87 protein-coding genes, 1 tRNA gene, 3 rRNA genes, 2 pseudogenes and 1 CRISPR repeat array (1 of these 94 cut by a window edge) are annotated in these 115,343 nt (G+C 45.6%); of the genes and pseudogenes, 54 read left to right on the top strand and 39 right to left on the bottom strand.

Annotation, left to right across the window (positions count from 1 at the left end):
* Positions 1–240: 240 nt before the first annotated feature.
* The 4 genes from ACT7WV_RS04180 to ACT7WV_RS04165 form a co-directional block, all read right to left on the bottom strand.
* Positions 241–1,506, bottom strand: coding sequence for an IS701 family transposase (locus ACT7WV_RS04180; protein ID WP_445101297.1), 1,266 nt, complete (start codon positions 1,504–1,506; stop codon positions 241–243).
* Between the two features lie 67 nt (positions 1,507–1,573).
* Complete coding sequence (locus tag ACT7WV_RS04175; RefSeq protein ID WP_445101690.1) at positions 1,574–2,371, bottom strand: DUF928 domain-containing protein; 798 nt, start codon at positions 2,369–2,371, stop codon at positions 1,574–1,576.
* 12 nt (positions 2,372–2,383) lie between these two features.
* On the bottom strand, positions 2,384–3,316 hold the full coding sequence (locus ACT7WV_RS04170) for a DUF928 domain-containing protein (protein WP_445101689.1): 933 nt from the start codon (positions 3,314–3,316) through the stop codon (positions 2,384–2,386).
* Between the two features lie 5 nt (positions 3,317–3,321).
* Complete coding sequence (locus tag ACT7WV_RS04165) at positions 3,322–4,143, bottom strand: DUF928 domain-containing protein (protein ID WP_445101688.1); 822 nt, start codon at positions 4,141–4,143, stop codon at positions 3,322–3,324.
* A 204-nt stretch (positions 4,144–4,347) separates the two neighbouring features.
* Between ACT7WV_RS04165 and ACT7WV_RS04160 the strand changes: the two genes are divergently transcribed.
* Positions 4,348–6,027 (top strand): transglutaminase domain-containing protein, encoded by a 1,680-nt coding sequence (locus ACT7WV_RS04160; RefSeq protein WP_445101687.1) that lies wholly within the window; start codon positions 4,348–4,350, stop codon positions 6,025–6,027.
* 93 nt (positions 6,028–6,120) lie between these two features.
* Positions 6,121–6,894: a 1-(5-phosphoribosyl)-5-[(5-phosphoribosylamino)methylideneamino]imidazole-4-carboxamide isomerase gene (gene hisA, locus ACT7WV_RS04155; RefSeq protein WP_445101686.1), complete on the top strand. Its 774-nt coding sequence runs from the start codon at positions 6,121–6,123 to the stop codon at positions 6,892–6,894.
* Between the two features lie 68 nt (positions 6,895–6,962).
* Here the strand turns inward: hisA and argS are convergent, their stop codons facing one another.
* Positions 6,963–8,720 carry an arginine--tRNA ligase gene (gene argS, locus ACT7WV_RS04150; RefSeq protein ID WP_445101685.1) on the bottom strand — a complete coding sequence of 586 codons (1,758 nt, stop codon included), beginning with the start codon at positions 8,718–8,720 and terminating at the stop codon, positions 6,963–6,965.
* Between the two features lie 205 nt (positions 8,721–8,925).
* Entirely contained in the window at positions 8,926–9,837 is a 912-nt protein-coding gene (gene nadC, locus ACT7WV_RS04145) for a carboxylating nicotinate-nucleotide diphosphorylase (protein WP_463424216.1), read from the bottom strand.
* Between the two features lie 412 nt (positions 9,838–10,249).
* Here nadC and ACT7WV_RS04140 point away from each other — a divergent pair.
* The 9 genes from ACT7WV_RS04140 to ACT7WV_RS04100 all read left to right on the top strand — a co-directional run bounded on the left by ACT7WV_RS04140 (position 10,250) and on the right by ACT7WV_RS04100 (position 20,555).
* A 16S ribosomal RNA gene (locus ACT7WV_RS04140) occupies positions 10,250–11,739 on the top strand.
* 153 nt (positions 11,740–11,892) lie between these two features.
* Positions 11,893–11,966: transfer RNA gene (locus ACT7WV_RS04135), tRNA-Ile, on the top strand.
* A gap of 260 nt (positions 11,967–12,226) precedes the next feature.
* A 23S ribosomal RNA gene (locus ACT7WV_RS04130) occupies positions 12,227–15,110 on the top strand.
* A gap of 66 nt (positions 15,111–15,176) precedes the next feature.
* Positions 15,177–15,293: ribosomal RNA gene (gene rrf / locus ACT7WV_RS04125) — 5S ribosomal RNA — on the top strand.
* Together the 16S, 23S and 5S rRNA genes with 1 tRNA gene alongside form the textbook arrangement of a ribosomal RNA operon.
* Before the next feature lie 109 nt (positions 15,294–15,402).
* Positions 15,403–16,752: a 3-phosphoshikimate 1-carboxyvinyltransferase gene (gene aroA / locus ACT7WV_RS04120; protein WP_445101683.1), complete on the top strand. Its 1,350-nt coding sequence runs from the start codon at positions 15,403–15,405 to the stop codon at positions 16,750–16,752.
* 101 nt (positions 16,753–16,853) lie between these two features.
* Positions 16,854–18,641: a sodium:solute symporter family protein gene (locus ACT7WV_RS04115; RefSeq protein ID WP_445105570.1), complete on the top strand. Its 1,788-nt coding sequence runs from the start codon at positions 16,854–16,856 to the stop codon at positions 18,639–18,641.
* Between the two features lie 246 nt (positions 18,642–18,887).
* Positions 18,888–19,103: a hypothetical protein gene (locus tag ACT7WV_RS04110; protein ID WP_445101682.1), complete on the top strand. Its 216-nt coding sequence runs from the start codon at positions 18,888–18,890 to the stop codon at positions 19,101–19,103.
* A gap of 13 nt (positions 19,104–19,116) precedes the next feature.
* Positions 19,117–19,650, top strand: a complete 534-nt coding sequence (locus ACT7WV_RS04105) for a GNAT family N-acetyltransferase (protein WP_445101681.1) — start codon at positions 19,117–19,119, stop codon at positions 19,648–19,650.
* A 146-nt stretch (positions 19,651–19,796) separates the two neighbouring features.
* Positions 19,797–20,555, top strand: coding sequence for a HEAT repeat domain-containing protein (locus ACT7WV_RS04100; RefSeq protein ID WP_445101680.1), 759 nt, complete (start codon positions 19,797–19,799; stop codon positions 20,553–20,555).
* A gap of 139 nt (positions 20,556–20,694) precedes the next feature.
* Here the strand turns inward: ACT7WV_RS04100 and ACT7WV_RS04095 are convergent, their stop codons facing one another.
* The 6 genes from ACT7WV_RS04095 to ACT7WV_RS04070 form a co-directional block, all read right to left on the bottom strand.
* Complete coding sequence (locus tag ACT7WV_RS04095; RefSeq protein ID WP_445101679.1) at positions 20,695–20,946, bottom strand: TIGR02450 family Trp-rich protein; 252 nt, start codon at positions 20,944–20,946, stop codon at positions 20,695–20,697.
* Between the two features lie 9 nt (positions 20,947–20,955).
* Positions 20,956–21,543: a rhomboid family intramembrane serine protease gene (locus ACT7WV_RS04090; protein ID WP_445101678.1), complete on the bottom strand. Its 588-nt coding sequence runs from the start codon at positions 21,541–21,543 to the stop codon at positions 20,956–20,958.
* A 49-nt stretch (positions 21,544–21,592) separates the two neighbouring features.
* Positions 21,593–23,527 carry a S9 family peptidase gene (locus ACT7WV_RS04085; RefSeq protein WP_445101677.1) on the bottom strand — a complete coding sequence of 645 codons (1,935 nt, stop codon included), beginning with the start codon at positions 23,525–23,527 and terminating at the stop codon, positions 21,593–21,595.
* An 831-nt stretch (positions 23,528–24,358) separates the two neighbouring features.
* Positions 24,359–24,766: a DUF1499 domain-containing protein gene (locus tag ACT7WV_RS04080; protein WP_445101676.1), complete on the bottom strand. Its 408-nt coding sequence runs from the start codon at positions 24,764–24,766 to the stop codon at positions 24,359–24,361.
* A gap of 180 nt (positions 24,767–24,946) precedes the next feature.
* Positions 24,947–25,846 (bottom strand): tRNA pseudouridine(55) synthase TruB, encoded by a 900-nt coding sequence (gene truB, locus ACT7WV_RS04075; protein WP_445101675.1) that lies wholly within the window; start codon positions 25,844–25,846, stop codon positions 24,947–24,949.
* A gap of 65 nt (positions 25,847–25,911) precedes the next feature.
* Positions 25,912–27,696, bottom strand: a complete 1,785-nt coding sequence (locus ACT7WV_RS04070) for an alpha/beta hydrolase (protein ID WP_445101674.1) — start codon at positions 27,694–27,696, stop codon at positions 25,912–25,914.
* Between the two features lie 251 nt (positions 27,697–27,947).
* Between ACT7WV_RS04070 and argF the strand changes: the two genes are divergently transcribed.
* Together argF and lexA are read left to right on the top strand one after the other, a co-directional pair.
* Positions 27,948–28,868, top strand: coding sequence for an ornithine carbamoyltransferase (argF, locus tag ACT7WV_RS04065; RefSeq protein ID WP_445101673.1), 921 nt, complete (start codon positions 27,948–27,950; stop codon positions 28,866–28,868).
* A gap of 304 nt (positions 28,869–29,172) precedes the next feature.
* Positions 29,173–29,805, top strand: coding sequence for a transcriptional repressor LexA (gene lexA / locus ACT7WV_RS04060; RefSeq protein ID WP_445101672.1), 633 nt, complete (start codon positions 29,173–29,175; stop codon positions 29,803–29,805).
* 254 nt (positions 29,806–30,059) lie between these two features.
* Here lexA and ACT7WV_RS04055 read toward each other — a convergent pair whose 3' ends face one another.
* Positions 30,060–30,512 carry a hypothetical protein gene (locus ACT7WV_RS04055; protein ID WP_445101671.1) on the bottom strand — a complete coding sequence of 151 codons (453 nt, stop codon included), beginning with the start codon at positions 30,510–30,512 and terminating at the stop codon, positions 30,060–30,062.
* 1,372 nt (positions 30,513–31,884) lie between these two features.
* On the opposite strand from ACT7WV_RS04055, the gene ACT7WV_RS04050 reads away from it, so the two are divergent.
* The 5 genes from ACT7WV_RS04050 to ACT7WV_RS04030 all read left to right on the top strand — a co-directional run bounded on the left by ACT7WV_RS04050 (position 31,885) and on the right by ACT7WV_RS04030 (position 38,382).
* Entirely contained in the window at positions 31,885–32,550 is a 666-nt protein-coding gene (locus ACT7WV_RS04050; protein ID WP_445101670.1) for an HAD family hydrolase, read from the top strand.
* A 131-nt stretch (positions 32,551–32,681) separates the two neighbouring features.
* Entirely contained in the window at positions 32,682–33,794 is a 1,113-nt protein-coding gene (locus ACT7WV_RS04045; RefSeq protein WP_445101669.1) for a TRAP transporter substrate-binding protein, read from the top strand.
* Positions 33,795–34,047: 253 nt separating this feature from the next.
* Positions 34,048–34,509 (top strand): DUF3172 domain-containing protein, encoded by a 462-nt coding sequence (locus tag ACT7WV_RS04040; RefSeq protein ID WP_463424215.1) that lies wholly within the window; start codon positions 34,048–34,050, stop codon positions 34,507–34,509.
* Positions 34,510–35,436: 927 nt separating this feature from the next.
* On the top strand, positions 35,437–36,594 hold the full coding sequence (locus ACT7WV_RS04035) for an RRXRR domain-containing protein (RefSeq protein ID WP_445101667.1): 1,158 nt from the start codon (positions 35,437–35,439) through the stop codon (positions 36,592–36,594).
* 270 nt (positions 36,595–36,864) lie between these two features.
* Positions 36,865–38,382, top strand: a complete 1,518-nt coding sequence (locus ACT7WV_RS04030) for a sensor histidine kinase (RefSeq protein WP_445101666.1) — start codon at positions 36,865–36,867, stop codon at positions 38,380–38,382.
* A 37-nt stretch (positions 38,383–38,419) separates the two neighbouring features.
* On the opposite strand, the gene ACT7WV_RS04025 is transcribed toward ACT7WV_RS04030, so the two are convergent.
* Together ACT7WV_RS04025 and ACT7WV_RS04020 are read right to left on the bottom strand one after the other, a co-directional pair.
* The gene (locus ACT7WV_RS04025; protein WP_445101665.1) at positions 38,420–39,382 is read right to left on the bottom strand and encodes an aldo/keto reductase; all 963 of its coding nucleotides are present in this window, start codon (positions 39,380–39,382) and stop codon (positions 38,420–38,422) included.
* Positions 39,383–39,510: 128 nt separating this feature from the next.
* Complete coding sequence (locus ACT7WV_RS04020) at positions 39,511–40,182, bottom strand: leucine-rich repeat protein (protein ID WP_445101664.1); 672 nt, start codon at positions 40,180–40,182, stop codon at positions 39,511–39,513.
* Here ACT7WV_RS04020 and ACT7WV_RS04015 point away from each other — a divergent pair.
* Both ACT7WV_RS04015 and ACT7WV_RS04010 read left to right on the top strand, forming a co-directional pair.
* Positions 40,146–40,331 (top strand): annotated as a pseudogene (locus ACT7WV_RS04015) (hypothetical protein); the annotation flags it as partial. The gene ACT7WV_RS04020 and the pseudogene ACT7WV_RS04015 sit on opposite strands and share 37 nt — an antisense overlap.
* A complete protein-coding gene (locus ACT7WV_RS04010; protein ID WP_445101662.1) occupies positions 40,332–40,745 on the top strand; it encodes an HNH endonuclease in 414 nt (137 codons plus the stop codon).
* Between the two features lie 162 nt (positions 40,746–40,907).
* Here the strand turns inward: ACT7WV_RS04010 and ACT7WV_RS04005 are convergent, their stop codons facing one another.
* Entirely contained in the window at positions 40,908–42,581 is a 1,674-nt protein-coding gene (locus tag ACT7WV_RS04005; protein ID WP_445101661.1) for a DUF262 domain-containing protein, read from the bottom strand.
* A 320-nt stretch (positions 42,582–42,901) separates the two neighbouring features.
* Here ACT7WV_RS04005 and ACT7WV_RS04000 point away from each other — a divergent pair, with 320 nt between their 5' ends.
* The gene (locus ACT7WV_RS04000) at positions 42,902–43,732 is read left to right on the top strand and encodes a PHP domain-containing protein (protein WP_445101660.1); all 831 of its coding nucleotides are present in this window, start codon (positions 42,902–42,904) and stop codon (positions 43,730–43,732) included.
* 34 nt (positions 43,733–43,766) lie between these two features.
* Here ACT7WV_RS04000 and ACT7WV_RS03995 read toward each other — a convergent pair whose 3' ends face one another.
* Together ACT7WV_RS03995 and ACT7WV_RS03990 are read right to left on the bottom strand one after the other, a co-directional pair.
* A complete protein-coding gene (locus ACT7WV_RS03995; protein WP_445101659.1) occupies positions 43,767–46,709 on the bottom strand; it encodes a CHAT domain-containing protein in 2,943 nt (980 codons plus the stop codon).
* A 153-nt stretch (positions 46,710–46,862) separates the two neighbouring features.
* Positions 46,863–47,546, bottom strand: coding sequence for an SDR family oxidoreductase (locus tag ACT7WV_RS03990; protein WP_445101658.1), 684 nt, complete (start codon positions 47,544–47,546; stop codon positions 46,863–46,865).
* A gap of 216 nt (positions 47,547–47,762) precedes the next feature.
* On the opposite strand from ACT7WV_RS03990, the gene ACT7WV_RS03985 reads away from it, so the two are divergent.
* Entirely contained in the window at positions 47,763–48,200 is a 438-nt protein-coding gene (locus tag ACT7WV_RS03985) for a tetratricopeptide repeat protein (protein WP_445101657.1), read from the top strand.
* A 108-nt stretch (positions 48,201–48,308) separates the two neighbouring features.
* On the opposite strand, the gene ACT7WV_RS03980 is transcribed toward ACT7WV_RS03985, so the two are convergent.
* Positions 48,309–49,553 (bottom strand): cysteine desulfurase-like protein, encoded by a 1,245-nt coding sequence (locus tag ACT7WV_RS03980; protein WP_445101656.1) that lies wholly within the window; start codon positions 49,551–49,553, stop codon positions 48,309–48,311.
* A gap of 100 nt (positions 49,554–49,653) precedes the next feature.
* Between ACT7WV_RS03980 and ACT7WV_RS03975 the strand changes: the two genes are divergently transcribed.
* The 3 genes from ACT7WV_RS03975 (at position 49,654) to ACT7WV_RS03965 (ending at position 52,859) form a co-directional block, all read left to right on the top strand.
* Positions 49,654–50,778, top strand: a complete 1,125-nt coding sequence (locus ACT7WV_RS03975; protein ID WP_445101655.1) for an N-acetylmuramoyl-L-alanine amidase-like domain-containing protein — start codon at positions 49,654–49,656, stop codon at positions 50,776–50,778.
* Between the two features lie 199 nt (positions 50,779–50,977).
* On the top strand, positions 50,978–52,303 hold the full coding sequence (locus ACT7WV_RS03970; protein WP_445101654.1) for a pentapeptide repeat-containing protein: 1,326 nt from the start codon (positions 50,978–50,980) through the stop codon (positions 52,301–52,303).
* Positions 52,293–52,859 (top strand): RipA family octameric membrane protein, encoded by a 567-nt coding sequence (locus ACT7WV_RS03965; RefSeq protein ID WP_445101653.1) that lies wholly within the window; start codon positions 52,293–52,295, stop codon positions 52,857–52,859. The genes ACT7WV_RS03970 and ACT7WV_RS03965 overlap by 11 nt, the downstream gene beginning before the upstream one ends.
* 230 nt (positions 52,860–53,089) lie before the next feature.
* Here ACT7WV_RS03965 and ACT7WV_RS03960 read toward each other — a convergent pair whose 3' ends face one another.
* Both ACT7WV_RS03960 and ACT7WV_RS03955 read right to left on the bottom strand, forming a co-directional pair.
* Positions 53,090–54,469 carry a D-alanyl-D-alanine carboxypeptidase gene (locus ACT7WV_RS03960; protein ID WP_463424214.1) on the bottom strand — a complete coding sequence of 460 codons (1,380 nt, stop codon included), beginning with the start codon at positions 54,467–54,469 and terminating at the stop codon, positions 53,090–53,092.
* 26 nt (positions 54,470–54,495) lie between these two features.
* Positions 54,496–55,002 carry a hypothetical protein gene (locus tag ACT7WV_RS03955; RefSeq protein ID WP_445101651.1) on the bottom strand — a complete coding sequence of 169 codons (507 nt, stop codon included), beginning with the start codon at positions 55,000–55,002 and terminating at the stop codon, positions 54,496–54,498.
* 353 nt (positions 55,003–55,355) lie between these two features.
* On the opposite strand from ACT7WV_RS03955, the gene ACT7WV_RS03950 reads away from it, so the two are divergent.
* Positions 55,356–56,072, top strand: coding sequence for an ABC transporter ATP-binding protein (locus ACT7WV_RS03950; protein WP_463424213.1), 717 nt, complete (start codon positions 55,356–55,358; stop codon positions 56,070–56,072).
* A 4-nt stretch (positions 56,073–56,076) separates the two neighbouring features.
* Here ACT7WV_RS03950 and ACT7WV_RS03945 read toward each other — a convergent pair whose 3' ends face one another.
* From ACT7WV_RS03945 to ACT7WV_RS03930, 4 genes are all read right to left on the bottom strand, one after another.
* Positions 56,077–57,048, bottom strand: a complete 972-nt coding sequence (locus tag ACT7WV_RS03945; RefSeq protein WP_445101650.1) for an NAD-dependent epimerase/dehydratase family protein — start codon at positions 57,046–57,048, stop codon at positions 56,077–56,079.
* On the bottom strand, positions 57,045–58,133 hold the full coding sequence (locus ACT7WV_RS03940; RefSeq protein ID WP_463424212.1) for a hypothetical protein: 1,089 nt from the start codon (positions 58,131–58,133) through the stop codon (positions 57,045–57,047). The genes ACT7WV_RS03945 and ACT7WV_RS03940 overlap by 4 nt, the downstream gene beginning before the upstream one ends.
* A gap of 191 nt (positions 58,134–58,324) precedes the next feature.
* A complete protein-coding gene (locus ACT7WV_RS03935) occupies positions 58,325–59,605 on the bottom strand; it encodes an aminotransferase class I/II-fold pyridoxal phosphate-dependent enzyme (RefSeq protein ID WP_445101648.1) in 1,281 nt (426 codons plus the stop codon).
* A 392-nt stretch (positions 59,606–59,997) separates the two neighbouring features.
* Positions 59,998–61,149 carry an aromatic ring-hydroxylating dioxygenase subunit alpha gene (locus tag ACT7WV_RS03930; protein ID WP_445101647.1) on the bottom strand — a complete coding sequence of 384 codons (1,152 nt, stop codon included), beginning with the start codon at positions 61,147–61,149 and terminating at the stop codon, positions 59,998–60,000.
* 167 nt (positions 61,150–61,316) lie between these two features.
* On the opposite strand from ACT7WV_RS03930, the gene ACT7WV_RS03925 reads away from it, so the two are divergent.
* The 3 genes from ACT7WV_RS03925 to ACT7WV_RS03915 all read left to right on the top strand — a co-directional run bounded on the left by ACT7WV_RS03925 (position 61,317) and on the right by ACT7WV_RS03915 (position 66,025).
* Positions 61,317–62,483 carry an MFS transporter gene (locus ACT7WV_RS03925; protein ID WP_445101646.1) on the top strand — a complete coding sequence of 389 codons (1,167 nt, stop codon included), beginning with the start codon at positions 61,317–61,319 and terminating at the stop codon, positions 62,481–62,483.
* Between the two features lie 253 nt (positions 62,484–62,736).
* Positions 62,737–65,025: a hypothetical protein gene (locus ACT7WV_RS03920; RefSeq protein WP_445101645.1), complete on the top strand. Its 2,289-nt coding sequence runs from the start codon at positions 62,737–62,739 to the stop codon at positions 65,023–65,025.
* The gene (locus tag ACT7WV_RS03915) at positions 65,018–66,025 is read left to right on the top strand and encodes an NAD(P)/FAD-dependent oxidoreductase (protein WP_445101644.1); all 1,008 of its coding nucleotides are present in this window, start codon (positions 65,018–65,020) and stop codon (positions 66,023–66,025) included. The genes ACT7WV_RS03920 and ACT7WV_RS03915 overlap by 8 nt, the downstream gene beginning before the upstream one ends.
* 325 nt (positions 66,026–66,350) lie before the next feature.
* Here the strand turns inward: ACT7WV_RS03915 and ACT7WV_RS03910 are convergent, their stop codons facing one another.
* Positions 66,351–68,048, bottom strand: coding sequence for a GH3 auxin-responsive promoter family protein (locus ACT7WV_RS03910; protein WP_445101643.1), 1,698 nt, complete (start codon positions 68,046–68,048; stop codon positions 66,351–66,353).
* A gap of 230 nt (positions 68,049–68,278) precedes the next feature.
* On the opposite strand from ACT7WV_RS03910, the gene ACT7WV_RS03905 reads away from it, so the two are divergent.
* From ACT7WV_RS03905 to ACT7WV_RS03890, 4 genes are all read left to right on the top strand, one after another.
* Positions 68,279–68,782: a sterol desaturase family protein gene (locus tag ACT7WV_RS03905; RefSeq protein ID WP_445101642.1), complete on the top strand. Its 504-nt coding sequence runs from the start codon at positions 68,279–68,281 to the stop codon at positions 68,780–68,782.
* A gap of 177 nt (positions 68,783–68,959) precedes the next feature.
* Positions 68,960–69,283 (top strand): Mpo1-like protein, encoded by a 324-nt coding sequence (locus ACT7WV_RS03900; RefSeq protein ID WP_445101641.1) that lies wholly within the window; start codon positions 68,960–68,962, stop codon positions 69,281–69,283.
* Between the two features lie 306 nt (positions 69,284–69,589).
* The gene (locus ACT7WV_RS03895; protein WP_445101640.1) at positions 69,590–70,978 is read left to right on the top strand and encodes an amidohydrolase family protein; all 1,389 of its coding nucleotides are present in this window, start codon (positions 69,590–69,592) and stop codon (positions 70,976–70,978) included.
* Positions 70,979–71,075: 97 nt separating this feature from the next.
* Positions 71,076–72,680 carry a B12-binding domain-containing radical SAM protein gene (locus tag ACT7WV_RS03890; RefSeq protein WP_445101639.1) on the top strand — a complete coding sequence of 535 codons (1,605 nt, stop codon included), beginning with the start codon at positions 71,076–71,078 and terminating at the stop codon, positions 72,678–72,680.
* 9 nt (positions 72,681–72,689) lie between these two features.
* Here ACT7WV_RS03890 and ACT7WV_RS03885 read toward each other — a convergent pair whose 3' ends face one another.
* A complete protein-coding gene (locus tag ACT7WV_RS03885) occupies positions 72,690–73,946 on the bottom strand; it encodes an FtsX-like permease family protein (protein ID WP_445101638.1) in 1,257 nt (418 codons plus the stop codon).
* 30 nt (positions 73,947–73,976) lie between these two features.
* Complete coding sequence (locus tag ACT7WV_RS03880) at positions 73,977–74,672, bottom strand: uracil-DNA glycosylase (RefSeq protein WP_445101637.1); 696 nt, start codon at positions 74,670–74,672, stop codon at positions 73,977–73,979.
* Between the two features lie 284 nt (positions 74,673–74,956).
* Between ACT7WV_RS03880 and ACT7WV_RS03875 the strand changes: the two genes are divergently transcribed.
* Together ACT7WV_RS03875 and ACT7WV_RS03870 are read left to right on the top strand one after the other, a co-directional pair.
* Positions 74,957–75,688: a phosphoribosyltransferase gene (locus ACT7WV_RS03875; RefSeq protein WP_445101636.1), complete on the top strand. Its 732-nt coding sequence runs from the start codon at positions 74,957–74,959 to the stop codon at positions 75,686–75,688.
* 95 nt (positions 75,689–75,783) lie between these two features.
* Complete coding sequence (locus ACT7WV_RS03870) at positions 75,784–76,110, top strand: hypothetical protein (protein ID WP_445101635.1); 327 nt, start codon at positions 75,784–75,786, stop codon at positions 76,108–76,110.
* A gap of 12 nt (positions 76,111–76,122) precedes the next feature.
* Here the strand turns inward: ACT7WV_RS03870 and ACT7WV_RS03865 are convergent, their stop codons facing one another.
* Positions 76,123–76,494, bottom strand: coding sequence for a VOC family protein (locus ACT7WV_RS03865; RefSeq protein ID WP_445101634.1), 372 nt, complete (start codon positions 76,492–76,494; stop codon positions 76,123–76,125).
* 53 nt (positions 76,495–76,547) lie between these two features.
* On the opposite strand from ACT7WV_RS03865, the gene ACT7WV_RS03860 reads away from it, so the two are divergent.
* Together ACT7WV_RS03860 and nblB are read left to right on the top strand one after the other, a co-directional pair.
* A complete protein-coding gene (locus ACT7WV_RS03860) occupies positions 76,548–77,009 on the top strand; it encodes a CBS domain-containing protein (RefSeq protein ID WP_445101633.1) in 462 nt (153 codons plus the stop codon).
* Positions 77,010–77,169: 160 nt separating this feature from the next.
* Positions 77,170–77,826: a phycobilisome degradation protein NblB gene (gene nblB, locus ACT7WV_RS03855; RefSeq protein WP_445101632.1), complete on the top strand. Its 657-nt coding sequence runs from the start codon at positions 77,170–77,172 to the stop codon at positions 77,824–77,826.
* Between the two features lie 165 nt (positions 77,827–77,991).
* Here the strand turns inward: nblB and ACT7WV_RS03850 are convergent, their stop codons facing one another.
* On the bottom strand, positions 77,992–79,341 hold the full coding sequence (locus ACT7WV_RS03850) for a tetratricopeptide repeat protein (RefSeq protein ID WP_445101631.1): 1,350 nt from the start codon (positions 79,339–79,341) through the stop codon (positions 77,992–77,994).
* A gap of 123 nt (positions 79,342–79,464) precedes the next feature.
* Here ACT7WV_RS03850 and ACT7WV_RS03845 point away from each other — a divergent pair, with 123 nt between their 5' ends.
* Together ACT7WV_RS03845 and ACT7WV_RS03840 are read left to right on the top strand one after the other, a co-directional pair.
* The gene (locus tag ACT7WV_RS03845; RefSeq protein ID WP_445101630.1) at positions 79,465–80,688 is read left to right on the top strand and encodes an esterase-like activity of phytase family protein; all 1,224 of its coding nucleotides are present in this window, start codon (positions 79,465–79,467) and stop codon (positions 80,686–80,688) included.
* Between the two features lie 71 nt (positions 80,689–80,759).
* The gene (locus ACT7WV_RS03840) at positions 80,760–81,350 is read left to right on the top strand and encodes a chromophore lyase CpcT/CpeT (protein ID WP_445101629.1); all 591 of its coding nucleotides are present in this window, start codon (positions 80,760–80,762) and stop codon (positions 81,348–81,350) included.
* Positions 81,351–81,421: 71 nt separating this feature from the next.
* Here ACT7WV_RS03840 and ACT7WV_RS03835 read toward each other — a convergent pair whose 3' ends face one another.
* Complete coding sequence (locus ACT7WV_RS03835) at positions 81,422–82,642, bottom strand: glycosyltransferase (protein ID WP_445101628.1); 1,221 nt, start codon at positions 82,640–82,642, stop codon at positions 81,422–81,424.
* Between the two features lie 217 nt (positions 82,643–82,859).
* On the opposite strand from ACT7WV_RS03835, the gene ACT7WV_RS03830 reads away from it, so the two are divergent.
* From ACT7WV_RS03830 to ACT7WV_RS03820, 3 genes are all read left to right on the top strand, one after another.
* Positions 82,860–84,032 (top strand): NAD-dependent epimerase/dehydratase family protein, encoded by a 1,173-nt coding sequence (locus ACT7WV_RS03830; RefSeq protein ID WP_445101627.1) that lies wholly within the window; start codon positions 82,860–82,862, stop codon positions 84,030–84,032.
* Between the two features lie 162 nt (positions 84,033–84,194).
* Complete coding sequence (locus ACT7WV_RS03825) at positions 84,195–85,328, top strand: glycosyltransferase family 4 protein (protein ID WP_445101626.1); 1,134 nt, start codon at positions 84,195–84,197, stop codon at positions 85,326–85,328.
* A gap of 452 nt (positions 85,329–85,780) precedes the next feature.
* Positions 85,781–88,507: a GAF domain-containing protein gene (locus ACT7WV_RS03820; RefSeq protein ID WP_445101625.1), complete on the top strand. Its 2,727-nt coding sequence runs from the start codon at positions 85,781–85,783 to the stop codon at positions 88,505–88,507.
* Positions 88,508–88,603: 96 nt separating this feature from the next.
* On the opposite strand, the gene ACT7WV_RS03815 is transcribed toward ACT7WV_RS03820, so the two are convergent.
* Entirely contained in the window at positions 88,604–88,867 is a 264-nt protein-coding gene (locus tag ACT7WV_RS03815; protein WP_445101624.1) for a DUF7219 family protein, read from the bottom strand.
* A 389-nt stretch (positions 88,868–89,256) separates the two neighbouring features.
* Between ACT7WV_RS03815 and purC the strand changes: the two genes are divergently transcribed.
* The 7 genes from purC to ACT7WV_RS03780 all read left to right on the top strand — a co-directional run bounded on the left by purC (position 89,257) and on the right by ACT7WV_RS03780 (position 97,880).
* Positions 89,257–89,994: a phosphoribosylaminoimidazolesuccinocarboxamide synthase gene (purC, locus tag ACT7WV_RS03810; RefSeq protein ID WP_445101623.1), complete on the top strand. Its 738-nt coding sequence runs from the start codon at positions 89,257–89,259 to the stop codon at positions 89,992–89,994.
* 211 nt (positions 89,995–90,205) lie between these two features.
* Positions 90,206–92,449 carry a BamA/TamA family outer membrane protein gene (locus ACT7WV_RS03805; protein WP_445101622.1) on the top strand — a complete coding sequence of 748 codons (2,244 nt, stop codon included), beginning with the start codon at positions 90,206–90,208 and terminating at the stop codon, positions 92,447–92,449.
* Positions 92,450–92,464: 15 nt separating this feature from the next.
* Positions 92,465–93,352, top strand: coding sequence for a UDP-3-O-acyl-N-acetylglucosamine deacetylase (gene lpxC, locus ACT7WV_RS03800; protein WP_445101621.1), 888 nt, complete (start codon positions 92,465–92,467; stop codon positions 93,350–93,352).
* 77 nt (positions 93,353–93,429) lie between these two features.
* Complete coding sequence (gene fabZ, locus ACT7WV_RS03795) at positions 93,430–93,942, top strand: 3-hydroxyacyl-ACP dehydratase FabZ (RefSeq protein WP_445101620.1); 513 nt, start codon at positions 93,430–93,432, stop codon at positions 93,940–93,942.
* 249 nt (positions 93,943–94,191) lie between these two features.
* Positions 94,192–95,010, top strand: a complete 819-nt coding sequence (gene lpxA / locus ACT7WV_RS03790) for an acyl-ACP--UDP-N-acetylglucosamine O-acyltransferase (protein ID WP_445101619.1) — start codon at positions 94,192–94,194, stop codon at positions 95,008–95,010.
* Between the two features lie 245 nt (positions 95,011–95,255).
* Complete coding sequence (lpxB, locus tag ACT7WV_RS03785; RefSeq protein ID WP_445101618.1) at positions 95,256–96,512, top strand: lipid-A-disaccharide synthase; 1,257 nt, start codon at positions 95,256–95,258, stop codon at positions 96,510–96,512.
* A 120-nt stretch (positions 96,513–96,632) separates the two neighbouring features.
* Positions 96,633–97,880 carry an MFS transporter gene (locus ACT7WV_RS03780; protein WP_445101617.1) on the top strand — a complete coding sequence of 416 codons (1,248 nt, stop codon included), beginning with the start codon at positions 96,633–96,635 and terminating at the stop codon, positions 97,878–97,880.
* 218 nt (positions 97,881–98,098) lie between these two features.
* Here the strand turns inward: ACT7WV_RS03780 and ACT7WV_RS03775 are convergent, their stop codons facing one another.
* The 3 genes from ACT7WV_RS03775 to ACT7WV_RS03765 form a co-directional block, all read right to left on the bottom strand.
* Positions 98,099–99,463 carry an RNA-guided endonuclease InsQ/TnpB family protein gene (locus tag ACT7WV_RS03775; RefSeq protein ID WP_445101616.1) on the bottom strand — a complete coding sequence of 455 codons (1,365 nt, stop codon included), beginning with the start codon at positions 99,461–99,463 and terminating at the stop codon, positions 98,099–98,101.
* Between the two features lie 115 nt (positions 99,464–99,578).
* Positions 99,579–99,932 (bottom strand): MerR family transcriptional regulator, encoded by a 354-nt coding sequence (locus ACT7WV_RS03770; protein ID WP_445101615.1) that lies wholly within the window; start codon positions 99,930–99,932, stop codon positions 99,579–99,581.
* Between the two features lie 72 nt (positions 99,933–100,004).
* Positions 100,005–100,324: direct repeats of the CRISPR family, unit length 37 nt; unit sequence GTTTCAATCCCTAATAGGGATTAGAGGTTATTGGAAT.
* A gap of 257 nt (positions 100,325–100,581) precedes the next feature.
* Positions 100,582–102,228, bottom strand: coding sequence for an efflux RND transporter periplasmic adaptor subunit (locus ACT7WV_RS03765; protein WP_445101614.1), 1,647 nt, complete (start codon positions 102,226–102,228; stop codon positions 100,582–100,584).
* Positions 102,229–102,575: 347 nt separating this feature from the next.
* On the opposite strand from ACT7WV_RS03765, the gene glgB reads away from it, so the two are divergent.
* Together glgB and gghA are read left to right on the top strand one after the other, a co-directional pair.
* Positions 102,576–104,864 carry a 1,4-alpha-glucan branching protein GlgB gene (gene glgB / locus ACT7WV_RS03760; protein ID WP_445101613.1) on the top strand — a complete coding sequence of 763 codons (2,289 nt, stop codon included), beginning with the start codon at positions 102,576–102,578 and terminating at the stop codon, positions 104,862–104,864.
* A gap of 54 nt (positions 104,865–104,918) precedes the next feature.
* On the top strand, positions 104,919–107,456 hold the full coding sequence (gghA, locus tag ACT7WV_RS03755) for a glucosylglycerol hydrolase (protein ID WP_445101612.1): 2,538 nt from the start codon (positions 104,919–104,921) through the stop codon (positions 107,454–107,456).
* 440 nt (positions 107,457–107,896) lie between these two features.
* On the opposite strand, the gene ACT7WV_RS03750 is transcribed toward gghA, so the two are convergent.
* The 3 genes from ACT7WV_RS03750 to ACT7WV_RS03740 are packed head-to-tail and all read right to left on the bottom strand — an operon-like array spanning position 107,897 to position 112,534.
* Positions 107,897–108,817 (bottom strand): hypothetical protein, encoded by a 921-nt coding sequence (locus ACT7WV_RS03750; RefSeq protein ID WP_445101611.1) that lies wholly within the window; start codon positions 108,815–108,817, stop codon positions 107,897–107,899.
* A 26-nt stretch (positions 108,818–108,843) separates the two neighbouring features.
* Positions 108,844–109,353: a hypothetical protein gene (locus tag ACT7WV_RS03745; RefSeq protein WP_445101610.1), complete on the bottom strand. Its 510-nt coding sequence runs from the start codon at positions 109,351–109,353 to the stop codon at positions 108,844–108,846.
* 58 nt (positions 109,354–109,411) lie between these two features.
* Complete coding sequence (locus tag ACT7WV_RS03740) at positions 109,412–112,534, bottom strand: efflux RND transporter permease subunit (RefSeq protein WP_445101609.1); 3,123 nt, start codon at positions 112,532–112,534, stop codon at positions 109,412–109,414.
* Positions 112,535–112,978: 444 nt separating this feature from the next.
* Between ACT7WV_RS03740 and ACT7WV_RS03735 the strand changes: the two genes are divergently transcribed.
* A complete protein-coding gene (locus ACT7WV_RS03735; RefSeq protein ID WP_445101608.1) occupies positions 112,979–113,254 on the top strand; it encodes a GlsB/YeaQ/YmgE family stress response membrane protein in 276 nt (91 codons plus the stop codon).
* A gap of 110 nt (positions 113,255–113,364) precedes the next feature.
* Positions 113,365–113,547, top strand: coding sequence for a CsbD family protein (locus ACT7WV_RS03730; protein WP_445101607.1), 183 nt, complete (start codon positions 113,365–113,367; stop codon positions 113,545–113,547).
* Positions 113,548–113,628: 81 nt separating this feature from the next.
* Here the strand turns inward: ACT7WV_RS03730 and ACT7WV_RS03725 are convergent, their stop codons facing one another.
* Positions 113,629–114,951 (bottom strand): hypothetical protein, encoded by a 1,323-nt coding sequence (locus ACT7WV_RS03725; RefSeq protein WP_445101606.1) that lies wholly within the window; start codon positions 114,949–114,951, stop codon positions 113,629–113,631.
* 303 nt (positions 114,952–115,254) lie between these two features.
* Between ACT7WV_RS03725 and ACT7WV_RS25805 the strand changes: the two are divergent.
* A pseudogene (locus ACT7WV_RS25805) lies at positions 115,255–115,343 on the top strand (DinB family protein) (its annotated part continues 10 nt past the right edge of the window); the annotation flags it as partial.

Genomic DNA, 115,343 nt, shown 5'->3' with positions numbered 1-115,343 from the left:
TGGGTGATCAGTGGATTGAGTTCAGGACTCTTAAAAACAGGAAGAAATTCTACTCTAGTAATCTGGTAGATTGCCTTTATTGATAAAGCAGAGTTTAGAGTCTTTCAATTTCAGGAAAAACTCTAACCATGATCAAATAAATTTTGTCAGAAATTTTTTTAGGGTTGAACTGTCCTCAATTTCGGTTCAAAGTTTTGCGAAAAACTGTAATCTTTACTTCTAGTAAGACTTAGACAGATTTCAAGCCCAAACAAAGCCCAAAGCAGCTTTGTGAGCAAAGAATACGTCCCGATTGTGGTTCAACCACTCCATAAAACGGAAAGACATCGCTGTCCGAAACGCCTCTAATGCTTCAGTAAAGGTGTTTAAAGGTTTCGATGCCCAACGCCGTCTTAATCCTCCGGTTAAAGTGTGCCATAAAATAAATGTATAGGCACAAAACACAAGCATGAAATGTCTTATCAGGCTTCTATAATCTCTGACTTGATATTCAGATAAACCCAACCAGCCTTTGGCTTCCCGATAGAAAACTTCTACCCAATTTCTTTGAGAGTAGGTAGTTACTATCCAATCGGCTGTGGCTTTTGTTGATTCAACATTGGTAATAAAATAGTCAACATCACTAGCTTGGTCGAAGGTTGAGGCATTCATGACGATAGCAATTGTTCTCTTTCCTTCAAGCTGTGAGAGTTCAACTTCTACAGGAGCCACCCAAACGGTTTTCAGTTTATCTAGATTGATTTGAACAGGGGTAAAATCTTTTGGCGACAAGGATTCGGCTAACTTATCTAGGCGAATCTCTTCTCGTTGACTTATCCCTATTTCAATTATCACCTTACGGTTTTTGGCTAATCCTCCTATATACTTGAGTTTCCTTTTTTCCAGTTCCAGCAAAAACGTTGTGTTATTTCCATACCCAGCATCAATTAATACGATACCCGGTCGATATCCTCTGTTCATGCTGCGGTCAATTAATGCTAAGCCTAACTCCGGCTTTTTCTGGAATTCAATATCTTTTTTTCCTTCAGCTAAAGAACTAGCGTGTTGAGATAACTCTATATCTAACGGTAGGCTTTTTTTCCCATCATATAGATGAGTTGTTACCACTACTATTCCGTTGTCTGTCTTCCCGATTTCTCCAATGTACTGTCGTCCTACTCCCGCCGTGAAATTGCCACTTTTCCTATGTCCTGAGTCATCTACAATTAACGTGAATCCTCTACTTATTCGGGTTGGGCTACACTGATTCATCACCAGTAGACGCCGCTCATTTACCTGTTGAGCATTCCAGGGGGCTTCCGTTAAAAAATGATGTAATCGGTGGTAAGTCACTCCCACCGCGTTATCCGCCATTTGAGACAGGTTTTTTCCTTCACTTTCCCCTAATAATCCCCCAATATAGTTCCTAAACTCCCTTTTTTGCGCTTGATGTCTCCAGACATCATCAAAGCGTTTGCACCATCTATCGAAGCAAGGAGGCATGGCGGCGGGGGTTGTCTCTTTCATGTCTTACACTCTAATGTCAAATGGCTGCCATGCCTAAATTATACCTTTATTAACTCTTTATTTTCGTTTAAGTCCCGCTAGATGTTCTAGGAATTGGAGCCAGTGACTCTTGAGTAAAATTACTTAGTCCAGCAGCACTCAAGAGTTTTGCCCAATCAGAAGTCACTACTAAATCAGTAGGATGATCACGGCGCAACTGAACCAACGTCGCTAGAGCATCATGCCAAATCTCTGCGTCTGCATAAAGCTCAACTTTCCTTGAGGCTGATGCTTGCTTGAGCTGATTTTCTACGATAGGACTTAAGGCTACCCGTCTAACCCATCCTTCCACCACAACATCCATTGAGCGCTCATCTCCCTGGCAAATGACCGAGAAAGACCATTTATAGTCTTGATCTACCTGCAAAGGTGACAATCCCACTTGAGTAGGTAGGCTGATGGCGACGATACCAGGGAGACCATTAGTTCTGAAAGTAGCTTGATACACTTCGTTACCTTCTCGATCTTCCAAGGCAAACTCTACCGGTGGCGGCGGCATTTGAAATGAGAGATTAGGCATGTAAATGAAAAAAGTAGGGTAGGGTGCCACCGTTACCCCAAAGTGACTTTTAGGAAGTAATGCTGTGAGCGGTTTATCAGCCACTGGACAGCCTCTGCCGGGAGTACGAGTTCCAGCCCCTTCTACGCGCCTGGGTGTGCCAATACCTCTTGGTGGCTGATATTTTTTTGTTTCCCAGCGTTGGGGAATTCCTTGAGCAAGAAGAGTTTGCGGCAGTTGTCCTAGCAGGAGGAACACCGTGATTAAGGCTGACTTGAAAAAAAGTTTTGCAGAAAAGCTGAAGCAAACAAACCTTACCTGTGCCATGAAATCAATTGCTTATTGGTTGCTAATGTTTCTGGCACCCTGATAAAAAGGATCTTGAGAAATTTTGTCTATCTTCGCAGAATCGAGAAGTTTTTTCCAGGCAGCTGCTAAGTTGGGATCATTGGGTTGATTGCGTCGTAAATCTACGAGGGTTCCCAATGTCTCGTACCAAAGCCGAGCGTCTGCATATAAAGTCAGACGTTCTTGAAGAGTTGCCCGGGAAAAGCGTATTGCTAATAGGGGATCGGGTTTAACTCGCTTGATCCTGCCTGAGATCAGGATATCGGCTCCTCTGTCTAGGGGATCACAAACCAAGGCTAATTGCCATTGATATTCCTGGTTAATCTTCAAAGGAGAAAGATTAGCAGAACTAGGAAGGGTTAAACTCCTGATGCTGGGAGTGGTTGAGATACTTCCGTTGGAATTGACCAAGCTGTACTTAGTTGAATAAATCTCCTGATCGTTGCTCTCTTTGAGTACAAACTCTACCGCTGATGCTGAGGTTGAGGGCATGTACCAAAAAATAGTTGGATACTCAGCTATTGTTTGCCCCATACCAGAAGCCGGAACCAGAGCAACCGGTGACTGACCAGCCTGAAGGCAACTATCATAGCCATCAGGCCCTCTAGTTGCTCCACCTTCAGTATTACTGGGTCTCGAAGATCCCGGCGGTTTGGGCGTTAATGAATTTTCCCATTGAGCCGGTAATCTCCTGCTAAGGGAAGGATAATTCAACTGTAGTGGTGTTTGAGCTATCTCTTTGCCCAAGAGTAGCTCTGCAATGCTACCGGATTGTGGATTCTCTCTTAGTTGCCAGCGTTTTGGTATTTCTTTGGCAAGAAGCTCTTGCGGAGCCTGTACCAGAGTTAAAAAGGCTGTGATTAAGAAAAGTTTCAGAAAGATTCCTAAAGAAAATTTTAAAAAATGGCACCTGATCTGCGACATGAGAGTTATTTTGTGTTGTTGGTGGTCAATGTTTTTTGCACCTGAAACCAAGGTTCTTCTTCTTCATAAGTTGTGCGCAGCTCCACTGAATCCATCAGTTTGTTCCAGGCTTCTGTGAGTTCAGGATCTTGGGGGCGTTCACGCCGTAGAGAGACTAGAGTACCCAAAGTCTCATACCAAAGTCGAGCGTCTGCGTATAAAGCCACCAAATCTTGGGAGTTTGCTTGGCTAGTGCGAATTGCCAGAGTAGGGCTGAATTGAACTCGCTTAATTTTGCCTCCAACACTTACATTTGCCGAGGGATCAGAAGGTTTACAGATTAAGGACAACTGCCATTGGTATTCCTGATCAACTTCTAGTGGCGAGAGATTAGCAAAGGCAGGAAGAGTTAAGTTCATAATGCCAGGAAGGCTGACGCTATCCTCCGTAGACTTTGCCAATACATACTTTACTGAGTAAACCTCCTGATCATTTGCATTCTTGAGTACAAACTCTACTCCTGATGCCGATGTTTCTGGCATATACCAAAATATGGTAGGATAGGCAGTCACTGTTGTTCCTGTGCCGGAAACTGGAACCATTGCGGTAAGAGGTCTTCCGCCCTTAAAGCAAGGACCACGCGTTGCCCCTCCTTCCCGATCAACAGGAGCGTTACGTCCTGGATTTGGAGAGTTGGGTGTGCGAAATTCCCATGACTGAGGCAGCCTACTGCCAAGAGAAGTAGTTTCTATGGGGGCTAGTACTTGTGCTTTTACACTAATCGACAGCCCAATTATCAGAGCTAAGGCCAGTAAAGTTAAGCGTGATGAGCGTGTGAACCAAGCCATGATCAAAGCATTTCCTGCGATAACAGGTTCTATTTGTAAAGATGGTGAAACAGAAGCTGAGGTTCCAACACACTGGTGTCAAGTCTATGATAATCAGGTTCGTAAGAGAGCTTCTGCTTGAGTTTCAATATTTAATAACTTGACGCACCGGAGGTATTGGCAAATAAGTTTGCCACTCTTGCATATATATTATTTGGATTGAGCATGATTCCTGACTCGGCTTCCTCGGTGTCCTTAAAACACAACCCCAGCTTCCGCACCATTAGACCAATTGTGGCTTACTCCCTACAGGGAATAGCATTTTGGAGAGAAAAACTTCTCGCCATTGACGCCACCAGCGGTTATTTACTGCAAATAGATCCACTCAGTGATAACACAAAGATTGTCAACTCGTCTCGTGAATCAGATCTTACTGGTGCTAGTGGTCTAGCAATTTCAGAGGGAACTCTCTGGTTAACTAGGAACAATAGTGTTTACTGGAGCAATTTTGAGGCTGATTTAGCACTCCACCACTTTGTTACTTTGCCCTACCCAGCTAATGGAGTTGCCGTTAAAGAATCAACTATTTATATTACCTGCAAAAAAGCTGGGTGTATTTTTGTCTACCAGCGTGAAACGGCACGTGAAATTACTCGGTTGTATGCACCTGGTGTTGGCGTTGAACATATTACAGTGCGTGATGAAGAACTCTGGCTCTCTGATGCTGACGAACAGAGCGTTTATTGTCTTGACCGAGGAACCGGCGCAATTCAATTTAGTGTTCTTACACCTTTTGAGAAACCCACAGGTTTAGCTTTTCATACTGACCCCCAAAGCGCTAAGGATATTCTCTACGTCGCCTACGCCTCTGAAGAACCCTATATCAGAGACAATCCTAATGCTGAGCCCAATTTTGAATTGCAGTATCGCGATCGCAGTTTTATTCACCCTTTGCATTTTCACTACAACCCAGAAAGTCGCTATGCCCTCTCTAATGGCTATCTCATCGAAATGTCTTATGTCGAAGAACTAGCACCTCTGGAAGATCTAGAACTTAAAGACGTAGAATGGCGCATTGCCTTACCATCAGAAACTGACCGGCAAAAAGTTAAAAAAATTGAAGCTATCGGTCTACCTTTTACTGAGGAAATTCAAGATGGTCAGCGAGTAGCTGTTTTTAAATTTGATGTTCTTAAGCCGGGTGAGCGTCATCTCTTTGGCTGGAAAGCTTTGCTGGAAGTATGGAGTATTAAGTATCGACTGACACCGCGAGATGTAGAGAGTCTAACCGAGCTTCCGGAAGACTTGCAAACTCGCTATCTGGTAGATAATGATAAGTTGGCCATGGATACGGAGATCATTCGCCGTGCAGCTAGTGAAGCGATTGGTCGGGAAACAAATCTATTGCGAAAAATTTACAGCATTCGCAATTACGTCTACGATCGACTCTCGTACCACGTTACGCCTAAAATAGAGACGCCAGATATTGTTTTTGAGAGGGGTATTGGCTCCTGTGGCGAGTATCTGGGCGTGCTACTAGCTCTGGGGCGGCTTAATGGCATTGCTTGTAGAACTATTGGTCGCTATAAGTGTCCTCCCCACCCCGATAAGCTAGGTGTCTCTCTAGAGCCAGATTTTAATCATGTCTGGATGGAATTTTATGTACCAGGATGGGGCTGGTTACCAATGGAATCGAGTGCTGATGATACTCTTGAGGGGGGGCCTTACCCAACCAGGTTTTTCATGGGTCTATCTTGGTATCACGTGGAGATTGGCAAAGGAATTACTTTTGAAAGCCTTAAAAGCGAAGGCGCTCCCGTAGACAAAGAAAAAATTTCTATCGGCGCATTAGCAATTAATCACGTTAAATTTACCATTTTGCAAGAACTAGGTATTGATAATTAGTAATCGACGAAGGGTAGTTGGTGAAAATTGGTTACCCTTGGCTGTAAATCTTGAATCTCTCCTATTTCTGAACACTAGAAACGAATACAGATAATGGAAGTTATCCCAGCAATTGATTTACTTGATGGGCGGTGCGTACGACTCTACCAGGGAGACTATGCACAAGCCCAGGTGTTTAACGACAATCCGACAGAAGTTGCCAAACTTTGGGTTGATCAGGGAGCATCCAGGTTGCATGTTGTTGATCTAGATGGTGCAAAATCTGGCAACCCGGTTAACACTAAGGCAATTGAAGAAATTGTGGAGACAGTATCTGTACCCGTACAGGTAGGGGGGGGATTGCGTAATCACCTGGGTGTTACTCAACTACTCAGTCTTGGTGTTGAGCAAGTTATTCTGGGTACTGTCGCGGTGGAAGAACCATCTTTGGTGAAACATTTATGCGAAGAGTTTCCTGGGAAAATTTTAGTAGGGATTGATGCTCGTCAAGGACGGGTTGCTACTCGCGGCTGGTTAGAAACTTCAGAAGTGACTGCTATAGACCTAGCTGAGCAAATGACCAAAATGGGAGTTGCTGCGATTATCTATACAGATATCCATCGTGATGGTACGCTAGCCGGTCCCAATCTAGAAACTCTCAGAGAGCTGGCTGCTGGTGTCTCGATTCCCGTGATTGCTTCTGGGGGAATCAGTTCCGTTACTGACTTGTTGAGTCTACTAGCTTTACAACCCTTGGGTGTTGGTGGCGTGATTGTCGGTCGTGCTCTTTATACAGGCGATATTTCCCTCAAGGAAGCTATTCAAGCAGTTGGTTCCGGTCGTTGGCAAGATGTTCCTCCAGATACTGGCTTTTCGGCGTTCGCGTAATAGTCATGAAGAGATGGAGGGTAATTCTTCCTCTCTTCATTTTCTTCTTACTCTGTATCCCTAAAAAATCACATTCTTTCGAGAACAGGAATTCCTAGCAAAGATAACCCCAGTTTTATCGTGTGTGCTGTCAGATTGCACAGTACCAACCGTGATGTTCTTGATGGTTCTTCTGCTGGAAGTACAGGACACTTGTCGTAGAATTGGTTAAACTTTTGGCTGAGTTCAAATAAATATTGACAAAGGCGATTGGGCAGCAAATCTTGTTCAAGTTCCTTGAGTACTTCACTCAGTTGTAGTAGGTGCTTCCCTAATACCAACTCTGTATCTTCCTGCAACAGAATCTTCGCCTGAGCTCCTAGTTTCTCGAAATCAATGCCACCTTTCCGGCTAATACCCTGAACTCGTACATAGGCATAAAGCAAGTAAGGTGCTGTATTGCCTTGTAGAGCAAGCATTTTGTCAAAGCTAAAAATGTAATTACTAGTGCGGTTTTGACCTAGATCAGCATACTTAACAGCACTAATGCCAACTACTTGAGCGACGTGTGCTTTAAATTCCTCTGTCTCTTCGCGACCTTCTGTTTCTAGTCTGGTTTCGAGGTCAGCGCGAGCCCTGGCGATCGCTTCATCCAACAAATGCCGCAATCTCACTGTTTCTCCAGAGCGTGTTTTTAATTTCTTGCCATCTTCCCCTTGCACTAAACCGAAGGGAACATGTACTACTTCAACTTTATCTGTTAGCCAACCAGCCCTTCGTGCTACCTGAAATACTTGGGCGAAATGGTTAGCTTGTCCAGCATCGGTGACGTAAATAATTCGGTCTGCGCTGTCCTCCTGAATTCGGTAACGTAGTGCCGCTAAGTCAGTAGTGGCATAGTTGTAACCGCCACTAGATTTTTGGACAATCAAAGGCAGAGGCTCACCTTCTTTGTTGGTAAATCCTTCTAAGAAAACGCACTGAGCACCAGCATCCTCTACTAGCAAGCCTGACTGCTTCAGGTCTTCTACTACACTAGAAAGTAATGGATTATAGAAAGACTCACCCCGTTCTGTCACCTGGATATCCAGCAAGTCGTAAATAGCCTGAAACTCTCGTCTTGATTGCTCGCAGAGTAATTGCCAAGCATGTCTGCTATCTTGTGATCCCCCTTGCAATTTCACAACTTCTTGGCGAGCAATTTCTTGAAACTCCTCATCAGTGTCAAATCGCTGTTTAGCCTGCCGATAAAAAGTGACTAAATCTCCTAAGTTGAGAGCATTAGATGTGGTTAAGGCTTCTGGGTAGGCTTCCCGGAGATAAGCGATCAGCATGCCAAACTGAGTACCCCAATCGCCTACATGATTCAGCCTGAGAACTTCGTAACCCCGAAATTCGAGAATGCGAGCCAGAGAATCCCCAATGATGGTAGAACGCAAGTGTCCGACATGCATCTCTTTGGCAATGTTCGGTGAGGAAAAATCGACAACTACCCGTAACGGTGTCTTGGCTTGTTCTACGCCTAAGTGAGGGTCTGTAGCAATTTCGCTGAGTTTTGCTTCCAAGTATGCTGGTTCCAAGGTCAAATTAATAAACCCTGGTCCGGCAATTGTCGGCGATTGGCAAATGCCACTAACATCCAAATTTTGCAATATTTGCTGAGCGATCGCTCGTGGTGGTTGTCCTAACTGTTTACTCAAAGGCAAAGCAATGTTTGACTGGTAATCTCCAAATTTAGGATTACTAGCGGGTACTACCATCGGATCTATCCCCACTAAATTCGAGCCTAAGGCTGCGGTTAATGCTTGAGTAAATTTAATTCTTAGCTGTTCGATTATAGATTTCATGATGTGAGGTGAATGCACTCAAAGAGTACTTGCTTTGCTTGCCGCCTAGTAGCAGTGTATTTTTACCATGATTTGAGCTTTCAGTAAGCTGACATCTATTTATGGCTACCGTCGACATGGGATGGCATTGGATAATCAGGTGACGAATCGAGGGTAAGGAAAACAAGAGGAAGAGAACCGCCAAAAATCTCCAATCATCCCGTGACTATGCAAATCCTTTGATATTGTGTTCTAGATTCATACTTAAATCTAGCCAAGCTGAGCGAGTTACTGGGGCGCTACTGGAAATAAAATCAACACCAGTTTGGGCCACGGCACGAATTGTTTCCAAGGTAATGTTACCTGATGCCTCGATCTTGACCTGATGGTGATGAGAGCGAATTAGTTCAACGGCTTGGCAAGCTAAATCGAGTGGCATATTGTCCAGCATAATTATGTCTACACAGTTTTCGAGGGCAGTTTCCACTTCATTCAAGGTCGTTGTTTCAACTTCAATGCTTAGGGGGTAGGGAATTTTTCCCCGAATCTGGGCAACTGCTTCGGTAATACCACCGGCAGCTTTGATGTGATTATCCTTAATCATCACCGCATCATCTAATCCCAAACGATGATTTAGTGCTCCTCCTACTTGAGAAGCATATTTTTCTAATAGTCTCAAACCAGGGGTTGTTTTTCTGGTATCTACTAGTCGTGCTGGTAAATCAGAAATTGTCTCGACATACTCGCGAGTAAGTGTAGCAATACCACTGAGGCGCATTGCTAGGTTCAAAGCAACTCTTTCTCCTGTCAGGAGAACATCTAGAGAACCTTGAAGTTGAGCGATAACTTGTCCTGGAGTGCAGGATTCACCTTCTGCAATGGTTGAGATAAAGCTAAAGTTGGAGGCTGATCTATCTACTTGAGTTGCATTGCTCAATAACTGAAAGGCGCGAGCTGCTACTGGTAATCCAGCGACAACTCCTGCTTGCTTGGCTATCCACTGAGCTTTGCCAAAACTCGCCTTGTTGGTGAGTAAGCTTTGAGTAGTGCGGTCTCCTCGACCAATATCTTCTAACAACCAGGTATGCAAGAGCGGATCTAACCCGATCCAAGAGGGCAAAACAGCACTCAGGCTCATAGTAGTAGTCATCTTATTAAAGTTGGTTGTGTTTTCTCAATCTCCAGTATCGATGTTCCACCATGGTGGTAGTAATTTCTTGATTCTGGTCTTTGGGTAATGAGGAGAGATGAATTCAGAAAAGCCCAGAAAGCCTGTCCTCAGAGGTTTTTCAAGATTTTCAAAATATTTTCCCAAAAAAGGTTGACAAGAAAGAGAAAGGAGGATTATATTAGTAAAGCGCTTGAGGGGAAGACAAACGACTCCCAAGCCCCGAACCTAGACAAAGCAATAGTTTGAAAGCTTTAAAAGAGCATTGGCACTCGTCAAGTAAATTGAAAGTGAAAGGGTTAGCCCTGACACTAGCATAAGAGATAACGAGAGAACCAGGAACTAGAAGCGCAAGCAACTGGAACCACAAATTCTCAAAAACAACACGGAGAGTTTGATCCTGGCTCAGGATGAACGCTGGCGGTATGCCTAACACATGCAAGTCGAACGCACCTTTCGGGGTGAGTGGCGGACGGGTGAGTAACGCGTGAGAATCTGCCTTTTGGTCGGGGACAACCACTGGAAACGGTGGCTAATACCGGATGTGCCTACGGGTGAAAGATTTATTGCCAAAAGAGGAGCTCGCGTCTGATTAGCTAGTTGGTGGGGTAAAGGCTTACCAAGGCAGCGATCAGTAGCTGGTCTGAGAGGACGATCAGCCACACTGGGACTGAGACACGGCCCAGACTCCTACGGGAGGCAGCAGTGGGGAATTTTCCGCAATGGGCGAAAGCCTGACGGAGCAATACCGCGTGAGGGAGGAAGGCTCTTGGGTCGTAAACCTCTTTTGTCAGGGAAGAACACAATGACGGTACCTGACGAATCAGCATCGGCTAACTCCGTGCCAGCAGCCGCGGTAATACGGAGGATGCAAGCGTTATCCGGAATTATTGGGCGTAAAGCGTCCGCAGGTGGCTTGTCAAGTCTGCTGTCAAAGACTGGGGCTTAACTCCGGGCAGGCAGTGGAAACTGACAGGCTAGAGTGCAGGAGGGGTAGAGGGAATTCCCGGTGTAGCGGTGAAATGCGTAGATATCGGGAAGAACATCGGTGGCGAAGGCGCTCTACTGGACTGCAACTGACACTCAGGGACGAAAGCTAGGGGAGCGAATGGGATTAGATACCCCAGTAGTCCTAGCCGTAAACGATGGATACTAGGTGTGGCTTGTATCGACCCGAGCCGTGCCGTAGCTAACGCGTTAAGTATCCCGCCTGGGGAGTACGCGCGCAAGCGTGAAACTCAAAGGAATTGACGGGGGCCCGCACAAGCGGTGGAGTATGTGGTTTAATTCGATGCAACGCGAAGAACCTTACCAGGGCTTGACATGTCGCGAATCTCCGGGAAACTGGGGAGTGCCTTCGGGAGCGCGAACACAGGTGGTGCATGGCTGTCGTCAGCTCGTGTCGTGAGATGTTGGGTTAAGTCCCGCAACGAGCGCAACCCTCGTTTTTAGTTGCCAGCACTTCGGGTGGGCACTCTAGAGAGACTGCCGGTGACAAACCGGAGGAAGGTGGGGATGACGTCAAGTCAGCATGCCCCTTACGTCCTGGGCTACACACGTACTACAATGGTAGGGACAGAGGGCAGCGAACTCGCGAGAGTCAGCGAATCCCGTAAACCCTGCCTCAGTTCAGATTGCAGGCTGCAACTCGCCTGCATGAAGGAGGAATCGCTAGTAATCGCAGGTCAGCATACTGCGGTGAATCCGTTCCCGGGCCTTGTACACACCGCCCGTCACACCATGGAAGCTGGCCACGCCCGAAGTCGTTACCCTAACCTTTCGAGGAGGGGGACGCCGAAGGCAGGGTTGGTGACTGGGGTGAAGTCGTAACAAGGTAGCCGTACCGGAAGGTGTGGCTGGATCACCTCCTTTTTAGGGAGACCTAACTAGTCAGCAACTAAACCCAAATGAAGGTAGCTGAACTAGAGATTAAGGTCGGCCGAGTGTCAATCTCAAAGCTTTCAAACTATTAACTGGTTCGGTTGAAACTCTCTTGAGTGATTAACCAACTATTCCCGGTAACATGGGCTATTAGCTCAGGTGGTTAGAGCGCACCCCTGATAAGGGTGAGGTCCCTGGTTCGAGTCCAGGATGGCCCACCTCAACTGGGAGTGATAGAAGTTCTTCTAGCTTTATCAAACGGCAGCTAAGTCAATCATTGAGCTGCTCTCGAACCAAACTTTGGAGCAATTAGAATTCAGCACCTTTACTGAGACGAAAGTTCAGTGGAATGCTGGATGCTAAATCCAGTCAGCACCTTGAAAACTGCATAGCAATTATTGTGGTCAAAATTTCTGTCAAGTGACGCTCTTGCCCTTGAGGCAAGGAAGTTAACTAGAGAAAAGAGACAAACCAATGTGGTCAAGCTACAAAGGGCTAATGGTGGATACCTAGGCACACAGAGGCGATGAAGGACGTAGCAACCGACGATACGCTCCGGGGAGCTGGAAGCAAGCTTTGAGCCGGAGGTTTCCGAATGGGGCAACCCTAAGTACTGCTCAACGAATCCATAAGTGAGCAAGAGCGAACCCAGTGAACTGAAACATCTTAGTAGCTGGAGGAAAAGAAAGCAACAGCGATTCCCTGAGTAGCGGCGAGCGAAACGGGAAGTAGCCTAAACCACCTAGTATTCTAGGTGGGGTCGTGGGACAGCGACACTAGAGACGTGAGGTTAGAGGAAGCAGTTGAATGCTGCACCAGAGGAGGTGAAAGTCCTGTACTCGAAAGCCAAGTTTCTCTTAGCTGTATCCCGAGTAGCACGGGGCACGTGAAATCCCGTGTGAATCCGCGAGGACCACCTCGTAAGGCTAAATACTCCTGTGTGACCGATAGCGAAACAGTACCGCGAGGGAAAGGTGAAAAGAACCCCGGAAGGGGAGTGAAATAGAACCTGAAACCATTAGCCTACAAGCAATGGGAGGACGATTCAACGTCTGACCGTGTGCCTGTTGAAGAATGAGCCGGCGACTTACAGGTCGTGGCAGGTTAAGGCGAAAATGCCGCAGCCAAAGCGAAAGCGAGTCCGAATAGGGCGTAATGTCACGGTTTGTAGACCCGAACCCGGGTGATCTAACCATGTCCAGGATGAAGCTTGGGTAACACCAAGTGGAGGTCCGCACCGACCGATGTTGAAAAATCGGCGGATGAGGTGTGGTTAGGGGTGAAATGCCAATCGAACTCGGAGCTAGCTGGTTCTCCCCGAAATGTGTTTAGGCGCAGCGGTTGAGATTAAAGCCTGGGGGTAAAGCACTGTTTCGGTGCGGGCTGCGAGAGCGGTACCAAATCGAGACAAACTCAGAATACCAGGTGTACACTCAACTAGTGAGACGGTGGGGGATAAGCTTCATCGTCGAAAGGGAAACAGCCCAGACCACCAGCTAAGGCCCCCAAATGATCACTAAGTGATTAAGGAGGTGGGAGTGCAAAGACAACCAGGAGGTTTGCCTAGAAGCAGCCATCCTTAAAAGAGTGCGTAATAGCTCACTGGTCAAGCGCTCCTGCGCCGAAAATGAACGGGGCTAAGTGATCTGCCGAAGCTGTGGGATAGAAATTCTATCGGTAGGGGAGCGTTCCGTTGGGGGTGAAGCACTAGCGGCAAGCAGGTGTGGACGCAACGGAAGTGAGAATGTCGGCTTGAGTAGCGCAAACATTGGTGAGAATCCAATGCCCCGAAACCCCAAGGGTTCCTCCGGAAGGCTCGTCCGCGGAGGGTTAGTCAGGACCTAAGGCGAGGCCGAAAGGCGTAGTCGATGGCGAACCGGTTAACATTCCCGTACCGTTGAGGGTTGGTGCAGGGGGACGGAGAAGGCTAAACCAGCCGGCGATTGGTAGTGCCGGTTGAAGCATCCGAGGTGAAGAGGGGCGGCGAAAACGCCCTGAGCTGAGGTGCGAGTACGAGGTGCTACGGCACCGAAGTGGTTGATGTCATGCTTCCTAGAAAAGCCCTAAACACCATAAACCTTCAATGCCTGTACCCGAAACCGACACAGGTGGGGGAGTAGAGTATACTAAGGGGCGCGAGATAACTCTCTCTAAGGAACTCGGCAAAATGGCCCCGTAACTTCGGGAGAAGGGGTGCCCACGCGAGTGGGTCGCAGTGAAGAGATCCAGGCGACTGTTTACCAAAAACACAGGTCTCCGCTAAGTCGCAAGACGATGTATGGGGGCTGACGCCTGCCCAGTGCCGGAAGGTTAAGGAAGTCGGTTAGGGGTAACCCGAAGCTGGCGACTGAAGCCCCGGTGAACGGCGGCCGTAACTATAACGGTCCTAAGGTAGCGAAATTCCTTGTCGGGTAAGTTCCGACCCGCACGAAAGGCGTAACGATCTGGATACTGTCTCGGAGAGAGGCTCGGCGAAATAGGAATGTCTGTGAAGATACGGACTACCTGCACTTGGACAGAAAGACCCTATGAAGCTTTACTGTAGCCTGGAATTGGCTCCGGGCTTCGCTTGCGCAGGATAGGTGGGAGGCGTTGAACATACCCTTGTGGGGGTATGGGAGCCATCGGTGAGATACCACTCTGGCGAAGCTAGGATTCTAACCTTGACCCGTAAGCCGGGTGAGGAACAGTTTCAGGTGGGCAGTTTGACTGGGGCGGTCGCCTCCTAAAAGGTAACGGAGGCGCGCAAAGGTTCCCTCAGGCTGGTTGGAAATCAGCCGTAGAGTGTAAAGGCACAAGGGAGCTTGACTGCGAGACCAACAAGTCGAGCAGGGACGAAAGTCGGCCTTAGTGATCCGACGGCACTGAGTGGAAGGGCCGTCGCTCAACGGATAAAAGTTACTCTAGGGATAACAGGCTGATCTCCCCCAAGAGTCCATATCGACGGGGAGGTTTGGCACCTCGATGTCGGCTCATCGCAACCTGGGGCGGAAGTACGTCCCAAGGGTTGGGCTGTTCGCCCATTAAAGCGGTACGTGAGCTGGGTTCAGAACGTCGTGAGACAGTTCGGTCCATATCCGGTGCAGGCGCAAGAGCATTGAGAGGAGCCCTCCTTAGTACGAGAGGACCGGGAGGGACGCACCGCTGGTGTACCAGTTATCGTGCCAACGGTAGACGCTGGGTAGCCAAGTGCGGAGTGGATAACTGCTGAAAGCATCTAAGTAGGAAGCCCACCTCAAGATGAGTGCTCTCACCACGTTAAGTGGGTAAGGTCACAGGAAGAACACCTGTTAATAGGCGCTAGGTGGAAGTCCAGTAATGGATGCAGCCAAGGCGTGCTAACCGACCGAGGGCTTGACCTCATGGTTTGTTTGATGAAACCACAACTTTAATTAATTGCTATGCAGTCTTGAGGGTGATTACACCATCCTGGTGCTTAAGGCGTGATGGCCCCACTCCGACCCTTCCCGAACTCGGTTGTGAAACGTTACTGCGGCGAAGATACTTTGGGGGTAGCCCCACGGGAAAATAGCTCAGTGCCAGGTCGATTTTACGAAAAACCCCCTTTCCTTACAGAAGGGGGGTTTTTTGTTTTGATTTATTTGCTAAATAAAACTCTTCCGATTTGCTATTTAAGCCCAATAATCTATCTCCATGACAGTTGCTGTTGTCACGCTCAAGAATACGGAAAATCAACAAGATTTAATTATTACTAGACCTAAGTCTGGACTATGTTTGCAGGGAAGTCTCAGGGTACCAGGAGATAAATCCATTTCCCACCGTGCTTTAATGTTAGGCGGGCTTGCTCAGGGAGAAACAATTATTGAGGGATTGCTCTTAGGAGAAGATCCACGCAGCACAGCTAGCTGTTTTCGGCAAATGGGCGCAGATATATCTCCACTGAATACAGAACAAGTAATAGTCAAGGGGATAGGATTAGGGCAATTACAAGAACCACCGGATATATTGAACGCAGGTAACTCTGGTACTACTATGCGTCTGATGCTGGGGCTTCTGGCGTCTCATCCAGGAAGATTTTTTACAGTAACAGGTGACAGTTCTCTGCGAACTCGTCCTATGTCCCGGGTTGTCAAACCACTACAACAAATGGGGGCAAAAATTTGGGGACGTAAGGAGGCTTCACTAGCACCATTAGCAATTCAAGGGTCTGTACTACAACCTATACGCTATTATTCTCCAATCGCCTCAGCCCAAGTTAAATCCTGTGTCCTTCTCGCCGGTTTAATGATAGAGGGAAAAACCACAGTAACCGAGCCAGCGCTCTCCCGCGATCATAGTGAGCGGATGCTGCGAGCTTTTGGGGCAAAACTTAGCATTGATCCAGAAACAAATAGCGTGACAATAGAAGGTATGCCTACCCTTTTCGGGCAGAAAGTAGTTGTTCCCGGTGATATCAGTTCGGCAGCATTCTGGTTGGTAGCAGGTACTATTGTGCCTGATTCAGAATTACTGATTGAAAATGTCGGCGTCAATCCTACCCGCACAGGTGTCTTAGAAGCTCTATCGATGATGGGAGCTGATATTCAACTGGAAAACCAACGGTTAGTAGCTGGGGAGCCAGTAGCCGACTTGCGGGTGCGCCACGGACAGCTAAAAGGATGCGAAATTGCTGGGGATTTGATTCCCCGCCTGATTGATGAAATTCCGATCTTGGCAGTAGCTGCGGTATTTGCTCAAGGAAAGACAGTAATTCGAGATGCAGCAGAACTGCGAGTTAAGGAAAGCGATCGCCTTGCTGTGATGGCGTCTCAGTTGAACCGGATGGGAGCTAAAGTACAAGAACTGCCGGATGGTTTGGAAATTACCGGCGGCACTCCTTTACAAAGTAACGAAGTTGATAGTTATACTGATCATCGGATTGCCATGAGTATGGCGATCGCTGCTCTCAGCGCCACAGGTACCACTACTATCCATGGTGCCCAAGCAGCTGCAGTCTCCTATCCTGACTTTACTACTACTTTGCAAAGACTCTGTGAGTTATAAGTTCTGCTAGCTATCATTTTTCAAGAGGCTGGCGAAATCATCCTCATTGAGTCCTTGCTGTGGCATCATGGCTAGATGCCTCACAAGCAACCTGGAAGTTTATGCGAGTCGTTGATTGGCTGATTGTTTTACTCTACCTACTCTTGTCGATGGGATTGGGGGTTTACCTCTCCCGCAAGGCGTCAGGGAGTCTAGTCGATTTTTTTGTTTCGGGGCGATCGCTTCCTTGGTGGCTAGCAGGCACTAGTATGGCTGCCACTACATTTTCTATCGATACTCCCCTCTACATTGCTGGCGTTGTTGCTAATCGAGGGATTGCTGGTAACTGGGAATGGTGGAGTTTTGGCATTGCACATATAGTGATGATCTATATTTTCGCAAGGCTGTGGCGACGCTCAAAGATTGTCACTGACGCCGAACTAACAGAGATGCGCTATGGTGGCTCTGTGGCAGCGCTGTTGCGAGGAACTAAGGCATTTTTATTTGCTGTACCCATTAACTGTATTGGCATTGGTTACGCCATGCTAGCAATGGTCAAAGTAGTTGATGCCCTGGAGTTGTGGCAAAGCTTGGGTATCCAGCCAGGAGAAAGCCTGAAAATCTGGAGCGTTGTCGGCGTCAGTTTACTAGTCTTAATTTATGCCAGCTTTGCCGGTTTGTGGGGCGTTGTTACCACGGACTTCTTCCAGTTTTTTTTAGCCCTTTTCGGAGCGATTGTCGTAGCCATTGCTGCCGTTAGCCATGTCGGTGGTATTCATGTTCTGGTTCCAGCAGTACAGCAAGCAACCCAACAGGATGTTTTATCCTTTTTTCCCTTGACCATTAATTCAGGGTGGCTGGACTGGAGCGAAACCGCTGGTATCACCGCCAGCACATTTTCTGCCTACATCTTTCTCCAGTGGTGGGCATTTCGTCGCAGTGATGGCGGGGGTGAATTCGTGCAACGGCTTGCCGCATCGAAAGACGAAGCAGAAGCCGAAAAAGCTGCCTGGTTATTCAATCTCCTCCATTACGTAGTGCGCACCTGGCCCTGGATACTCGTAGCACTGGTGGCAATTGTAGTTTATCCAGATTTATCAGACCGAGAATTGGGTTATCCCAAACTAATGCTCGATTTTTTACCGCCAGTAATGCTGGGATTGGTAGTGACTTCCCTGCTAGCAGCATTTATGAGTACAGTATCCACTTCCATCAACTGGGGAGCCTCCTATTTAACCAATGATCTCTACCTGCGCTTCATTAAACCCGATGCACAACAGTCAGAACTGGTGCTAGCAGGACGTATTGCCTCGGTAATTGTCACAGTAGTAGGAGCAATGGCTGCTTTCTTTGCCGAAGATGTGGCTACCGTCTTCCGGTTAGTAATTGCTATTGGTACTGGCCCCGGCTTAGTACTGATTCTACGTTGGTTTTGGTGGCGCATCAATGCCGCAGCGGAACTGACAGCAATGGTAAGCGGCTTCGTCATCGGTTTAACAACTAGTGTTGTGCCACTGCTAAAGATTGACGACTTCGGCTTGCGCCTGCTGGTTACAGCAGGGATTACCAGCGTTGCCTGGATTACGGTAATGTTTCTCACACCGCCAGAATCAGATGCCAAGCTAGATGAATTTTATCAGCAGGTGCGTCCCTCTGGTTGGGGGTGGCAGCGTCAGCGTGAGCGCACAGGTTTAGCACCAGCCCAAGATTTGGGCAAGGACATCAAAATGGTTCTGGCTTCGATTTTGCTCCTTTTTGGAACCATGTTTGCCATTGGTGGCTTTTTGTTGCTTCAGCCGCTAACTGGTTGGGTATCGCTGATAACCGCTGTTGTTGGCTGGATGTTGCTGCGCCAAATTAGCAAAGTTAAGCCGTTGCCAATGCCCAGGCCCGGTCTGGACGACGAGTAATAATAAAAGAGTAACTTGTCAGATTTTATCCAAATAGCATGGCATTTAGCTATGTATTGACTCTAAATGAATAAATCAGCTATTAGCTTACTAATATTCCTCGTAATTGCAATTTTTTTGACCGGGTTTTTACAGTCAAGATTTGCGACTTGTCAGAAGCGAGGGCAAAAGAATCTCAACTGTGTTCTTCAATTAAAATAAAAACAAAAGTATACCTTAGCAAAATCAACAGCCCACGCCTTTACCATGACACTCTTTCGTCAATATATTGCGCCCTTTCTCATCGTACTAGTCTTTTTGGTAGCCTTACTAGCAGTAAGTTCTCGCATCTTTTTGCCTAACGATCTGGCAGCACCAGCACCAATAGAGGACACAGATGCCGCTAACTTCCAGCAAACACCAAGGAATCCAGCGATCAGTTCCTCCCTAGTTAATCAGCCAGCCAGTACCTTAGCCCATTAATCCGTGACTGCTGTTGTCCAATCAACTATTACCAGGCTATAAGCTGCGAACCGGTTCCAGAGAAGAACGGGAAACCTTAGTAAAGTTCATTAAGTTGAGCTACCGAGAACTATTCCCCGAACAAGATGATTTCTCCCATTTAACGGAGACAGTGAGGAAGTATTTTTCTCTGGAAACGCCTCTGTGGTGGGTAGATTTATTCAATGCAGCAGTTTCCCCGCCTGGGCAGATTTTTCCGACAGACTCTCCTTCAAAACTAGATCAAGCAATCGCTTGTCTCTGGATGGGGAACGCCGTTGATCAAGTAAAAGGCGATCGTCATGCCCATATTTTTCTACTTTATGTAATGCCAGAACACCGCCGTCGTGGCATTGGTTCAGCCCTAATGCGCCATGCCGAGCATTGGGCAAGTTCCAGAGGCGATCACCAAATCGGACTGCAAGTTTTTGGCACTAACCAAGCAGCTCTGAATCTTTATTTTCAGCTAGGCTACCAAACTAAATCATTCTGGATGGCGAAACCGCTAGATCCTCAACCCATTGACTAAGCAAAGGTGCTTAGGAAACCTGCATCTATAGTACTATCCATAGTACAAAGTCTAACTCGCTATTTTCGTATTCTCTAAATTAACTAACGCGGGAAGAGACAGATGCAATTGAGTTGGATAAACTCCTTGAGCAGGTATGTACACTTATGTATAGTAACGACGATTTGAGCGTACTCGACACAACAGATGATCTAGAAAGCCCTCTGGATCGCCTAGAGCCAGTTGATGCCGAGTCAGAAACTCCCAAGCCAGATCCAGAGGTGATGTTAGCCATGCTAAGCTCACCAGAAACACCGCAACGGATGTTGGCAGCAAGGGCTTTTTGTGAACTTAAGGATGAACGGGCAATTCCGCTGCTGATTAACCTCTTGGAAGATGTTTGTCCCTTAGTAAGGGTAAGTGCGGCTTATGCTCTGGGGCGCAATCCGAGTCCCACTGCTGTAGAGCCTTTAATTAACCAGCTCAACTGCGATTTTAACGGTTATGTACGTAAAGGTGCTGTCTGGGCCTTGGGAAACTGTCGCGATCGCCGTGCTTTGCCCTCTCTAATTGATGCCCTCAAAAATGAGATCTCAGCAGTACGCTTATGGGCTGCCAGTTCTTTAGCGCAAATGGCCGAGTTGGATTATGAAGAAATTGTGGCATCGATTCCACCGCTAATTACTGCTCTCAAGCAAGAACCATTGGCAGCAGTGAGGAGTAACTGTGCTTGGTCGCTGGGGCAATTGTGCCGGGAAATGCCTTCTAATGCTATCTATGCTGGGGCTGTGGATGGCTTGATAGAAGCTTTTGCTGAAGACGAAGATTTAGGGGTTCGGGAAGATGCGAAAGCCGCGCTTTTGAAATTAGGTGACCCTCGTGCCCTTCAATTGATTGAAACATTAGAACTCGAAGGATTTGTGTAAAAAATTACGGCTAGGCGGCGTATAAAACTTACGTATTTCTCCGCCGCTGAGTGTAAATTCTTAACCTGGAAAGCGGTAGGGCAAAATGGGATTTCCTCCTTGTCCTTGAATATGTTCAAGAATAAAGTCGCCGAAAATCTTAAAAAGAATGCCCTGGATCCTGCATCTCTGCCAAAGATTTCCAGCCAGCTTGCCACAGGGAATAGTCTTTAAGCTGTTGAGCATTAAGCCAAAAACGGACGTTAGGGTCACAGGAAGCCACCATTTCCGCAAACACCCACTTGCCCTGATTCTTGCGATTAGCTACCTGAAAATGCCTCCAGCCCCAGGTTTTCTGCTTAGCTGTCCATTTTGAACCAATAAGATAAGGAAATTTCTGCTTTTTCGGCATTTTTTTAGATTACGATACTCTCTTGGGTCTTGCCAAAAAGCGTGCGGCGATTACACCACCAAGAAAGCCAAATAAATGTCCTTCCCAAGAAACACCCGATTGTGTAGGCAAAATTCCCCAAATTGCTCCACCATACAAGACGCCGACGACTAGCGAGAGAATCATCGAGGGCAGGTTTCGCTCAAAGTAGCCCCGGAGAAGCAAAAAACCCAGGTAGCCAAAGATTAGAATACTAGCACCAATATGAATCGAGCCAGTTGCCCCAAATAGCCAAACACCCATGCCACCAACCAGCATGGTAATTGCCGTTACGACGAAAAAATCGCTAGTTTCTTGCAACATGACCAGCCAACCCAAGGTCACAAAGGGAATAGTATTAGCAATCAAGTGAGTTAAATTGCCGTGCAAAAAAGGAGCAAATAATATACCCCGTAGTCCAATTTCCTGGCGTGGAATGATACCGTACAAATCCAGTTGATGTCTTAAAACGGTTGCATCTAACAGCTCTAAAATCCACATGATGGCAACTAATCCACCTAAGATAAAGAACTGGCTTGTCAATTCCTTGGCGAGCGCTTTTGTTTCCTGGCTGCTCATGACTCTAGTTTCGGATTAAGGCTTTCGATACTTCTTTAGACTAACAGCTTCAAGACAGATTCTCGATCGCCACTGGCTCTATAGCATCAGGCAACTCAAAGCCAAACACCTGCGAGTAAAAGTACAACTCCCCTTCCAGAGTTCTTTTAATATTCTCGGCGCGGCGAAACCCGTGCTGTTCCCCCTCATAAGTAACATAAGCCACCGGCAACCCTTTCTGCTTCAAGGCTTCAACCATCATCTTGGCTTGGTTGGGGGGTACAACCTCATCTTCGAGTCCCTGAAAGAAAATCACCGGACAGGAGAGTTTTTCTGTGAAATGAATTGGCGATCGCGCCTGATAAAGGTCTTGGCGTTCCGGATAAGGGCCAATTAACCCGTCCAAGTAGCGGGATTCAAATTTATGAGTCTCCTTCGCCAATACCTCTAAATCGCTGACACCATAGTAACTAGCGCCCGCCTTAAACACATCTCGGAAGGTCAGGGCTGCTAACGTTGTATAGCCACCAGCACTGCCACCCGCGATCGCCAATCGTTGACTATCGACCTCTCCCTGCTGGGCTAGGTACTTAGCACCATTAGCACAGTCATCCACATCCACAATGCCCCATTTGTCTTGGAGACGCTGGCGATATTCTCGTCCGTAGCCTGTGCTACCACCATAGTTAACATCCAGAAAGGCAAAGCCGCGACTTGTCCAAAACTGAATTTTTAAATTAAAACTACTAGATGTTGAGGCTGTTGGACCACCGTGACTTTTAACGATTAACGGCGGCTTTTCTCCGGTTGGTGCAGCATAGTCTTTGTTTTGGGGTGGATAGAAAAAACCGTAAGCAGTTAATCCCTCTTCCGTAGGGAAAGCGATCGTCTGAGGCTTTGAGAGATAGCCGTCATCAATCTCTAGTTGGCTTGAGCGTCGCAACTCATTAATCGCACCATTTATCAAGTCTAACCGTACCACAGCCGTCGGTTCGGTGGCTGACCCACCTAGGAATACAGCCTGACCCCTTGCCACATGCAGCGAAGAAATACTCGTATAAGGCGTCTCAATTACCTCTAACTGTTTCCTCTGCCGGTCGAAACTTGCCAGGTAAGAGATGCCCTCCTGGCTGTAGGTACAAATGAGGCGATTGGCTGACTCAAAACCGTAAGTAGACATACCGAAAACCCACTGAGGAAGCCCAAACTCAGCTTCCATTAAACACAGTGGCCTAATTTCGCGGTCATGCCAACTATAGAGATTCCACCAACCAGTGCGGTCAGAGACAAAGTGCAGTACGCCGTCCGGTGACCACTCTGGCTGAAAAACCGACTCATTGACACCACCAGCAACACACTCAGCTTGACCTAAAGTACCATCTTCTTCAAACTGAGCTACCCATAATTGAGTACTATCCCAAGGCATATTAGGATGGTTCCAGCTTAACCACGCCAGCTTGGAGTGATCAGGACTAAGGCGCGGCGAGGAGTAAAAGTCACACCCAGAGGCAATTATTTGAACATCTTTGCCCTGCTTTAAGTTAATACTAATTAAGGTGTTAACTGGCTCATGACCACCACCAGTGTGGTCTTCCCGCACACCAATAATACGTCCTTGGTGAGAGTCAATCACAGCATCTGCGTAGCGTAGCGCCGCTTCTGGTGTCAGTGCTTCTGGTGTCGATGAGTCAGTTTGCTGATAGAGACGTTGGTCAGCAAAGTTAGAGAAGTAAATTGTCCCATCTTTAACCGTAACAGCACCGCCACCGTACTCGTGAACACGGGTACGAACATTAAAAGGGGATGGAGTTACATCAGCAATCTTGCCGTCTGGAGTCCATCGCACAATGACATTCCGCCCCGCTTCAGCAGGCCGCCCTTCAATCCAGTAGATGTCTTCGCCATCAAGGGCGATACTTCCTAGCCCAATTGTCCCAGCGACAATCAGGTCTGCCGTTATGGGCGATTTCCAGGAACCATAAGGTGCAGTTTGGACTTGAGTCATCGGCGATTTTTCGTTGTAAAAGGCACTACTGAGACTTACTGACAAGACTACTACAGATTAAGACAAGCATTAACGCCACAGCCTAATACCCACCCTAATTTTTTTGATGAGACTGATGAGACTTGAGGTTACTTAATTAATTTAACCCTTGTCTCAATTTTCAATTAACCATTTTCTCGCACGGCGATAAAATATCTATTTTTTTTACGATTAGATGAATTACTACTAAAAATATTTTAATTTTAAAGAATGGGGTGTGAAGAAAACTACAATAATTTCCGTCTCTTCAACTAATCTGAGCAGACCACCTCGTCTGGAGACAAAAATCATGGTAAAAGTAGAGGCACTGGAATGCCCGAAGTGTCACAAAAATTCATTAGTCCGTTGTGAACACAGCGAGCATGATCTTTTTAAATGTGTAAACTGTGGCTACCGTCGCGACCTTACTAATGAATCAGATTCACGCCCAGATGATCCGTTACTTTTCTGGGTTATTCTAGTTTCTGCATTCTTTCTCGTTTTTGCTTTGTTGTTTCCATAACATCACATCAAAAAAGAGCAAGCAGTCTTTGATAGCAGTCCCCAACCTACACGAATAGTCATTTGTCAGATGGCATTTTGAGGTTGCTGAGGACATAAATAATTGGTCAGTTGTGCCAGCAAATAGTTTGTCTCTAGGGGCAAACTATTTGCTGGAGAAGTCGCGCTTCAAACGGAATCTTAAGCGGCCAAAGATAATCAAGGAAGCCAAGTTATAAGACTTCCGCTTCCTGCTCGAGCTAACTTGACTTTCCTGTTTTTTTGATAGAGCAAATAGCTTGGGGATTAACCCTAGGCATTGCTTTGCCGTTCTCCGAGTTTTGCCCTAATGGTTTCAATCCGTTTACGGTTCACTCCTAAATCGGACTTTCCCAGACGCGAAGCCGAGCGAACGTTGATTACATTAGCGCCTTCATCGACTAAAAATTCTACATCATCGACGAATCCCATTAGCTTACTCTGGAATTCTGCATAGAGGTAATAATCGGTGTCTACGATAATTTTCGTTTTCTCCATCTCCTGAACTATTTGTTTGAGGTTAGCCATTGCCTCTTGAGAGGTTGAACTATACTTCAAAGGCTCAATAGCATGCTCTGCATCTTGAGCTTGACTATTGACGCAATTAGGTGAACTAGGACAGGGCGCTAATTGTCCCGAAGACTGAACACCGACATTAGTTGGTCTTGTTCCAGCAAACATTGTAGATTCTCCTGAAAAGGCTAGGTTCGCTCCTATCCCGCAGACAGCAACCAATACTAATGCTATAAAAACAATTAGTGCTGACCTGAAGGGTGATCGTTTCGGAAGCTCTACACTCATTTTGCTTAATAATGTACTTTCTTGTCAGTTCTACGAGCTTACCATTGACCTTGTCTCTGACTAGAGAGGCTCGAAAACCATTCGAGGAGCAAGTATTTGCCCATCTTCGGAATTAACGAGCTGACCAATACCCAAAAAAAGGTCGCCTTCCTGGTAAACTTGCAGGGCTTGTGTAGAACTACCAAAAGAGTCCTCTTGCCATGGAAGACGCTGTCCCTGACGCCATCTGGTGGCAGCTAAGGCAGGTAAGTAAATAGCTGGTAGATGCTGGAGTGCTGCTGCTGGCAGTATAGGGTTAAACTGACCGGAGAGCAGTTTTGTTTCTAATGTCTCAAAAGTGAGACTATCTGAGAGCTGAAAACCGCAGCTTTGGGTACGCATTAGGGACGCCAGTACACCACCAGTCTTCAGGTACTCCCCTAAGTCACGAGCGATGGAGCGAATATAAGTCCCCGAACCACAAGCAATTTCCACCTCTACTTCGGGAAACTCTCCTGGTTGCCAAGCCAACACCTTAATCTGGTAAATTTCTACCGTACGCTCTGGCACTTCAACAGCTTTACCTGCTCTAGCTAAATCATAGAGGCGTTGACCCTTTACTTGAATTGCACTGTAAATCGGCGGTACTTGCTGAATCGTACCCTCAAACTTGCTGAGTAAGGGCAAGACATTCTCCAAGGTCAAGCCACTGGCTGATTCTATAACAATAACTTCTCCTTGCAAGTCGTCCGTTGTTGTCCTCACACCCAGCCGTATCTTTGCTCGGTATGCCTTATCCTGCTGCAAATACTGCAATAGCCTGGTTGCCCTACCCAAGGCTATTGGTAAGACGCCAGTGGCTGCCGGATCTAATGTGCCTGCATGACCAACTCGCTTGATTTTCAAAAGACGCCGCACCCTTGCGACACAGTCGTGGGAGGTCAATCCCTCTGGCTTATTTAAATTCAAAAAGCCTTGCATCGCAGTTATACTCCTAGCTCATTTTGCCAAATGTTTACTTCTTATTTCTACAAAGGTCTAGTTTCCTAATTTGGCGCTTCCAACAACTGCTTCGGTGTCAAAGATTCCAGTAAACTCAAGGGTATCGGCTCTTGAGAGAGAAATTGGGCGTAGGAAGCGTTTAAGTAACTTTCGTATTCTGGCTCTCCGGCAATATACGTTTGAAAAAATGCTAAGCTTAGTGCCTTCATATATTCCTGAGCAATTCTTGGATCAGGCCCAATAGCTTCCGGAGGCAACGGTATCGCACCGCTTTCTTCTGTCAGAGTAGAAAAGTGTGTTCCTTTTTTGAGTAGAACTAGATATTTTTCTGGGGTTGTCAGCCAGGTAAAGGGTTGAATCTGTTCCGGCAGAGCTGGTGCTACAGTATCATCACTGCCAGCCACTAGCATTACTGGCATGGCAATCTCGCTCAGCTGTGTCTTGCCAAAGACAGTGCTGTCAATCGGATTGATGGCGATGATACTCTTAACTCGTTCGTCACTGAGCTGATGATCCAATGGTGGCAACCTTAAAGCAATACACTGCAGCAATAGCGACAAATTAAAAGAATTATTTAAAGACGCACAATCTTGCTGAAGTTGCTCAAAATTAATCGCTGCACCCGCCAAAGCTAAAGCAGTGTAGCCTCCAAAGGACTGACCGAGTACACCTACCTGTTTAAGATTAAGCTGTTCTCCAAAAGAACGCTCTAGTTGATCAAGCAAAAACTTAATATCAGCAGGTCGGTTAATTAATTCAGTTGGGGGAGTCACCTCACTGGCAAGACCATTAAATAAAGCTTTTACTTGCTCAGAATTACTCCCTGGATGCTCTGGAACAGCTACAGCAAATCCGTAAGAGGCTAAATGTTTAGCTAAATAGGCAAAGGTTTGACGGTTGGAACCCAGTCCGTGGGAAATTACAACCACTGGTGCTAAGTTTCTCCGAGCTTCTCCTAGTAAACTATTGGGACGCTCTGGTAAATATAAATCAGCGTTGAATTTTCTACCACGAGCAGTGTCATTGAGTGTCATCGTTTGCTTCGAGTAGCTTACTGAACCTGCTTGCCGCAAGTCAGGCAGTTCAGAGAAACCCGTGGGATCTTCAGCTATGGCGAGGATTGGTCTCATAACCGACTTAGAAGCCGACTGATAAATAGAGGCCTGGCTTCGAGATTCCCTTTCAACTGCTGCGATCGCATTTTCTGTTTGCCTAATCAGGCTTGAGAGTTCGTCAATAATATCGAAGGCGCGCCCTGAGTTAATCCGAATGCCGTAGGTGGGAAACTCCCGTAGTACATTTAACAGTGTCAAACCTTGGGGGTAAGCCGCAGCCTTAATCAGCGCTGCCCGAATTGCATAAAAGCCCGGTTGACCGGCTTTAGTTTCGATGACCTGACCTACCCGTTCTAAGATCACTTCTCCTTGGGGCGAATAGAGAAATTGAGCAATTGTCACTGGTGTCACATCGACAGGAGTGATCAAAGCCTGGCGCAGCTGATCGAGCTGTTGCGGGTCTACGTAATTTGCATAAAAATCTAGTTCTGGTTCAATTTTGCCTTCAGTGGCATAAACTTCAAGAGCAGCGATCGACAAAGAAAACTCCAAAGGGCCAAAATTCACATAAACCTTTTCGGCTCCCTGAGCTGGAGTTGTGATCCAGGCTGGGGTGAGCAGCACTCCCAAATTCAATAGGGCAATTCCTAGGCTAGTAGATATCCGCCCTACTCTGAAGTCCCAGATTCGCAGTTTTCCCTCCGAGTCGCGCCCTTCGAGATGACGAGCGACTAATCCGAAACTAGACTGGTCTAGCGCTGGAGTGCTGTTCATATTGTTAATTGCAGTTTAATTATTAATAGCCAATTTTGCCAATAAAAAGGTTGATAATTATTCAAAACAATCTTGACAATTTATTGCTTTTCTACTAGCTAAATTCTGATAAGTTTTTAAAACAGTACTTCTTGAAAATAACTAGGTAGTTCTAAAAGTCTCATATCCGGAAAAGATTGTACTTTGTTATCTTGTTGATTGTCTGTATAGAACAGGCGATTATAGCTCAATTTAGTCATCGGGGAAAAAACGTGAAAGTATTAAAAGGGCGAGACCTGCTGAGTTTGGCAGACCTCAGTACCGAAGAAATTCAACAACTGTTGCAGTTGGCAACTCAGTTGAAAGCAGGTCAGGTGCATCTGCATTGCAACAAGAGATTGGGGCTGTTGTTCTATAAGGCTTCTACACGAACAAGGGTAAGCTTTTCGGTTGCCATGTACCAATTAGGTGGTCAGGTGATTGACTTGAATCCCAATGTTACCCAGGTAGGTAGAGGGGAACCTGTAATAGACACAGCACGGGTCTTGGATCGCTATCTGGACATTTTGGCAATTCGCACTTTTGACCAGAATCAGCTAGAAACTTTTGCCGAATATGCTCAGATTCCGATCATCAATGCCCTCACTGATTTAGAACATCCTTGTCAGGTTTTGGCAGATTTTTTGACTGTTGAAGAAAATTTTGGCTCTCTTGCTGGTTTAACTTTAACTTACCTCGGAGATGGTAATAATGTGGCTCATTCGCTGCTGTTGGGATGCGCCCTCATGGGGATGAATATCAGAGTTGCCACACCATTAGCTTATCAACCAGATCCTAGAATTGTAGAGCGGGCTAAGCAAATTACTGCTGGTAGAACGGAAGTGATGCTTACCGATGACCCAATTGCCGCCGTTAAAGATGCTCATGTCCTTTACACTGATGTTTGGGCAAGTATGGGTCAGGAAGATTCGGCTTCGACTCGCATTCCAGTTTTTCAGCCTTATCAGGTAAATGAACAACTTTTAACTAATGCTGACTCGGAAGCAATTGTATTGCATTGTTTGCCGGCTCATCGGGGGGAAGAGATTACAAATGAGGTAATGGAAGGAGCGCGATCGCGTATTTGGGATCAGGCAGAAAACCGAATGCACGCCCAAAAAGCCCTATTGGTTAGTCTTTTAGGAACAGATTAAATAGCCGAAAGGGCAGGTAGAAAATTGGGCGTTGCACAATCAGGGGATGATTAAGGGACTAGGGGAACTAGGAGGACAAGGGATTGCTGAAAATCCCTAACCATCCTGCAACTATGCAACGCCGAAAATTTATTGCTACTGGACAAATAAGGAGTTTTAGTAGTACGAATGTTCTAGATAGATCAGCATTCAGTACATAGAAGTAGGGGCAAGTTTACTTACATCTAGGCAGTACAGCTTAATTGTCGAAAAACTCGCCTCTATAACTGGAAGCTTCAAACTACTTATTGCCTCCTGTAGAAATATGGAACCCCTAACTAAAGCCCAACAAGAACTTTATGATTGGCTGGTCGATTATATTCACATCTCAAAACACGCTCCTTCAATTCGGCAAATGATGCGAGCGATGAATCTGCGCTCACCAGCACCAATTCAGAGTCGCTTGGAACATTTGCGAGCGAAGGGATACATTGACTGGATAGAAGGAAAGGCGCGGACAATAAGAATTTTGGGTACTCCGACTATGGGAGTACCAGTACTAGGTGCAATCATGGCTGGTGGTCTTGTGGAACCCTTTACCGACGAAGTTGAGCAGCTAGATTTGTCTAACTTCTTCTCTCAACCTGGTAACTTTGCTCTGCGGGTAGTCGGAGATAGCATGATTGAAGACCTAATTACTGAAGGGGATGTGGTAATTATGAAACCAGTCTCTGATCCAGAGCAACTCAAAAATGGTCTGATTGTGGCAGCACGAGTCGAAGGATACGGCACTACTTTGAAACGCTTCTATCGTGACGGTGAGCACGTCACGCTCAAACCCGCTAACTCTAACTATCATCCTATAGAAGTCATGGCGAACAATGTACAAGTGCAGGGGGTACTGGTGGGTGTTTGGCGTGGTTATGAACCTACTCTACAAGCCCTGACTAGACATTAGAATTGTGGGTTGAATGAAAGTGTCATAGATGGTTGCTGAGGGTAGCTAACAAAAATTACCGGCTCAGTTTAGTAGAGACGTTGCCGGCAATGTCTCTACTCTTGTTTAAGATATGTAAAATGCAGCAATAAAACTTGTCTTGATAGCTTGGAGAACGCAGGAGGAATTTAGGTATTTTATCTTTATAGAGCAATAAGAACCCCCGGCTAATTTGCCATTTTCCAGGGGGTTCAAAAATTTTCCAAAAACTAGCTTTAAAGCAAATTTCCAAACTGGAAGAAATCCAAATTATCCCGTGGCCCAAGTAACAATTCGCCAACTCTACCAATCGGAAATGGTCCCCACAAATCACCGAAGTCAAGGAAGCCATTGTAGTCAAGACCAGGGCCGTCAATGTTGTAATCTAGGTCAAAGTCGAAGCCGGAACCCGTCATTGAAGTGGTAAGCAAAGCATCGACAACGGGAGGCTCAAAGTTCACAGGAATCACGGGTTCCGCAATCGGAGCCGCACCAGGTGCAATGACGACTTCCTGTTGAGGAGCATTTAGTGTTGGCTTTTCTGACAAGGGGTCAACCAAGGTTCCAGAAGGATTTGAACCCAGTAACGTGTCTGAAGTTGCAGAAGGATTGGGATTAAGTAAAGGATCTGAAGTTGCAGAAGGATTTGTCCCCACTAGCGGTTCTAAAAAACTTAAGAATTCATTCATTTTGATACCAACTCTTTGCTGTAATTTTTGATGTTTTTTTGACACTCATTGATAGCAGTCTTCTCCTCGAGATACTTAGTTTATGCTTCATTATTTTTAATAAAAAGCATCTCTATAATTGTCTAGAGCAAACCAAGGATTCCATTATTTAAAGAGTACAAAATACTACTCAGTTTATTTTTGGCTGATTATAATAACTTCGGATAAATGTCTTTCTGCTATTTGCCATAAAATTTACCATCTAAAAAGACGACAGTAAATCTTCTAAGAATTTGCTAAATTCCTAAAAAATTAGAATGATAGACATTAGGATATTCAATAGAATTGCCAATAGACTAAACGGCAATTTTTATACTTCTCTTGCCCTTGGTTAGATGTAGAAAGTATCAGTAAACGAACAAAATTCGCAATTACTGGGAAAACATTGCAACAGGTTTTTATCGTGAAACTCACCTTATTCTCCTGGTTAAAATCCTTGGGCATCTGTCCGATAAATGGATTGATAAAGCCACTACTAAGATAATAGGCAGACAACTGATCTAGAGCCATTTTTCAAGAAGTAGTTTGAGTAAATTAACAAGTCATTTTCTTTAGTAAAAAGCTTATTCTAGCTAAACAAACACGAAAAAGCTGCTCTCCGCTGACAATCCAAGAATAATTCCAAGTGTGTGTTATTCAGTTTATTGTATTCTCTTTTTGCTATAAATCTACCCTTATATCTATTGTTTTATTTTTCTTTGTTAGATATACCACTGTAGTCCTAACTGTGGCAAATAAGTCATTAAAATTCTTAGGAATACTAGTGGAAAATCCAGAATATTTTTGTAGCTACTATAACATAAGAGAAACAGCGTTTTTTTCTAATTGATTAAGGCTAGAGAGTTAGAAAATATGATTTATAAAACAGCTAATTCTGTTAAGTTAACTCTGCTATAGCTCTAAGTATTAAGAATTTCATGAATGATTTGTGATCTACATATCAATTTAAAATTAATAAAAAACTGCCAGAAATTAGTTTTAGATAACAATTCTATTTTGTTTATGAAAAGAATTACTTGAGACCATTAGCTCAGGTGCTTTTCCAGTTGGATTTTTTCAAAATCGCAGCTTTCACAAATCAAGTTGCCATGCTGTAATCAATTGGTATAAAAGCGAAAAAGATTGATAGGTGATTATCAGAAACGTCTTTATTATTTCTTAAGAAAATCGGCACTTTAGTTACTATTGAGGTGCCAGAACTCCCAAAATAACTTTCAGGAAATCTCTACTAGAAAATTACCAAAGAAACTCACAAGTTAGTTCCAGTCTCAAGGATGATGCGCTCAGCTGATAAATCCCGGCACAATCGGGATTGAAAAATAAGTAGAAGACGATGCTCAAAGCTGTAATTTTTGACGTAGATGGCACGCTAGTTGATTCTGTGGCACTGCACGCACAAGCATGGCAAAAAGCCTTTCAACACTATGGCCATGAAATACCTTATGAACAGCTACGTCACCAAATTGGGAAGGGAAGCGAATATATAATCCCCGACTTGATCTCGCAAGCCGAATTTGAACAGATCGGCGATCGCATTGCAGAATACCGTAAGGAATATTATCAACGAGAGCTTTTATCACAGGTGCGTCCCTTTGAAAAAGTCCAGGAACTATTTAAACGCCTCAAGGCAGAGGATAAAATGATTGTCCTAGCCTCCTCGGCACGGCAGGAAACTCTCGAACACTACAAACAGCTACTCCAAATTGAAGAACTCGTAGACGGTGCTACTTCTACAGACGACGTCGAGAAGTCTAAACCAGAACCAGATATCTTTCAGACGGCACTAGACAAACTCGAAGGCATCACCATTGGCGAAACAATTGTTGTTGGCGATAGCCCTTACGACGCACAAGCCGCCAGCAAAATCAACCTACGTACAGTTGGAGTACTCTGTGGCGGTTTTTCTGAAGCAGAGTTAAAAGAAGCTGGCTGCATGGCTGTGTACCGCGATCCCGCTGACTTATTAGCTCAGTATGCAGCGTCTCCTTTATCGCAGTGATAACTATACTGGACTGGCCTTCAAAACAAATCACCAGAGGAGAGCAAAGCCCATAAAAAAACTCCAGATAAAAAAGCTACTTTGCCTGTAGTATTGACTACACTCAAGGACAAAAGTGACTTTTAAAACTCATGAAACGCCGACAAATTCTTGGCAGTGCTGCCGTCAGCGCTGCCAGTGCTGCTGTTCTAGGTGCCTGTAACCAAGCTAGAACAGGCCCAGCTACTCAAGCTAACAGTCAGCCTAACGTGAGATGGCGCATGGCAACCAGTTGGCCAAAATCCCTGGACACCATCTTTGGAGGAGCTGATACGGTATGCAAGCGAGTCAGTGAAATGACCAATGGGCGTTTCACAATTACTCCTTTTGCTGCGGGGGAAATTGTGCCAGGATTGGAAGTCCTAGATGCAGTTCAACAAGGCACAGTTCAGTGTGGTCACACGGCAAGTTATTACTATATTGGCAAAAACCCCGCACTGGCTTTTGGAACAAGTATGCCTTTTGGTCTCAATGCCCAACAGCAAAATGCATGGCTCTACCACGGCGGCGGCTTAGAGGCGATGCAGCAGCTCTATGCTGACTTTGGGGTGATTAACTTTCCGGCTGGAAACACAGGTACCCAGATGGGAGGCTGGTTCAAGCGAGAAATCAAATCTGTAGCTGATCTCCAAGGCTTGAAGATGCGTATTCCTGGATTAGGGGGCAAAGTGATGTCCCGTTTGGGAGTTAATGCCCAAAATTTACCGGGTGGTGAAATTTTTCTAGCGCTAGAGAGGGGAGCAATTGACGCTACCGAGTGGGTTGGCCCCTACGATGACGAAAAACTAGGCTTGAATAAGGCAGCGCAGTTTTACTACTACCCAGGCTGGTGGGAACCAGGAGCAACCCTAGAGATACAGGTTAACCGCTCGGCTTGGGAGAAGTTACCGAAGGATTATCAGGAAATATTTAAAACAGCCACCTGGGATGCCAACCTCAATATGCTATCTCAGTACGAGGCATTGAATCGGGAGGCACTCGGACGTCTAGTTGCTGGTGGTACCAAGCTAATTCCTTACTCTACAGAGATTTTGCAGGCGGCAAGAAAGGCTTCCTTTGACCTTTACGAAGAAAATGCAGGCAAAGAAGCTGCATTTAAACAAGTTTATGACCAGTGGCAGAGTTTCCGGGAGCAGATTTACAAATGGAATCAGGTAAACGAACTGAGTTTTGGTAATTTTGTGGTGTCTGAGCCGCAGGGATAACCTCTTCAATGCCAAAACGGATAAGTTGTAGACTCGGCACTTTTTTCTTAGAATTAGCTTGAGAGTTTGCTGCAGCCAATCTTCTTTTTCCAGGTCGAGGGAGGGTGTCTATAGGCATACTAGGAGAGGGAAGTATATTGACTACTACCTTAAAATTCTTTTAAAAGTTGACTAAGCGATTATGACACGTACTAGATCCAGGCCTTCCAGAGCTAACCCCTCAACTTCCGCACCGCGCAGTGTCTTTAATGCTATGTCCATAGCGATTTTGGGAGCAATATTTGCTATCGGAATTGGGGTTGGTATGGCTCTTAGTTCCACAGCTACTTTCAACCCAGAAAACGTAGCTTCCCGTGAAGTCATCGACCGCAGCGCACCGAATGCAGAGCTTTGTATTCAGTATGGAGCTAGTGCCACGGTTACTGATATGCGTGTCTTTGTAACCTATAACCCCTTTAATGTCTATGTTACTCAGCCGAGTATCAGACCTGGATGTGTATTGCGTCGCAATAACTGGTCAATTTTGGAGCAAAAGAAACTGGTAACCTCCGAGGAGGTGCGCCAGTGCAAAAACCGGATGAATACCTTTGGCTACACTGGCGACTTGGGTAGTTCACCCGAAATTGGATGCATTTATCAGAATGAAGCCGCCGATAACTTCTTCCTCAATCAACCAGGTACAGTAGGCCCGCGACCAGAAACGGATAATTTTTGAGCTAGTGGACATTGGTGGATATAGGTAGAGTGCTTGTTCAGAAAGCTTTTTCAGCCAGTAGAGATTAAGCCAGTAGAGAGTAGTTTGATACTAGAGCGTGGAGCGCAGTCTGGTTCAAACTACGACAACGGCGTTATTGGTCTGACTATAACTGCAAGCACTCTACGATAGTGACCCGCAACTAGAGGCAATACTAGTTGTTAGTTTGCTAGTCAGCTAATCGCCTTAAGTATAAGGCTAGGCAAAATATTCCCTAACTAAGCTCTTCAATTGAGTGAAGCTAGCGTAATTTTTAGTATCAATTTTTACTGATGTGACGACTTTCACAACAGAACATGATCTACGTCACAAAATTGAAGCGGGAAGTGTTACATGATATTAAATCATAGCATCATCTAGCAGGCGAGCAACGGGCTCAATGACTCCGACCGGTACAGTAGGTAGGAGTTAGAATCTGCTTGGGTTTCCGTAATGAAAGTTGTTTAGCCCGCGAGTTTACTGGCTAGATGGGCAAGATTAAAGCACCTGGCGCTACCCCCGATAGATGGCTTATTCACAGTTTCGAGATTACCTACTCGGATTGCCGAAAAGCTCCATCAAAGGTTAGCGCCGGGAGAATTCTTCCTGTCTAACAAAACTTGCAGCTAAGACATCTGTTCACGAACCCTAGGCTACTTCGTTGAGCCTAGGGATTGCAAGAGATAACCTTGCCTGAAATCGTGAATACGGCTGACACTTCGGCTCCGCTCAGTGTCAGCGCTGAGGGAAGTGGAAGCGCTGAGTTAGCACAAGATAAACACTACCGAATTCTTCCCTGGTTCGGGCTATTTGTAAGAGTCTGGAATCTCAGGCAATAGGGTAAATCCTAGACACAGTTGTGCTAATGCCGTAAGGGACTTTTAAACTCAACACGAGAGGATTGTCTCCATGATTCGTGTACCAGTAGTAAGTCAAGATGCTAAACCTCTTATGCCCACAAAAAGCTCAAGAGCGAGAAGATGGGTAAAAGAAGGCAAGGCAGTTGGCAAATGGTCAGATGTTGGCATTTATTATGTTCAACTTCTTGTGCCAAAGGGTGAGGAAACTCAACCTGTTGTAGTAGGACTAGACCCAGGTAAAAGTTACGCTGGAATAGGTGTGCAATCTGCCCAGTTTACCCTAGCAAGATTTCATTTAATTTTGCCCTTTGGACGAGTAAAGCAACGAATGGAACAGCGTAGAATGCTTAGGCGTTCTCGGCGTTCCAGAAGGATTAACCGGAAAGTTTCCTTCAAGTTGAGAAACCATCGCCAAGTTAGGTTCAATAATCGCAAACAGTCCAAAGTTCCTCCATCAATCAAAGCCTCTAGGCAGCTAGAGCTAAGGGTTGTTAGGGAACTATCTAAGATATTCCCCCTAACAGCCATTGTCTACGAGCGAGTTAAGGCTGACGTGGATAGAACTAAAAGAAAGTCAGCCAAATCTGGAAAGGGTTTCTCTCCTGTGATGAGCGGTCAAAATTGGGCAATTGCTCAGATGGAAACGATTGCCCCTGTCCTTGTCCGCGAGGGCTGGCAGAAAAATGGCAATGGGACTTCTCAAATCAGGAAGCATCTAGGACTTGTTAAGGACAAAGAAAACAAAGGTGAAGCCAAGCCAGAAACTCATGCCGTTGACGGTGTGGCTTTAGCTTGTGGTTTCTTTGTTCAATATAGCCGCCACATCACCTCAAATACGCAGGGATATCTCTGGAGAGGTAATGTGCAGATCACTGATTCGGTGTTCAGAATCGTCACTCGTCTAGGCGCAGTAAAACGAGGGAAAGAATACGGTTTCTTTCGTCGTCAATTACACTTTCTAGTTCCAGATAAGTCCGGAATTAGAAAACGTAAAGGCGGAACTGTTACACCGTTCGGATTCAGGGTTGGTGATTTAGTTAAAGCTACGAAAAAAGAGCAACAATTCGTTGGGTACATTGGAGGCTTCACCTGTACTGATAAGTCCAAAAATGTATCAATCTACGACTACTCATGGAAGCGAATTGGTCAATTTACGCCCAGCAAAGTGAAGTTATTAAGGAGAAGTAATAGGTTGTGTCTTGCATAGTTATTTGGATGCCTCCGTCCCTCCGGCATCCCGCTATCCCTCCCCTGGTTGCTTCGCTGAACCAAGGGACTCCCACGAGTCTGTTGAAAAATAGCGAGAAGGAACTAGTTCGGGGTTGAGCTTTCCGGCCAATTAGTAGGAAAAACCAAGCACTACAGAGGGTTGCCTAACAGCAGACTTCTATAACCTGGCAAAAGTTACAGGTTGAAAATCCGGCCGGGATTTACTCAATGATGTTGGCAGTGGTCAAGAAAACTCAGCAAATGATCTATGTTACTAAAACGCGAAAGTTTGCCAGCTAGTTCTGCCGACAGGGTAGAAGGCAATGAAAAACTCCAAGAAAACCTTGTAAAGTTGACAGAACAATTAAACCACGCTAACCGGGAACTAGCCAAGCAAAATACTGAGCGTCAACGGCTCGAAAATTCTACACGGCAAGCCCAACATAAGTATCAAAGCCTCTTTGATAATGCTATTGAAGGTCTTTATCAAGCAACCCTTGATGGTCGCTATCAAGTTTGCAACCCAGCACTAGCACGCTTCTATGGCTACGAATCACCGGCAAAATTACTAACGTATTTGACAGATATCAGAGGGCAGCTTTACGTTGATCCAAACCGTTATACCGAGCTGATTGAACTATTACATTCTAGGGATACTATATCTGAGTTTGAATCTCAGGTTTATCGACAAGATGGCAGCATTATCTGGATTGCGGAAAAGGTACGGGTAGTAAGGGATAAAAATGGTAATTTTCTCTACTACGAAGGCTTTGTTAATGATATTACTAAGAGAAAATTAGCTGAGAAGTCTTTGCAGAAATCAGAAGCTAAATTTGTCATTCAAACCCAACAATTAGAGCAGGCTTTGAGTCAACTGCACCAGACTCAAGCACAATTGCTGGAAATGGAAAAAATGTCTAGCTTAGGACAGTTATTAGCTTGCGTAGCTCACGATGTTAACGACCCAGTTAGCTTTGTCTGCAACAACATCATACCCGCACGTCAATATACTAATGATTTACTAACTCTCCTCGCACTCTACCTCAAATACTATCCTCAACCAGTGCCAGAAATTCAAAAGGCCGCTGAAGAAATTGATCTAGATTTTTTGGTAGAAGATTTTCCTAAAACTCTTTCCTCAATGCAGTCGGGGGCTCAACGCATTCACCATATTGTTCAGTCACTGCGCAACTTCTCAAGACTTGATCAAGCTGAGATGGAACCGCTAGATCTTCATCAAGGGATTGATAGCACGCTTTTAATTATCAACAATCGATTACAAGCAAATGGGGAAAAGCCAGGGATTAGGGTTTTCAAGGAATACGGCGATCTACCCTTAGTCGAGTGCTATGGCTGTCTTTTGCTCCAAGTATTCATGAATTTGTTATGCAATGCCATTGATGCTTTAGAGGAGTTGAGAGTTGCCACATTCAAGGCAGAAGGCTCTCAATTGCAACTAGCTAAAGAACCTTCTGCAACTCCCTCGATCCGGATTATTACAGAAGTAATCAGCGACAATACTGATGATGGTGAGGATTCTGCTTCCCAGGTGGTAGTGAGAATTATCGATAACGGCCCTGGTATGTCAGAAGAAGTCAGGGCGCGCATTTTTGACCCTTTCTTCACTACCAAACCCGTAGGTAAAGGCACCGGCTTGGGGTTAGCAATCAGCCATGATATTATTATCGAAAAACACCGTGGTCAACTCAAGTGTATTTCCAGGGGAGAGCGGGGAACGGAATTTAGAATTGAACTGCCCCTAAGAGCCAGAAAATCCTACGGCTGAATAAAGTAAAATTCTCCTATTTAGCAAGATTATCTCGCTAGCCCCAGTTCCACATTAGAGGATTATCATCCAGATGATCCGTAACAATTCGCCCGATCGCGTCAATTTCTTGGAGTTCATCTTCAGATAGCTTAACCTCAGCCGCTTGGGCATTTTGAGTCGCTTGCTCTACATTGCGTGCTCCGGCGATCGCATTAGCTTGCGGTTGAGCGATTAACCAAGCAAGAGATAACTGAGCTAGACTACACTGATGACTCTCAGCAATAGGGCGAAGCTTCTCTAAAGCCTGCTGGGCTCGTTGGTAATTTTCACCCTGAAAAAGTTTATTATCGGCTCGATTATCACCTTCGCCAAATTTGTGGTTAGGGCCAAACTTGCCAGTTAGCAGTCCCTGAGCTAAGGAAGAGTAGGCAAGGATCGAGATATTATGCTCGACACAATAAGGTTGAGCATCTTGCTCAATTTTGCGCCAAAACAGGGAGTAGGGAGGCTGCAAACTATCAATACGTCCGTACTGTGCAGCTTCCTCCAACTGAGTGCGGGAAAAATTAGAGACACCAATCGCTCGAATCTTGCCCTGTTCTTTTAACTTATTCAGAGCACTCATTGTCTCTTCAATCGGAACCACCTCACTCTTGAAAGAACCAGAAGGCCAATGGATTTGGTAGAGATCTAAGTAGTCAGTGTTGAGGTTTTTTAAAGAGCGATCGCACGCTTCAATTACCTGATTGTACTTAAGGTGATTGGCAAACACTTTTGATGCATAAATCACCTGTTCTCGCACATCCGCTAGTGCTTTAGCAATAACTTGCTCTGAGTGACCTTCACCATAGACTTCCGCAGTGTCAATGGTGGTAATTCCAGCCTCAAAGGCAGCTCGAATTGCTCTAATTGTCTCCTCATCTTCAATTCCCACCCACATGCGCTTACCCGCTTGCCAGGTGCCCATGATAATGGGAGTTATTTTTAGGTCAGAACTGCCTAAAGGTCGCGTTTCCATAGCCAATCTTCGTTAATCAATCCTACGACTCTATCTTGGATCTGAAACCAATTAAAAGTCTATGCAAATGGATATAGATATAAAAACTGCCTTTTCTCAACTTGACTGACTCCTACTCCAGATGGACACTAAAAGCGACAAACAGATTCTGGCTTGACTGGGCAATTTTTCTGAGTGATGGGGTTACCTCGGAGATCTGGCGAAGTCAGGTTGGTCAGCAGTCTCAGTGGTCTGATTTCAGAGACTGGATTATTGAAGAGATCTAACCAATTGAGATTGGTCAGAGATTCCAGGTGGCTAATGTCGGAAACTTCGTTGTTAAAGAGGAAGAGTTCAGTTAGGTTGAGTAAAGATGCCAGGGGACTGATATCGCTAATTTGATTGTTGCCCAGGGAGAGGTTTTTCAGATTGACTAAAGATGCTAAGGGACTGATATCCGTGATTTGATTTTCAAACAAGGTCAGCCAAGCAAGTGCGGACAACGATTCCAGGGGGCTAACATTACTGATTTGATTATTACCGAGAGCTAGCCAAGTTAAATTTGAAAGGGAACTTAAAGGGCTGATGTCGGAGATTTGGTTATTAGATAGGGAGAGAGTTTTCAAGTTCGTGAGGGAACTCAGGGGGCTGATATTGGAGATCTCATTGTCAAACAAGGAAAGGGTATTCAGACTAGTCAGAGAAGCTAGAGGGCTGATATCGGAGATTTGATTGCTATCGAGGAAAAGTGTGGTGAGATTAGTTAAAGATGCCAGTGGTCTAACTAACCCGATTCCAGCTTCCCCAAGCGGTTCAGGCACGCTTACAATTTTTGTTGGATCGTCAGGACGAGGGCTATAGCTATACACTGTCTCAGGCAGAACGACAGGAAGCAGAAGGACTTGTGGAGCTGGTGGAGTTTTTATCTCTACTGCGTTTGCGATCGACACGGGTGATGAAGCAAGCATAGATGGCAACGATTCCAGCTTCCTTCCGTCGATTAGTTATTCAAAGAGCAGATAACCGTTGTAAATATTGCAAAATATCGCAAATTGGTCAAGTAGCAACTTTCCATATCGACCACATTGTTCCTGTCGTAGCTGGTAGCAAGACGATTGCTAAAAACTTGGCTCTTGCTTGTGTCTCCTGCTCACTTCGCAAGGGCGCACGGCAAAATCTTGAGGATTCCGAGACGGGTAAAGTTGTCTCCATTTTTAATCCTCGCCAACAGGTATGGAAAGAACACTTTGATTGGAATGGTGTGCAAGTTGTTGGGTTGACAGCTACAGGTAGAGCAACGGTGCAATCACTTGATTTGAATCGAGCAACAATGTTAGCGATTAGGGCAGAAGAGAAATTGCTAGGTCGTCATCCACCACCATAAACTTGTCTAAAGTTGGCAGGCTATGAAAGAGCGATCGCTTTTCCTCATTCTCCGAGGTCTGATCACATTCAGTAGCTACAGCAGCAGATTGAGGCGTGGCAAGCGTTGCAGGATAAGGTTTTTATTGCAATCGGTGAATTAACAAAAACCTTTCTCCGGAGGTTAAATTGTATCCAAGGGAGCCAGCCAAATCTTGTTGGCTATTTCCAGTAAACTTTTCGCTCGTTCCTCAATTTCTGGCGCTCCCCAGCTAGACTTCTGAACAATCCATCGGTTTAGCTCAATGTGAGTATTTTCGAGTCTAGATTTTTTCTCTAGAAATGGACGGTTACCCAACTCTGAGTTGTAACTAGTTAAAGTCAAGTTACCGAATATACTAACTAGGGTTTGATGAACTTTCTCTGCCTCCGAACCTAGTGCATCTTTCCATTCTTGAGTCAGTGTTTGAGGTAGGATATGTTCTATTGTTGCCCTCGAAAGATCTACCGTTTCTTTATGTTGAAAAGATTTTTCAAGACGACCAAGGATAAAATGAGTACTCGCACGTCCATACTGGGGCTGAGTCATAAAGGCTGTGGCAAACTCAGTATCTTTCGGAAAACGGCTATTACCACTACCTGCTGACAAAGAACGGTGCAACCATTGGATATGATCTGTATTGGGAAAGTTTTTGCTCCATTGTATAAAAAGTTTGTTTAGAGACTTGGTCGACACTCCACAAACAGCCCGCCGAACAACGAAGGACTCAATCAATCCAAGACATTTTTCTAGGTCAACATCGCTGAGATGTTCAGCTTGACGTGCATCAAACAGACGGAGCAAGAGCGGATAAGAGGTCGTTACTTTAAGTTCTTTGATGTTCTCTAAGCAATCACGAATGCTTGCCGTTTCTTCTTGACCTGGCAGGAGTAATTTAGAATAGAACTCTCCAAACCTTCGCATAGATTCAGCTTCCGCTTCGAGTGCTTCCGCTGAATTCATATCTTTCAATTTCTTCTTAATAGCTGCATAAATACCGCCCTTTTTGATATCATCCCCATCCTTCATCATGTAATGGCGAAGAAATTCAGGGAGATTGGATTGAAGTTTCCTTTCAATTGGAATCCAATATCTTGAGTAAACGCGTTCCTGCTCTCCACCAGCAGAAATAGAGTGATGGAAGCGCATCAGCAAATAATTTCTCACCAAGTCAGCTTGAGTAAGTGGCTCACCCTTGAAATTTAAGCTCTCAAAAATTAAGTATGGGTCGTCATCGTCGCTAAGATTGATCATCACAACTTGGAGAGATTGTTCCAAAGTAATTAGCACTTTAGCGGGATCTATGGGATCATCATTCGGAGCAGTGGTTTTAGTAAGTTTGTCCTTAAAGAAGTGATAGGCAGCAGCCATCCGAACATCTTTGCTGTCTGGTGGAACTTGTCGGTCGAGAGCAATGGTTCGGTACACATCTCGGTCTGCTTGAGTTGGCACAAACTTTAAAGTATCCTCCGGCTCACGGAAGCGATTAGTCAGGTAAACTTCCTGTATGCGTGAGGCTGAATTTGGATCAAGACAATCACGCAGGGCGCAGAGAAGTAACGACACGGTTGTGAGGCGTTGTTGTCCGTCAATGATAAGATACTTACTAACTCCTACAGGTACGCTGCGTGCTGGGACAGAGACAATCGCCCCCATAAAGTGGGTTCCAGTATCACCCTCCTCATACTGCACCATCAAATCATCCCAGAGTGTTTGCCAATTATTCTTAGCCCAAGTATAAGGACGCTGAAACAGAGGAATAAGATTCTGCTTTTCTCCGTTGAAATACTGAATGACTGTAGCCGGTGAAGCTTCCATTGTGTTTAACTTGTCCTTTGCTGTGTGAAAGTTACCCGTTTTTCAGGCAATCACGTATCTACCAATCAAACCTAACAAGGATTCAAAGGCTCCAACACGCTTGACAATAGCAGCAATCCATATATCTAAAATTGGGCGAAGGCGATCGCCTTTTCCAAATCAAACTCTACTAGGTAAAGAGTGATCACTCTCTCAGCAAGCTTCAAGTGAGCATATTAAAAGAATTAGCTGCTCAACAGCGAAAATAACTTGTTACTAATGACAAATAATTAGTTACTGTACCGTTTACTTCTTAAGCAGGGTGACCTCATAATAAATAGATGATTGAACTCCACTGTCACACGACCTGCTCTGACGGCACTCTGACCCCGACCGAACTAGTCGAGGCAGCAATTAAAGCCGGAGTAAGCGCCCTAGCGATTACTGACCACGATACTCTCTCTGGCTGGAACGAAGCGATCGCAGCAGCAGCTTCCCATCAGCTAGAAATTGTTCCTGGTGTCGAGTTGAGTACCGTTCACAATGGTCGCTCTCTGCACATCCTGGGTTTTTACCCAAATGCCGATCAGCTGCGTAACCCTCTGTCGGAACGCTTAGAAGGGCGTAAACGTCGCGCTCGTCAAATCATCGCCAAACTAGCAGCACTCGGTTACCCAATTACCCTACCAGAACTAGGTGAAGGCATGGCACCAGGACGTCCTCATCTAGCCAGAGCGCTGGTGAAAGCTGGTTATTGCCAGTCCACTCGCGAAGCCTTCGATTGTCTATTGGGGGATGACCAACCAGCCTGTGTAGATTACGAAAAGTTCTCGATCACTGAGGGAGTTAGTTTGTTGCTTGAGTGCGGCGCAGTACCAGTCTGGGCTCATCCTTACCTCTTCCGTGGGGGTGAAGTTGAGGAAGTACTCAAGGAATTGGTTGATGCTGGTGTGATGGGTATAGAAGCTTACCATCCTGGTCACACCCCCAAAGAAGTAAGACATCTTGAGGCTTTATGCCATCAGTATGGCTTACTGATGACGGGAGGCAGTGATTATCACGGCCCCAGCCCCGAAGGACAACCACCAACAACTAGCAAGCTCAACATGATGAATCTACCTTTGTCCTTACTGGAACCTATTAAACAAGCAGCTTACAGTTTGCGTAGTTGACTTTTCTCCTGGCTAAGAAGCATGGCGAGTTTGGCTAGAATGCATTCCCCATCAAAATAAAAGCTGACCAGTAATAGGGATGGCTGTACTGATACCTTCTAGTAGCAGTTGATTGCTCTGCTGATGGTGTACTTTTGCCCTTCATTAGTGCCAATTGAGCTTGACGTAGCGCCTCTGCTGCTGTTACGGGCGAAGTCAATGTTCCTCTGGCTAAATTGTTGTAAAACTCCTCCATCAGTAGCTGAGTACTTTGATCATTGACGCGCCACAGAGATGCCATCACCGTTTTTGCCCCACCCTTGAGAAAGTAATAGCCAATCCCAGCAATTTCCTTGCCGTTTAGTCCCGGGCCACCCAGTGCCGTTTCACAAGCTGAGAGCACGACCAAATCTATATCTCGCAGGCTGCCACGTACGCTGAGCCAGTTTTCAATATCAGGAATTGCCAGTCTTTCTCCCGTACCTAGTAGTAGATAAGAACGATATGCTGGCCCTGGGACAAATTGAGCATGGGTGGCAATGTGCAGCACCTTATGTTCAGATAAGTTATTGCGCAGAGTAAATAGATTAAAGTCATGATTGAGGAACTTTTGACCAGGATAGATGCCCCGTGAATCAACCGCATCTTGCCGAACAATTAAATCTAATTCTGCTGGTACATTAGGTAAAGGACCAAAACCAGCGATCGCTTCCGATAAACCTACCGCCAAAATAGAGGGTTCTTGACCTTCAATAGGAGGAACTGACTCCGGTAAAACTGGCTGTTCTCTTGACTCCTGCTGTTCATCTGTGGACAATGGCAGAGCAGTTAATTCTGCTGAAAGTATGGTTGAGATGGTGTAGTTCTCAATCAAGTAATGCTCACCATCAAACAGAGTGTTCAGGGGAATATAGCGTGCAGAACGGTCTAAAGAGAAGATCAGGTTACGGGTACCACTTGCTTTTAGCTCTGACTCCAAAGGCTCAACCAACCAGTCATATAATTGCTTACCTATTGCTTCTAGTTCTTCAACATCAGAAAGGCGATTTTGTAACAATTGGCGAAACTTTAAGGCTGTTACTTCTAGTTGCGCTTGATTAACCCCGGGAACTTTTACCCCTTTAACAATGCCCCCTTTTGAAGCCCAAAGCAACCAGAGTTCATCTGCTAAAATCAAGGGATAAATAAGTACAGTATTTGGCTGATCGGCAAGAATTGCTTGGGCTTTGAGATTCAATTGATTAGGGTCTATTAAAGCTTGGTCAGAAGCACGCTTGTTACTAATTTCTGCTTCTAGTTGTTCTAGTGATTGATAATATTGCTGGTTCAGGAATTGCCGTTTTTCTAAAAGTTGTTCTAGCTCAGAGCAACTGTTTTCTTGGCATTCTTCAAGTCGAGCGCCAAAGCTAATTAAACTACCATACTCTTGCAGGATTTGTTCTTCAGTCGGTGTCACTGGAAGTTGGACGGGCTGACTTTGAGTAACAGTGTTGCCTGTGTATTCTTTAAACTCTTGTGCTTTTAAAAGTTCTAATACCTGCTGTGCTTCAACTGGGCGTTTTTCTATGAGCAGTAAATTAGCTAAAGAACGGTAAATTTCACCAGTTGGCACACCACTAATATCTTGTACTGCCTTGGGGAAGGAGTGTTTTAACCAAACAGGTAATCCAGAAATTGATGGCTGTGTTTGTACTTCATTTTGATTAATTGCTTGCTTGTAATAAGTAATCGCAGAGCTTAAAAAATTTAAATCTGTGTAAACGCTTGCCAATCCAGCTTTAACACTAAAGTTATCTGGAGCAATAGCGACTGCTTCTTGATAGGCAGCAACCGCCTTTTCTCGCTGTTGATACTTTCTATAGATTCCCCCTAGCGCTTCTAGAGCAACGACTTCTAAATCATTTTTTTGCTGCTCCTTAGTAATCATTCGGGAGCGGTTAACTAATTCAATAGCTGCTTGAAGTTCTTCTAATTCACTATCAGCCAAGCCTAAAACGATTAGCCCTAAACTCTCAATTAATGGACTGTTAACTGTTTGGGAAATTGCCAAACTATGGGAAGCTGATTCCCTAGCTGCTTGAGAATTTCCCTGCTTTAGATAGGCTAAACTTAGCATAACCCAAGCCGCACCCTCAGCCTCACGCTGTTGCAGTTTATTGAGGTAATTGATACTAGCTTTAGCTGACTCAATAGCTGACTGATAGTCTCCTAATTCTAGATAGGTGCTTCCTAAAGTCAACTGAGAAGATGCAGCTACAGCCGGAAGATCATTTACTTCTGCTATCTTAAGAGCTCTTTTAGCAAAAGCAATTGCTTCTTTATTTTCCTTGAGTGAACTGTAAATACTACCAAGAACTGCTAGGGCATTAGCTTCTAAATACTGATTATTAATTCTCCAAGCTGTTGTTAAACCTGATCTAGCTATTTTGACAGCTTTTTGATATTCACTATTACTAGAAGCTAAACCTTGATAGGCACTAGCTAGAATAATTGAAGCTGTTACTTGAGCTTGAGAATCCTGTAGTTCTTTGGCTAAAGTTAAGCTAACTTCCGCTGAATTTACTGCTTGCTGATACTCTCCTGTACAGTTGTAGGTATCGCCTAAAGCAATTAAAACCTGTAACCTAGTTTCGCTCTCTTCTGCTCCTTCGGCAACAGCTTGCTTTGCTGATAAATAGTCAACCGACTTGTCTAAATCTTCTCTGGCTCCACAGATACCCACTAGATACTTAAGACTTGTCAAGTTCCCTGGGAAATTATCAGGATTATTACTAGTAATGTTCCTTGAGTCACTATTGCTCTCTAAAGTTGTTTCTAGAGAGGTATGAGCTACTTTTAAATCATCCTTATCTAGCCGATGACTGCTGTTTTTAGAAAGTTTGGGCTTTGCTAAGTTAGAGAAAACATCAACAGTGGTTCCCCCCAAAGGCCTAGGCAAACTTAGGCAAATCAAAGCAGTAGAAGCTGCCACGCCAAGAAACCTTGAATAAGAAAGCATAAGATAGAGAGGTTTGATTGATTAAAGCTGACTTATCTTTCAATCATCTGAGGCTCAATCAGTGCGATGAGACGATTTCAGCTTTAATTTTTACTCCTGACTCTCCCCACTTTCCCGTAGCACAACTCTAAAACTTCTTGAGCGCCAGTACCTCTACTCAGGAACTGTCAGAGGCATACCGTTATCTGAGGGACTTAACTGGAGCAAAAAGGGAACTGCTTTTTCTTTCCAGTCTGTGAGCGAAGTATAGGAGGCGGCATCTTCTGGGTAGCAAACTTCCAGCATATCGGTGTGGATGATGCCGGGACTCAGAGGAATCGCTGCCATCCCCTTGGGTAGTTCTTGGGCAAGCGATCGCGTCATACCCTCAATCGCCCATTTTGAGGTGCAATAGGAAGAAACTTGAGGGGATGTAGAGCGACCCCAACCGGAACTTAGGTTAACAATAACACCACTCCCTTTGTCAATCATCGCTGGTACAAAGTGGCGAAGCACATTAGCTACCCCTTTGATGTTGATATCAATCAGCCGGGAAAAGTCATCACTGGGAATTTCCCAGAGTGGTGCTAATTGATTAATGATCGCCGCATTGTTAATTAGCAAATCTGGGGCGTCATACTCACTAAGCAGTCGCTGGGCCCAAGCTTTGACCTGAGCCTCGTCAGCCACATCCAGCGCTGTAAAATTGTGGGGAGAACCGAATTGTTGCTTAAGTTTCTCTATCCCTGTCTCTGAACGAGCACAACCTAGAACGGTGTGTCCTAATTGACTCAATCCCTCTGCCATGACTCTACCTAGTCCCCGGCTGACCCCTGTGATAACGATGGTTTTGGGCATCTTTAAGTTTAGTGTAGTCTTCTTAATTTAAATAAAAATTTTATTTTCAGTATCCTATTTTACATTTACTATACTTCTTATAGCTCGAAAGGAAATTCTGCATAAGAAAAGCAACGTTTGCGTAAACACAATCCTCAACATCAGGGTTCTACGGTTGAAACATAGGCAAAATTCCTGCTTGCTCACGGCCACCTGTAATCAGAGACACTAAAGATAATGACCAATTACTTATTGAAGAGTGTGTACCAAGATACGATGACACTCGCTAGCCTAGTTCCTTCAGCCAGAGTACCAGAATTTCGCTCTGGTGATCCAGAATCCTGGTGTGAGAGAGGCAAAGAGTTAGCCAGCTTGGGTCATTATTCAGAAGCACTTGCCAGTTATAACCAGGCCATAGCAATTAGCCCAGACAACCACAAAGCTTGGATGTTGCGCGGTGGTGCACTGACTCATCTGGATCGCTATGAGGATGCCCTCAGCAGCTTTGAAAGAGCATTGGAAATCAAGCCTCATGACCCGGCGGCTTCACTGTTCCGGGGGGTAGCACTACACCAACTAGGTCACTACAAGAACGCCTACGCTAGCTACAATCAAATACTGGGTAATGGACGTCGGTCAATCTGGCAAAAGCTGATCAATTTACTTGGGTTATGAAACTTGCTGTCTCACTTGAGTGCTTTGCCAATTCGGCGATATCAGATTTATTAGTAATCAAGAGGGTTTCTTTGAGAGAAATCCTCTTTTTCCATCAGTTGTAGGCATTTACCAAGCTTGTTCAAGAGCTTCTATCAGGCGATCAACTTCCTCAATTGTGTTGTAGTGCACCATACTGACTCGCACTACTCCATTAAACTTGTCGAGTTCTAAGTATTCAATCAGTCGTTTGGCATAAAAGTCACCAAAGCGAATACCAATGTTATGCCGATCAACTTCTAGAGTAATCTTCTCGCTGCTGACTCCCTCGACAACAAAAGAAATCGTTGGTACTCGTGAATGGCGATTTGCCTGGGGTTGACCAATAATCCGCACCTGGGGTTTGCTATTGAGGTATTTGAGAAAGCGATCGCCAATCAACTCCTCATAGGCGCTGATCAAATCGTAGGCTTGCACCATTTGAGTTCTTAAATCAGTAGACTTGGGTGTACTGGCACCAAACTGAGCCAGTTCGCTCAAATAGTCACAGAAACCTAACATGCCGTAACTTAACTCAAAGTTGACGTTTCCCGGCTGAAACTTATAGGGAATATCGGTTTGCTCAATAAAATAATGGTTAATCCCCGGCATAGCTAACAAATGCTCGTATTTGCCGTAAAGCAAGGCATAATGGGGACCATAAACTTTATAAAAGCTAAAGGCATAAAAATCCACATCCCAATCTTGAACGTCGATTAAGCGGTGGGGTGCATACGCCACAGCATCAACACAGACCATTGCCCCATGCTGATGAACTAGTTGGGTAATTTCTTTAACTGGATTGATAGTTCCCAAAATATTAGAAGCATGGGTAAAAGCAACTAAACGGGTACGATCGCTCAGTAATGCGGCTAAATCCTCTAGCTGTAGCTGGAGAGTATCAGGGTTAATCCGCCACACTTTAACCTCAATTCCCTGTTTTTTGAGATCAACCCAAGCACCTATATTAGCTTCGTGGTCACAATTGGTCACAATTACCTGATCACCCGGACGCCAAGTCTGGGCAATACACAGCGACAGAAGGCGCATCAGCATCGTGGTAGATGGTCCCATAACCACTTCTGAGGGAGATTTGGCATTAATCAAGGTTGCCATTGCCTGCGCGGCTTGGGCGACACGTTCCCCTGCTAGCTGCGATACTTGATAAGAGGCTCCTAATTGCACATCCGAAGTCAGCAAATATTCATTAATTCTGTCTAGTACCTGCTTGAGGGTTTGTGAACCACCAGCATTATCAAAAAAAGTCCAGTCGCCAGCTAAAGAAGGAAACTGATCTCGGACAAAATTAATCAGCAAGGATGTTTGATCTGTCATTTATTCCAGATTTTCGGTGTTATTTTTCTCAACCTTGACTCGACTTTTGCTAAGCTAACCGATGGCTACTACAAAGCGGCTGGTTGAGGAGGATGTCCCCATGAACATGATAAAAAGCTTCGGGTTCGCTATTATCTTACCGGCGATCGCTTGTGGTTTCACGGCGGGTTTTGCCTTACCAACCGATCAACCCTCCGTTCAATCGAAAATTGACCATCGAAAATCGAAAATTGAAAATTGGCAAGACAACTCAATTAATCATTTTCCCTTGATAATGAACGGGCAGTTAGTGGCGGGGCAATTTTCTTCTTCCCTAGACAAGGAAGAGACTACCGCGCCGCTATGGGATGAAGCAAAAACAGAACCTTCCACCAGACAAACCCTCGATCCAGAAACAGCAGAAACTTTCAGGCGCGTTATGGAGGAGGCAATCGGTCAAAATTGGCATGACTTACCGATGGGGGAAATCATGCAAGCGATCGCTAAACAATTTCTGGGTGCATCTTACCAAGCTGGTTTGTTAGATAAGTCTGAACAAGAAAACCTGGTGATCTCTCTCAAGGAATTTGACTGTCTATTGTTTATTGAAACTGTACTGGCGCTGGCGCGGGGTGTAGCAGTACAAGATTATTCCGAGCCCACCTTTGCTGATCATATCCGTGACCAGCGTTATCTTAATGGTCAGATGGAGGGATATTGCAGCCGCTTACACTATTTCTCAGCATGGATTGATGACAATCAGAAGCGCCAGAATGTGGAAAATATCGGCTCGGATTTAAGTGGTGTAACGCTCAATAAAAAACTGAATTTTATGAGTACCCATCGACAAAGTTACCCTCGCCTAGTCAGCGATGATGCTACTTATCAGTGTATTGTGGCGATGGAAGACAATCTTCAGGGAGTAACGCTTAATTACATTCCCCAAAACCAGATTAGGAGTGTTTATGAGTCGCTACAACCAGGAGACATTGTAGGAATTGCTACTAATCTTCCTGGTCTTGATGTTACCCACACCGGGTTAGTTTATCGCACTCCAGACGGTAACATGGGTTTAATCCACGCTTCACCGATTGGGGAAGTAACTATTGCCAAAGACTTACAGAGGTATGTCGGCAATGTGAAAAATGCGATCGGTATTTTGGTAGTTCGACCTATTGATCCGCGTCAGGCGAGTGTCAAAAGTATCCAACAATCTTCCGCAAGGGGTCTCCCGTCACAGCCGTAGTTATGTCGTTTACAACGTCTACATAAAGATAGTTTTATGTTGTTTGCCCTTTCTACAGCCTAGGAATTCAGACTGTATCCATATACTTAATTGGACATAAGAAAGCCCTAGTCAATCGCCAGGGCTTTCTTGTTGGGGCAATTTTTACTCAAACCGTCCATGTTATTTTATGGCAGTCAAGCTGACGTGTTAGTGCTATATGGCAAATCAAGAACATCTCAAGCAACTTCGGCGTGGAACGTATTATTGGAATATATGGAGAGAAAGAAATCCTTATATCCAGCCAGATCTCAGTGGGGGAGACCTCAGTAGTATAATACTTTGCCCTGAATCTCGTTGTCCTGCACCCAATCTATGTACTAAGGCGACTGCAAACCTCTCACAAGCCAATCTTCGTGGGTCAAACTTCAGTAATGCTCAACTTGCCGAAGTCAACTTCAGCAAGGCAGATCTCAGAGAGGTAATTTTTGATGAAGCGCAACTTCCAGAAGCAAACTTCAGTGGAGCAGATCTTAGCGGATCGAAATTTAGAGGCAGATGTACAGGACTCTGGAAGGCAAATTTTAGTGAAGCAAAATTAATTGGGGCATCTTTTGGTGAGGCAATTCTCAGTGAGGCTAAATTTAACAAGGCAAACCTTACAGAGGCAAAATTATTCAGAACTGACTTGATGGACGCAGACTTTAGTGGAGCCAATCTTAGTCAAGCAGTCCTTACTGGTTCTTATCTTAAAAGAACAAATTTCAGTGAGGCAATTCTCGACTCAGCAAAATTCATAAGCGCTCAGCTAGTCGAAACGAATTTCGAGGGGGCAGATCTTACCAATTGTTCAATTTATGGAATTGCTGCCTGGGGATTAAAACTAAATGAGGAAACAAAACAGAGGAATCTGGTCATTACCCCTCGTGATGAGCCTACTATCACAGTGGACGACATTGAAGTTGCTCAGTTCATCTATTTGCTTCTCAATAATAAAAAAATCCGCAACGTTATTGACACCATTGCTCAACGGGCTGTACTAATTCTGGGTCGATTTACAGAAGAGCGATTAGTAGTCTTAAATGCAATTCGAGATAAATTACGTGAGTGTAACTACTTACCAATTTTATTTGACTTCGATAAACCAGCTAGCCGAAACATCACAGAAACTGTCTCTACTGTTGCTCATCTAGCTCGATTTATTATTGCAGACCTTACAGACCCCCAAGCAATTCCTCAAGAGTTACAAAAAATTATTCCTGCACTTCCGTCAGTTCCAGTTCAACCGATATTACAAGTTTCAATCGATGGAAATATTGAAAAACCCAAAAATGAATGGGGTATGTTCTGGGATTTCATGCAGTATTGCTCGGTCTTAGATATCTATGATTATGATAGTCTTGAATACCTGATTACCTCATTTAAATCAGATGTTATTGCTCCAGCTGAAGCCAAAGCAATAGAACTATCAGAGAAGAGACTGAGGATACAAGAGAAAAAGTTTAGAACACGTCAAAAGAGGGAAAGGGAAAGAAATGACAGCTGACAAACAAACACAAAACAAGCAACAACAGGTAACAGTAGGCAATGGTCATCAAGAAACTATTCAGCCTAATTCAGTTGAGGCAGTTAAAAAAAGCTATGGAGAAAATTTCCAACCTCATCTTCTAGAACAATACAAATTGTATGTGGAGATGATGGATAGAGTTAGCGCAAGAAGAGGTCAGGCAAATACCTTCTACATATCATTGCTATCTGGTTTATTGGCTCTGCTTTCTTTAATAATTGACAAAAAACTATTTTTGGAATATCAAGCCGTCGTCCTTTTAGCCACAGCTATCCTTGGTTTAGTTCTTTGTTATGTGTGGTATGCAAATATCAATTCATACAAACAACTTAATTCACTAAAGTTTAAAGTGATTAATGAAATAGAACCCTATTTACCTTTTCCTTGTTACCTCCGAGAATGGGAAATTTTAAAGGAAGAAAATAAAAGTCAGCAATACAGACGCTTAACTAAGGTTGAGAAGTATGTGCCTTTCATTCTTGCTATTCCCTACCTTTGTTTACTTGTCTATTCCATATACAGGTTGTTGATTTAAAAGCTACGTTGATTGAGATTCCTAAGTAATACCAATTTCATGTAATCCTGATACAGATGGTTGCTCGAGGAAAGGGATAAAGCGTCTTCAGGCGCAGGGAAAAGGGTAAGGGCTTTTGTGAAGGAGTTTTTGACTCTCAGCAGACAAATAAAAAAGAAAACCTTTAACTTTAACCTTTAACCTTTTCCCACCTCTACCCATGTATATCCTCTAAAAAGGGGAAAAGAGTATTAATTGCTAACCTGATCTGCTGATTGTTCCACTACTTCATTACGAGAAGTTTTGTTTTCCCTAGTAGGATTAGGCGTTAACTCTGGTGGCAAGGATTGAGCGGTTCCCCACTGGTTGACTAACTCATTGAGGAAAGATTCTTGTGCCGTGCGGAACCCTGTTAAGTTAGCTTTTCCTGAATTCATAATCACAAACCAGACAGTCCCCTTTTCCTCGGTAGGTAATGCTCCGGCTAAGGCACTAACATCATCTAAACTTCCCGATTTAATGACTGAAAATTGAGGTAATTCGCGCTCATCTAAGATGCCTTCATCTTGCCCAACAACGGTAAAAATATCGCCAACATTCATCTGATAAGGCTTAAGATAGCGTTCAATTCCCAGAAACATTGCAGCAGCAGCACGGGGAGAAATTCGATTGTCTACACCTAAGCCAGAACCGTTGATTAGGCTAATTTCTTCTGGCGGAACTCCAGAGGCTTCAGCCGCTTTTTGTGCTACTACTTTAGCACCACCAACAGTGTTAGCTAACATCTCGGCCATTTTGTTGTTGCTGTAGCGGTTCATCTTTTTGAGCAGTTCAGCTACTGGAAAAGAATGATGGCGGACGAGAAGCTGCATGTTGCTGGGTGCTAAAGGAGAAACCTGTAAGGAACCATCTATTTTTACTTGGGGTTGAGGTGTGCCTGGGGGCAATGTTTGATGCTGGGTTTGGGCTTCGGTGGACCAAAGCTGAGAATTCAAGCCTTGTCTGAGTAGTTCCCCGGATTTTAGGGGGTCAGCAATAAAGTTCATGTAAAACTTGCCAGCGATGACTAAATTGCCAGTTACCCGCTTAATACCTATTTCATTTAACTGGTTGCCGAGTGCGATCGCTTCTTCCCAAACGAAAAAGGGGTCTTCTGCTCCCTGAATTACTAAGTCACCTTGTAAAACTCCGTCTTTAATCGGCCCAGTTGCTCCGATAATGGTCACAAACTCGTGATCTGGACCGAGGGTAGAGAGGGTTGCTAAAGAAGTTGCTACTTTGGTGATGGAAGCAGCAGACAGAGGCACTGTACCCTGGTTATTGGCTAACAGGGTTTTATTGGTTTGTATCCAGATGCCTTGGCTTTCCTTGGCAAATCCTTTGCTGGACAAGCTGTTGAGGTAGGGCTGAATTTGTTGTTGAGTGGTTGAATCTGGTTTATCTGGAGAGGCAGTCAAGGGGCGATTGGGGTTTTTCACAGGCTTGACTACTCTTTCCGGTTTTTCTTGTGTTGTTGCAGTTTCTGTCTGGTTGACTGGCGTTTGAGAAGAATCAGACTCAACAGAACATCCCGCCACAAGTGCTAATAATGCTAATGATACGAGAGCAGTGAAACGAATTGTTTTTGGCATTTTGTTATCAGACATTAGCAATTAACTCAGAGTTCCTCTTCTGTCGGCTTGAGTTGGTCCATCTCCAGTACGGCTAGTTCAGCCCGTAGCTGACTCAGTTCAAATTCTAAAGCCTGAATCTTGGTAAGTAACTCTTGACGACGAATTTCCGCTGAATTGGTTTGTTGGTGTAAGTAGGCTTCAATCTCAGGCCACAGAGGTACTGCCCATTCTTTACTAGCTGACTTAAACTCTTTCAGGATAGTTACTTCACCATGGGCCTCAAGCAGGAAAAGATAGTAGAGTCGTTGTTGGTTGCCCTGCTTTTTGCGACCTTTTTGTTCACAGCTAAGGTAAAGTCCGGGTTGCTGGTAGGCTAACTCTTCTAGTTGTGAGACAAAAGAGCCTTCCAGGGAATAGCCGTCTGTATGGTTTTTGTCAAGTCCGTAAACCAGTTTGCACCAATTTCCTTTGCGGCTGGAGGGGGAACTTTCCCAAAATCCGGGGGCGTTGAGAAAGGCTTGCCGGAGATTGACGAGAATGGGGTTACTCATTGACTGATTAAAGGTGCGACTTGCTACATTTCTTCTGGTTAGAAAAACATTTGATCTTGATTTAATTTTTCCTGGAGTTTGCTGATCAACTCCCCATGATCTTCTATATTCATTATTGAATCCGAATCGGCAAGCTCTTGCCTCCCAGAGAGGAACTTATCTGTTTTTCTCAGAGTCTAGATCACGATAACTACCTGGTAAGTGGTAAATTTCCTTATAAATCCACAAAAGTGTAATCATGGTGGACAGTAACTTGCAGCGGCACAACCCTCATTGACTTTCCTTTCTTACGGTCTAAAACTCAAGAAATAAAAGCTGCTAAAATTAAACGTATTGTGTTCACTAAAAAACGATTGCGGGGTAATTCCACCTCGATTAATTTAACCGCTACTGAAAATAGAACCATCATTGCCGAAGGGGTGGAGATGGTATTTCAGGCAGGGCAACAGCGCTTTCAGGTTCTCAAAGGGATTGACTGGGAAGTGAAACGCGGTGACATCCAACTGTTGATGGGGCCTTCTGGATCGGGTAAAACTACTCTGCTATCCATCTTGGCTGGACTCTTGACACCTACAGTTGGTCAGGTTTACTTACTCGGAGAAGAAATTACTAGCATGTCTCCTGCCCAGCTAACACGCTTTAGACGGCAGAACATTGGCTTTATTTTTCAAGGTTTTAACCTGTTCCCCGCCCTGACAGCAGCAGAGAATGTGGAAGTTGTCCTCAATGTTAAAGGTATTCGCGGCTCAAGAGCAAGATATCAAGCCAAAGCTTTGCTAGATCAGGTGGGCTTAAGTCTACAAGCCAACCAAAAGCCTAGAGACTTGTCAGGAGGGCAAAAACAGCGGGTAGCGATCGCTCGTGCTCTAGCAGACAATCCCCCGATCATTATGGCAGATGAGCCAACAGCAGCCCTAGATTCTGAGAGTGGACACAATGTTATCGAGTTATTGCGTCGCCTAGCGAAAGAAGGAGGCTGCACCGTACTGATGGTAACCCACGACCCTCGAATTATTGATGTAGCCGACCGAGTCGCTTATCTCGAAGACGGGACTTTAAGGGCAAAATAAATTTTCATCTAACCTGCTGGAGTTGCCCCACAATCTCTTGCAATGTCTGCTTTACCGAACGTGGTTGCCAACCTAAATCCTGATGAGCCTTAGTCGCGTCCACCCGAACACAGCGATCATAGATGTAGTGTACCCGTTCTTTACTGATGGGTGGCTGCCATTTGAGCAGGCGTCCCAGGGGATCGAGAATGTTACCCACAAGTCTAACTAAGGGTTGGGGAGCCTCTGTTGGCACTCTAATGCCAGTTTCCTGACTGAGGATGCCAAACATTTCACGGGTACTAAGATCCCCGGCAGAGATAATATAGTACTCTCCAGATTTGCCTTTTGCTGCTGCCAGGATCATCGCCTCGACTAAGTCATCCACATGGACGATACCAGTGATGCGATCGCCTCCCGCCCACAACTTCAGCCCTCCTTTGATAAACTGCTTAAGTACAGGGCCAAAATGGGGGTCATCTGCACCAAAAATCCCCGATGGCAAAATACTCACCACAGGTAAACCTTGAGCAGCAAATTGATCTACCAATTGTTGAGCCTGGTATTTCGTGCGATCGTAAGCAGAGCAAAAGTCAGTCTGAGTTCGTTGGAAAGTTTCGTTAACGACTTCGCCTTGAGTATCGCCAAAGACACCAATGGTGCTGCAATACACCACCTGGGCAACACCTACAGCCTGGGCAACTTCCAGCACAGCGCGAGTTCCCTCGACATTCACCTTCTCCATTGCCGCCGCATCAACCAGTCCTAGCTCTACATAAGCAGCGGTGTGAAAAACCCAGTCTACACCAGTCATCGCGGCGCGTAGGGCGTTCTGGTCAGTAATATCGCCGTAAACCAATTGTACTTTGCTCTGCGAGAGACGCTCTAGATTGCTAGAGCTGCGTACTAAACCGATAACAACATCCCCTCGCTTCTCTAATGCTCTCACCAAGTGAGAACCTGTGAAGCCGCTGGCTCCAGTTACGAGTACCTTCATAAAGCTTTCTCGTAGATGCGGTAAGTTTTATATATTTTGCCACCCGATGCTTCAATTAATTTGCGGGAGGGAAAATTATCTTCCCAAACCCAGGACAGTTCTGCCCGTTTATAGGGTTTGCCCTTTTGTCTTCCACCCTGCATCCCCAAATAAATTAAAGCCAGAGGCACCATTTTGCGGCGGTATTCTGGCAGAGAGCAAATGGCAATAACTCGTCCTTGATCAATCTGGCGGCGATACCAAAGAAACTTGAGAATTCCCCAGAAATTGAGTCTTCCCCCCACATGTTTTAGGGGTATATTGTAATCCGGTAAGCCCATAAAAAAGCCGATCATTTCACCCTGATCTTCAGCCACAGGAAAGACATCAGGGTCTACTAAAGTCTGCAAGGATTTGGCTTCTGCTAAAAATTCTTCCTGACTGCGTGGAGTAGAACTCCAGTTATTAGTAAAAGCCTTAGTAAATAGTTGATAAAGACTCAGACAATCTTGCTCAAATCCTTTGCCTTTCGTTCTTAGAGGACGAAAGGTGATACCGGATTTACAAGCAATCCGATAGGCTTTCTCAAATTTATCTGGTAAGGGTATGTCTAGGGGGAAGTCATAAGCATAGGCATCTTTGGCTTTCTGCCAGCCCTCTAACTCCATAAACTCATAATAGTAGGGCGGATTATAGGGCATCATCACCATCGGCGGCGAATCAAAGCCATCGACTAATAATAAACCATTGTTGTGAATCGATAGATCAATTGGTCCGCGCACCTTGGTTATGCCTTGTTCTCGTAACCACTCACCAGCAGTATCGAGTAGTGCTTTCGCGATCGCTAAATCGGGCAAGCACTCAAAAAAGCCAAATACTCCAAGGTTTTCGCCTTCCCTCTCGAGCAAACGCCGATTAACTGCTGCGACAATGCGTCCTACCGCCTGGGGATTTTTGGCGTTTTGGTCTAGGGCGATAAACTGCTGTAAATTCCCGTACTCAAAGAAAGGATTAGTGGGTAGAAACTGCTTAGCCACATCGCTACGCACAGGGGGTATCCAGTTAGGATCATCAGCATAAACCCGTGCTGGCACCTCCAGAAACATGCCTTTGTCTTCTGGAGTAGTTACAGCCTTCACCTGAATAGAGATAGATGTCTGCACTTTGATAACTTTTTCTATCCTTAGTCCTAAGCCAGGTTAGCAGGTTGCAGGCTCTCTTTTACCTCTTATCTGGCTGTTTTAACCTGAAGGAAAATTACCTTCTCACCGACAACCTACTAACCTGCACCCCGACTTCAGGCACTAATCGTCGGTTTATACAATAAATCCCGAACTGCTACCATTGCACTCACCAGACGCTCCATATCTTCTTGAGTATGAAGGGCGTTAACGGTAATCCGCATACGAGGTTTAGCGATAAACCAGATGGGAGAAGCCCAAATTCCATGTTTTTCTAGTAATTGTCTGCCGAAGATCTTGGGGTTAATTTCTGGCGGTAAGATGACTGGGACAACATTAGTCTCGCCACTAGCAATAAAATTCTCCTCAGCTAGACGCGATCGTAAATATCGAGTGTTTTTTTGTAGTCTTTGGACTAGTTCGGGAGATTTACGAACCTGGCGAATACTTTCTAAGGCAGCAGCGGTAGTTGGTGGTGGTAAAGAAATTGTGCCAATCGAAGTGGGAGAAACATTAAGCAGTGGTTTGAGTTCTTCCACATGACTACTAATGGCGGCTCCTGCTGAGGCCGCAAACTTGGAGAAGGTTGTCATGATCAACGGTACTACACCCCGCTCAATTGCCTGCTGCGGCAAAATGCCGAAGTGTTCATAAATGCCTCTTCCCGTTGCGCCAATTGCGCCACTGGCGTGAGCCTCATCCATCACTAACACGCTGCCGTCGTAATTTTGCAGCACATCGATCATCTCTGGCAGTGGTGCGATGTCGCCATCCATAGAAAAAACCGCATCGGAAACCACCATGATCCGGTCAGTGGGGCGAGCATAACGCTGTAGCTTGCGTGCCAAGTCGTTGATATCACAGTGACGGTAGGCTTTTACCCTAACGCGGGGACTATGACCAAACACCTTGCCGGAACGGGTTCCGGCGTTGACTACGGCGGAGACAATGCAACCGTGGTTGAGCACATCGGTAAGAATCAAAGTCTCTCTAGTATTCTGAAAACCCGGCACCGGAATTGCTAAGTGGCAGAAAGCATCTACCAAGGCTTGCATCGCCATCCAGGCATTAACAAACAGATGGGTGTAAGGCAGATGTTTAAACTCAGAAATTTCATCTTCTAACTGCCGGTGCAAATCAATGCGACCGCTTAAGACGGAGCAAGAGCTATTTGAAGTACCATACTGGAGGATGGCATCAATAGCAGCCTGCCTAACCGCCTCTTCTTGAACTAAACCCAAAACATCATTTGTGCAGAAGGTTAGAACGGTCTGACGCTTGCCAGTGGCAGCTGATTCAATCTCGACCAAATTCCCCTGCTTTTGGTGACAGATATACTCATCGGGGTCTAACCCACTCTCGTACCAGCGCTGGACGTACTCTTTAACAACTTGCACAGTTTGCTCCTCACACCTTATTCCTAGATAGCCTATCGCCTCTGACTAAAGAAGTATTAAAAAAGTATATTTTCTAGCTGGAGTAATAGCTATCCAGATTGATTAGTATGCCTGATGAGTGCTTACTAAAAGCATCTAACCATGTAGGGAACTCAATTACTACTGTTGCTCTGTCCTGAAGTAGCATACTTCTCCAGTTGGACAGAAGCTGGATCAACTGCTCTAAGGTAGCGTTTACGATTGCCTTCATCTTATAAATTAAGTGATTGAAATTTCTCTGGTTGGTTCAACTTAGCTTGATACCACCGCTGAGGATAGATAACAAGCCGATAGACTGGGACGCTCGTTCGCTAAGCAGGGCATTCTTATTGTGTAGACTTGCACCCACGGATTTAGTACGGCATCGCTTCGCTAACCCTAACACCATCAACTGCTCGCGAGTCTGCTGGCTGATGGTTTGGTTGCTCACTAGATTGTTGCACGAATTTTTCATATTGACGGATAATTAGCCGCTGAACCGCAATAATTGCTGGATTGATTTCCACGTAGTGCCGTTGAGGATTCGCTAGATAATTTTGCTGCTCACTTTCCATCATTTCAATATCTTGCTCAAGAAATTTCATGAACACGAAGCGTTGCAACAAGGCTTGCAGTATCGGGGTCAAGAGCCGTCGGAACCACTTAGGCAAGCGGATTTTTAGAAAGAACAGGGCAAAGGAGCGACTTTCTGTTGCTCCCACTGGTAACCGCATCAAGTAGAGTTGAGAAACTCCCTCCAGAGAGCTGTAGTAGTGGGGATAGCGGTACTGAACTGAAACGGTGCGCGTAGTGACCTGATCGGCTTGGTCGCTTAGACCGATAAACTTTGCCATACGACCTTTGTAGGAAACATCATATTCAGCAGACACAGTGTCTTCTGTTGCCCGTAAACTTTTCAGTACCGGATCAAACCAACCTTGGAGGTTTTGGTGCAAAAATCCATGAAATACATCCATGGAGTTTTCATTGCAGATGGAAAAATGAGCCTGCATCCGGGCGCTTATTGGCACCATTAACCAGTCTGGGTTGCCAACTTCTGGCATTTCCGGCGGTTGGCAAGTTGTAGCGAGAGCTTTGTCACCAGGAAAAATCCAAATCAGATTGTATTTTTCCTGGACTGGATAGCTTCTTACTTGTGCGCAGGGCAGCTTTTGCTCTGGGGAAAGGTAGGGAATTCCGGCGCATTTGCCAGTACCGTCAAAAGTCCAACCGTGATAGCGACAAGCGAGATGTTCTCCCTGCACGATGCCTTTGTGGAGGGCAACGCCTTTGTGGGGACAGGTATCTTCTAGGGCGTGAAGCTGACCATTGGCATCGCGGTAAACTGCGATCGCGCCTTGTCGATTCGTTGAGTCAATGCTCTTGTGCCAAATTCTTACGGGTATAACCTTCCCAGATTTTAGTTGGTTAGCCCAACCAACTGGATACCAGTAATTGAGGTTAATACCCACCTCTCGGACAGCACTTTGAACTGTCTGGCTGGTTAAGGTTGTAGCCAGTTCCATTACTCTTGCCTCTTTTGGGTGTGTATCTGACAATTATTTAGCTTCTTAACTTTTTCTTCGTCAATCCAGTGGTCAAGCGGGAATCAAAAGAGTGCCGCTCACCGTCAGACTATCTGAATTTATCTGCATGGGTTATTGTTGTCAAAACATTTAGGTTGTTTTCATTGATGCTAGGCAATCCTCGACTGTTAGTACTACTGGCGGCAGGTTCCCTCACTACCATGGCAGGGGGAGTTGTTGCACCAGTGCTGCCAGAGATAATACAGCAGTTAAGGCTCGATCCAGCCTGGGCTGGCCTGTTGGTGAGCATCCATTGCTTAACCATTGCCTTATTCAGCCCCTTACTAGGAATTTTGGCAGACAGGGTTGGTCGTTTACGGGTATTAGTACCTTCGCTGCTGTGCTACGGAATTGTTGGCACCGCAGCAGGCTTAATGGATTCACTGATGCCCCTGCTAGTGATGCGGGGATTATTGGGGGCGGCTAGTGGCGGCATTGCCGCAGCCAGTCTGGGCTTGCTAGGAGGTATGTATGACGCAGAGGCGCGATCGCAGGCTTTAGGATACGCTACTAGTACCCTGACGATCACTGGCATTCTTTTCCCGCTCTTGGGGGGCTGGGTTGGTGCCACGCACTGGCAGTATGCTTTCTGTCTTTATGGACTGGGGCTGCCCCTTGCTGGCTTAGCAGCCTCAATCTTGAAAGAAGAACGCCAGATCAAGGCGAAGCGGCTAGCTAGAGACTCTGGCAACAAACTGGTTACTGTTTTGAGCAATCGCCACACCCTAAGATTGTTATTGGCTCTTAGTATGTCATCTATTGCCACAACTGCCGTAATTATTTACGCACCACTCTACTTAAAACAGACTATTGGGGCAGGGACGGCGATTAATGGTATTGTTTTAGCATCACGGGCGATCGGAGCCGCTGTGGTTTCAGCTTTCGCGGTTAAGTGGCTCTCGAAAAACTTAGGAAATACTCAAACCATAGCCTTGGGGTTTGGATTGATGGCTTTGACGTTGAGTACGATTCCGGTATTACACCAACTAAGCTGGATTCTGGCAACAGCAGTGTTCTTTGGCTGCGGATTTGGTGTAGTAGTGCCTTCTCTCTACAATGCCTTGGCGTCTCTGGCTCCTTCGGATCTCAAATCCAGTGTGCTAGCAGCCGGTACAGGTACCGGTTTTCTCGGACAGTTCCTGGCTCCTGTATTTTTGGGCCCACTGATACCTTTAATTGGTCTAGAAGGGACTTTTTATGCCGCAGCTATCGTTGCGCTTAGTGCTGCACTTTTGCTATTTATGCCAACACCCAGTTACCAAGCTAGATCTTGAAAGATACAACTTGGTAACTTGGTTCAATGGCTTGAAGTAATAAGTAATAAATAATAGGTTGCTTTTAGCAACGCTATCGGTAGCTTGTCTGTCTTTTCAGCCTCCTCCCTTATTAACCTTTGCTTCTGCAGCCAGAATCTAGGAAATTGGTATAACAATCAGCAAGATAACTTCCGGCAAAAAATCCGGAAAAACCGAGAAAAACCTTGAAGTAAAGCAAATCAGAAGAATCCCTTGAGAACTGATTTATCAAATGGTTTTAATCGAAAAAGTTAAACAAATATGTGATCGCCTTGCTGCTCACGGATGGCGGAGTTTGCTGCTGCAACATGGACTAGATATTACCGCCAATAACTTAAAACAAGAGCTGACAAAAGAACTGCCCAATATTAATCGGCTTCTTCCAGGCTTTGAAGATTTTGCCTTAGAAGGGAAGCGGGGTATTGAGCCTAGTAATCCCTCTCGCAGCTTGCTGTTTCACGCCTTGGCTTCGCCGAATGTAGTCAAAGGTGCTGAGGGTTATGAACTCAGTGATTTTCCCACTTTGGCTGAACTCGAAACCATAGAAAACTACGTCTATGGAGTCAACCCACCCTCCTTGCTGGAACTACGTGCTCGTGCTCGGCGTTCTCCCTTGGCAATTGTTGTCTTTGTCTCAGAATACCGCCCCGCGCCCGAAACAGTCCACCGCAAGCACGCCGACATGTGTTTCTCACGTACTGGTGTAGCACGAGTTGGTACGGCTGAGCCTCTCTATCACGCCAAAAATCGAGGCTTTTTACCTTTTGTTGAGGGAGATAGTCACGCCTTCCGAGTATTGCCAGCATGCTACTCTGCCTACATTGCCATTCAAAGCCGAGGCAATGAAGACTTATTCGGCCCAATCCGCTTTCAGGAAGACGACGAGAACAGAAATTTCTGGATTCCTCTCCATAAACTTTTCAGCGGCAAAGAGTGTATTCGTCGTCTAGATTTAGACTTAACTCTAAAAGCTCACCACGTTAACGAAAAGCTGCGGCGTATCCATCTAGAACTAGGACGCAGTGGTCATGATACCGGGTGGCGAGAACCAGATATCAGCCAGCCTCCCTTTACCTTCACTAACGGCATTGCTCAATGGTCCAACAACTCTGACTTTGGCACTAACGTATTAATACCCGATGTACATTCCGCCATGGTGGAGGCTGCCCAATATCGAGGGAAACTGCTTACCTTCAAAGTGCCTAAAGATTATGGTCAGGTTCTCTCTTCTAGTTTGTACATTCCCTCGGGACAAAATGGAGAGCGTCGAGCGCCAGAATATGTGCATGCACGCCATAAAATCTTATCTAATGGTCAGCAAGAAGACCTCAATAACCAACCCGATGTAGTTAGCATTATTGAAACAGGAGACTACCAAGCACAACACTACCTTGACTTTACCGGTGATGGCTGGGTAGAAGCCTTATGTCCCCAGTTGGCTGTAGTTATCCCTCGTCGCATTCCCGCTTACTCGCTGGTAACAGCCCCCGATTTCTTCCCCAACTGCGATCAAGGAGAACTCATGGATTGGTGGGAGCAGTCAGTTCCAGCGAAACTGGCAAAGAGCATCTGGAGGATTGACCCCAATACCTTATCAGATGAAAGAATTGCCCCCAATCTAGAGTTGAAGCAAGCCAGCTTTCGCCCAGAAGATACCACGGTGACGGCAATTGTCTCCTTGCCGTTTAACGCCTCGGCTCAAGAAACAGCCCTCAATGTTCCTGAAACGGTGCGACACTCTTATCTGCCAGATGCCGCAGCAGGAGTATTTGCCCCTGGTTGGGATGTTAGTTTCGACCAAATTAACGGCACCCGGCACCTGGCTGCTTATGGCCTGGGTAGCCCGTTTCCGGAAGATTCCAAGCTTTGTGCAGCATTGAGTACCTTTTGGCCATCTGTGGCTCCCGATGCCGCACGCACCTTTGAGCCTAATCCTACTTGGCCAACAGTTAGCCCTCTAACAGATGACGAAATTGGTCAGCAAGGAAATCTTGCTTGGGATGGTGTTCCTGGACCTAAAGTTGTTCAGCTTGGTGACCAGCAAATGGTGGAATATGCTGCCATTGATTACGTTGATTACGTCGAGAATGCTTTGCAGGGTAAATTTTCTTTAGCATTGACAGGTCAAGTTGATGTTAATGAGTACCAAGCTAGAGTGCTAGCGATGGGCTATGTTTACCGTGCCTTGGGTATTAAGGAGGAGGATTTCTTTGGAGGTGATGTTGCTGATCAAGATGCATTTTTCCCGATCATCCGCGAAAAAGCTAAATGGAGTGTCCTCTCTTTCCGTGAAGTCTTAGCAACTGATCAGGAACTACAGACGGTGCAATCTAAAACTGGCATTACCCTAGAGGGCAGTGTCTATCGGTTTGAGATGTATCGTCACGGTCAGCAGTCAGCCCATCCTAACGACTTTCGTAAACGCTTGGTTGCCATTGAGGAAAGCGCCACTCTCTTTGTCAAGGGATTCCAAATTTTGCTCAAGCGGGGAGCTCATCCCTGGGAAGTAATTAATGTCTGAGGCAGACGTTGTGATTGTTGGCGGCGGACCTGCGGGTTCTGCTGCCGCTATCTGGTTGGCTCAGATGGGCTTGCAGGTGGTAATTACTGAGGATCAGGAGTTTCCACGCCATCGCCCCGGAGAAACCCTCCATCCGGGGATTGAACCGCTACTAAGGCAGTTAGGTGTGGCAGAACAGGTACTCTCTGCTGGTTTTCTGCGGCATGAGGGCAATTGGGTGCAATGGGAAGCTGACAAGCAGTTTGTGCCTTTTGGTGAAGATGATGCTGGTTCTTGGCGAGGCTTTCAAGCATGGCGGGCGGATTTTGATGCAATTTTGCTCCATCGGGCGATCGAGTTGGGAGTACAAGTTCGCCAACCCTGTCGGGCGCTGCAACCCATACAACACAACAACCGTGTTACAGGAGTTGTCACCTCAGATGGTTCTTGGCGCTCATCTTTTCTGATTGATGCCACTGGTAGGCGGCAATGGCTATCTCAACAGTTGAAGTTAAAAATTAACTGTTATTCTCCCCGTCTTATTGCCCATTTCGGCTATGTAGAGGGAGAATGCCCCAACCGAGATCAGGCACCCGCGATTATCGCCGATCAACGAGGTTGGACTTGGACAGCGAAAGTGCGCCCCCAACTTTACCAGTGGACAAGACTCTCGTTTACTAAGGAAACGACTGCTCCCGACTGGATTCCTCAAGAATTCCAGGGACTTCAACCCATAGGCAAGAAGGGAGCGGCAAATGTCACCTGGCGAGTTGCTACCCCAGCCGCCGGGTCAGGTTATTTTCTGGTGGGTGACGCCGCAGCCGTCCTGGATCCCGCCTCTTCCCACGGTGTTCTCAAAGCCATCATGTCTGGGATAATGGCCGGGCATTTAATCACGCAGATTGTCAAGGAAGGTCAAGCTGAGTCCAAAGCAATTCAAGGATACTGCCAATGGGTCAACAATTGGTTTGAACACGATGTTAAAAAATTACAGGAACTCTACGCTCTGCTGCTCAATTGACCCTCTTCGCGGTCGCTGAAACTTGTCCCTTCACTCCGTTAGTTTGCCAGAAGGGATGGAAGATGGAATGAGTGGGTTAATTCGTCAAAAATAATACTACAAATAGTCTGGCTTGAAGTAACAATTAAGTAAGTAAACAGGCAAGGATTTTAGTCTCATTCAAGCAATAAACAGTAAATTAAACTCATTACTTATTACCCTTCGCTCCGCTCAAGGGCATGCTTATTACTTATTACTTATTACCCTTCGCTCCGCTCAAGGGCATGCTTATTACTTATTACCCAACCATTTGGGGCATTGTTGGGTAAATTTGTATAAGAAAATTTCAGCCTGCCACCTGCAAATCTTCCGGCAAACTAATTTCTTGCTCCACCTTTAAACCAGCAAGAAACTCCCGATCTTCACTAATATGGGGAAATTTGAGCTGGGAATCAGGAACTCCTCGTGCCACCTGACGCTGGCGGAGAATGGCAAAGCTACCGGGTGCCAGAATTCGTAGACGAGGTGCAGGAAGAAAGTTTCTTGGTCGCTTCACGGCGTAAGAGGCGTTAGCTTGCTTTAGCTTGCGGTCAAAGCTAACGAGAAAGGCCTGGGTATCTTCCAGCTTTTGTCCAGGAATTAGCTCAATATTCAGTAGATAATGAGGAGTAATCAGACTCTCTGAGAGAGTAATACAAAAGTCCTCTAGGGGCAAGCTAAATTCTTGTTGTAAGGCTTGCATCACCTGAGTGGCGTGATACTCGGTCGTCTTCTCTGTAGTAGCAGAAATAGTTCCCCCGCGTCGATAACGAAAGACGATGAGAGGAGCACTGTTGTAAAACCCTACTACTTCCACCACATCGCCAATATCGTAGCGGTAGAAACCACTGTAGTTAGTCGTCAAGAGACGGTAATGTTCCCCCACCTTCACCTCTGTCGCCAGAAGAGTTTGGGGATGTTCTTCTTCCCATTGATCTGGCGGGACGAACTCAAAAAAACCGCTCTCAATGGCTAGGACGCTACCATCAGTATCGACATCAGGGTAAACACTAAAAGTTGCCTCAGCGGAGGAGTAGACCGCTCCAAAGACTGGTGTATTGCCAAAATACTCAGAAAACCGCTTAAAGTAAAAATCAGAGGTTCCTCCCCGTGCTGTGGCCATAAAAGATAAACCAGGCCAAGCGAATTGGGGAGTTAGCCGTCCCTGATGGTGTAGGATCTCCCGCAACTGGTAGGCACGGATGGGATCAGGGAACCACAGATGCTCTAACTTTAAGCGCAGTGTCGGTTCGAGTTCTAACCAGTCTGCAATTTTGCCTTTTTCTATATCCTGGATTAAGTCTTCAGCGTAGCGCTCTAGATAGTCGCAGGTACGCAGCAGCAGCATGGGAAAGTTGGCAATCATCCCCCGCATTGAGGGATTACGCAGGGCAAAGAGTAAACAGACATAGTGGCGGGTGAGACTATCGTCGGGTAGCAATGTCTCGAAAGGATGGGCGAATAGTTGTTCATAAAAAAACTTGCCCATCTGAATAACACCGACACTCGCATTGCCGTAATCAATACCGCTAGGGGTTCGTCCCAGGCGCTGGACTGAGTTGGTGATTAGTAATTTGCCGAAGCTGAGATTTCTCGACTTTAGGGCATCTGCTAAAAAGCCGATAGAAGTAAGATTGGCCCGTCTCAGCGAGTTTTGAAATCGCTTGGTGACAGGAATCAGTTTCTTCACCCCAGTAGAACCACTGGTGAGGTTAATATAAACGACCGGATCAGGAGTGAGAATGTTAGATTCCCCCTGGAAGATTCGCTCAGTGAGTGGTTCATAGCTACTGTAGGGCAGCACTGGCACCCTCTCTCGAAATTGCTCTATAGTTTTGATCTCACTTAAACCATACTGACGACCCAGTTCAGTGTTTTGATGAGTCCGCAATAGAGTGAGCAGGAACTGCTCCTGCACAAGTTCAGTTTGTCGGGTTTTGCCAACAAAATTTGCCTTGACACGTCGAGCAACAGCAGTCAAAAGTGGCAGCAGGTAATTTGCCATTAGCTCCTCACACTAGTGGTTACTAGCCCTTAAAAGGGCAATGCATTTCGTCAAATTGCACTGTAACGCTTTTGGATAGTGTAGGGGGGATCATGAGGATTCGTCATCCCAAAGTCAATTTTTTGCCCCCACTAAATCAAACCTGGCAAATCTTATGTATTCTCCAGTCAGAGGGTGTCAAAATAGTCAAGATGCTAATTCTCTAAAGAAAGTGTGAGGCAAGAGAGAGCATGAGTGCATTAGTAAGTTTATCCACGGGATTTGCCTGTTTTGCCGTGGCGTTTGTCTTATCGAGTTTGGTTGAATACTGGCTACATCGCCTGATGCACGTCTCGCCTCGAATTGGTGAACGTCACCGTGATCATCACCGTCGCAACGAGGGACAGGGAGTAATCTGGGAATTCCGGGATTATGTCAGAGGCAGCTTTGTGGTCATGTGCCTGCTATTTTTCTATTCTTGGCAAGCTGGAGTGGGTTGGCTTTTGGGGGGGCTATGTTACGCGGCTTTTTCCGCCTACGCCCATCAGCTACAGCATGAAAATCCTACCAAGTGTTTTTGGATGAAAATGCCGGTTCATTATGTGCATCACAAATACGGCATGTGGGAGCATAACTTTGGTCTGGCGGTGGACTGGTGGGATCATGTGTTTGGCACCTACAAGCCTGTGGAATGGCTCACAGAAGACGAACTCAGACAACCGGAACGGGGTTATTTACAACTCCGGTGGTGGTAAAGTGTCATAACTGTTATCGATGCTCGGATTACTTCAACCAGACAAAGGCAAATAGAAATCGTTATTTCTGTGGTCTGAGATAGACTGATGAGGTTCTTGATAGTCCTGAACTCCTGGTGATAACCCCATGGTTTAACCGGGATAACTGAACTTGCATCTCACTCTAGGAGGATTCCTTTGAACTACTTCCATGAGGCAAAAGCTCACTTCGTGGCGAGTCATCAGCATCCAATTAACCAAATTCTGCACCACATAACTAACCTATTAGCGATCGCCGCTGTGGTTTTACTATTTTATGACTGGCGATTAACGCTGATTTGTTTAGTTTTTACTCAAGTATTTGCCCTGGGTGGACACGCCTTCTTTGAGAAGAATGAACCAGCTTTTAGAAAGTATCCCGGCATCACCATCCTAGCTTCGATGTCCTGGTCTCTAGAAAACTGGTTTGGTCTGCGTCAAGCCTGGAGTGCTTTGTTTGACCAGCGTAAAGCTTTACATTAGGGACAAAACCTTTCCAGTACCTTGGGGTGATCAGTCAAACTCCAGCAATGTAGGCAAAAAATTGACCAAAAGTGCAGTATGACTTTTGGCATTTGCGCAGCAAGGCTTTAGGGGGCATAGTATTACAGCATGACTTTTAGAGCTTAAACTGGCTACTATTCAAGCCAGTACAAGAGTTGGTTCTCTGCCTCAAAAGTCCCATGCTAACCCACTCACTTCCGGTACAAGTGGATGGCAAAGAACGTTCCCATAGCCTTAAATTAATTTTTGTAGGTTGCCGAAAAACAAAAAAATTGAGGATTGTTGATGTATCAAGGTTTACTAGTAATTGATGCCGACGCTCATAAGCTAGAAAATCCCCTAATTTTGTGGGATTATGTAGAGCCTGAGTATCGCGATCGCGTTGGTTTAGTGATTGATAGTCTAGGCGACCAAAGAGCGCGGATCGTGGACTTTAATCCGGCGACGGGTCAAAACGACTTGGTGCGCATGTTCCCTCAACCTCAGGGTTTGGGTAAGGGTGGCTTTCGTAACCTTCATCCAGAAACAACCTTGGGTGCCATGTTCAATCGTGTACGGATTGAACACATGGATCAAGAAGGTGTGGATGTCCAAGTAATCTACGGCACATTCAACCTGATTTTTTCCAGCATCCTGGATAAGGACATGGCAATTGCCCTCTGCCGTGCCTATAACAACTACATGGCCCAGGACTGCCAAGGGTACAATAACCGCCTTAAACCCATTGGAGTATTACCTCTCCAAGATGTGGATGCTGCTGTAGCTGAAATGCACCGCTGCGTTAATGAATTGGGCATGATTGGTGTAGCCGTTGCCCCCAATTTACCCATCCCCCATCCTCAAGCGCCACAAGCCTTCCCAGAAATACGCACCTGTAAGTCGATTAGCCATCCTGATTTCCGTCCACTTCTGCAAGCAGCAGTAGACTTGGATATTGGTTTAGGTATTCACGGCGGCCCTGGTTCTTACATGGTGGGTGGTATTGCCGACCATATGGAAACCTTTGTTCTCTCCCACATTTTTGTGCAGCGCAACCAGCAACAAATGGCGATGGCGCGAATGGTTTTCGATGGCGCATTTGAGCAATTCCCCACACTGCGAGTGGGCTTTTTAGAAGGCGGTTGTGGTTGGGTGCCAGATCTTGCCCACGCTTTCCATGAGCACTGGGAAAAGCGTGTCCGCGATTTTGACCCCAAACATCCCTATCGCCCCTCCCTGATGGAATTCACCAAGCTGATGATTCAAGAAAGGGGCGGCAGCGATAATATCAATATCATCGGTAAGGCGAAAAACCTCTTCGATCTGTTGTGGAATACCAAGCACGACCCAACACAGATTGATGATGCCAGCCTTTACGAACATTACGATCTGCGTCACCGTGACCCTCTAGATTACTTTGAGCGGGGTCAAATTTTCACCTCTTTTGAGTCCGATGATCCTGGCCCGTCTTATCTGCCTTTAGCCATGGGAGAAGTGGGTAAACACTTAGCTTGTTTTTCTGGTGACTATGGGCACTGGGATGGCGTACTCAAGGACTGTGTTAAGGATGCCGCTACTGTTAATGATTACGACCAAGAATACCTAGGACTGCTCTTAGGCGGCAATGCGCTAGCTTTCTATGGCGATCGCTTACGGCAATCTCTACCCACCAATTGCATGGTTCAAAGCCGATAGTGGGAACTGCATAACTGATTCAAGAGTTATAGGTTTGAAGGTTAGTAAGTTGTGGGTTTCTAACCTTCAACCTTTAGTAATATGAGGCTTTAATTAAATGCGCGCTTTACTTTTATATCCCCTATTTCCCAAATCCTTCTGGTCTTTTGACAAAGTATTAGAACTGATTGGACGTAAGGTCACTCTTCCCCCGTTGGGTATGATTACAGTCGCGGCAATCTTGCCCCAAACCTGGGAGTTCCGCTTAGTTGATCGCAATGTTTCCCCAGAAACTGAGGCGGATTGGGAATGGGCAGATTTGGTGATAATTTCTGGCATGATTGTCCAGAAACCGGATATGGTGCAGATGATTCGTGAGGCAAAACGGCGTGGCAAAATGGTGGCAGTTGGTGGCCCTTACGTCACCTCTGTTCCTCAAGCAGCGCAAGAAGCAGGAGCAGATTTTCTGATTTTAGATGAGGGAGAAATTACCCTACCTTTATTTGTTGAGGCATTAGAACGGGGAGAAACATCAGGGGTAATTCGGTCTGATGGTGAAAAGCCTGCTGTCACAGAAACACCCATTCCTCGATATGACCTGCTGGATCTAAAATCCTACAGCGATATGTCGGTTCAGTTTTCCCGTGGCTGTCCGTTTCAGTGTGAATTTTGCGACATTATCGTCCTCTACGGACGTAAACCCCGTACTAAAAGCCCTGCACAGCTATTGGCTGAATTGCAGACTCTCTACGATTTAGGGTGGCGGCGGGCTGTTTTTATGGTGGATGATAATTTTATCGGTAATAAGCGTAATGTTAAGCTGTTGCTGCGGGAACTCGGACCGTGGATGGCAGAACACGACTATCCATTCCATTTCGCGACTGAAGCCTCAATAGACTTAGCCCAAGATCAAGAACTGCTAGACTTGATGATCGCGGCCAACTTCAATTCCGTCTTTATTGGTATTGAGACACCGGATACTGATAGTTTGGCGATGACTCAGAAGTTCCAGAATACCCGTAACTCTCTAGTTGAGTCGGTGCAGAAAATCAATAAAATGGGAATGCGGGTCATGGCTGGTTTTATTATCGGCTTCGATGATGAAAAGCCAGGAGCTGGTCAGCGTATTATTGATTTTGTTGAGGCAACCGCCATTCCCCAAGCGATGTTTGGTATGTTAGTTGCTTTACCTAACACAGCACTATGGCATCGACTCAGGAAAGAAGGGCGTTTGCTAGAGGGGCAAGAAGAGACGAGTGGTAACCAGATGTCTCTAACTAATTTTGTACCTACCCGTCCCATTGAAGATATTGCCAGGGAGTATGTTAGTTGCTTTTGGGAATTGTATGAGCCAAGTCGTTATCTAGCTCGCGTCTATCGGCACTTCATCAACATGCAACCATCTCCCCATAAAATACCTTTCAAGATGTTGGAGTTGGTGGAAGTACGAGCAATGCTGACCCTTTTCTGGCGACAGGGAATTAAACGCAGCACCCGCTGGCAATTCTGGCGTCAGCTGTTCTCAATTCTTAAGCACAATCAAGGAGTATTTGTAAATTACTTAACTGCTTGTGCCATCAATGAACATTTCATTGAATATCGTCAAATTGTGCGGAACGATGTTGAAGCGCAATTAGCTGAATATTTAGCCCATCAAGCTAGCTTGGAAACTGCTGCACCTGCCAAAGAGCTTGCAGTTTCAGCAAATCATAAGGCCAGCTAATTGTATTAGTCAAGCTTTAAACACCATTGCCGGATCGAGGCGGGTAACTTTCTGAATAGCAAAGACTGCTGAACCCACGCACATAATAACTGTCAGAGCAAAAACTGCGATCACCGATATAGGTGTAATTAGAATCAGAATGCCCTGGGTGGCATAGGTCCAAGCTGCTACACCGTAGCACAGTGCCGTGCTAGGAATATAGCCAAGAACCGCCATCCAAAGAGCCTGCTCGATAATTACACCGTAAATGCCCCGATCCGATGCGCCAATTGCTTTGAGAGTGCCAAACTCTTTAATATGGTCGGAAACAGAAGAATAGAGAATTTGAGCAACAATAATTGTACCGACAATAATACCGACAACTGCACCCAAACCCAGAACAAATCCAATTCCCGTGCGACTCTGCCAAAAAGTTTGAGTCTTCTTAATCAACTCAGCACGAGTGTAGGCGCGGGTGTTGGGTAAAGTGTCTTCTAATTGTTGCTTGAGGGCTGGTAAATTTTCCCCTGGTTTAGCACTAATTAATATATAGGTGATTAAGTCAGAAGCAACTAATTTGCTGGGTACAGCAGGAGATTTGCTGGGAGTATCAGTCTCAGAGTTACTGGAATAAGTATTCGTACAAATTAATTCTTCTGAACCTACTGGTAGCCGACAAGAAAGATTAGAAGTTTGACCGGAAGTAAGGAAAGTATTGGCATTCTCTAATGAAGTAAACATGAAAGCATTAGAGACAATTGAGTTGTTGCCTTTAGTGAAGCCAACTACCTGAGCAGAGAGAGAATTAACTCCAGCTTGGTCACCAATCTTTTCTACATTCAGCGCTTTTTCATTAGTTCGATCCACCATAATACTGTAAGGCTGTTCAAGATCATTTAAGCTACCTTGTACAACATTGTTGGGTGTAAATAATTGCCCCTTAAGGTCGAAGCCAACGACTCTCACCCGAGAAATTTCTCCTGTTGGGGGACGCCACAAAGCACCACTGAAAATTAGTCCTTCTGCTCGCTCTACGCCTGCTACTTTTCTGGCTAATCTAACGTGTGCTAGGGGAATTGGCAGTGTCAATTCAATTTGCACTAGCCTGTCGGAGGCAATCCAAATATCAGCGCTAGAATTATAAATTAGCTGTGCACTAGAGCGAGTAAACCCATTAAATACACCTGTTTGCAAGGTTACCAAAGTCACAGCAAACATAATTCCGGCTTGAGCAACCAAAAAGCGAGGAATGTCTTCGAGCAAGTTTTTACGAGCAAGAGAAACCATAGGCAAATGCAAATGGGGTATAAATAAAGTCTAAGAGCGCATTTCCTCTAATTTGGCACGCACTGCCTGAATATCTTGCCACATCAACCACTTTGGTTTACCTTGCTCTCGTGAAGGATTCCTTAGTAGATAAGCGGGGTGGAGAATTGGCATAGATAAACGCCCTTCCCACTCCATCCAAGTGCCGCGAATTTTGGTGATGCCGCGCTTATCACCAGTTAACCCCTTGACTGCCGTGGCACCAGTTAGCAAAATAATTTTCGGGTCTACTAAGCGAATTTGCTCTAATAAATAAGGCTTACAAGCAGCGATTTCTTCAGTGGCAGGAACCCGATTACCAGGTGGTCGGCACTTGACAATATTACAAATGTATACGTCTTGTTCACTATCAAGATTGACAGAATCTAGAATTTTCTCTAGTAACTGCCCTGCTTTGCCGACAAACGGCAAGCCTGTCTCGTCTTCGTTTTGACCAGGGCCCTCCCCGATAATCATAATAGGTGCTTGGAGATGGCCGCGTCCAACTACCGCATGGGTGCGACTTTCTCCTAATTCACATCTATGACAAGACTGGCAGTGTGCTGCTAACGTCTCCATTGTTTTGTAGGTGCCAGGAGGAATGGGGGCTTTGGCACTGGTAGGAATTAGCTCTGGTTGTATGTTAGTCGGTGTTGATCGCCTAGGCTCTGACTGGTCGAAGAGGTTGAGTTGTTCTCCGTTAGACATGAATCTCCAATATTGTCTTAAAGCTGCACCCAGTATTGGGTAGGAATGAAAGCGTTGCACAATTAGGGGATGAATAGGGGACAAGGGAGACAAGAATCGCTAAAGTCCCAAAATCATCTTGTAACGATGCAACGTCGGACATAGAAGCCCTCTAAATTTTAAAGTGGATTCGCGGCTCAAGAACACAGAGGATTTTTTGTAAAGAATCGTCTCTCTAAAGCCGAGTGATTTCAGGAAAATCAGTCATCATGGGGGTAAGCAAGCTGTAATTGCCGGAGATGAGCATGTCATCTACCCCCCTGTTTAGTGATCGCCTTGATGCCGGTGAGCAGCTGGCTCAATTACTGTGTAACCTAGTCGCTCAACTCAAAGAGGGCGAAGGTCTCTGGACACCGCCGATTGTCTATGCCTTGCCTCGGGGTGGCATTCCTCTAGCTGTACCAGTCGCCCGTCAACTAGGTTGCCCCTTGGATATCGTGGTGGCAAAGAAAATTACCCTACCTCGCAACCGAGAATTAGCAATTGGTGCTGTCACCTCAGAGAGGCAAGTTCTCTGGACGCGGGCAGGGAGATTGGGCAAAAAAAATAATCTTTTGCGGCAAGCAGCGCTGCGCAAAGCTCAAGCCAAAGCTCAAGAGCAATTAACTCGACTCGCACCTGGTCGTCCTCTGGTTAATCCCCAAGGTGCTTTAGCACTTCTCATTGATGATGGAATTGCCACGGGTATGACTATGGCAGCCGCAGCTAAAGCCTTAAAAGAGCGCAAGCCAGCCCAGATCTGGATTTGCGCTCCGGTGGCACCAGCAGGATTGATTAATTGGCTTGATCGCTGGTGCGATCGCGTAGTTGTTCTAGAGAAGCCTCAGCTTTTCTTCAGTGTCAGCCGCTTCTATGCCACATTTCCCCAGGTTCCAACAGAGGAAGCTCTAACGGCTTTACAAACTGCTAATCAGAATAACTACTATCTACCAAAACAAGTCAAAGATAGCCAGACACCTGAGGCATTTGAAGGGTAGCCAAAGCAAGGATACTGAACTATCCTAACCAGTAGCCCCACCCTTGGGATTAGTTACTGGTTTTTAGGCAAAATCTAGCAACCAATAACTAACTAATGACAATGAATAACGGGCAAATAGGAATGAGAATTTGGCACTTTTGGTGGCGTACTGTAATTTTTTCAACTCAGTACAATCCACCAGAGTTTGTAGAACATTTCATGGTGCTATGGACGCTGGCTTTAGGTCTGTGGTGGGGATTTTTTGATAGTTGGCCACACTTGGTACTCAGTGCAAGTTTTGCCATCGGAGCCGCCATATCAATGGGGGTAAGGGAGATGATTGCTCCTTCGCCGCGCCCGCGAGCCGTATTATTTATGGCTATTGCTGTGCTATTAAGCTACGGTTTGTATGGTTTTGCTCAACTACCTGCTTATTTTTAGCTATTGCTGCTGTCACCTAGCTTGGTGGATAATCAAGCGATTACCCTCTGGATCGTAGGCATAGATTTCTCTTCCATGAGAAGCTGTGGTAATTTCCCCTGGAGGTGGAAATCCTAACGTGTTTAAATGAGAGATTACTCCTTCCAGGTCATTTACTTCTAAACACAAACTCATAGCACTTTTACTAGAATTCTCAAACTCCACAAGGTGAGTAGCTTGCGGTCTGAAAATGCCTAAACGCAAACTGGGTAGTTGAAACTCAGCATAAACATTGAGAAGATAGGGCTGTGGCTCTTGCCTGAGTAACTGGGCATAAAACCGAATTATAAGTTCAAAGTCAGTAGCTGCTAAAGTTACTAATGCGCTCGTGCATTGAAAAGCCATACAATTAACCTAGTATCCATAAACATGCCCACTCAAGAGTACGAAGCCTGAGGATGGTCAAAACCGTTGCTGAAGTCATGACCCCTGACCCCATCGTCGTGGGGCCCCAAACGCCGATTAGAGAGGCGATCAAAATTATTGCAGAACGCTCTATCAGTGGTTTGCCCGTAGTAGATGATCAAGGCACATTGGTAGGCATTATTTCAGAGACAGATTTGCTGTGGCAGGAGACAGGAATAGAGCCACCAGTGTATATTATGTTTCTAGATAGCGTAATTTACCTGGAAAATCCCGCCCGTTATGATCAAGAGCTCCACAAGGCGTTGGGGCAAACGGTAGGGGAAGTAATGAGTAACGATCCAGTTACCATCAAGTCCGATCAACCCTTGCGGAAAGCAGCCAAGCTGATGCAAGAAAAATCAATTAGGCGTTTGGCAGTAACTGACAACGCTGGTCAATTGATTGGTGTCCTCACCTCTGGGGATATTGTACGTGTGATGGCGGCTGAACTCTAGTTTAAGGTTGCAGGGAAAGTAGGGAAAGCAGATTACTGTCTGCCCTTGAGAGGTTTGTCCTTCAACTTTTAAGCTTGAATCTTCTAACCTACTTCTCCTGGAAACGCAGCGCGAACAGCCTTCAAACCTTCAACCTCAACCTTCAACTAGCATCTACACCATGAGCGTTACTCCTGAGTCTGTCCAACAACTACTAAGTTCAGAAGACTATGGCAATCGTATTAGTGGGGTCAACCAGCTACGACAGCTAGAACCAGCTGTGGCTTTTGAGCTAATTCAGCCAGTTATTAACGACCCCAGTGCCCGCGTAAGATATGCAGCGGTGAGTCAGCTGGATACGTTGGGAGGTCTGGATTTACAAAAAACCCTAGCAGTGCTGCGTGGTCGCCTGCAAGACCCAGAACCAGATGTCCAGGCGGCTGCAGCCGATGCCTTGGGAGCACTAAAGCTCACAGAAGCCTTTGAAGAGTTGCAACAACTTTATCATCAGACACCTGAGTGGTTAGTTAAATTTAGTATTATTGCCACTTTAGGGGAACTAGGCGACCCGCGCTCCTTTAGTCTTCTAGAAGAAGCACTCTCCTCAGACATCAGCTTAGTACAAACTGCTGCCATTAGTTCTTTCGGAGAATTAGGAGATACACGGGCTGTATCTCTGTTAACCCCCTATGCTACAGATCCCGATTGGCAGGTTCGTTACCGACTAGTACAGGCACTGGGCAACCTAGGAGGAGAAGAAGCTAACTCGACGTTAGCCACTCTGGCAAATGACTCAGTAGAACAAGTAGCTAAAGAAGCTCAAGCAAATCTCAAGTAATAAGTAATAAGCATGCCCTTGAGCCTAAGCCCTGAGTGCAGCGAAGGGAATAAGTTTAATTTACTGTTTACTACTTAAAATTGGACTAAATTTTGTGCTTATTACTTGAATTTTGACTTATTACTGATTATTTGTAGCAACTCTCAATGAGAATGGTGTAATAACCTATTGCACACTTTGCTGCTTTACTTGCTCAATCTTAGAGATAAAATAAGTCTCTTGATACTTTAAAGACTTGGCTAAATCCAGCCCTTTTTCAAAAGCTTCTAGAGCTTTTCCATAGTTTTTTAGTCCTAGATTAATCTGACCGATTTGGTCGTAAGCATCCATCAAACCATAGTAATCGTAGGAAAACTGTTCTACCTGTAACAGCACCTGATAAATCTGTAAAGCAAACTCCGGTTGCTCATGAGAACGGTATAGTGCCGCCAGCTTTTGTAGAGCATCACCAGCATAGGCAAACTGCTGCAAAGCAAAGGCTAAGGTGTAGGCTTCTTGATAGTTTTTACTCGCCTCGTCTAGTTTATCTAGGGCCTCATAGTCAGAGCCAATGGCAATTTTGAGCGCTGGGAGTTGGGGGTCATTAGCTGGATAACTAGCAGCTAACTTTTGCTTAAGCCGTAAAGCATTTTCTGGCTCTTCAGCTTGGTCGTAGATATAAGCCAGTTGTTTGAGATAATTGAACTCCTGGACGCGATCGCCTTTAGTCTGAGCTATAGTCAGCAATTCTTCATAGGCTGCTGCCGCCTTGGGGTAGTCAAACCAGGCCATGTGCAACCGGGCGACTGTTTGCAGCGTTGCCTCAATTGCCTCAGCATCATTACGCTGGCGAGCATCAGCGAGAATTTGCTCATAAACCGTTAGTGCTTGTCCTGGCACTCTTAGCTGCTCATAAGCCTTACCCAAAGCCATTAACAGCGGCTGGTCTAAAGTTCCCTCGGTTTGAGCCTCCTGCTGAATTTTTTCCAAGCGTGCCGTAATTAGCTGTATTTGAGGCTTATGATTGGCCTGCCAAGCAATTGCCCCAACTCGACCTAAAGATTGGACTTCTGCCAAAGAACCACCGAGTTGCCGCCGCAGTCGAATTTCCCGATACCAGAGGCTAAAAGCTTCTACAGTATTACCAGCAGCTAACTGAGCGGCTGCTTGCTGGTTGAGTTGATTCAAAGCCTCTCCTAGCTGCTGACGTTGCAACGGACTTAGAGGTTGCTCCTCTGGTGGATTAGGCAACAGTGGGTCAGGTGTAGTTAATTCTAAGGGATTGACATTCTCCTGTTCATTCTCAGCGCTTTTTGCCAAAGTCACCGAACTAAAACACAGCAGCAACATAGCACTATAGAAGGCTATCGTTGCCAACTGCCAAAGTTGTGGTCGTACTAGAAAGGAGGCTTTCTTAAGAGATTGCCGGGATGGAAAACTAGAGATTAATGCCACTAAAGACGGCTGAGTGGGAAAATCATCTAGGCTAATCTGCGTCCATCTGGGGTTTTTTAATAAAAATTTGAGTAGTGACAAGGTTTTAAACCTAGGGTCGCTAGCAGTTTTCACAACCTGATTGACGCCGTAATTTAAGCTAAGGTTTCTGCTGACCAATATACAGACTTTCGCCAAACTCCGTTCCACACAGTAACAATTACTATGATAAATTTGGCAAACTATCAGCTCTCAGGACTGTTACAGCCATCTCGCCGGTTATCTTTACTAATCTTGGTTCTAACAATTACCTTAGTTAGTTTCCTCACCACCGGTTGTATTTCCTCTCCAGCCGTAACTGCAGAACAGCGAACCTTTCTCGACCTTTCGATTAACTACTTGGGGGAGTACCAACTACCCAAGATGGAGTTTGAGGATACACCTGTTGGGGGATTGTCGGCATTAACTTATGACCGACAGCTTGACCGTTTTTATGCCCTTTCTGATGACCGCTCTCAGCTAGCTCCAGCCCGATTTTATACCCTGAAACTACTACTCAACAGTAGTGCGACAGGGGACTTAAAGCTAGACAAACTAGAAGTGGCAGACGTGACTTTGCTTAAAAAGGAGAACAGCGAAACCTTTCCCCAAGGTAGGCTTGACCCAGAAGGCATTGCCCTTTCTCCCAAAGGAACCGTATTTATTGCTAGTGAAGGAGCCATCAATCGAGGAATTCTTCCTGCCATCCAAGAGTTTAATCTCCAAACAGGTCAGCAGCAGCAAAGCGTAAGAATTCCGGAGCGCTATCTACCCAATCAAAACACTACCGCAGAACAAACACCTAGGGGCATTCAGAATAACCGAGGGTTCGAGTCTGTGGCGATAGAACCAGTCAGTTTGGCAGCAGCTAGTGGTGACCCCTATCGCTTATTTACTGCCACTGAGTCGGCTCTATTGCAAGATAGCCTACCACCAGATTCACAACAGCCAATCCGCCTACGCCTGATGCACTACTTAATTGGAGATGTTGCTCCCCCACTGTTAGTCAGTGAACATCTTTACCTGCTTGATCAAGCTCCTAGTGGCGCAATTGTCAACGGCTTAACTGACTTAGCCACCTTGGACGCAGCAGGTCACTTTCTCAGTTTAGAGCGTACCTATGGTTTGTTGGGAGGCGGTGCCAAAATTTATCAGTTAGCCACAGGCGGGGCAACTGATACCTCAGGCATTAGTAATCTTAATGTTGACATATCTAGAATTGAGCCAATTAAGAAAAAATTACTGCTGGACTTGAAAGAACTAGGTATTTATCTAGATAACTTAGAAGGAATAGCCCTGGGGCCTCAGTTACCTGATGGTAGCCAAAGCCTACTGTTAGTTAGCGACGACAACTTCAAAGATTACCAAGTGACACAATTTCTCTTGTTTGGTCTTAAATCTCGACGCTAAACCTGAGATGATAAAAATTAACAAAACTAGTAAAATCTATTTCCTGTAGCAAATTTCAAGTTCCAAATCGCATGACCCATGCCACTGATATCGCTACCTTAGCCCGCTGGATGGCGGCAGACTTTAGTAACCAACAGCAGGCCTTTGAAAATCCTCCAATGTACGCCCACATTCGGGTTTGTATGCGTCCTCTACCCCAGTCACTACTAGATGGCACCAGTTTGTTTCTGGAACAAGCCTATGACTACATGCTCAATCAACCCTACCGGCTGCGGGTATTGAAGTTAGTTGAGCAGGAAAATGCTATCGAAATTGAAAATTATAAAGTCCAGGAAGAAGAACTATTCTACGGTGCCTCTCGTGACCCGGAACGCCTGCAATCCCTGCGAGCAGAAAAACTAGATAAACTTCCCGGCTGCACCTTTAAAGTTGCCTGGACGGGTCACAGCTTCAAAGGTGAGGTAGAACCAGGTAATGCTTGCATGGTCTTCCGTAAAGGCAAGAACACCTATCTAGACAGCCAATTTGAGATTGATCAAGAGAAATTCATCAGCCTCGACCGGGGACGCGACCCAGAAAGTCATGAGCATCTTTGGGGTTCCATCGCTGGCCCGTTTCACTTTGTCCGTTGGGCAAGTTTTGCTGATGAAATACAGCTTTAAGTTGGGGGTTGCCTAGTTGCGAGATGATCAGGAATTTTCAGCAATTCCTTTCCCCCGTATCCCCCTTGTCCCTAACTTTTAAGGGCTGTAACTTCTTCGATCCACTTTAAATGCTGCGGTAATAACTGCGCTAAGTCGTAACGTTCCTGAATGGTTTGCCGCGCCTTAGCTCGCAGTGGGACCATTCTTTGAGGGTGATCTAAAGCTTCCTCAACCCGATCAGCCACTTCCTGTGGTGAGAAAAAGTCTACCAACAAACCATTGATACCATCTTCCATCACCTCAGTTACAGGGGCAGTATGGGAAGCTACCACCAGACAACCTGCAGATAAAGACTCTAGCAGCGACCAAGATAAGACAAATGGACGGGTGAGATAGACATGTACAGCAGAAGCCTGAAGAACTTGCAAGTATTCAGCATAAGGAAGCAAGCCAGTAAAGTGCACTCGACTCAGGTCAAGGGGAACTTTTTCTAGCATCAACTCTTTGTAAGTCTTGCGATCTGGCAGACTTTTACCATAGGCAACTCGGTTTTCCCCAACAATTACCGCATGACACTGGGGGCGTCGCTGCTGGAGTAAACCAATGGCTTCGATAAACTGAGGAAAACCGCGATAGGGCTCCATTCCTCGCGCCACATAAGTTACGATTTCTGTGACCTGGGAAAGGTCTAATTTCAACCGAGGCAGTACCAACTTAGCTCCTGGTTGCGGTTTAAAGAAATCGGTGTCAATCCCGTCATGACAGACATTAATTTTGCTCTGAAACTCGATGGGAAACTGCTTTCTTTGCCAGTTAGTTGGAGAAAGACCGCGATCGCAACTGTACAAATCCAGCAAAATGGGAGCGTTTTTGGTACGAATCCGGGCTTCATCATCGGCGTTTACCGGATCGGACGGGTCAAAATCAGCATCAGAGCCATGGGCGTGATAGAACCACTCAAAGTAACAAAGTAACTTAGCCTTGGGAAAAATATCCTTGATAAATAAAGTAGGACCCCAACCAGAATGACCATAGACTACATCGGGAACAAAACCTTGAGCCTTGAGTGTTTCTGCCAGCCGATAGACAGCCTGACCCTGTAGTACCGCATTTTCTAGGGTTCTGACATAATGATGAGTTTCCGGGCGAACTTCACGGGAGGGAGAATAAATGACTTTTTTGACCCCAGGAAGCTGTCCTTCGCGGCGCTTGGTGCCGAAGACGACTCGATGGTGAGATTCTTTGGTCAAAGCTACAGCCAGATGACGGAACTGGGCGGGAAAGTTGGGATGCAAAAACAAAATCTGCATAAGAATTCAATTAAGCCGGAATTTGACCTTCTTTCTAGAGTATGCGCTCACCTGAATTTTGACGGATTTTCAAGAGTTCGTTAGCCAAGTTTCCCTTGGGGGTGAACCTAGAATTACCACCCTATTTCAACAACTGAAATCTTACTTAGTGGTTGAGAAGGTACACAAACCTGATACATTTACCCAGTATCGGAAAACAAGATAATTAGAGTCGATTATGAAAGTCCTGGTTATTGGCGGCGATGGCTATTGTGGTTGGGCAACTGCGCTCCATCTTTCCAACAAAGGTTATGAGGTCGGTATTATAGATAGCCTAGTGCGCCGTCACTGGGATACACAGTTGGGCGTTGAAACCCTCACCCCGATTGCGCCAATTCAGAAACGCCTCCAGCGCTGGAAAGACCTCACGGGTAAGTCAATTGACCTGTTCGTTGGCGACATCACCGATTACGATTTCCTGAGCAAATCACTGCACCAGTTTGAACCAGAAGCAATAGCTCACTTTGGTGAACAACGTTCGGCTCCCTTCTCGATGATTGACCGTGAACACGCTGTGGTCACTCAGGTGAATAATGTCGTAGGAACGCTGAATATACTCTACGTCATGCAGCAAGATTTTCCCGATTGCCACTTGGTAAAACTGGGAACTATGGGTGAGTACGGTACACCCAATATTGATATCGAAGAAGGCTACATCACCATTGAACACAATGGGCGCAAAGATACCTTACCTTACCCAAAACAACCTGGCAGCTTCTACCATCTGAGTAAAGTTCACGACAGCCACAACATTCACTTTGCTTGCAAGATTTGGGGTTTACGAGCCACCGATCTCAATCAGGGTGTTGTCTACGGTGTGCTCACGGAAGAAACTGGGATGGACGAACTGTTGATCAACCGTCTCGACTATGACGGAGTCTTCGGTACAGCCCTCAACCGCTTCTGTATTCAGGCAGCGATTGGTCATCCTTTGACAGTTTACGGCAAAGGTGGTCAAACTCGCGGCTTTTTGGATATTCGGGATACGGTGAGATGTGTAGAATTAGCGATCGCTAATCCAGCTGAAGCCGGACAATTCCGCGTTTTCAACCAGTTCACTGAACTATTCAGCATCGGCGACTTGGCAGCAATGGTCAAGAATGCTGGTACAACCATCGGTATTGATGTCGATATCAATCATATCGATAACCCTCGCGTTGAACTAGAACAACACTACTTTTACGCCAAAAACACCAATCTATTGAGCCTTGGCTTGCAACCCCACTATCTCTCAGATTCCTTGCTAGATTCTCTACTAAACTTCGCTCAGAAGTACAGCAATCGTGTGGACAATCAGCAGATTCTGCCTACAGTATCCTGGAGGCGGTCATCAGCAGCAAAGGGTCAGTAGTCAGTTATCTAGATTGGCAATGTGCCATCAGGATTAAAGTTTTAGAGGCAGGGCAATGCCCTGCCTCTAGATAAAAGCTTCAACTTTCTAGCCGACGCGGCGGCAAGCAGCTGCACGTCCAAGAACTGTAACCCTTTACGGACAACTGACAACTGACAAATTATGAGAATTGCTCTTTTCACCGAAACCTTTTTACCCAAGGTTGACGGCATCGTGACGCGGCTGCGCCACACAGTTGAACATTTGCAGCGTAACGGTGATCAAGTACTGGTTGTCTCGCCAGATGGCGGAATTGATGAATACAAAGGAGCGAAAATTTACGGAGTTTCTGGCTTCCCCCTACCACTGTACCCAGAACTGAAACTAGCCTTGCCCAGACCCTCAATTGGTGTTGCTCTCGAAGAGTTTCAGCCGGAGTTGATTCACGTAGTTAATCCAGCAGTACTGGGATTAGCTGGCCTGTACTATGCCAAGGCGATGGCAATTCCTTTGGTCGCCTCTTACCACACCCATTTGCCCCAATATCTCCAGCACTACGGCTTAGGAATGCTAGAGGGAGTAATGTGGGAGTTGATCAAGGTCAGTCACAACCAGGCTCAGCTAAATTTATGTACCTCGACAGCAATGGTACAGCAATTAAGAGAGCATGGGATCGAGCGATTGGATTTATGGCAGAGGGGAGTAGATACGGAGATGTTCCAACCCCATCTAGCCTCGGAAAAAACCAGAATCCACCTATCTCAAGGAAAGCCAGAAAGCCCCTTATTTCTTTACGTGGGGCGTCTTTCTCCAGAAAAAGAGATTGAACGCATCAAACCAGTATTAGCCGCGATCCCTGGGGCTCGTTTGGCTTTAGTCGGTGATGGGCCTCACCGCAGTGCCTTAGAAAAATACTTCGCTGGTACACCCACCCATTTTGTTGGTTATCTTACAGGTCAAGCACTGGCTGAAGCCTTTGCCTCTGCTGATGCTTTTATCTTCCCCTCACGTACAGAAACCTTGGGATTAGTACTATTAGAAGCCATGGCAGCAGGTTGCCCTGTGGTGGCGGCACGTTCGGGAGGAATTCCTGATATAGTGACTGATGGTGTCAATGGATATTTATTTGACCCAGCCGACGAAGACGGAGCCATCACCGCAACGCAACGCCTACTCAATGATCAACAGGAGAGGGAAATCCTCCGACAAAACGCTAGACTTGAAGCAGAACGCTGGAGCTGGGCTGCTGCGACACGCCAACTGCAAAATTACTATCGAGCGGTGGCATCTTCCCGGTCAATGTCATCGGCAGCTTAAACTTAAAAAAGAAAATTTCCCTGCTGGCTCTAGCTTTAAATTCTGATTGTCTCTGTTGACACTTGTTCAACTGAGAATAAGTGGCTAAATTTGTATTTAGGTCTTTTTGATAGCAAAAAGACCTGGCTACCTTACTTGTTTGCTGGTTGCCGTCTTTTTAATCACTGGTTGAGCTATGCTGTGTACTTTACTGTTCAATTCACCTAATCAACCTTGAGCAGCAACACTCCTACTCCTTGGGGAAGAGAGTAATCCTCTGGGATAACTAGACATCTCGGCCTATACCCTTTGATAGGTGTACTCTGTAGGATTTGTCCTTTTAGCTAGGGTGTGGGCAGCAGTCTTCTTTAGTTTTGATTTGTTCAATGTTGTTAGATAAATTATCAACACAGCCACGATTTACCAAGTTGGCGCTATCTTAAAGCGCCTCTACCCGCCAGCTCAGAGTTACTATGTCACTTTCCAATACTGGTAGCATTCTGGCTACACTGACTCAGTTAACTTCTATCAACCGGACAAGCGCCCTGACTCATCGAGTCAAAGACCTGTCGGTTCCAGAATTCATTTGTTTATTGGATTTCATTACCGCCGAATTCCAGCAATTTCTGCGGGCACTGGAAATGATCAACAACGAAGCCCTGGAAACCATGCTAGAGCAGGTGATGGATGCCTTCACCCTGAAAATTGGTCAAATTTTGCAAGCAGACAGGACTACCATTTTCCTGGTTGATGCCGAAAAAGGTCAACTCTGGGCCAAAATTCCCCAAAGCGGTGACAAAAAAACACTCGAAATCCGGATCCCCATCAATATGGGTATTGCTGGTCATGTTGCTAGAACCGGCGAATCTCTCAACGTCCCGGATGCCTACAATCACCCTTTGTTCGACAAAGAAATTGACGAACGCCCCGGTTATCGTACCCAGACTCTACTGTGCATGCCAATTATCAGCAGTAGAAAGCAAGTAGTTGCCGTTGTGCAGTTATTGAATAAAGCTGAAAGTGTGCCGTTTGACCACGAAGACGAGCAGCGCTTTCGTGATTTTGCCTCCGCCATTGGCATTATCCTAGAAACCTGCCAATCTTTCTACATTGCGGCTCGTAATCAACGGGGAGCAGCAGCACTGCTCAAGGCGACAGCATCCCTCGGTCAGAGCCTAGATTTAGAGGCGACACTGCGCTTGGTCATGGATCAAGCCCGCGATTTGATGAAAGCAGACCGCTCTACCCTGTTTATGCTGAGTAAAGAGACAGGTGAACTGTGGAGTAAAGTGGCTTCGGCTAATCATAGTAAATTAATGGAAATCCGTATTCCAGCCAATCGAGGTATTGCAGGTTATGTAGCCTCCACTGGTAAACCCCTCAATATTCCAGATGCCTACAAAGACCCCCGATTTGACCCCACCACTGACAAACAAACTGGCTATATTACCCGCAACATTCTCTGTATGCCAGTGTTCAACTCCGCAGGGGACTTGATTGGGGTCACTCAACTAATTAACAAAGATCAAGGCAGTTTTACTGGTTCTGATGAAGAGTTTATGCAGGCTTTTAATATTCAGGCGGGGATTGCCCTAGAAAATGCCAAACTCTTTGAAAATGTACTGCTCGAAAAACAATATCAGAAAGACATTCTACAAAGTCTCTCCGACGCTGTAATCTCTACAGATATGGAGGGGCGGATTGTCACCATCAATGATGCAGCCATGGCTTTGCTTGGTTGTCCCATTAAGGAAATCGATAGCAAAAATCGGCAGTTGTGGCAGTGCAAACTCACTAACCGCTACGTCTGGGAGGTGGTGCCCATCGAAAATCTTCAAGGGCGTCTGCAAGAGAGTCTGACTACGGCTGCCAAGCATTACTTACCAGAACAAAGCCTGACGGTGGGACTTTTTAAGAGTTTGCCCAATTCTCGCAACGGTAAATCGCCCCTTGGCAAGTCGGCAAACCACCTACCAACTTCTCACCTTCCCTTCTTGGATAAACAACCCTCAGCTACAGCTCAGGCGGTAACTGAGCAAATATTTGGTGAACAACCCTCAGCTACAGCTCAGGCGGTAACTGAGCAATTACTAGAGGATAACTGCGCCTACATCCTGGCAATTCCCCACAGCCATAACTCTAATATTTATATTCCCTGGAATGAGGAGCCTTGGGACTCTCACACGACAAATTACCTAACCAGAGAGCAAGTTCAAGAAATCGAGCGTAGTATTAACCTCACCGTCAACCCTCTGACTAACCCGGAAGGAAAAGTAAGAGGCGGATTGGTAGTTTTGGAAGATATTAGCCGTGAAAAGCGGATGAAGAGTACGATGTACCGCTACATGACACCTCGCGTAGCTGAGCAAGTCATGGAACTGGGAGAGGATGCCATGATGGTGGGTCGGAAAAAAGATGTAACGATTCTTTTTTCCGATATCAGAGGCTACACAACACTCACAGAAAACTTGGGAGCCTCTGATGTCGTTTCACTGCTCAATAGGTATTTTGAAACAATGGTGGAAGCCGTCTTCAATCATGAAGGCACTTTGGATAAGTTTATTGGTGATGCTTTAATGGCTGTGTTTGGCGCACCACTACCTTTAACCGAAAATCATGCTTGGATGGCGGTTAAATCAGCCTTAGATATGCGCTGGCGCTTGGCAGAATTCAATCAATCCCGGATCCTCCATAGCCAACCCCTAATCTACATTGGTATCGGAATTAGTTCCGGAGAGGTGGTTTGCGGCAATATTGGTTCTCACAAGAGGATGGACTACACCGTAATTGGGGACGGGGTTAACCTGAGTTCTCGCCTAGAAAGCATCACCAAAGAATATGGCTGCGATATTATTTTGAGTGAATATACTTATAATCTCTGCCGCGATCGCATTTGGGTACGGGAGTTAGATAGAATCCGGGTTAAGGGAAAAAACCAACCTGTTAATATTTATGAGTTAATTGGTGAAAATGACCTGCCCCTTAATGGAGAAACAAAAAGGTTTTTGGATCTCTACGAAGCTGGAAGAAAAGCCTACTTAAATCGAGAATTTAAGCAAGCGCTTACCTCCTTTAGTGACGCTTACGGCTTAAAGCCCAATGACAAAGCCGTGGTCACTCACCTCAGGCGATTAGACAACTATCTGAAAGCGCCGCCCTCAGATGCCTGGGACGGCGTACACACAATGACTCAAAAGTGAGAGTTACCCTGTTCGCGGTCAAGAAGGGAAAATCTCGCCGCGTGTGCCGGCAAATGGTTAATTAAGGCTATCAGTCAGATACTGATGTATACAGTTCTATTCTTGTGGTTTCCCTTGCTCACCACCAAAAGGGTTTTGACCAATTTCCAGTTGCTTTTTGCTGCGTTTTAACTGTTTCCAGAGACCTTTAATTTGAGAGTAAGCTATTTCTGGGTCTAGCTTGCCGTTGTTTTCTAGGTTACAAACGTAGTTCACTCGTTGGGCAAACTCCTGTAAATTAGCATCGAAGACTAAATTCTCTGGCTTGACCTCACCATGGTAGGAACTGCGAGGATATAAAAAATCTTGCTTATCTGGCATGCCTGATTCCCTTTTTTAAAAGTCTAAAAGTCTCCAGCATAACTAAAAACTTATATAAATTGTGGATTGTTGGAACGAAGATCGAAATAATCACTTTTGGTGAACTATTCTCTTGCCCACTACCTTCTAGTAGAACATCAAGGTAAATTTGAGGGACAAAAATTAAAATATTTCTCCCTTATCCCCCTAGTAGTCTCCCAACTCACCAACTTAAGGTTGACAGACTACTAGGATAGTTCCGGCTTATTGGCGATAATCATGTTTTTCTTACCCTTATTTTAACCAAAAATTAACTCAAGGATAACTTACCAGAAAGTAAAGTCCCGACAAGCTTATCCTACTGTAGGCAGCTATGAGAAAACCCACCCCACTTGAAGGAATACTAAATTATGTCCGTCCCTGAAAAACTTTACGAAGGCAAGGCCAAGATTCTCTATACTACTGAAAACCCATCAATACTACTGACTCACTTCAAAGATGACGCTACCGCCTTCAATGCCCAAAAGAAAGGTCAGATTATTGGTAAGGGAGAGATTAACTGTGCGATCGCAACCGAGTTGTTCGGGTTACTAGAAGCTGCGGGCATTCCGACACACTTTATTGACCGACCTGCACCAAAGGAAATGCTTGTCAAGAGCGTCAAAATTTTGCCCTTGGAAGTAGTAGTGAGGAACATTGCTGCCGGTAGTCTCTGTCAACAGACTGGCTTACCCGTGGGTAAAGTACTAAAAACACCACTAGTAGAATTTTACTTCAAGAACGACGAACTAGGAGACCCCCTTTTGACACGCGATCGCTTATTGTTGCTAGAACTGGCAACAACAGAACAACTCGAACAACTGCGAACCCAGGCACAGCAAATTAACCAGATTCTGACAAAATTTTTCCAAGAATGCGGCATTATCTTGGTGGACTTCAAGCTAGAGTTTGGTTTAACTCCCAACCAGCAGATAATATTGGCTGATGAAATCAGTCCAGATACCTGTCGCCTGTGGAACCAATCTGAAACAGACCCCGATGGGCGAGTGATGGATAAAGACCGCTTTCGTCGCGATTTGGGAAACGTCGAAGATGCCTATAAACAAGTGCTAGAGAGAGTTATGGCAACAAAAAAAAGTCAAAACTAAACTACAGCTACTCTTAGAGTTGATAGTTAACCATTAGCGAGGTTGAGTTCGCTCAACCTCGCAAACAGACAATTAGACAATGGACGATAGCGACCCTTTCTGGAGTGAGATATCATCCTCACATTCAGTATAGCTACCCAGCTCCATCCAGAAGCTAGGGGAATCCCCCGGTTTTAACCGTGGGAGTCGTCAATACCAATAAACGTGGTGTGTGGAAGTGGCAAAAAATCTCAAAGAAATGCGCTTATCAACATTGCTGGCTACAATGCTCGCAGCTACTGCCAGTATAGGTTTATCGGAACCGAGCAGTGGGCAAACAACTCAGCCTGCGCCTGAGGTTGTTGAAGGTAATTCCCCATTGTCAGTTGCTGGTCTCAAACCAGAGGTTAATCCCCAGTCCCAGCTCCCTGAAAATACATTAAATAATTATTTGGGGACAATAGACCTCCTCAAGGATGAATACACTCAATCCCAGCCCAATCCTGCCCTTAGTAAGGAGGAATTAACTGGGGTCGAAGCGATTAATGCAGGGGATATAATATCCCAGCTAGAAGATGAACAACCTGATTCCCCTGAACTAAGCCCAGCAGCACCAACTACTCCCACCCAGACATCTCCTGCGGAGTCAGAAGCGCGAGTGCTAGTGGCAGAAGTCGTGGTCAGTGGGGCTGATGAACGGCTACAACAAATAGTCTATGACCAGATTGCGACTAGCCCGGGACGAGCGACAACCCGTTCTCAGTTGCAGCAAGACGTCAATGCTATTTTTGCTACGGGTTACTTCTCCAGCGTTGATGTAGTACCCAAAGACACCCCGCTGGGAGTTCGCATTACCTTCGTTGTGCAAGCTAACCCCGTACTGCGTGATGTGGTGATCCAAACCTCACCAGAAGGCACTGGTGAGCGGGTTATACCTCCGGAAGAGGTGGATAGAATTTTCGGTGAACAGTACGGTGAAGTTCTCAACCTGCGCCAACTCCAAGAAGATATCAAAGAACTAAACAAATGGTATCAAGAACAAGGTTACGACCTAGCCCAGGTAACTGACGCCCCCCAAATTAGTGAAGATGGGGTGGTTACTTTAGTAGTAGCAGAAGGAGTAATCGAAAATATTGGTGTGCGTTTTCTCGATGAAGACGGAGATCCAATTCTCAGCGAAGAAGGACAGTCAATTCCCGTTCTGACCGACGAAGATGAAGCGATTGGGGGGCGCACTCGTCCCTTTATCATCACGCGGGAGATGCAGTTAAAACCTGGTGATGTTTTTCGTCGAGAAACAGCAGAAAGAGACCTGCGGCGAGTCTTTGGTCTAGGAATTTTTGAAGATGTACGGCTCTCATTTGCCCCTGGTACTAACCCCAGAGAAGTTGTCGTGGTTGTGGAGGTGATTGAGAAGAAAACTGGTTCTATCGCTGCTGGTGCCGGGATTAGTTCTGCCAGTGGACTCTTTGGTTCGCTGAGTTATCAACAGCAAAACCTAGGAGGCAACAATCAAACTCTCGGGGCAGAATTTCAGGCAGGCATTAGACAGTTACTATTTGATGTTAGCTTTAGAGACCCCTGGATTGCTGGGGATCCTTACCGCACCTCTTACACACTCAACGCCTTCCGACGTCGGTCAATCTCACTGATTTTTGACGGCGGTAAGAATGAAGTTGAGCTAGAAAATGGTGACCGCCCTCGTGTGGTGCGTACCGGCGGCGGTATTAACTTTACTCGTCCTCTGGCTCCTGACCCCTACAGTAGAGCAGAATGGACTACCTCGGCAGGGTTAGAGTATCAACGGGTTTCGCTCCGTGATGCTGATGGTGACCTCGCCCCAGAAGATGAGGAAGGTAACCAATTAAGCTTTAGTGGAGATGGCAAAGATGACCTGCTCACCTTCCAGGTGGGTGCTGTACGCGATCGCCGCAATAATGTCTTGCGACCTACCCAAGGTTCCCTACTGCGGCTAGGTGTGGAGCAGTCTGTCCCTGTAGGCAAAGGTAATATCTTTATGAGCCGCCTCCGGGGTAGCTACAGTTACTATATCCCCGTACAGTTCACCAACTTTACTGAAGGACCTCAAGCCCTTGCCTTTAACCTCCAAGGAGGAACCGTAATCGGAGATTTGCCGCCCTACGAAGCTTTTTCCCTGGGTGGTAGTAACTCGGTTCGGGGCTACGAGGAGGGAGAAGTTGGGGCAGGACGCAGCTTTATCCAGGCAACGGCGGAGTATCGTTTCCCAATTATTTCTGTAGTGGGGGGCGCTTTGTTTGTTGACTTTGCTAGTGACTTGGGTACAGGGGATAACGTACCGGGCAAACCTGCGGTGGTTCGCGATAAACCCGGTAATGGCATCGGTTACGGTGTGGGCGTCAGAGTACAATCACCCCTGGGCCCAATTCGTGTGGACTTTGGTTGGAATGATGAAGGTGACAACCGTCTCCACTTTGGTATTGGAGAGCGGTTCTAACTGAGATCTGGCAACATGTTCAAAACATTAGGAAGTACATTTGAGCGTTCCGGTATCGGACTGCACACCGGTATTTCTACAAAAGTGCGGCTACTACCAGCTATTCCTGGGGAAGGACGCTATTTTGTACGGGTAGACTTGCCTGAGTCCCCCGTGATCAAAGCTAGGGTGGAAGCTGTCTGTAGGACAACACTTTCCACAGAACTCCGGACATCTGTACAGGGTTCTACTGGTGTAGATGCTAAGGTGCAAACCGTAGAACACCTGCTGGCAGCCCTTTCTGGCAGTGGTGTTGATGATGCCCGTATTGAAATTGATGGCGCGGAAGTGCCTCTTTTAGATGGTTCGGCGCTCTTATGGGTGGAGGCAATTAAAGAAGTCGGTATTGTGCCAGGAGTAGCAAGGCCCGGAGAGGAAACTCCTGGTTTAGTTGCGCCAAGGCAGCACCCAGACTGCTTGGTGTTGCACAAACCAGTCTGGGTTTATCAAGGGGATGCCTTTGTGGCTGCCTTACCAGCGCCAATCACCCGATTTAGCTATGGCATTGACTTTGATGTACCAGCGATTGGTAATCAATGGTATAGCTGGACACCTGGACAAGAGAGTTTTGCCGACGCGATCGCACCAGCTCGTACTTTTGCTTTAGCTAATCAAATTGACCAACTACGCGATCGCGGTTTAATTAAAGGCGGTAACTTGGAAAATGCCTTAGTTTGTGGCGACCAAGGGTGGCTTAATCCTCCCTTGAGATTTGCAAATGAGCCAGTGCGTCATAAACTTTTAGATTTAGTAGGGGATTTAAGTTTATTAGGCAGTTTTCCTTTAGCTCACTTTATCGCCTACAAAGCCAGCCATAATTTGCATATACAACTAGCACAGCAGCTGGCTCAACAAATGGGTTGAAGGTTAGCAGGTTTAGAGTCTAAAGTTCTAGTCTTTAAGCTGCTAACCTTTAACCTGCCAACCTCAAAATAAAGCTCATGTCTATACTAACCGACGTCAACAGCCAACATGATTCCACAGAAAACCCCCAGCCATCAAACAATCTCTCCTCTGCTCAACAGCTTTTTACTATTGAAGAGATTCAGAAAATACTACCCCACCGATATCCTTTCGCTTTAGTAGATCGCATCATTGAATACGTGCCAGGTAAGCTAGCTGTTGGTATCAAAAACGTTACTTTCAACGAACCACATTTTCAAGGTCATTTTCCAGGAAGACCGATGATGCCTGGAGTACTGATTGTCGAAGCTATGGCTCAGGTTGGAGGTGTTGTCTTGACTCAGCTTCCTGATAATCCTGGTGGCTTATTTGTCTTTGCTGGTATTGATAAAGTTCGCTTTCGACGTCCTGTAGTTCCTGGTGACCAATTAGTGATGACTACGGAACTGTTGTGCGTCAAGCGGCGTCGTTTTGGCAAAATGTCTTCTCGTGCGGTTGTCGATGGTCAGCGAGTCGCAGAGGGTGAACTGATGTTTTCTCTCGTTGATTGAGCATAGCTTTGCTACCAAATCCAGCTCGTTAACCCCCAAAAACTTCCGGTAATGGTAATGGGTAAGAGTTAAAGGGATTTCTTTGGGTCAATTAGCAATTACCAATTACCAATTACCAGCAAGAGCCAGTAAGGGGTGATCAAAACAGATTTGGTATGAGTAATGCAGTGTTGATTATCCAGTTCTAAATTACCACCTGAGCGCCGGACTAAAGGCCCCGCCCCGAAAAACTCAAAACTCAAAACTCCTATGGCAACACTGATTCATCCTACTGCTGTTATTCACTCAGGTGCTGAACTACACCCAACAGTTCAAATTGGTGCTTACGCAGTGATTGGGGAAAATGTCAAAATTGGTCGAGAAACGAGCATCGGCGCTCATGCCGTGATCGAAGGCCCAACAGAAATCGGATCTAGGAATAAAATTTTTCCTGGGGCGGTAATTGGCTTGGAACCTCAAGACTTGAAGTATGATGGTGCTCCTAGTTGGGTCAGAATTGGTGATGACAACCAAATTCGCGAGTACGTCACCATTAACCGGGCAACTGGTGCTGGTCAGGCAACCCTAGTGGGCAATGGCAATTTGCTGATGGCTTATGTCCACATTGCCCACAATTGCCTAATTGCAGATTCTGTGGTTATTGCTAACGGCGTAGCCTTGGCGGGTCACGTTCAGATTGAGTCGAAGGCGGTAATTGGTGGAGTTTTGGGCATTCATCAATTCGTCCATATTGGATGCTTAGCCATGGTGGGTGGCATGAGTCGCATTGACCGGGATGTGCCACCTTATATGCTAGTTGAAGGAAATCCAGCCAGAGTGCGATCGCTTAATCTAGTGGGTCTCAAGCGTGCTGGAATTGCCTCAACGGAGATAGCACAGCTCAAAAAGGCATTTCGGACTATCTACCGCTCTGGATGCACCTTTAATCAAGCCCTAGAATCCCTGGAATCTCTGCCGGATAATCAACATTTACAGCACCTGATGCTTTTTTTACGATTGTCCCAAATGTCAGGGCGTCGAGGTTTGATTCCTGGTCGTCGTGTTAAAGGATTAGAGGTTGAAGATTAGTGGAGGTTTTAGGGAAATTGACTCGTCTTGCACCCTTGGTTGCAAGTAATAAGCATGCCCTTGAGCGGAGCGAAGGGTAATAAGCATGCCCTCCAGCAGAGCGAAGGGTAATAAGCATGCCCTCCAGCAGAGCTAAGGGTAATAAGTGACAATATGAATATTTATTATTGTTTACTTAAACAATATTTGTAGCAAACATTTGGGTAATCGATATAACAAACCTTCAACTTGCAACTGTTCGAGCAATGACTGCCAAAACTATCTTGATCAGCACCGGAGAAGTATCTGGTGATTTACAAGGGGCACTGCTAATTAATGCCCTGAAGTTACAAGCTGAAGCGACGGGTTTAGAGTTAAATATTGTGGCGCTAGGCGGCGAAAAAATGGCCGATGCTGGTGCTAAGCTGCTGGCTAATACCACCTCTATCGGTTCTGTTGGGCTTCTGGAATCGGTGCCGTTTGTACTACCCACTCTGCAAATTCAGCGCCGTGCTAGAGAGTACCTGCGGCAGTACCCCCCCGATTTAGTAGTGCTGATTGACTACTTAGGGCCAAACATTAGTATCGGCAGTTTTATCCGGCATCAACTGCCTCAAGTACCTGTGGTTTACTATATTGCCCCGCAGGATTGGGTTTGGTCGATTTCGCCTCGCAACACAAAAAAACTAGTAGAAATTGCAGACAAGATGCTGGCGGTTTTTCCGGAGGAAGCCCGTTATTTTGCCAAAAACGGCGCATCAGTTACCTGGGTGGGTCATCCTTTGGTGGATCGGATGCAATCAAGTCCTAGTCGTGAACAAGCACGTGCTGCTTTAGGAATTAAACCAGGGCAAACTGCGATCGCTCTGGTGCCAGCTTCTCGGCGTCAAGAAGTCAAGTATATGCTGCCGATAGTCTTTGAGGCGGCAAGGCTGCTTCAGGCAGAGTTACTGGGGAAGCTGGAGGGGTCTAAGATAGTTGATCAACAGCCTTCCACCTCTCAAGCTGATGCCCCACTTTTTTGGATTCCTCTGTCTTTAGAAGCGTATCGGCGTCCCATTGAAGAGGCAATCAAGCATTATGGTCTAAGGGCAACTATTGTGGCTTCTCAAACAACCCAAGTGCTAGCCGCAGCAGATTTAGCGATTACTAAATCTGGCACTGTTAACTTGGAACTGGCACTTTTAGACGTGCCACAGGTAGTTTTCTATCGAGTTAGTCCTGTGACAGCCTGGATTGCCCGCCATTTATTGAATTTTTCTATTCCCTTCATGGCACCACCTAACTTGGTGGTAATGCGTTCCATCGTGCCGGAATTACTACAAGAACAAGCGACACCAGAAAATATTGTCCGAGAAGCCAGAGAACTTCTGTTTAACACTGACAAGCGTCTACAAGTTTTGGCAGACTATCAGGAAATGCGGAGTTTCTTGGGAGAAGTAGGAGTATGCGACCGGGCGGCAAGAGAAATTATTCGGCTTGCTCACGAGACAAGAAAAGAGAAAATTGTCATTAATAAGTAGTAAGTAATAAGTTTAATTGGCTGTTTACTGTTTGTAGTAAACCCGAACTAAATTGATGAAAAATGGGCAGCTTTCATAGTTCAGCTAAGATGGTTATAATACTTTTTGTTGAGGCTGCTAATGGGCATATTTGAAAACTTAAAAGCCAAGTTTGACTTACCAGCAAAGTTTTGGATTGTTGCCCTAATTGCTTTTATTAACTCGGTCAGCTTCACGATTATTATTCCCCTGCTTTATCCCTACGCCAAACAATTTGGACTGAGTGATTTTCAAGCGAGTTTGCTGACCACTAGTTATGCGGTAGCTCAGTTTATTGCTACTCCTATTTTAGGTCGCCTCTCTGACTTTATGGGACGCAAACCGCTGCTAATTGTTAGTCTTTTAGGGACGGTTTTTGCTAGTTTGTTGGCTAGTTTTACTCCTTTTGCTTGGCTACTTTTTCTTGCTAGAATCTTGGATGGTTTGACTGGAGGCAATACCTCTATTGCTAGAGCCGTCATCAGCGATACGATAACGCCAAGTGAGCGCCCTAAAGCTTTCGGCTTGTTTGATGCCGCTTTTCGGATGGGATTTGTAACGGGCCCGGCTATTAGCTATTTCGCTCAAAACTTGCCTACTTTTCCTGGTGTTTCTCCTTTAGGAATGAGCTTTTTTGTAGGAGCAATAATTGCTTTACTGGCAGTAGTACTTACTTTCTTTCTACTACCAGAAACGCTGCTAGAACGAGAAGCAATTAGATTAAGTTGGCAGATGTTTGGTTTTGGCAAAATTCTTCAATCTGCCAAACGTCCTAAGCTGGGTCGAGTATTTCTTTTGACTTTCTTAAGTGGCTTCACTTTTACGATTTTTACTTTCGCCTTTCAGCCTTTTTTCCTCAAGGTTCTCAATCAAGATGCTCAAAGTTTGGCGATTGTTTTTACCTTAATTGGTGTTGTGGGTGTTTTTACTCAAGTATTTGCAGTTGAACCGCTGACTAATCGCTTTAACTTAGCTGATATTTTAGCAGTAGCGATCGCAGGTCGAGGAGTAGTATTTTTGTTGATTCCTGTGTTCCCCGTGATTTCTATCTTTGTGGTTTTGGCAGCTATGTTAGGGGTGACTAATTCATTTCCTCTACCCTTAATCAACTCAATTCTTTCTACTAATAGTAGCGATCGCGAACAAGGAGAAATTTTGGGCATCAATGCGTCTTACTTGAGCATTTCTAATGCTGTTGGCCCTCCGGTAGCGGGTTTATTAGTCAGTATTAGCTACAGCACTCCCTTCTGGGTAACTGGAGTTCTGACGCTACTAACGGCAGGATTTGCCTTGAGTCTTAAATCAATGGTGCAATGTGGAAAAAAAGAAAACGGTTCAATTGTTAAATAGTTAATTGAAAATTGAGGCTATCAGCCAGATTCTGGTGTTAAAAGCTCAATTTTCAATTTTCAATTTTCAATTTTCAATTTTCAATTTTCCTATCGATTAACCGCACTCATATCAGGATAGCGGTTACCTGCTGCTGCACCTTGGGGAGCAATTGCTTCTATTTGCTGTAACTCCTCTTCGGTTAAGATGATATCTACTGCTTCAACGACTCCACCCTGCTACACTTCGCCTGACGGCTCCGTTTCGCTGAGGGTGGAGATTGCATCTATCGTCCAGCGCAGTTCCGAATACCTCGAAAGGCGCGACGCTCGTTGCCTCGCTACCGCTTCGCTATCGGCTTTGCCTTCATCCGACGACGCATCAGGGACGGCTGAAAAACGCCCCGTACTCTCCCAGTCTTGCCGAAAGAGCAACACTCTAAGTGCAACATTTCGAGCACCAATCAAATCGGAATGGAGAACATAACCACACTGCTGGCACACAAAAGTTAGACCCTTGTTGGGCCTATTTCCTTTGGATGTGTGACCGCAGCAGGGACAAGCCTGAGAAGTATAATGAGCATCTACTTTGACAGCCAAACTTCCAGACAACACAGCCTTGTAATCAATAAAGCCGTGCAGCTGTGCAAATGACCAACGAGCCTTGTTGCTGTTAGCTCTACGCTGTTTGTGCGACGCTTTCTTGCCCTTTTTCTGGGGCTTGGTCCGCTCTCGGATATGGGTTAGATTCTCCAATCCAATCAGGGTGTTAGGCTCTGCAACTTGCTTAGCAATGCAGTGATTCGTATCAGCGATAAACCGTCTCTCCCGTCCAGATAAAGCAACTAATCTTTTGGTTGCACTACGGGTGCCTTTACGCTGCAAAGACCTTCTCGCTTTTACATAACGAGAAGCTTTGTGCCTCACCTGTTTACCACTGAAAAACTGAGCCTTATTTCGGGTATCTGCGGCAACAGCAATATAGCGCTGCCCAACATCTACACCGATGACTCTGTTTATATTGTTCGGTGTTAGCTCTGGTATTTCCACCTCCATGCTTACTAACAAGTAGTAAGTTTTCCTGGCGCGTGAGTACCAAAGTTTTGCCGCTCCAATTTTGGCTACTCCAGAATTAATCAGATAAAGATGCTTGGAGTATCCCTGATAATTTACCTTGATTCGACCAGATAAAGTGATGACACTTACTTTCTGGTCTTTAATAAATGAGTAATCACGCTGATAATTTAAGGTGCAGGTACGAGAAACGTACTTAGGTGGTTTATCCAATCCCTTGTATCGTTTCTTGGTACGACCCGCTTTAAATGCCTCCTCGTTGTGCTTCAACTTTGTCCGTAATGACTTATAGGTTGCTCCAACTTGACGGGGAACATTACAAGCCATTTGCGAAGGTAGTCTAAACTTCTCCCGCAGTGTGTAATAAACTTTCTTCTGTATCTTGGTGCCGTTGTAGGTTTTACCCATCTCGAAGGCAACACCAGATGTGTAATTCAATGCGTCCTTATATGCCAAAGAAGTCACCCGGAGCTGTTCTTTTTGCTCCTGGGTGACTTCTAGTTTTAATTTGGCAGTTAGGGTTTGGCCCATGATACTTTCACGATGTTGTCTTACACTATCATTGTCGTGAAGCAATGGCAAGTAGCTTGGACGACTCCATACTTACGCCGTCCCGCAATTCCTCCCCCCACCTGCGCTTTGTGAGCTAAACCCTCATTTGCTTCGAGGTGGGGGAATCCTGGCGATTTTGTTGAAGTTGGTCAAGCTGTTCTAAAACTTGCTGTTGATGTTTTTCTAGTATGATTCGGCGTTGTTGAATGGCTTCGGGTTGCTCTCGCATTAATGCTGCATATTCTTGCATCTGGCGAATTGGCATTCCTGTCATTCGCAGTCGAGTTAAGAATTCAATCCAGCTAGTGTCTTTTGACGAGTAGCGTCGATGACCATTTTTGGCTCGGTGGATTGGCGCAATCAGGTTACAACGTTCGTAGTAGCGCAGGGTATGGATACTTAACCCTGTGGCTTCTGCGACTTGTTGAATGGTGAGTTCCCGTTCCATGTTTTTAGCTTAGAAGTTAGAGTGCACTCTAAGTCAAGCATTATTTTTGTTGGGGAACGGGGAATAAGCTCAGTTTCAGCCCCTAATAGGGATTAGAGGTTATTGGAATTAGCAATTCCGTTCTTGGCAGAGTATCTGCCAAGTTTCAATCCCTAATAGGGATTAGAGGTTATTGGAATTTAATAACAACCTCCTGGAAGGTGAAGAACCGATGTTTCAATCCCTAATAGGGATTAGAGGTTATTGGAATGCTTTTTGATATCTTTGCTCTACGCTTTGAAGAGTTTCAATCCCTAATAGGGATTAGAGGTTATTGGAATGTGGGTCACGCCGTGCCGTATCAGGGAGGAACTGGGTTTCAATCCCTAATAGGGATTAGAGGTTATTGGAATCGCGGGTGTCTGAAACCCTTACTATATTTAGTTTTCATGGTTCGATTGCGCGCCTGAGAAAAATTATAGCATTTCAGCCTCTGGTTTGTGCAAGACTTCATCAATTAAAATACCTCAAAACCTATCACAGTCAGCCTTTCACGAATTGCGCGGCTGAGTTTTTCGGACTATACCCTGCAAATCCTTGAGCAGAGAAGCATCCAGCCATATTTCTGCATCGCTTCAAAAAAACACCCACCTAGCCGCGCAATAGGGCACTAACGCGGGAACCGCTTAAGAGTTGGTTGAGGGGAATTAGACTCTTGCTCTTGCTCAACTTCTGCAACAGAGAACTCAGCCAAACTAACAGTATGCTGCTGATTGCCACTTTTAGACGAACGACGACCAACCCAAAAAGCCGCAAATGCGATCGCACTTCCTGCGGGTAACACCAACCACCAAGGCAAATTACTAGCACTAATACTCTTGATTGGGTCAGATAAACTTACTGTTTCCCCTGGTTTTTCTGCCTTGTTTTCTCCATGATCATCGGCTTTACTGCCACCACGCAAAGATTGGGCATAAAGCATTATCCCACCTTCAACTACTACTTGATCACCTTCAAACAAACCACTCTTAACCTCAACCAAATCGCCAAAGCTTTCACCGAAAATTACCGTCACAGGTTGGTAAGAATTTTGACCATTTTCCACATAAACTAACTGCTGACCATTAGCATCTACTAAAGCACTGCTAGGAATCGCTAACATCGCAGTATTTGTCTTATCCGTTAAAACTTCAAGTTCCGCAAACATCCCCGGCTTAAGTTGCCCACCGGAATTATCTAACTGAGCTCTTACTGGCACAACTCGCGTTTCTGGCGCTACAACAGAGTCTATTTGAGTAATCTGACCCGTAAAAAATTGCTTAGGTAAACTAGCAACCTTTAATCTAACCTTTTGACCCTTTTTTACCTTCTCTAGGTCTTTTTCAAAAATATTAGCAGTAGCCCAAACCTGGTTATTATTAACAATCGCCATTAACTTACCCCCTGCATCCTCAAAGGATTCACCCAAGGTAACGCTGCGTTGGGCAACCGTACCAGAAATCGGTGCAAGTACCGTTACCAATCCTTGGTCATTCGCCGGAGTACTCAGTTGTTGCAGCCGAGTTTTGTAGGTGGTGTCACTCAGTTGCCCACGAGATTTTGCCGCATCAACAGAAGCTTGGGCCCGTTTAAGTTCGGCTTCTGCTTCTAAAACTTCCCTGCGGCTATTGACCTTTTCTCGGGCACTTTTAGCTTCTGCTAACTGGGTTTGTGATGCCAACATTTCCCGCCGAGGTAGCGCCCCTTCACTTACCAATTGGGCATCTTTATCGTACCGTTCCTGAGCCACCTCTAACTGAGTTCGGGCAGCGGCAATTTCAGCTAGGGCAATTTGACGCTGGCGTTCTAAGTTTGCCTTGGCTAGTTTTAGGTTAGCCTCAGCTTCCTGTCGTGCAGCTTCAGCCTCGGTGCGTCTATCAAGAGACTCAACCCGCAGTTGAATTAATTCAGGACTAGAGATCACAGCCACAGGTTGACCTTTATTTACCTTATCACCAGGCTCCACCAGTAACTCAACCACCCTCCCGGCAATCGGCGCTGTTACTTCTACCTTTTGGTTAGGTTGACTTTCAATTTGACCAGTAGTTTTAATGCCAACATCCCACAACTGACTAGAAACGGGCTGAACTTTAATCCCCATTTGCTTGGCTGTTGCCGGATCTACAGGAATTGCTTGAGGATTAGCCGCCGCCTGAGTACCGCTTTGAAACTCATTTCCATGTCCTGCATGGGCCAAAACAGCAGTTGGCGCTACAGAGGTCAAAAATAACACAGTAAAAGCCGAAGAGATCAGTTTTTTTGCCTGTTGCTGGTGCATGAGTTCGCTCTTGTACTGTTTTGCTTGGCAGGTGCGGGGATGCTATCTAATGTGGCAAGTAAATGTGAAATCAGGATGAAACAATGCTTTAAATAGAACCTGCTCTTTAATATAATGTATGCATCTCGATTAACCTGTCCTTCGCTTTGCTTGAGGTGTGTCCTCTCCTTTCAAAGACGCTACGCGGAAAGCGAAGCATAGCCGAAGGACAAACGAACAAATTGAAGAGACTAGTTTCAATTAACGATTGGCGCACCCATTGAAGTTCAGAATAGCAAGTATGCCTATTGCTAGTTCCTGAATGTTGATTACTATTGAGTCTAGAGAACAACTAGGTAGATAGTCCTATGCCAATTACTATTGCCCGTGAGCAAATCGAACGGATTATCGGCAATCAACATCAAGACCCGTTTGAAGTGCTAGGCTCTCATCCTGTTGAGATCGATGGCAAAATCAGTTGGGTTGTTCGGGCTTACCTGCCCAATGCCGATGCCGTATGGGTAATCTGTCCAGAAGAACGGACAGAACACGCGATGCAATCCATAAATCATCCCCATTTTTTTGAATGTCAAATTGACACCAAAGAACTGGCAAATTATCTGCTACGGGTCAAAGAAGGCGATCACGAACGGGTGATTTATGACCCCTACGCCTTTCGTTCCCCCCGCTTGACTGATCTTGACATTCACTTATTTGCCGAGGGCAACCATCACCGCATCTACGAGAAGTTAGGTGCTCATCTGACAGAAGTCAAGGGCGTCAAAGGAGTTCATTTTGCCGTTTGGGCTCCCAATGCCCGGAATGTCTCAGTTGTCGGTGACTTCAACAACTGGGATGGAAGAGAACACCAGATGGGCAAAACTGGCAATGGCATTTGGCAATTGTTCATCCCTCAACTAGGAGTAGGAGAGCACTACAAGTACGAGGTCAAGAACCCCGTCGGACATATGTACCATAAATCCGACCCCTACGGCTTTGAGCAGGAAGTTAGGCCACAAACCGCCTCCATTGTCAATAACTTAGATACTTACACTTGGCATGACCAAGATTGGCTAGAAAAACGCCGCCACACTGAACCCCAAGAACAACCAATTTCCGTCTATGAGGTTCACTTAGGTTCTTGGCTGCACACTGGGGCAGAGAACCCGCCAACACAGCCTAATGGTGAATCCGGGTCAGTGGTCAGAGTTTCCCAGAAGCCAGAGGGACGCTTCCTTACCTACCGGGAATTGGCCGACCACTTGATTCCCTACGTTAAGGAATTGGGCTTTACCCACATTGAACTTTTGCCCATTGCCGAACATCCCTACGATGGTTCTTGGGGTTACCAAGTAGCAGGCTACTATACCTGTACTTCCCGCCACGGCACTCCTCAAGATTTGATGTATTTCATTGACCAGTGCCACCAAAATGACATTGGTGTGATTGTGGACTGGGTGCCTGGCCACTTTCCTAAAGATAGCCATGGTCTAGCTTTTTTTGACGGCACTCATCTCTATGAGCATGCTGACCCCCGTAAAGGCGAACATAAAGAATGGGGAACCCTCATCTTTAACTATGCCCGTAATGAAGTCCGCAACTTTTTGGTCTCCAACGCTTTATTTTGGTTTGATAAGTACCACATTGATGGGATTCGTGTGGACGCCGTGGCTTCCATGCTTTACTTAGACTACGACCGTGAGGATGGTGAATGGATTCCCAACCAGTACGGCGGCAATGAGAACCTAGAAGCGGCAGACTTCCTGCGCCAGCTAAATTATTTGATTTTCAGCTACTACCCCGGCATTCTTTCCATCGCAGAAGAATCCACCGCTTGGCCACTGGTATCCCGTCCCACTTATTTGGGAGGTTTGGGTTTCAGCTTCAAGTGGAATATGGGCTGGATGCACGATATGCTGGACTACTTCAGCAAAGATCCTGTCTACCGTAAGTACCATCAAAATAGCGTCACCTTCAGCATCATGTATGCTTTCAGCGAGAACTTTATGCTCGCACTTTCCCATGATGAAGTGGTACACGGTAAGGGCAACCTGCTGAGTAAAATGCCGGGAGATGATTGGCAAAAATTCGCTAATCTCCGTTGCCTTTATTCCTACATGTATACTCATCCCGGCAAGAAAACCCTGTTCATGGGTATGGAATTCGGGCAAAGAAGTGAGTGGAATGTCTGGCACGATTTAGACTGGGGTTTACTGCAAACTGAACCACACCAACAACTCAAGCGCTTCCTGTCAGACCTCCATCAGCTTTATCGTAGTCAAAGGTCACTCTATACTCAAGACTTTTCCCATGAAGGGTTTGAGTGGATTGAATGTAATGACGCAGAGAATAGCGTTGTCTCCTTCATGCGTAAGGCGAAGGATTCAGACGACTTCATTGTTACAGTTTGTAACTTCACTCCAAAGCCCCACTCTAATTACTGGGTTGGTGTGCCCAAAGCAGGCTTCTATGCAGAAATCTTGAACAGTGACGCCAGCGAATACGGTGGCAGTGGTATGGGCAACATGGGTGGTCAATGGACGGGAGAATGGTCTCATCCTAAGTGGCCATACTACCTTGACCTTTCCTTGCCACCTTTGGGAGTATTGGTGCTGAAGTTGGATGCTCAAAAAACGGTGGCAGGAGCAACTGATTAACCTTGATACAGCAATAACTCTAGTAAGTAAATTTTTGTTCAGGGGAAACTTTTTGTGATTGTTCAAACTAAAGCCAAACCGAAAATTTCATTAGCTGAAGATGCAACCAAAGAGTTACTAACTTGGGCTGAACAAGTGCATCTCTCAGAGGAGACAATTTTCGGCAAAGCTCAAATTTTAGCTGCCAAACTGGGTGCTCATTATCGCTCAGATGGACTAACCGAAATTGGTTTTTGGACACCGGAATTGGCGGCGGATATGTTCCAGCCGAAAAATATCTATCTAGAGGTACTCACTCCCCTAGACCCAATTGACCTAACAGCATCTCGACAAAAGGTAAAGTTCCATCGAGAGCATTTACAGCTAGAAAAACAGGGTGAATATTTTTGGGGTGTAGTTTCTGGAATGCGGCCCGGAACTAAAGACCAGATGGGTTCATTTTATTGGCTCTGTTACCTAGATTTCGATAATGAGGTGCGTACAATTGGCGATTTCTTAGCTTATTCCCTGCCTTATGGAGTTTATGCTCCCGCTGAACTTTATGACATAGATACTCTGCAACAAAACCGAGCAGACCTCAACTATTTTGGTCAAGGGGAAACCAACGAAGCAGGAATAATTCCCGTCAATCGGCCTCACAATATTTTACAGTTACACGTGAGTACTTCCTCCCCAGAAGGCTCTCTGGCAGGCTTGAATCGTATCTACCGCCGCATTGCCGACAAGTTAACAGCTAATCAACCCCTGACTCCTGCTGAGCAGAACTACGTGGGTTACGAGGCGGTGCAACTGTTGCCGATTGAACCAACGGTTGAGTATCGAGTAGAAAATGACCTTGGACAAGGGTTTTTCTTGTTCGAGGAAGATGACCTCTACGAAATGGATCCGGAAACAGAGGAGGTTGAATACGAAACTGAAGATATCAAAATCACGCTCAAAAAGCCTGATACCCAGAACTGGGGCTATGATATTCCGATTTTCGGCTCCTCGGCAACCAATCCAGCCATTTTAGAGACGTTGCGCCCGGATGAGTTAGTGGAGTTTATTGCTACTCTGCACAACTTTCCCACTGGCCCGATTCAGGTGATTTTTGACATTGTTTATGGCCATGCAGATAATCAAGCCCTAGACTTGCTCAATGGTCGCTTCCTTAAAGGGCCAAATATGTATGGTCAGGATCTCAATCATCAGAACCCAACAGTGCGGGCAATTTTGCTGGAAATGCAACGGCGCAAAAGTAATCTGGGGGCTGATGGTATTCGTGTTGATGGTGCTCAGGACTTTAAGTTCTTTAATCCATTTTCTGGTGAAGTGGAGTACGATGACGCTTATCTGAGAGATATGGCAGTAGTACCACAGGAAATTGGTACTTATCAACGGCAACTCTTTGCCATTTTTGAAGATGGCCGACCCTGGCCCGCTCAGGGGTGGGAAGAAATTTCTACCTATCGTGATATCGTGGAGTTTCTGCCGGAGGCTTTTCAGTGGGGGCCACTGATTTTCGCCCACAATACTCCTGGGTTGAAAAAGTTTTGGGATAATAAGTGGCGTCGAATTTGCGAAGTAATGCAGCTTGGTGCTAACTGGATTACGGGTTGCGGCAACCATGACACGCTGCGTCGAGGCACTCAGGTGCAGCCGGATTTACCGATTAACTGGAATTTGGGCAGCACTTTACCAGAAGTGCTCAATAACGCCTACGATAATCCAGCAGTCACTACTTTTGTTTACGGTTTTAGTCCGGGTTTGCCCATGGACTTTATTAATTGTACAATGCAAGCTCCGTGGGGCTTTTTCCGCAATACTGATGACCGCTATGGTGTAAAAGTTGTGGCAGAAGAGGCGGGATTTTTAGACTGGCAGCTAGAACCGGAACTCTACAGCCATACAGATATTTTCCTACGCCTCAAGCAGCTTGGCTTTGGCAAACTAGATGAACTGCGCCAGTTTATGCAGGGACTTTACCATGCCATTGAGGAAACAAATTACGACTTAGGAGAAGTGGCTGATTTGTGCCAACGCTACTTAGGTGCTGAGTCTGATTCTGAGCAAGTGAAGCGAGAAGCTAGTCAGCGACGTTCAGCGGCTCAATTGCAAAAACTCAATGTCCCCAATAAGTCTCAGGTGTTGACTGAGTTGGATGTCGGCAAGCTGAAGGTTTTTGCCAAGGCGTTTATGGAAGACATGCACGAGGCTTGTAATGTTTGGCATCAAGAGGCACATCTCAAGCCAGAGTTGACGGCTTTTAATTTAGCACTGCGCCGCTTCCGTCAGGCTAACCCTTGGCTACGGGAAAATTTGTCAGAAAGCGATCGCTTTAACCGCGTTAGTGATGAAGAACGGACAATTTTCTACGGTTTGCGTACTCAGCCAATGGAGGAGTCTCAGCAAGGAGAACCTAAACAGATAGCCATGATTGCTCATCTGGGGGGTGAACCGATCAATGCCACAATTGCCGATTGGCTGCAGTTGGATCTGAGTGAGTGGCGAGTGGCGATCGCTTCCCCTGGCATAGAAGTTGGGGATAATTTAGCTGATTTACAGGTTCTGGAACTAAAGGATACTCAAGCTTTAATTTTAGAACGTGTTTAGTTTTTTCGCCGCAGGCCCAACACCATAGCGTTACTCGGCTTGGTTTTGGGTTCAATCGGCAGGAGGAAAATTGAAGATTGGTGACAGCAAATGGTTAATAGAAAAGGGAAAATTGAGCTTTTAACACCAAAATCTGGCTTATAGCCTCAATTAACCATTCTCCATCAACCATTAGCACGCGAAGCGACAATCTAACTCCTGCCTTTTTTGGTAATTAATCACAACACTCTAATCGTGAGTCTGGGTTAGATTAATAGCAATTTCCTAGATACTGGCTACAGAAGGAAAGGTTAATAAGGGAGGAGGCTGAAAATACAGACAAGCTACCGATAGCCTTGCTAAAAAGCAACCTATTACCTATTACCCTTCGCTCCGCTCAAGGGCATGCTTATTAATTCAAGCCCAAGTATTTGTAGCACTACTTAAAGAAACTGGTATAACTACTCTACATCCACCCAAAAATCTGCAGTGACAATCTCACCACCACGATTAAATTGACCCCAGAGTTTATATTTACCTGGTTGAGGAAAACTGGTCATAAAATGAACCTCTCCAGCTGGGGCATCTTTGCTGGCGTGGGCATGAATATAGTCTGCTCTTGTCAAGGGTGATGAGCGTTTAATGATGACTAAATGTCCTAGTTCTCCTAAGTAAGGTTCTAAATCTGTTAGGGGTTGATTATTAGTATTATCTTTTAAATCAAAGGCCACTGAAACTTCTTGCCCAGCTTTAACTTTATCTGGTGATAAGACAAGATTTACTTTAGTTTCCCCTAAAGTTTTTGTACGATTCAAGTCGAGTGCCGATGAAGCGGGCATCTGTCCAGGAATTTGTGCTTTTAATACAGAAACTTCCTCATTTTGTCCCGCTGGCTTGTAATCACTAAAAAGAGTATAGTTGCCGGATTGAGGGAAATTAGTCTCTACAACAAAGCGTCCATTTTCCTGGTAGGTGGGATGAATATGACTAAAGAAGTCTAGGTCATCACTAACCACAATCAGGTGCATTATTTTTTCTTGGAAAATGTCAAACTTAGGAATTGCTTGTCCTTGTTTGTCCTGAACATCAATTACTAAGTTAGTGGCGACATTGGGTTTAATTTCTGGGTCAACTGTGAGTTTGGCTTGGGTATTAGTTGGCGTGCTTGGGGTGTGATGTCCCTGAGAATGCTCGCTATGATCATTGCCAACAGCATCCCCTGTAGGCATTTGTTCATGTCCACCATTACCATGGTTCATCTGGTGTCCGTTATGGTCACCCATCTGTTTGGTTTCGTCAGATTTAACGGGTGCTGAACAACCTTGGGTGATTAATATGCTGGAAGTAGCTATTAATAAAAAGGCGCTAGTAAAATAATTCATGGAATATTTTCCTATATAGTTTAAGTTTACTTTTTGAAAGAAAAACGACCGTTGACTTTTTCTCCGTTAATATCTGTCTGGACAGCTACTTGATACTCACCGGGTTCGGCTTGGGGTAACACAGCTTCGTAATGTTTATCAGCAGCGTCATAGGTGAAGTCAACAGTTTGGGATTCACCACCGGGAGACTGAATTTGAGCTTTGACATTAGCATCAGGAATTGCTTGGTGGTCATCACCATTTTGTAGGAAAAAGTCTAAGTGAACTCCTTGATTTTCGACAATGGGCAAAAGTTCTAAGTGGTAGGGCCCTGATTCGACTACTTGACCGCCTTGGGAGTGACCATCATCATGATTTTCGGCGTTTTCTTGGCTGGGTTTGGTAGTTGTTGCTGGTGAAGTAGCTGCATTTGGGCTATTAGCAGCGACATCTGTAGATTGAGGATTATCTGCCTGTGTATTGTTGCCGCAAGCTGTTAGCAAGGTTAATCCTAAGGTACTAATAATAAGTAGTAATTTTGTCTGGGTAAGTTTCATATTTTTTGCTTTTTGTTTATTTGAAATTGCCTTGATAGATAGTAGTTTCTCTTCCCCTTTATCCCGCATCGGCTGTTTTTTGGCTGCTGTGATGGATGGCTGGTTTGGCTATTAGGAAGTTGCCAAATTGAGCATACAAGGCGGGAAGTACTAGCAGTGTTAGTGCTGTAGAACTAAATAGTCCTCCCAGGACAACTACTGCTAAGGGTTGCAAGATTTCTTTGCCTGCGCCTGTGCCAATTACTAGGGGAATCATACCTAGTGCGGAGGTTAGTGCTGTCATCAAAATTGCCACGAGTCTTTCCATTGACCCTTGATATACTACGTACTTAAGGGGCTTTCCTTGAGCTAGTTTGCTGTTATAGTTGTCCACTAGGAGTAAGCCGTTACGGGTGGCAACACCGAACAGGGTGATAAATCCTACCATTGAGGCCACAGAAAGAACACCACCGCCGAGGGCCACAGAAAAAATGCCGCCGGTAATGGCCAGGGGTAAATTCAGCATAATCATCATAGTTGCTGAAAGGGATTTGACAGCAAAGTACATGAGAATAGCGATCGCAATTAGCGCTAAACTACCATACACTAAGAGATTTTGGCTGGCTCGTTGTTCGGATTCAAACTGCCCCCCATACTGGATAAAATAGCCGGGGGGTAACTGTACTGCTTTTTTCAGTTGTGCTTGAATTTGGGCCACTACACTGCCTAAATCTCTGCCTGTAACGTTGGCGGAGACGACTATGAGGCGAGAAACATTTTCGCGGTTGATCGTGTTGGGGCCAGTACCATAGTTAATTTTAGCAACTTGGGCGAGGGGAATTTTGCTGCCGTTGGGGGTATCAACTAAGATATTACTGATGGTGTCTAGGTTATTGCGGTATTCTTCTTTTAACCAGACTACTAAGTCAAATAATTGTTGCTTTTCTAAGACTTGAGAGACGACACGGCCATTGAGGGCAGTTTCAACAATTTCTGATAAATCACCGACATTCAAACCATAACGGGCAGCGGCAGCACGGTCAAATTTAATTTGTACTTGTTTAACGGGTACTTGGGGTTCGAGAAGCAAGTCTACAATTCCCGGAATCTCAGTCATGGTGTCTCGAACTTCAGCGCCGATGTGACGTAGTTCTGACAAATCTGGGCCAAAGATTTTTACGGCAATTGCACTTCTGACTCCTGAGAGTACTTCGTCCATGCGGTGCGAGATAAAACCGCCGATATTGGGGGCAACTCCCGGTAATTTGGCAAATTCTTGTCGCAGGCGTTCAATTGTTGCCTCACGATCTTTCATTCCTTGTTGAGAAATTTCAATATCTAAGTGTCCTAGGGTTACACTACCTGCATCCGCATCTCCTGGTGCTCTTCCTGAACGCAGTTGCACTGAGTCGAAGTTAGGGTCATTTTTGAGGCCGTTTGCGATCGCAAATCCTGCCCGATTAGTCATTTCTAAAGAACTGCCGGGATACAATAGCATGGCATTTACTAGGGATTTCTCCTGAAATTCCGGCAAAAATACCCTTCCTAAGGAAGTAAAGATAATCAGCGAGGCGACAAATGCTGCCACGGCTGTTACTAAGACAATACTGGGGGCTTTGAGAGAAAACCTTAGTAAAGGGCAGTACAATCTTTGGCAAAGTCGCGTTACCCAGGTTTCTTCTTCCGGCAGTTGCTGATTAGCTAATAGAAAAGCACATAAGGCGGGACTGAGGGTTAATGCTACCAAGGTAGAGGCAAAAATTGAGACTAAATAGGCCACTCCCATGGGGGCAAAAATTCGGCCTTCGACTCCTGTAAGGGAGAAGATAGGGGCGAAGACAACAGCAATAATTACTGTGGAAAATAAGACACTCACCCGCACTTCCACTGAGGTGTTGTAGACGACTTGCAAGGGATTTATCGGATTAGTCGCTACTTGATTTTTGCGTAAACCCCGGTAGCAGTTCTCCATATCTACAATAGAGTCATCCACCACCGAACCAATGGCGACGGCTAATCCTCCCAAAGTCATAGTATTAATGGCTTGACCAAATAAGTTCATGATCATCAAGCCAATTAACAGAGACAGGGGAATGGCGCTGAGGGTGATCATGGCGGTGCGCCAATTCATCAGAAACATTAACAGAATAATCGAGACAATAATAATGCCATCCCGCAGGGAATTGGTGACGTTGGCAATGGAAGCATCAATAAAGTCTGACTGGCGGAAAGTCACCTGAACTTTGACATCTGGAGGTAAGCTAGGTTTAATCTCCTCCATCACCACCTCAACTGCTTGGGTGACGCTGGGAGTATCTGCCAGAGGCTGTTTATTGACCATGACGACAATTGCCCTTTTGCCGTCTAAACTGCCATCACCCCGCTTGAGTGCAGCGCCAATGCGGAGATCAGCGACATCGGAGAGCAATACTGGTGTACCATTGTGGGATGCTACAACAGATTGAGCTAAATCTGCGATCGATTCAACACGCCCAATGCCTCGGATTAGCAGTTCTTGATCTGGACTAATGAGGAAGCCACCAGCAGCATTGGTGTTGGCTGCTTGAGCGGCGGTTGTGACTTCTGCTAAGGATACATCAAAAGCTGTTAGTTTGGCGGTGTCAACAAGTACTTGATACTGACGAACGTCTCCTCCATAGGCGATAACTTGAGTTACACCTGGTACGGCTAATAGTTGGTTAGTAATTTCTAAATCAACTAGTTGTCGTACGTCCATCAGAGTAGTTTTTCCCTGTTCTTCTACGGTGAAGGCGTACTGCAAAATAGTGCCGATGGGAGAAGAGAGGGGGGAAATTTGCGGTGTTTCTATGCCTGCTGGTAATTTACTGGCGGCTTGTTGCAAGCGTTCGGTGACTAACTGGCGAGCACGATAGATATCTGTGTTCCAGTTAAAGGTAATTTTTACCACAGAAATGCCCACTGCGGAAGCAGAGCGTACAATTTCTACGCCGGGAGTGCCGTTGATGGCGCTTTCTATGGGTAAAGTAACTAGGGATTCGACTTCTTCCGGGGCGAGTCCTGGTGCTTCGGTTTGAATTTCGACTTGAGGGGGAGCAAAGTTAGGGAAAACATCCAAAGGCATCCGGGAAACAGTGCGAAAACCCCAAACTGTAACAATAATAGCTGCAATAACGACTAACCAGCGTTGGGCAATTGACCACTTAAGAATGGCGTTGAGCATTTTGGTATCAGGTTTGCACGAGAAGCGCCTGATCAACAAGCTGCCACAGGAATATGAAATCAGCATGAAATAGGCTGTCACTTCACCCGTGGAAATAGGAATTAGAGGTGATTTTGAGCCTAATTTGGCAATTCTGCATCGGTCTTGCGGGGAATTGGCAATATCGGCTTTGAGAGTTTTAACGCCTTAATCTTATACCTATGTAATTTTTTAGCCGTGTTTTTTTGCAGTTAATTAAACAGTTAAAAAAAGAGCAACAAAAAGCCGTGGCAATCAGAAGTTTTAATTAGTTATTTTTGAACTTGATATATTGCTGAGTAAAAGAAGATATTTTATACACATTTTTATTTTATACCCTACGGTAGATGTTGGTATTTAAGGACAGTCATACTATAAAAAGTATCAACGATAAAACAGTACAAACAAAGTTTAGGAGAAAGTTTCGTGAATATCATTGCTTGGCTAGTTTTAGGTCTAATTGCTGGTGCTCTAGCAAAACTAATTTATCCAGGACATCAAGGCGGCGGTATTTTTGCCACCATTGGCTTAGGAATCTTGGGTGCTATTCTTGGGGGTTATCTAGGTCAACTTCTCTTGGGGAGTAGTGGTGCGGCAGCCGCCTCAGCCGGAATACTAAGCATCCCTGGTATCATCTTTGCGGTACTAGGAGCTATGCTGCTAATTTTCCTTTGGGGTTTGTTCACTCGTCAAACTGCCTAAGCCTTAAAGCTAATTGAACGGGCAAGCTTGAATTAGACGAAGGTAATTTACGTTAGTCCAAAGTCCAAGAATTTTCCTGGCAAAAAATCAATAACTTAGAGGTAAGTATCGTGAGTACAGAAGATAGATTAAGAGCAACTGCAAAAAACATCGAAGGAAAAGCCCAGGAAATAGTCGGTGAAGTTACTGGCAATCCTGAAGACAAGGCTCAAGGAAAAGCTAAGCAAGCTGAAGCTCGTGTGCAACACTCTGTAGAGAATGTCAAGGACGAAATTAAGAAGGCAATCGACTAGTGATTGTAGGCTTAGTTTTCCAGTTAGGGGTGACGAAATCTTCGTCACCTCTACTCTTTTTAAGGAAGTGAGAGTTCCTGATTAAAACCCTTGGGCAGTTTTCTTTTTACCTTTACCTTTAGACTTAGATTTGTGAACCTGGGCAACAGCCGACTCAAAAAGATCATGCAAATGTTGAGGTACACTGGCTGTTTCTGGGAGTTCTGGTTCTACAGGTTTGTGGAACTCTTGAAGTGTCGCCTCTAAATCGTGCTGAAGACTAAAATCTGGACGTTGTAGTACTGTTTGCAGTACTTTTTCTAGCTGAGTTGGGTATTGCTCTTGCAGTTGCTGCCAGATGAAGAAATTAATTTGAGGATCTTCGAGATATTTGCGCACCAACATCTCGGCATTGGGATAACTTTGCCAGTCCTCAGCTTCCAGCATTGCCTGGAACTTAGGGTATGTGGGAAGAAATGTTTGACCCCACCGAGGATGAGAAAAAGCCGTTACTTGTTCAGCCTTTCTAATCTCTTCAGGTAAGTCAACCTTAGGGATAACCATTGATGATTTTCCCTTGCTATTAAAAGCTTTAACAACTTCTTGAGCATCAGCACCGGCTTCTACTGCTGCGGCCGTAATTTCTTCTTCATCTGCTCCGGCTTCTTGAGCAATTTCTTTGAGGGATTTAGAGCCATCAATACCCGCCGCTGCCAAGGTTTCCTTGGACATTTTTTCTTGAATTTCAGTAATTTTTTTATTGAGCTGATATCCTGGCAGAGTAACCTGATTGCTGCCAAAAGATTCAATAAATTGCTGATGATATCGGGCAACTGATTCCCAAGATTGCTCTAATAATTCCGGAGCATCACTATAAAGATTATTCTTGTAGTTTTGCTTAAATTCACCAATAGCTACCGCTAGCTTTGGTTTACCTGGCTTACCTTTAGAAATACCAGGGCCAAAAAACATCCAGTGGTTATTAGTAACTGGTGCAATGCGGGTAAGTAAAATTTCGCCTGTTTTCCACCGTCCCATTTCTTCTGCGGCTGTGGGATTATTTTGGGCAACAATGTAGTGTTTAGCAGTAAGCCAGTTCATTAGCTCAAAGCCATCAGGAAGTATTTGGCTGATTTCAAACAAACCAGTGAAACTGCGCTGCCAGTTAGTTACTAAGGTGCGCTCATTATCAGTTAACTCAGGATGGCTTTCTAAAAATAGCTCCAAAGGTGTTTGATTCCCAACTTGCCCCTCACTCAGAAAAGTATCAATTACTAGGTTGCGCTGTTTAATATCGTAGCTGTCTCTGGGAGAATGTTCAGCAGCATAGGCCTCTAAAGCTACTGCTAATTCTCCTTCTGCCTCAAACACAAATTGAGTTAAGGCTTGCTTCAATTCCTGGGCTCGCTCGAAGATTGCATCCACAAATTTTACGTCAAGTTTCGACAGTACTAGATTACAAGCATCTAGCTTTAAGTACTCCCTTTCAGGGTAACAACTTTAGTAGTGTTTGCCTGAAACGGAGGAGTCAAGCGCTACACACCAGTCAAACTAGGGATTTAGATTTGCCGCTGGTCAAAAGGCGTCTAAAAAACAATCAAGCTAGGTGGTCATTTGCTAGGGTTGCACGGATTTATCGACTACAAAGCTGTTTTAGTTGGGGGCTTAGGGGTGAAAAACGATAGATGCCATCCCCGACTTGAGCATAGCGGAGTCGGGATAGCGAAGAATCATCAGACACACCACTGCGGACAAATTCACGATATGCTGACCCAAACTGAGGTTACACTTCCAGTTCTCGATATGCATCGCCTCAT

The sequence above is a fragment of the Symploca atlantica LB2515 genome, assembly GCF_052546295.1.
This window is presented reverse-complemented; position numbering and strand designations above follow the sequence as displayed.

What these genes read in the sequence shown, in the direction of transcription:
- ACT7WV_RS03915 (WP_445101644.1), top strand. Translation starts at nt 65,018, where the DNA reads ATGTCTGAGGCAGACGTTGTGATTGTTGGCGGCGGACCTGCGGGTTCT.
- ACT7WV_RS04035 (WP_445101667.1), top strand. Translation starts at nt 35,437, where the DNA reads ATGATTCGTGTACCAGTAGTAAGTCAAGATGCTAAACCTCTTATGCCC.
- ACT7WV_RS03865 (WP_445101634.1), bottom strand. Translation starts at nt 76,494, where the DNA reads ATGGCTTTTCAATGCACGAGCGCATTAGTAACTTTAGCAGCTACTGAC.
- ACT7WV_RS04080 (WP_445101676.1), bottom strand. Translation starts at nt 24,766, where the DNA reads ATGTTTGCTGGAACAAGACCAACTAATGTCGGTGTTCAGTCTTCGGGA.
- ACT7WV_RS03945 (WP_445101650.1), bottom strand. Translation starts at nt 57,048, where the DNA reads ATGAAGGTACTCGTAACTGGAGCCAGCGGCTTCACAGGTTCTCACTTG.
- ACT7WV_RS04160 (WP_445101687.1), top strand. Translation starts at nt 4,348, where the DNA reads ATGATTCCTGACTCGGCTTCCTCGGTGTCCTTAAAACACAACCCCAGC.
- ACT7WV_RS03820 (WP_445101625.1), top strand. Translation starts at nt 85,781, where the DNA reads ATGTCACTTTCCAATACTGGTAGCATTCTGGCTACACTGACTCAGTTA.
- truB (WP_445101675.1), bottom strand. Translation starts at nt 25,846, where the DNA reads ATGCAAGGCTTTTTGAATTTAAATAAGCCAGAGGGATTGACCTCCCAC.
- ACT7WV_RS04005 (WP_445101661.1), bottom strand. Translation starts at nt 42,581, where the DNA reads ATGGAAGCTTCACCGGCTACAGTCATTCAGTATTTCAACGGAGAAAAG.
- ACT7WV_RS03955 (WP_445101651.1), bottom strand. Translation starts at nt 55,002, where the DNA reads ATGAGTAACCCCATTCTCGTCAATCTCCGGCAAGCCTTTCTCAACGCC.
- ACT7WV_RS03840 (WP_445101629.1), top strand. Translation starts at nt 80,760, where the DNA reads ATGACCCATGCCACTGATATCGCTACCTTAGCCCGCTGGATGGCGGCA.
- ACT7WV_RS03875 (WP_445101636.1), top strand. Translation starts at nt 74,957, where the DNA reads ATGTCATCTACCCCCCTGTTTAGTGATCGCCTTGATGCCGGTGAGCAG.
- ACT7WV_RS03990 (WP_445101658.1), bottom strand. Translation starts at nt 47,546, where the DNA reads ATGCCCAAAACCATCGTTATCACAGGGGTCAGCCGGGGACTAGGTAGA.
- ACT7WV_RS03815 (WP_445101624.1), bottom strand. Translation starts at nt 88,867, where the DNA reads ATGCCAGATAAGCAAGATTTTTTATATCCTCGCAGTTCCTACCATGGT.
- ACT7WV_RS03895 (WP_445101640.1), top strand. Translation starts at nt 69,590, where the DNA reads ATGTATCAAGGTTTACTAGTAATTGATGCCGACGCTCATAAGCTAGAA.
- purC (WP_445101623.1), top strand. Translation starts at nt 89,257, where the DNA reads ATGTCCGTCCCTGAAAAACTTTACGAAGGCAAGGCCAAGATTCTCTAT.
- ACT7WV_RS03965 (WP_445101653.1), top strand. Translation starts at nt 52,293, where the DNA reads ATGACAGCTGACAAACAAACACAAAACAAGCAACAACAGGTAACAGTA.
- ACT7WV_RS04010 (WP_445101662.1), top strand. Translation starts at nt 40,332, where the DNA reads ATGGCAACGATTCCAGCTTCCTTCCGTCGATTAGTTATTCAAAGAGCA.
- lexA (WP_445101672.1), top strand. Translation starts at nt 29,173, where the DNA reads ATGGAACCCCTAACTAAAGCCCAACAAGAACTTTATGATTGGCTGGTC.
- ACT7WV_RS03980 (WP_445101656.1), bottom strand. Translation starts at nt 49,553, where the DNA reads ATGACAGATCAAACATCCTTGCTGATTAATTTTGTCCGAGATCAGTTT.
- argS (WP_445101685.1), bottom strand. Translation starts at nt 8,720, where the DNA reads ATGAAATCTATAATCGAACAGCTAAGAATTAAATTTACTCAAGCATTA.
- ACT7WV_RS03975 (WP_445101655.1), top strand. Translation starts at nt 49,654, where the DNA reads ATGAACATGATAAAAAGCTTCGGGTTCGCTATTATCTTACCGGCGATC.
- ACT7WV_RS03845 (WP_445101630.1), top strand. Translation starts at nt 79,465, where the DNA reads ATGATAAATTTGGCAAACTATCAGCTCTCAGGACTGTTACAGCCATCT.
- ACT7WV_RS03920 (WP_445101645.1), top strand. Translation starts at nt 62,737, where the DNA reads ATGGTTTTAATCGAAAAAGTTAAACAAATATGTGATCGCCTTGCTGCT.
- ACT7WV_RS04090 (WP_445101678.1), bottom strand. Translation starts at nt 21,543, where the DNA reads ATGAGCAGCCAGGAAACAAAAGCGCTCGCCAAGGAATTGACAAGCCAG.
- ACT7WV_RS03770 (WP_445101615.1), bottom strand. Translation starts at nt 99,932, where the DNA reads ATGGAACGGGAACTCACCATTCAACAAGTCGCAGAAGCCACAGGGTTA.
- ACT7WV_RS03765 (WP_445101614.1), bottom strand. Translation starts at nt 102,228, where the DNA reads ATGCACCAGCAACAGGCAAAAAAACTGATCTCTTCGGCTTTTACTGTG.
- ACT7WV_RS04180 (WP_445101297.1), bottom strand. Translation starts at nt 1,506, where the DNA reads ATGAAAGAGACAACCCCCGCCGCCATGCCTCCTTGCTTCGATAGATGG.
- ACT7WV_RS04110 (WP_445101682.1), top strand. Translation starts at nt 18,888, where the DNA reads ATGACACTCTTTCGTCAATATATTGCGCCCTTTCTCATCGTACTAGTC.
- ACT7WV_RS03780 (WP_445101617.1), top strand. Translation starts at nt 96,633, where the DNA reads ATGGGCATATTTGAAAACTTAAAAGCCAAGTTTGACTTACCAGCAAAG.
- ACT7WV_RS04095 (WP_445101679.1), bottom strand. Translation starts at nt 20,946, where the DNA reads ATGCCGAAAAAGCAGAAATTTCCTTATCTTATTGGTTCAAAATGGACA.
- ACT7WV_RS03925 (WP_445101646.1), top strand. Translation starts at nt 61,317, where the DNA reads ATGCTAGGCAATCCTCGACTGTTAGTACTACTGGCGGCAGGTTCCCTC.
- lpxA (WP_445101619.1), top strand. Translation starts at nt 94,192, where the DNA reads ATGGCAACACTGATTCATCCTACTGCTGTTATTCACTCAGGTGCTGAA.
- lpxB (WP_445101618.1), top strand. Translation starts at nt 95,256, where the DNA reads ATGACTGCCAAAACTATCTTGATCAGCACCGGAGAAGTATCTGGTGAT.
- nadC (WP_463424216.1), bottom strand. Translation starts at nt 9,837, where the DNA reads ATGAGCCTGAGTGCTGTTTTGCCCTCTTGGATCGGGTTAGATCCGCTC.
- ACT7WV_RS03960 (WP_463424214.1), bottom strand. Translation starts at nt 54,469, where the DNA reads ATGCCAAAAACAATTCGTTTCACTGCTCTCGTATCATTAGCATTATTA.
- ACT7WV_RS03880 (WP_445101637.1), bottom strand. Translation starts at nt 74,672, where the DNA reads ATGTCTAACGGAGAACAACTCAACCTCTTCGACCAGTCAGAGCCTAGG.
- lpxC (WP_445101621.1), top strand. Translation starts at nt 92,465, where the DNA reads ATGTTCAAAACATTAGGAAGTACATTTGAGCGTTCCGGTATCGGACTG.
- nblB (WP_445101632.1), top strand. Translation starts at nt 77,170, where the DNA reads ATGAGCGTTACTCCTGAGTCTGTCCAACAACTACTAAGTTCAGAAGAC.
- ACT7WV_RS03890 (WP_445101639.1), top strand. Translation starts at nt 71,076, where the DNA reads ATGCGCGCTTTACTTTTATATCCCCTATTTCCCAAATCCTTCTGGTCT.
- ACT7WV_RS04050 (WP_445101670.1), top strand. Translation starts at nt 31,885, where the DNA reads ATGCTCAAAGCTGTAATTTTTGACGTAGATGGCACGCTAGTTGATTCT.
- ACT7WV_RS03985 (WP_445101657.1), top strand. Translation starts at nt 47,763, where the DNA reads ATGACCAATTACTTATTGAAGAGTGTGTACCAAGATACGATGACACTC.
- ACT7WV_RS04070 (WP_445101674.1), bottom strand. Translation starts at nt 27,696, where the DNA reads ATGAACAGCACTCCAGCGCTAGACCAGTCTAGTTTCGGATTAGTCGCT.
- ACT7WV_RS04025 (WP_445101665.1), bottom strand. Translation starts at nt 39,382, where the DNA reads ATGGAAACGCGACCTTTAGGCAGTTCTGACCTAAAAATAACTCCCATT.
- ACT7WV_RS03905 (WP_445101642.1), top strand. Translation starts at nt 68,279, where the DNA reads ATGAGTGCATTAGTAAGTTTATCCACGGGATTTGCCTGTTTTGCCGTG.
- ACT7WV_RS04170 (WP_445101689.1), bottom strand. Translation starts at nt 3,316, where the DNA reads ATGTCGCAGATCAGGTGCCATTTTTTAAAATTTTCTTTAGGAATCTTT.
- ACT7WV_RS04055 (WP_445101671.1), bottom strand. Translation starts at nt 30,512, where the DNA reads ATGAATGAATTCTTAAGTTTTTTAGAACCGCTAGTGGGGACAAATCCT.
- ACT7WV_RS03860 (WP_445101633.1), top strand. Translation starts at nt 76,548, where the DNA reads ATGGTCAAAACCGTTGCTGAAGTCATGACCCCTGACCCCATCGTCGTG.
- ACT7WV_RS03775 (WP_445101616.1), bottom strand. Translation starts at nt 99,463, where the DNA reads ATGGGCCAAACCCTAACTGCCAAATTAAAACTAGAAGTCACCCAGGAG.
- ACT7WV_RS03930 (WP_445101647.1), bottom strand. Translation starts at nt 61,149, where the DNA reads ATGGAACTGGCTACAACCTTAACCAGCCAGACAGTTCAAAGTGCTGTC.
- ACT7WV_RS03740 (WP_445101609.1), bottom strand. Translation starts at nt 112,534, where the DNA reads ATGCTCAACGCCATTCTTAAGTGGTCAATTGCCCAACGCTGGTTAGTC.
- ACT7WV_RS04030 (WP_445101666.1), top strand. Translation starts at nt 36,865, where the DNA reads ATGTTACTAAAACGCGAAAGTTTGCCAGCTAGTTCTGCCGACAGGGTA.
- ACT7WV_RS03970 (WP_445101654.1), top strand. Translation starts at nt 50,978, where the DNA reads ATGGCAAATCAAGAACATCTCAAGCAACTTCGGCGTGGAACGTATTAT.
- ACT7WV_RS04175 (WP_445101690.1), bottom strand. Translation starts at nt 2,371, where the DNA reads ATGGCACAGGTAAGGTTTGTTTGCTTCAGCTTTTCTGCAAAACTTTTT.
- ACT7WV_RS04040 (WP_463424215.1), top strand. Translation starts at nt 34,048, where the DNA reads ATGTCCATAGCGATTTTGGGAGCAATATTTGCTATCGGAATTGGGGTT.
- ACT7WV_RS03995 (WP_445101659.1), bottom strand. Translation starts at nt 46,709, where the DNA reads ATGCTTTCTTATTCAAGGTTTCTTGGCGTGGCAGCTTCTACTGCTTTG.
- fabZ (WP_445101620.1), top strand. Translation starts at nt 93,430, where the DNA reads ATGTCTATACTAACCGACGTCAACAGCCAACATGATTCCACAGAAAAC.
- aroA (WP_445101683.1), top strand. Translation starts at nt 15,403, where the DNA reads ATGACAGTTGCTGTTGTCACGCTCAAGAATACGGAAAATCAACAAGAT.
- ACT7WV_RS03825 (WP_445101626.1), top strand. Translation starts at nt 84,195, where the DNA reads ATGAGAATTGCTCTTTTCACCGAAACCTTTTTACCCAAGGTTGACGGC.
- ACT7WV_RS03745 (WP_445101610.1), bottom strand. Translation starts at nt 109,353, where the DNA reads ATGAAACTTACCCAGACAAAATTACTACTTATTATTAGTACCTTAGGA.
- ACT7WV_RS03830 (WP_445101627.1), top strand. Translation starts at nt 82,860, where the DNA reads ATGAAAGTCCTGGTTATTGGCGGCGATGGCTATTGTGGTTGGGCAACT.
- ACT7WV_RS03750 (WP_445101611.1), bottom strand. Translation starts at nt 108,817, where the DNA reads ATGAATTATTTTACTAGCGCCTTTTTATTAATAGCTACTTCCAGCATA.
- glgB (WP_445101613.1), top strand. Translation starts at nt 102,576, where the DNA reads ATGCCAATTACTATTGCCCGTGAGCAAATCGAACGGATTATCGGCAAT.
- ACT7WV_RS03885 (WP_445101638.1), bottom strand. Translation starts at nt 73,946, where the DNA reads ATGGTTTCTCTTGCTCGTAAAAACTTGCTCGAAGACATTCCTCGCTTT.
- ACT7WV_RS03940 (WP_463424212.1), bottom strand. Translation starts at nt 58,133, where the DNA reads ATGTTTCTGGAGGTGCCAGCACGGGTTTATGCTGATGATCCTAACTGG.
- hisA (WP_445101686.1), top strand. Translation starts at nt 6,121, where the DNA reads ATGGAAGTTATCCCAGCAATTGATTTACTTGATGGGCGGTGCGTACGA.
- ACT7WV_RS04045 (WP_445101669.1), top strand. Translation starts at nt 32,682, where the DNA reads ATGAAACGCCGACAAATTCTTGGCAGTGCTGCCGTCAGCGCTGCCAGT.
- ACT7WV_RS04165 (WP_445101688.1), bottom strand. Translation starts at nt 4,143, where the DNA reads ATGGCTTGGTTCACACGCTCATCACGCTTAACTTTACTGGCCTTAGCT.
- ACT7WV_RS03870 (WP_445101635.1), top strand. Translation starts at nt 75,784, where the DNA reads ATGACAATGAATAACGGGCAAATAGGAATGAGAATTTGGCACTTTTGG.
- ACT7WV_RS03910 (WP_445101643.1), bottom strand. Translation starts at nt 68,048, where the DNA reads ATGGCAAATTACCTGCTGCCACTTTTGACTGCTGTTGCTCGACGTGTC.
- ACT7WV_RS04000 (WP_445101660.1), top strand. Translation starts at nt 42,902, where the DNA reads ATGATTGAACTCCACTGTCACACGACCTGCTCTGACGGCACTCTGACC.
- ACT7WV_RS04085 (WP_445101677.1), bottom strand. Translation starts at nt 23,527, where the DNA reads ATGACTCAAGTCCAAACTGCACCTTATGGTTCCTGGAAATCGCCCATA.
- ACT7WV_RS04115 (WP_445105570.1), top strand. Translation starts at nt 16,854, where the DNA reads ATGCGAGTCGTTGATTGGCTGATTGTTTTACTCTACCTACTCTTGTCG.
- ACT7WV_RS04100 (WP_445101680.1), top strand. Translation starts at nt 19,797, where the DNA reads ATGTATAGTAACGACGATTTGAGCGTACTCGACACAACAGATGATCTA.
- ACT7WV_RS03835 (WP_445101628.1), bottom strand. Translation starts at nt 82,642, where the DNA reads ATGCAGATTTTGTTTTTGCATCCCAACTTTCCCGCCCAGTTCCGTCAT.